We start from the raw sequence: 112,910 nt of genomic DNA on the forward strand, positions 1-112,910 counted from the left end.
TCTTGAGCTCGATCACCACCCAGGGCAGGCCATTGACGAAGCCCACCAGATCGGGCCGGCAGGTGTAAAGGCTGCCCACCACGCTGAACTGACTGACCAGCAGGAAGTCGTTGCGCTCCGGCTGCGCCCAATCCACCACCCGCAGCCGCTCGGTCCGCTGTCCACCATCACGGCCGCCATGCTCGCGGTCGGGGATGGACACCGGGATGCCATCCTTGAGCAGTCGGTAGATCTCGCGGTTGGCGGCCTCCACGCTCATGGCCGAGCGGTCGCGGGCGAGATCGTCGATGGCGGTCTGGATCGCCTCGGGCGGCAGGCCGGGGTTGAGGGTGATGAGCGCGGCGCGCAGGCGGTCTGTCAGCACCACCTCGCCCTTGGTTTCACGGCCGAGCGTCCCGCCGGGGCCGAAGGTCTCTTCCATCGCCGACACCGTCTGCCAACCCAGCGCCGCAAACAGCCCGATGGCGGGCTGCTCGACGAGCTGGTCTTCGGTGTAGGCGTGCGGGCTCATGTTTCACCTTCTCCCGCCTCGTCCGCCAGCGCCCGCTCGATCTGCTCGATGCTGGGCAGGCTGGTTTGCAGCTCGGCAGGAAAAAGTGCCGCAGCCTGTGGCACTTTTGCGTCGAAAAAATTCCTTCCGATCCGACATCTCGTTATGCCGGTCACGGGTCAGGCGCGGGATCACCGCCGCAGCCCCAATAGTCCAACAGGCTGTTAAACAAATCGGCGAATGGTGCAAGCGCCCCTTGCACAAAGGCCCCCATTGGAAGCACAGCCCGATGGCGGGCTGCTCGACGAGCTGGTCTTCGGTATAGGCGTGGGGGCTCATGGCTCCAGCCCTTCCAGCAACGCCGCGATCTCCTCGGGTGGTGGTAGTTGCCCTTTCAGTTCCTTGGGCAGTGTTCGGGTGATCTCGTAGGTCGCCACGCCGATGGGCTTGTTGGCATCGTGCAAGGCATACTCGACGATGGTGCGGCTTCTCTCCTTGCAGAGGATGATGCCGATGGACGGGTTCTGATCCTCCTGCCGCACCTGCCGATCCAGCGCCGCCAGATAGAACTGCACCTTGCCCACGAACTCGGGTTGAAACTCGCCCACTTTCAGCTCGATGGCCACCAGACAGCGCAGCCGCCGGTTGAACAGCAGCAGGTCCACGAAAAATTCCCGACCGTCCACCTCCAGCCGATATTGGCTGCCCATGAAAGCAAACAGGCCACCCATGGCCCACAGGAACTCCTCGACCTTGGCGATCAGCGCCCGCTCCAGCTCCCGTTCACTGTGTTCTTCGGCCAGCTCCAGAAAATCGAAGGTGTATTCGTCCTTCACGGCGAGCTTCGCCTGTGCCCGTTGCGCGGGCGTCAGGGTCTGGTCGAAATTGGTCTGCCCCAGCAGGGACTTCTCGTAGCTCTGGTTCTCGATCTGGTGGATCAGCACATTCTTTGACCAGCCGAACTTGCGGGTCATGCGCAGGTAGAACTCCCGCTCCAGGGGGTCTTTGCACTTGCTCATGATGGCCAGGTTGTGCGCCCAGGCGACTTCTCGCACCAGTGGTGCGAGTTTTTCATGCTCCCGGTACAGTTCAAAGAAAGCCTTCATCCTCCAGAGATTGGAGGCCGAGAATCCCCCGACCGCGGGGAACTCGCGCCGCAGGTCAGTGGAGAGTTTCTCAACAACGGACTTGCCCCAAGTCTCTCCGACCTGCCGCTCCACGATCATCCGGCCCAGGTCCCAATACAGCCCGACCAGCTCGGTGTTGACCGCCTTGAGGGCGGCATACTGGGCGGAACGGATGCACTCCTTCACCTCGGCAAGGAGTTGGGCGTAATCGGGGGGCAGCGGGGTGAGCTCAGGCATGGTCCAGCGCCTCCACGTCGATCTGGCCGGAGAGCAGGCGCGGTAACAGCAGGTCGCGGGTGCGGCGGAGGGTTTGGATTTTCTTGGCAAGGTTGATGACTTCCGCGAAAAGCGGATCAACCAGTTCGTCAAACTGCGCGGCGATCAGTGAGTTTGGAAGAGTCAGCTCCAAGCCACCCACGGTCTGCTGGTTGATTCCAGGCTGTGCCGCATTGGCATTCTTCGACCGAATCGTCTGCACGGTATCCGGCTCTTGAAGCCAGAGGTAAAGAGCGTTTTGTTTGAGCCTGACACCGCTAGCTCGCAGCAGGAAGACGTGCTCATTCACGCAACACTCAATGTGGGGGAACCCATCGCGGAAATATGATGACTTGCCGATGTAAGCGCCGTCCTTGTAAATCGCCACGTCGCGGTCGCGGACAATGCCCTTGCGCATCTCCTGAAAGAACTCCCTCGGAATGAACTTTTCACCTGCGAAATCATGCTGACCGATACCGTTGATGTTCTCTGCCCCGATGCTCGGAACACCGTCGGCAACTTCGCGGATGCCGCCTTTGGGACGCTTGCCAGACTCTAACGCGAGGAGATGTGCGCCCAGTGTCGAGGCCTCCCACCCCTGTGGAATCTCCCCCAGCGGCGAGGGGACGCGGGGCACGGATTCGTGGCCGGGGAAGCGGAAGTGGACGAACCACTCGCGGTAGAGGGCGCGGGCCATCGACTCCAGAATCTTGATGCGCCGCTGGCTGTTCTCGATCAGCTCGTCGTAGGCCGACAGGATGCCCGCGATGCGGCGCTGGATCGGGAGGGGGGGGAGTAAAAGCTCACCATTACCAATGTCCTCCGCCGAAACCGCCGGATAGGCAGCCCCCTTTGCGTGAAGCGTTAGGTAATCGGTGAAGTCTTGTCGCGTTACCCAGTAATAGAGATAACGCGCGTCTATCGCAGGAGTAGGCGAGAGAACAGCAAACCCTGTTGATGCGACCGTGACAGAACTCGGAGAAGAGAGAAACAGGAATGACCGGCGATTTGGGCGAACGGTTGAGAGGATAGTGTCTCCAGCCTTAACGATGCGTCGTGCCCTACTCGGCGCCTCTGCAAAAGCCATCGATTTTGGGGTCTCTATGAACTCACCTGTCCCCACTGAGGAAATGTCGATGTAATCAATATGTGATGGCGCATTGTTTCCCTTGATTGAGTGTGCGTTGACATGCGCGACATCACGAATCGTCACTTGACGGTAATCAAAAGCAGCAGCCATCGCTCACCCCTCCAAAATCCCCGCCACATTGGCAGCGATGGTCTGCTCCAGCGTCCGCGCCTGGGCGTTGAGGGCATATCCTTATACACAACTCACCCTGGAGCCGCCTCACGCATGAACTGGAGACCGATGACGCAGTCCATGACGCGCTGCAACCCGATCCAGATCGTTTTGACGCCCGGCTCGCCGTCGCCTTTGCGCGCCAGGAAACCGCCGAGCATGGCCACCAATCGCAGGACCTGGTTGAGAGTTGGTGGGTCAGCCGGAGGCTTCTTCTTGTTGAGGAGATAGGCGGCATGCCATTCATCTTGGTCGAAGAACAAGTCGGCGGGCAAGTCTGGGCAGGTCCGGCCGAATCGCATCAGCATCGCGATGCGCCAGGAAACGATCAGGTACAGCGCGATGGCGCGTTGCAGGCCGTCGATCGTCCGCAATTGCAGGGACTCGATCCGGCAGCCGTTCTTGACGATGTGGAAGAGGATCTCGATCTCCCAGCGCGCGCGATACCAGTCAATCAGTTCCGCCACCTCGGCGAGCGTCTCGGCGGTGCGATTGGTCAGCAGGCGCCACTCAACCGGGGTGCTACCGGCAGGGGGATCGATCTCCTTGGCCACCACGCAGGTGGCTCGGATCGTTTTGTTCTTGCCATGCGGAAGATCGACGACGCGCGCCCAAAGCTGCTGGCGCACCACGCGAGATTTCTGGCCATGTCTCGCCGGCAAGGTGAAAGAGATTCCGCCGAGTTCCTCACCAGACGTCACCGTTTGCCACAGCTTTTGACCGTCTGGCAGCGCTCGATCGTGCTGGGCACGCAGCAGCCAATCGGCCGGGGTCTCCAATTCGCCGGCACGGGCCATCAGTTCGATCATGTCCGACTCGCGGTCGGCCACGTAGACCAGCCGGGTGTCCGGCAACTCCACCGCCAGTTCGGCCACCCGCTCATAGCCCTCGACCCAGCGCGTGCTCTCTTTGATCCCCGGGCGTTGCCCGTTGGCGTCTTTCGGATCACGCGCCCACATCCACGCATCCAGAACCCCCAAGGGCTCGCGATCCGTGCTGACGGCGTACGTCGGATGCACGTACAGACCGCGCTGAGCTTCATAGCTCAAGGGGCCCAAGCCGTCGATGCTTTGCCCGTTGAAGTCCAGTTCGGTCGTGTCCTGCAACATCAGCACGACCTTGTGGCAGGCGATCCGCGTCCGAGAGCACGACCAATGAGGTCTCAGGATGCCCTCCCACGTGACCTCATCATTGTCCAGGAAGCGGTAGGCCGCGATCGTCTCCGACCAGCCAGAGCACGCCGACGGGATACTCGCCGTCGGTCTGGCAGACAGCGTGTCCAACAACGCGATCGCTCGCTTGTTCAGTCTTCGGTCCCCCAGATCAACTTCCTTCAGTTCCTCCGCAGCCCAGCCCATCCTGCCACCTTCTCAAAAAAATCGGCAGCTTACAGGGAGATCCTGAAGTTGTGTATAAGGATATGCGTTGAGGGTTTCCAGTTCTTCGTTGAGCGCCTCCAGCTGCGCCTTGAAGTCCTCGTCGCTCACCTCCTCGCCCGGGGCCACGCCCACGTAGCGGCCGGGGTTGAGCGACCAGCCTTGCGCCTCGATCTCTGCAAGCGTCGCCGCCTTGCACAGGCCGGGGATGTCGGCGTAGGCGGGCTGCTTGCCGAACACCTCCGCGAGCCTGGCCGCCGTCTCCTCGCCGCCCACGGTCAGGTCGGGCGCCTCGCCGCGATAGAGCCGCACCAGGTTGGCGATGAAGCCGATCTGCGCGGGCGTCCAGTCGCGGTGGGCGCGGTCCACCTGCCGGTAGATGTGGCGGGCGTCGATGAACAGCACCGTGTCGGCGCGGTTGGTCTTGCCCTTGCCCCGGTCGAGGAACCACAGCGTGCAGGGCAGCGTCACCGTGTAGAACATGTTGGGGCCGACGGCCACCATCACATCCACCGCCCGCGCCTCGATCAGCTTCTGCCGCAGCTCCTGCTCGGATGAGCGGGCGTCGGAGGCCGAGTTGGCCATGACGAAGCCGGCTCGGCCACGGGCCGAGAGCGCCGAGTAGAAGAGCTGGATCCAGAGGTAGTTGGCGTTGTCGGTGCGCGGCAGGCCGAAGGGGAAGCGGCGGCCCGCGCCGACCATGTCCTTGAGCCGCTCCTTGTCCACCGCGTTCACGTTGAAGGGCGGATTGGCGAGCACGAAGTCGAACTGGCCCGTGGCCGCGTGCGGGTCGTCGTAGTAGCTGTTGACGTTGCCGCCGTGGCGGATGTCGCCTTCCAGCCCGTGCACCGCGAGGTTGAGGCGGGCGAGGCGCCCGGTCTCGTCGGTCTTCTCCACGCCGCAGATGGCGAGTTCAGCCGCCGGGTTCTTGTGGTGCTCGGCCACGAAGCCGGCCGACTGCACGAACATGCCGCCCGAGCCGCAGGCCGGGTCGAGGATGCGGCCGTGGAAGGGCTCGATCACCTGGGCGAGCAACTGCACGATGCTGGCGGGGGTGTAGAACTCGCCGCCGCCCTGGCCCTCGCTCATGGCGAACTCGCCGAGGAAGTATTCGTAGATGCGGCCGAAGGCGTCGAAGTCGAGCGTGGCCGGGATCTCGGAGATCTTCTTCAAGAGCTCCTTGAGCAGGGTGCCGGTGAAGAGGTTGAAGGTCTTGGGCAGCACGCCGGCGAGCTGCGGGTTGTGCTTCTCGACCTCGCGCATGGCGGCGTTGACCTTGCCGCCGATGTCGGCCGCCTCGGGCAGCGTCAGCAGGTAGTCGAAGCGCGCCTCGGGGGCGAGGTAGAGCACGTTGTCGGCGTGGTAGGCGGCGGGTTCATCCACGCGGCTGCCCCGGCGGGACGAAGCGCCGGCCTTCTCCAGCTTCGCCCGCTGGGCGGCAAAGCGCACCTCGGCGAAACGCAGAAAGATCAGGCCGAGGATGGGGCCGGAGTATTCCTGAGCCTTGAGGCCGGAGTTGGCGCGGAACTGGTCGGCGGCATCCCAGAGTCGCTTTTCGAGCGACACGGAGCCGGCGTCTTTCTCAGTCGGGGCGATCCAGCGCAAGTATGCGTCTCCTCGGTTCTCTGGCGGGCTAACTATCGGATATGCCTCGTCGTTCGCTCGTTCGCGCCGGGCATCTCGGCCTGCTCGCGACGATTTCTTCACAACCTCTCGGCTGAGTTGCCCACTCGCGCGGTTCGCGTCGTTCGGGTGGCCGATCGGGTCGTTGACTCGCTGCGCGCACTCGCCTGCCCGCAACGCCTGGCTGACCACTCACGGTCGGTTACCCGAGATTCTACCCGCCCCGGCCCGGGGGTGAGCATGCCGCCGCGACCGGCTTGACAGGAACGCGTGCCGGCGGCCAGACTCGCAGACGACCACCATCGGCGCCACCAGGACAACCGGGATATGGTCGCAGGGTCTTCCAAGAGCGCGCCAATTGATGCGAAGATGCGCGTCAGCGCCAGCGCTTCCGGGCTTTACGCCCCGAATGCCGCCGGGCAGGACCTTCGACATCCGTGCCGACCTTTGCCCATAGTTCATGAAAGTCGCCTCCTGCCCAATCCTGTCGAACAGCCCACGGGAGCCTCGTCGTGACGGCTGACCGGCATCGCGTTCCGAGCCATCCCGGAACGACGCAAGGCGATGACCGTTCCGTCACCCCCGACCCCTGTCCCGCAAGCGGGCGACGGGAGGTTGGTGACTCGCCAGACGACTTCGACGAGAAAGCCGGCCGGCCAGCGGCCGCCCGGTCGGGCTTGCGCGCGAGGCTGGTCGCCGACATCGGCGGGACGAGCGCCCGTTTCGCGCTGCTCGACGACGCGGGGCTGCCCGCACAGGTCCGTGTCCTCGCGGTCGCCGACCATCCGGGGCCAGCCGAAGCGATCGACGCGTACCTCGCGGCGATCGACGCTCCAGGGGACCTCGGCGAAGCGGCAATCGCCCTCGCCTGCCCGGTGCATCAGCCGGTCGTGCGCCTGACCAACGGCGATTGGGAGTTCTCGCGTGAGTCGCTGCAGGCGCGGCTCGGACTGCAGCGCCTGCTGCTGCTCAACGACTTCAGCGCGCTGGCGCTCTCGTTGCCGCATCTCGGCGCTGCCGACCTGCACCAGGTCGGCAGCGGGACGGCCGTCCACCGCGCCCCGAAGGCCGTCCTCGGTCCGGGCACCGGCCTCGGCGTCTCGGCGATCGTCTTCGACCGCGGCCGCTGGCTGGCGCTCGCCGGCGAAGGGGGACACTGTTCGCTCGCTCCGGCCGATCAGCGCGAGGCGGCGATCCTCGGGCTCGCCTGGCGCGAACTCAGCCACGTCTCGGCCGAGCGGCTGCTCTCCGGTAGCGGCCTGCCGCTGCTCAATCGGCTCGTCGGCGCAGTCGACGGCCGCCGCGCCGAAGATCTCACGCCTGCCGCGATCGTCGCGCGCGCCGTCTCGGGCGACGACGTGCAGTGCCGGGCGGTGGTCGAGACCTTTTGCGCGATGCTCGGCTCGCTGGCCGGAAATCTTGCGCTGACGATCGGCGCCCGCGGCGGTGTCTATGTCGGCGGTGGTATCATTCCACGACTCGGCGAGCTTTTCGAGCGGTCCGCTTTTCGCGCGCGCTTCGAAGCCAAGGGGCGGTTCGCCACCTACCTCGCCGCGATTCCGACCTTTGTAATGCTTGCTCCCACACCCGCCCTGCTCGGCGCCGCCCATGCCCTGACCGGGGGCGAGGACTGTCCATGACCTCTCTTTCTGCTGGAGTACCCGCCTGATGACCGATTTCGCCCACTGCCCCTCCGACAGCGAACAACTGCGCTCCGAAATCCTGCACAAGATGTTAGGCACCGTCGCTGCCGAGCCGTCACGGGCAACCAAGGCGGATCTCTACCAGTCGCTGTCGCAGGTGGCCCGCGAACGGCTTGCGCTGCGCTGGGTCGAAACGCAGAACGACGACCGGGCCAACCACGCGCGGCGCGTCTATTATCTGTCGATGGAATTCCTGATCGGCCGGGCGATGAACAACGCGCTTTCGGCCCTCGGTCTGCGCGAGACGGCCGAAGCCGCTTTCGGCGAACCGGGTCCGTCGCTCGACGAAGTGATCGAGTGCGAGCCCGACGCGGCGCTCGGCAACGGCGGCCTCGGCCGGCTGGCCGCCTGCTTCCTCGACTCGATGGCCACGCTCGGCATTCCGTCGTGGGGCTACGGTGTGCGCTACGAGTACGGAATGTTCGCCCAGTCGATCGTCAATGGCTGCCAGGTCGAAAAGCCCGAAGCGTGGGTGCAGGACCGCTCGCCGTGGGAGTTCCCGCGCGCCAACAAGCACCATACGGTGCGCTTCGGGGGCACCTGCGAACACCACGGCGAGTGGGCCGAATGGCACGCCGCCGACTCGGTCGAAGCCAAGGCCTTCGACTACGTGATCCCGGGTCACGGCACCGAGCGGGTCAGCACGCTGCGCCTGTGGAAGGCGGCGGCACCGGCGGAGATCGACCTCGGCGCGTTCAACACCGGCGACTATCAGCGCGCCGCCGAGTTCAAGAACCGCTTCGAGAACATCTCCTGGGTGCTCTACCCCAACGACAGCACCTCGGCCGGACGCGAACTGCGCCTGCGCCAGGAGTACTTCTTCGTCTCGGCTTCGCTGCAGGACATCCTCGAGCGCCACGAGTCGGAGTACGGAACCTTCACCAACCTCGCCGAGAAGATCGCCATCCACCTCAACGACACGCATCCGGCGATCGGCGTCGCCGAGCTGATGCGCCTGCTCGTCGACGAGCACGGAATGGCCTGGGCCGACGCCTGGGACCAGTGCCGGCGGATCTTCTCCTACACCAACCACACGCTGATGCCCGAGGCGCTCGAGACGTGGAAGGTGACCCTGATCCAGCGCGTGCTGCCGCGGCACATCCTGATCATCTACCGGATCAACCAGGAATTCATCGACGAGGTCCTCCGCGTCTATCCGGGGGATATGGATCTGGTCCGCCGCGTCTCGCTGATCGACGACGGCAACGGCCACGACAAGGACAAGCGCGTGCGCATGGCGCACCTGTGCATCGTCGGCAGCCACCGCGTCAACGGCGTTTCCCAGCTGCACTCCGACCTGATGGTGCAGACGATCTTCGCCGACTTCGCTCGCCTCTACCCCGAACGCTTCCACAACAAGACCAACGGGATCACGCCGCGGCGCTGGCTGGCGCAGGCCAACCCGGCTCTTTCGGCGCTGCTCGACGAGCGGCTCGGTACCCGTGAATGGCGGCTGCATCTCGACCGGCTCGCGGAGTTGCGACCGAGCGCCGACGACGTCGGCTTCCGTGCCGCTTTCCTGGCCGCCAAACGTGGCAACAAGCTGCGCCTGGCCAACTACGTCGCCCGCGAGCTGAACATCCGCCTCGACCCGGACAGCCTGTTCGACGTCCAGGTCAAGCGCATCCACGAATACAAGCGGCAACTGCTCAACGTGCTGCACGTGATCACCCGCTACAACGCGCTGCTCGACGGCACGGCCGGCGACGTCGCACCGCGCAGCGTGATCTTCGCCGGCAAGGCCGCCTCCTCGTACCACATGGCCAAGCAGGTGATCCGCCTGATCCACGACGTCGCGTCGGTGGTGAACAGCGATCCGCGGACGCGTGATCTGCTGCAGGTGGTATTCATCCCCAACTACGGGGTTTCGGTCGCCGAGCTGATCATGCCGGCAGCCAATCTTTCGGAGCAGATCTCGACCGCCGGCACCGAGGCTTCGGGCACCGGCAACATGAAGTTGTCGCTGAACGGCGCGCTGACCATCGGCACCGAGGACGGTGCGAACATCGAAATCCGCGACAACGTCGGCGCCGACAACATCTTCATTTTCGGCAACAATACCGCGCAGGTGAACGCGATCCGGGCGGCCGGCCACCAGCCGATGGATTTCTACAACAACGATCCGGCGCTCAAGGAGGCGCTCGACCGGATCGACAGCGGCTTCTTCTCGCCGGGCGAACGCCCGCGCTACCACGACATCTTCAACAGCCTGCTGCACTACGGCGACCACTACCTGCTGCTCGCCGACTACGCGGACTACGTGGCGACGCAAAAACGCGTCGACGCGCTGTACCTGACGCCCGACGAATGGCAGCGCAAGGCCATCCTCAACGTCGCGGGCATGGGGCCGTTCTCGGCCGACCGCACGATTCGCGACTACGCCAGCGATACCTGGAACATCAGCACACTCTAAGCATGCGAGGGAGTTTCAAATGCTCGACTCATCAGAAATCATCGCCCTCTGCCGGGCAGAACACGGCGACCCCTATGCCGTCCTCGGAATGCACACCGAAGGCGATGGAAGCGTCTGGGTGCGCAGCCTGCAGCCCGGCGCGCTGTCGGTGGCGGTCATCGACGCCAAGACCGGCCGTGCCGTCGCCGACCTGGAGCACCGGCAGATCGAAGGAGTGGAAGGCTTCTTCGAAGGCCTGATGCCGCGCCGGCGCAACCACTTCGCCTATCGCCTGCGCATCGAATGGCCAACCGGCGTGCAGGAAACCGACGACCCCTACCGCTTCTGGACGGTTCTCGGCGAAATGGACGTCTGGCTGCTCGCCGAAGGCTCGCATCTGCGCCCCTTCGAGCGGCTCGGCGCGCATCTCAGGGAGATCGACGGCGTTGCCGGTACAGCGTTCGCCGTCTGGGCGCCGAACGCCCAGCGGGTCAGCGTCGTCGGTGACTTCAACTCCTGGGACGGACGTCGCCACCCGATGCGCCTGCGCAGCGAATGCGGCGTGTGGGAGATCTTCATCCCCGGGGTGACCGCCGGCGCGCATTACAAATTCGAAATCCGCTCGCGCGACGGCTATCTGCTGCCGCTCAAGGCCGACCCCTACGGCTTTGCGGCCGAAATGCGCCCGTCGACCGCGTCGACGGTCGTCGATCTGCCGCTCCCCGTCGAACCGGCGTCGATGCCTGCCGGCGACCAGCTCGACGCACCGATGTCGGTCTATGAGGTGCACCTCGGCTCATGGCGGCGCGCCGACGACGGCGGATTCCCCGACTGGCAGAGGATCATCGACACGCTGATCCCCTACGTCGTCGACCTCGGCTTCACCCATCTCGAGCTGCTGCCGATCTCCGAGCACCCGTTCGACGGATCGTGGGGTTATCAGCCGCTCGGTCTCTACTCGCCGACGGCCCGCTTCGGCCCGCCAAGCGGCTTTCGGGCCTTCGTCGAGGCCTGCCACGTCGCCGGCCTGCACGTGATCATCGACTGGGTGCCGGCCCACTTCCCGACCGACGAGCACGGTCTCGGCCGCTTCGACGGCACGGCGCTCTTCGAGCACGAGGATCCGCGCGAAGGCATGCACCAGGACTGGGGCACGATGATCTACAACTTCGGCCGCCGTGAAGTCAGCAACTTCCTGATCGGCAACGCGCTGTTCTGGATCGAGCGCTACGGAATCGACGGCCTGCGCGTCGACGCCGTCGCCTCGATGCTCTATCGCGACTACAGCCGTTCCGAAGGCCAGTGGCTGCCGAACATCTACGGCGGCCGCGAGAACCTCGAAGCGGTCGCCTTCCTGCGCCGGGTCAATGAAGTGCTCGGCCAGGAGCATCCCGGCGCGTCGACCCACGCCGAGGAGTCGACCGCCTGGCCGATGGTCAGCCGGCCGCCGGAAATGGGCGGACTGGGTTTCCACTACAAGTGGAACATGGGCTGGATGCACGACGTGCTCGACTACATGACCCGCGACCCGGTGCACCGCAAGTATCATCACAACCAGATGAGCTTCGGCATGATGTACGCGTTCAACGAGAACTTCATCCTGCCGCTCTCGCACGACGAAGTCGTCTATGGCAAGGGCTCGCTGCTCAGCAAGATGGCCGGCGACTACTGGCAGAAGTTCGCCAACCTGCGCTCGCTCTATGCGTTCATGTGGGCGCACCCGGGCAAGAAGCTGCTCTTCATGGGCGGCGAGATCGGCCAGTGGAACGAATGGAACCACGACATCTCGCTCGACTGGAACCTTCTCGAGTTCCCGCTGCACGCCGGGATTCGCGATCTGATCCGCGACCTCAACGGCGTCTACCGCAGCAACCCGGCGCTGCATCAGGTCGACTTCGAGCCGGCCGGATTCGAATGGATCGCCGCCGACGACGCCGAATGTTCCGTCTACGCCTTCGTCCGCTGGACGCGCGACCATTCACGAGCGCTGCTCTATGTCGGCAACTTCACCCCGGTCGTGCGCCACGGCTACCGGATCGGCGTACCGATGCCCGGTCTGTACAGGGAGCGGATCAACACCGATTCGCACCACTACGGCGGCAGCAACGTCGGCAACGGTCTCGAGCCGCTGTGGGCCGAGCAGGTTGCGGCGCACGGCCGCGACTGGTCGCTGAACCTGACGCTGCCGCCGCTCGGCGGTCTCTACCTCGAGTGGGTTCCGTGAGCGGAACTCCGGCGCTCGAGCCCGGGCGGCCCTGGCCGCTCGGCGCGAGCTGGGACGGCCGGGGAGTCAATTTCGCACTCTTTTCGGCGCATGCCGAGAGCGTCGAGCTGTGTCTCTTCGAGGGCACGCAGCGGCGCGTCGTTCCCCTGGGCGAGCGCACCGACCAGGTCTGGCACGGCTACCTGCCCAACGCTGCGCCGGGCCTGCGTTACGCGTATCGCGTGCACGGCCCGAAAGCTCCCGAGCTCGGCCATCGCTTCGACGCCCAGCGATGGCTCCTCGATCCTTACGCGCGCGAGATCGTCGGACGCTTCTCCTGGCCGGCGCACGACGATCCCGCCCACTGCCTGAGCGGCGCGGTCGTCGACGACGCCTTCGACTGGAACGGCGACCGGCCACCGGCGACGCCGTGGAGCGAAACGCTGCTCTACGAAGTGCATGTCAAGGGAATCAGCCGTCAGCACCCCGGGGTTCCCGAGGTTCTCCGCGGCACCTATGCGGGGCTCGCCTCGCCGGCGATGATCGAGCACTTCCAGCGGCTCGGCGTGACCGCACTGAACCTGCTGCCGGTGCATCATTTCCTCGACGAACAGCGCCTGGTCAACGAGGGAAGGGTCAATTACTGGGGCTACAACACGCTCGCCTTCTTCGCCCCGGAGCCGCGCTACGCAGCGCGGATCGGCGGTCAGACGGTGATCGCCGAATTCAAGGCGATGGTCCGCACGCTGCACTCCGCGGGCCTCGAAGTGATCCTCGACGTCGTCTTCAACCACACCGCCGAGACCGACGAGTGGGGGCCGACGATCTCCTTTCGCGGCATCGACAACCGGAGCTACTACCGGCTGCCGGCCGGCAACCTCGCCGGCTACGAGAACTACAGCGGCTGCGGCAACACGCTCAACCTCGCCCACCCGCGAGTGCTGCAGCTGGTCATGGACGCGCTGCGCTACTGGGTCGAAGTGATGCACGTCGACGGCTTCCGTTTCGACCTCGCCGCCGCGCTGACCCGCGACAGCGCGTTCCTCGGCGCGCTGCGCCAGGACCCGGTGCTGCAGCGCGTCAAGCTGATCGCCGAGCCCTGGGATGTCGGACCCGATGGCTACCGCCTCGGCCGCTTCCTGCCCGGCTGGAGCGAATGGAACGACCGCTTCCGCGACGACGTTCGCGCCTTCTGGTTGACCGGCGAGGCCGGCGTCGGCCAGCTCGCGCAGCGCCTCGCCGGATCGAGCGAGATCTTCGAGGCGGCCGGCCGCGAGCCGCAGGCGGGAATCAACTTCATCACCGCGCACGACGGCTTCACGCTGCGCGACCTGGTCAGCTACCAGAACAAGCACAACGAGCTCAACGGCGAGGACAACCGCGACGGGCACAGTCACAATTTCTCGACGAACTGCGGCGAGGAAGGCGACAGCCAGGACCCGATCGTCGTCGAGAAACGGCGCCGCCTGCAGCGCGCGCTGCTCGCCACGCTGCTGATCGCCCAGGGCGTGCCGATGCTCCAGTCGGGCGACGAGCTCGGTCGAACACAGGCCGGCAACAACAACGCCTATTGCCAGGACAACACGCTGACCTGGCTCGACTGGCGGAACGCCGACGGCGAGCTGATCGACTTCGTCGCCGGGCTCGTCGCGCTGCGCCAGCGCTTCCCGCAGTTCCAGCGGCGCCACTGGCTGACCGGAGCCGAGGACGCCGCAGGCCAGCCCGACGTGCTCTGGTGGCACCCCGCAGGCAGACCGATGCGCGTCGGCGACTGGCAGTCGAGAAAGCTCGGCGCGCTCGGCATCCAGCTCACCCCCGAAGCCACCGCCGGAGGCAACGAGGACGTCGGCAGCCCGGTCCTCTGCCTGATCAGTCGCGACGACATCCCGGTGTCCTTCCTGCTTCCCGAGGGCGCCTGGCGACAGATCTGCGACAGCAGCTCGGCGGCACCGTTCGCGACGATCCGCCGCGAGAAGACGACGCTCGTCGCCGCGCGCAGCGTCCAGGTCCTCACCCCGGCCTGAGCCCGCAGGGCGCTCGCCGGCCTGTCCACTTTCCTCGCGGTCGAGCCGGAAGAGGCCGCGAGGACTTCGCGGATCGTTGCCGGACGTACCCAGTGCCACGAGACGACACCGGAGCAGCCATCGGCAGCCGGCACACGGTCGGCGCCGGTTGTCTATAACAAGAACTGTTTTGCGGGCAGGCAGGCGAATCCTTTTGTCGTGAGGACGGCCTGCTGAATGACGTCTGCCCGCGACCCGCCGCGCAATGGACACTCCACCAGACTGCTGATCGCCTCGCCCGACGGTCGATGACCGCCGGGCGATCTGCTGCCACAACACCGGAATCAGGACCTCGGGGCCGATACGACCTGAAGGTGTTCTGGCTTCGGCCGATTTCCGCAACACCGATCAGTTCGAGGAGGAATGCTTCCACGCGTCGCAACCGTCATCTGCTGCTGGCCACTTCGGCGTGCCTGGCGATCAGCGTTCCCGTCATCGCCAAGGACCCGGCGACGGGAGCAGAACCGACAGCGAAGGAACACCTCGGCAAGGCGATCTCTTTTCGACGCGAACCTGTCGGTCAATGCCAACCAGTCTTGTGCCACCTGCCGCGTCCCGGAAACCGGATGGACCGGGCCCGAGTCAGCGATCGACGAGCACCGAGCGGTCTACGAGGGGTCGATTCCCGACGCCTTTGGCGACCGCAAGCTGCCGAGCGCCGCCTACGCGACGCAAAGCCCGATCCTGTTCATGAACCGCAAGGGCCTGTTCACCGGCGGCAACTTCTCGGACGGCCGGGCGACCGGCCAGCGGCCGCTGTTCACCGATTACCCCTTCGACACCCTCGGGATTCCGCAAAACCCCGAGAACGCCGTGCATGTGAGCAATCCGAGCTTCGTTGACCCCGGGCTCGGCGGTTTCCTCGCCTCCCGCCCAGAGTATGCGGCCTACGCCGACGCGAACAGGGGCAAGCACAAGGTGCCGACGGTGCGCAACGTCGCCAACGGTCTTTCCGACGGAATCACCAAGGCCTACGGCCACAACGGCTAGTTCAAGACGCTCGCAGGAATCGTCAACTTGTACAACACGCGCGACGTCAAACCGACCTGCCCCGGCGACTACTGCCAGCCGCGCATCAGAGCGACCCCGTGCGCGCCGTGACGCCACGCGATCTCGAGCAGTTCCGGGCGCAGGCCGCCGAGCGCGTAAACGGGCAGCGACGAATCGCCGGCGAGGCGCGAGAACTCGCCCCAGCCGATTCCCGAGCCACCGGGATGGCTCGGCGTCGCGAGGACCGGGCCGAGGACGACGAAGTCGACGCGGAGCGTCGCCGCGCGCGCGAGGTCGGCCGCGCTGTGGCACGAGGCGGCGACGCGTTCGCAGTCGGGTCGCTCGCCGACCCGCCAGAGACTCGCCGATGAGAGATGCACGCCGTCGGCGCGAACCCGCCGGGCCAGATCGGCGTCGTCGTTGATCAGCACCCGCGCCGGTGGGTGGCGGCGGGCCAGCGCGACGACCGCTTCGGCGAAGCGCCGCCGATCGTCATCCGGCAGCCGCTTGTCGCGCACCTGGATCAGGCGCAGGCCGCGCGCCAGCGCACGCTCGACGCGCCGCAGCTCGGCGTCGACTCCGTGCTCCTCGGCATCGGTCAGCGCGTACTCGGGCGGCAGCGCCAGCGCGTCGAGGATCGGGCCATTGGCCGGCAGGATCGGGCCGACGCTCGCCGCTACCCCGGCGCGCTGCCAGGCGAAAGCGCTGTGCTCGATCGGCGCGATCTGCCCGTGCCACGAGCCGACGCGAAAGAAGCGCAGGCGCACCGTCGCGTGCGGATAGACGAACTCGCGACAGACCCACGGCCAGGCGCGGTCGACGACCACGCCGAGTTCCTCGTGCAGTTCGCGTTGCAAGGCTTCGCGCGCCGTCTCGCCGGGCTCGAGCTTGCCGCCCGGGAACTCCCAGTATCCGGCGTAGACCTTGCCGGGCGGTCGCTGCGCGAGCAGGAACTCGGGACTGGCCGGGTCGCCGCGCAGGATGACCGCGGCGGCGACTTCGGTGACCGCGCTCATCGCCTGCCCGGGCGAGGCCGCCTGACCAGCGTGCCGCTCATCGACCCTTGGCCGGTCGCCGCCGCGCCGCGCGCGGTGCGCGCTCGGGCTGCGCGTTCTGGCGGCCTGCCCAGTCCCTGGCGAACTGCCAGGCGACCCGGCCGCTGCGCGAGCCGCGCTCGAGCGCCCAGTTCAGCGCGTCGCGTCCGGCGGCGGCGATCTGTTGGTCGTCACAGCCGAACGAGCGCAACCAGTGCGCGACGATGTCCAGATAGGCATCCTGGTCGAACGGGTAGAAGGAGAGCCACAGTCCGAAGCGCTCGGAGAGCGAAATCTTCTCCTCGATCGCCTCGCCGGGATGGATCTCCTCGCCGGCACGCCGGCTCTCGAGGTTCTCGGCGAAGTACTCGGGCATCAGGTGACGCCGGTTCGACGTTGCGTAAATCAGCACGTTCTCCGGCGGGGCGGCCAGCGAGCCGTCGAGGACGACCTTCAGCGCCTTGTAGCGCGCGTCGCCGGCCTCGAAGGAGAGGTCGTCGCAGAAGACGATGAAGCGCTCGGGGCGCCCGTCGATCAGCTCGACGATGTCCGGCAGGTCGGTCAGGTCGCTTTTCTCGACCTCGATCACGCGCAGACCCGCGCCCGCGTACTCGTTGAGCAGCGCCCTGATCAGCGACGACTTGCCCGACCCGCGGGCTCCGGTGAGCAGCACGTTGTTCGCCGGACGACCGGTGACGAACTGGCGTGTGTTCGCGTCGATCCGCGCCTTCTGATCGTCGATGTCCCTGAGGTCGGAGAGCCGGATCGCCGGCAGGCGAGTGATCGGCTGCAGATAGCCGGCGCCGCGCTGCGTCCGCCAGCGGAACGCTTTCGCCGTGCTCCAATCGGGCGCTCCGGCCGGGGGCGGCAGCAGCGCTTCGATCCGCTCGAGCAGCCGCTCGGCGCGGGCAAGAAAGGTCGCCAGTTCGCGGAATGGGTCGATCATCGGGCGCTATACTCGCGGCTCGAAAAAAAACCGAACTCTAGCCATGCGCAAAAGCCAAATCAAGGGTTCTTCGCTCGCCTGCGCGACGCTTCTCGCGATCCTCCTCGCCGCCTGCGGCAGCGCGCCGCAGGCGCCCATTGTCGGCGCGACGCCGGCCGGCTGCCCGGTCTGTCCGCCCTGCCCACCCGCCGAGGCCGCCGCCGCGCAACCGCCGGCCCGCCCGTTGCAGGCGGCACGCTGGAGCGAGCTGCCCGGCTGGAACGACGACGACGTTGCCGCCGCCTGGCCGGCGTTCCTGAACTCGTGCCGGGCGCTCGCCGGACGCCCTCAGTGGCCGCAGTGGAAGGCCACCTGCGACGAAGCGAAAGCACTCACTGCGGCGAATGCGGCGACGCTGCGCCGCTTCTTCGAGTCGCGCCTGCAGCCCTGGCTGCTGACCAACCCAGACGGGACGACGAGCGGACTGATCACCGGTTACTACGAACCGCTGCTCCGCGGCTCGCGCACGCGCGCGAAGCCCTACCTGCAGCCGGTTCTCGGCGTCCCGACCGACCTGTTGACGATCGATCTGGCTGCGGTCGTTCCTGAACTGAAGAACCTGCGCCTGCGCGGCCGGCTCCAGGGCAACCGCGTCGTCCCCTACTTCTCGCGCGCCGAGATCAGCGCTCACGAAGCCGACTACGCGAACCGCGCGCTGCTCTACGTCGACGACCCGGTCGAGTTCTTCTTCCTGCAGGTCCAGGGATCGGGACGGGTCAGGCTCCCCGACGGCAGCACCGTGCGACTCGCCTACGCCGACCAGAACGGCCATCCGTACCAGTCGATCGGACGCGTGCTCGTGGACCGCGGCGAGCTGACCCTCGAGCAGGCGTCGATGGCCGGAATCAAGCAGTGGGCACGAGCCAATCCGCGCAAGCTCGACGAACTGCTCAACGCCAACCCGAGCTACGTCTTCTTCCGTGAGCAGCCGCTCAAGGGCGGCGAAGGCGACGGACCGGTCGGGGCGCTCGGCGTCCCGCTGACCGCCGAACGGAGCATCGCCGTCGACCCGCGCCACGTGCCCCTCGGCGCTCCGGTCTTCCTGTCGACGACCCAGCCCGATTCGCCGGCGCCGCTGCGCCGCCTGGTCGTCGCCCAGGACAGTGGCGGTGCGATTCGCGGGGTCGTGCGCGCCGACCTGTTCTGGGGCTTTGGCGCTCAGGCGGGCAATCAGGCCGGCAGGATGCGACAGCAGGGGCAGATGTGGGTGCTTCTGCCGCCCGGCGCGGCACCAAAATAGACTGCGGCCGGTGCGCGGCGCCCCTTGACGGTGCCCGCGACCCGCCGCGACGCACCAAAGCGGGGCGGCGCGCACCGCGACGAGTCGCTCGCTCTCGCGTTTTCAAGGGATTCTTTCCTGGAACGAAGCTTGCTTCACGGCTGCAGCACGAATTTCAGGAGGATCCATGGAAGCACTCAAGTCTGGTAGCGACGTTCTCTTCATCCTGCTCGGCGGCATCATGGTGCTCGCCATGCACTCGGGATTCGCCTTCCTCGAACTCGGAACCGTCCGCAAGAAGAGCCAGGTCAACGCGCTGGTCAAGATCCTGACCGACTTCTCGGTGTCGACGATTGCCTACTTCTTCATCGGCTACGGCGTCGCCTACGGCATCGGCTTCCTTTCCAGCGCCGACACGCTCGTCGGGAAGAATGGCTACGAGCTGACCAGGTTCTTCTTCCTGCTCACCTTTGCCGCGGCGATCCCGGCGATCGTCTCGGGCGGCATCGCCGAGCGCGCGCGTTTCTACCCCCAGCTCGCCGCGACCTTCCTGATCGTCGGCTTCGTCTACCCGTTCTTCGAAAGCATCGCCTGGAACCAGGCGTTCGGCATCCAGGCGTGGCTCAAGGCAACCTGGGGCGAGGAATTCCACGACTTCGCCGGATCGATCGTCGTCCATGCGATGGGCGGCTGGATCGCGCTGCCGGCCGTGCTGCTGCTCGGCGCGCGCAGCGGGCGCTACACGCGCGAAGGGCGGATCTCGGCGCATCCGCCGTCGTCGATCCCGTTCCTCGCACTCGGCGCGTGGATCCTGACCGTCGGCTGGTTCGGCTTCAACGTGATGAGCGCGCAGACGATCGACAAGATCTCCGGCCTCGTCGCGATGAACTCACTGATGGCCATGGCCGGCGGCACGCTGGTAGCGATGGTCGCCGGACGGAACGACCCGGGCTTCGTACACAACGGCCCGCTCGCCGGTCTGGTCGCCGTCTGCGCAGGCTCGGACATCATGCACCCGGTTGGTGCGCTGGTCGTCGGCGGCGTCGCCGGCGGCCTCTTCGTGGTGATGTTCACGCTGACCCAGAACCGCTGGAAGATCGACGACGTTCTCGGCGTCTGGCCGCTGCACGGGCTCTGCGGCGCATGGGGCGGGATCGCCGCCGGCATCTTCGGCAGCAGGGCGCTCGGCGGCCTCGGCGGCGTCAGCCTGATGGCCCAGCTGGCGCTGACCGGCCTGGCGATCGCCGTCGCGCTGGCCGGCGGCGGCCTCGTCTATGGGCTGCTCAAGGCGGTCGTCGGCCTGCGCCTCGACCAGGAGCAGGAATACAACGGCGCCGACCTGTCGATCCACAGGATCACCGCGACTCCCGAGCGCGAGACGAACTGGTAGCCCCTGGCAGCGGACGGCCGGAGCCCGGCTCCCGGCCCTTCGCGCTGCGACCCGGTACGAAGCGCCAAGGAATCCGCTCGGCCAGCCTCGGCTCAGGGCTGGCCGCGGCGACTGCCGGACCCGACCGACGCTCAGCGGCCGAGCGAGCTGACCACCTGCGAGAAGGTCTGCGCGACTTCGACCGACGGGGTCACGCCCATCAGCCGCTCGATATGGGCCAGCGAAAAGATTCCGCAGAGCACGTGATGGTCCTCCTCGTCGTGATCGACGACCAGGCAAAACGGCGAAGCCAGTTCCTTGAGTGCCGCCAGGACGTTGCCGACGCTCGCCGTGCGCACGTCGCGCAGGTGCATGACTTCGGCGTCGTCGTGCTTCTTGATCATCACCTCGCCGACCATCAGCTCACCCGGGCGGATGCCGAGCTGGTGCGCGACGGCCAGAGGGTGGTGTCCGCGGGTACTGGCTTCGCTGGCGATCCCGAGCAGATGATTCTGCCCGTCGGCGACGAGCAGGTACTGCGCGTGAGACAGACCCATGATCCGGTTCGCCTCGTCGAGCGACATGTCGTGACGCACGGTGATCGGCGTCAGGCGCTGGAAATCGGTCATCACCGAGAGCGCCGGCGAATGGACGTCCACCCGCTGTCTGGCGGGCGGTTGCGGCAGGTAGCAGGGGACCCCTCTCTGGAGTTTCGTCCAGGCGAGAGGCTTGAAGCGCGTCTCGGGCATGGCTGAGCTTCCTCATCGTGGTTGGTCGTAACTGGGGAATTAAAGCATCGATCTTTCCCATCTGGCAAGTAAGCCCATTGCGAGGTTCCCGCGAGACGACAGATCCCCGCGGCTGCGCCGTCGTCCAGCCGGGCCGATCGCCGGCCGCTCGCCGATCAGCGAAGCGGCGCGGCCCGGATCGCCTCGAGAATCCTCGCCAGATCGGGGTCGTCGGGCGCGAGCGTGGCCAGGTGACGCAGGTGCGCCGCGGCCTGCTCGCGCTGGCCGCGTGCGTAGCGCAGCTGGGCCAGCGCGAGCAGCAGCTCACGGTCGTCGGGATGGCTCGTCAGCGCCCTGTCGAGAATGTCGATCGCCCGGCCGGCCTGCCCCGACTCGGCCAGCGCGACCGCCTGGACGTACGCGTAGTGCGGGTTGCCAGGGGCCAGACGCACGGCTTCGGCGAAGGCCTCGAGCGCCTCGCGCGAGCGCTTCTGGCGAACCAGTGAAAGACCCAGCGCGAAGCGCACCTCCGCCGATTGCGGATCGCGGGCGATCGCCGCGCGCAGCGTCGCTTCGGCCCGCTGCTCCTGGCCGAGCGTCCCGTAGACGTCGGCGAGGTTGACCGCCGCGATCACGAATGCCGGATCGAGTTCCAGCGCACTGCCATACGCGGCGATGGCCTCGTCGTACTGGCCGCGGGCGGCATGCAGGTTGCCGAGATTCGTGCGTCCTTCGGGCCGGTCGGCGTTGAACTTCTCGGCCTCGACGTACTCGGCGAGAGCCTGCCCGAACTTCGCCCGATCGCCCGCCGCCAGCCGCGACTCGGCCGGACCGGCGAGCGCCCGCGCGGCATTCATGCGCACCTCGCGAACCGGATCGCCGAGCAGCGGCGGCAGCCAGCGCAGGCGCGTCTCCTCGTCGCCGGCGCCGAGCGCCTCCGCAGCCGCCGCCCGGACCAGCGGATCGGCATCGGCCAGCGCCCTACCGATCGCCGGCAGCGTCGCCGGTCCGAGGTCGGAGCCCAGCCGCCGTAGCGCACTCGCCCGGGCGATCGCCGACTGCTGCGCGTCGTCGACGATTCCGGCGAGCCGGCGCGCCGCACCCGGCGCACCGCGATCGGCATCGACGAAAACATCGGCGAAGGTCTGGAACCCCGGCTTCGGCTGCGGATACCAGCTGCGCAGGGCATCGGCGGCCCACTCGGGCTTCCGGTCGTCGTGGCAGCGCGTGCACGCGTTCGGCACGCCGAGGCGAACGCTTCGGTCGGGGCGCGGGATCGAGAAGCTGTGGTCGTGGCGCGGATCGACGACCATGTAGGTGGTCGTCGGCATGTGGCAGGCCGGGCATTCGGCACCCGGCGACCCTTCGCGATGGTGGTGGTGCGCCGCCACCGCGAATTTGTCCGGCGCGTGGCACTGGCCGCAGACTGCGCTGCCCGGGGCACGCAGCTTCTGGCTGTGCGGATCGTGACAATCGGAACAGGTGACCCCGGCCGCGTGCATCCGGCTCGCGAGCAGCGAGGCGTAGTTGTACACCTCGTCGCGCATCTGGCCGTCAGCGTAGTAGAGGCCCGGCTCGATCAACGACGCGCGGAAGCCGTCGGCAAAGCGATCGCCGGCGTGCCATCGGTCGCTGAACTGGCCGCGCCGCGCGTGACAGCGCGCGCAGGTCTCGATCTCGCGCGACGACTCGCGCGACTTCGAGCGCACCGCGTTACCGGTGCGCGGATCGATCGACCAGCTCACGCCGAGCCGCTCGTCGAGGGCGATGGTCAGGCCCCGGTCGGCGAAGCGCTGCCAGTCCCCCTCCTTCCTCGCCCAGGCGACGTGGTTCGAGCCCGGTCCGTGGCAGGCCTCGCAGCCGACCTTGATGTCGGTCCAGGTGGTCGCGTAGCGGTTCGTCGATGGGTCGTAGTTCTTGCGCAGATTGGTCGAGTGACAGTCGGCGCATTGGTAGTTCCAGACCTGATCGATTCCCGTCCAGTGCAGCGGATCGCCTGGCCTCAGCTTGCGCTCGCCGTAGAGATGGAACCAGCGTTGTCCGCCCTCACCCTTCGGACGCGAATCCCAGGCGATCCCCAGCGCCTGCAGGCGACCGTCGGGGAACGGCACGAGATACTGCTGCAGCGGAGTGAAGCCGAAGGTGTAGCGGATCTCGAAGTCGGCGAGCCGGCCGTCGGGACCGTCGGTGCGCACGAAGTATCGGCCGTCTCGCCGGAAGAAGGTCGAGGTGACTCCGCGGTGGGTGAACTGCGCATTGGCGAAATTGCCGAGCACCGTGCTCTCGGAGGCTTCGGCCATCGCCCGGTCGTGGTGCGAGCCGCTCGCCGCCGCGTGCTGTTCCGGATGACACGATGCGCACACCGCGCCCCCGACGTAGCTTGCGGTGGGCAACCCGGTGACCGGCGCAGCCACGGCAGTGTGCTCTGGCGAGCCGCGCCCGCGCTGTTCGCCAGGCAGCAGCCAGCCGATCGCGACGAGACCGGCGAGAGCGATGACCGCGGCGACGATCAGCGCGCGCCGGCCAGAGGCGAGTCGTGCCGGCGCCGCGACCGCCCCTGGCTCGGGGCGCTCGGCCACCGCCGCCGGGGCGTCCTGCCGGTGGGCACCGCGCTTCCGGGTCACGACGGCACCCAGCCGGTACCGTGCGCCGGCATCAGTTCAGATCGGCGTCCTTGAAGAACCGGGTTCCCGAGACGGTCAGCGAAGCCGAAAGACCCGTTTCGGTCAGCTGGTAGAGGTAGACGCCCGGGGCCACCGACGCCGCCCCGCTGAACATCGCTCCCTGCCCACCGGCCATCGCCGCGAGACTCGTCTGGGCGCCGAACTCCCAGCCCTGATCGATGAACCTGCGCAGCGCCTGCTCCTCGGTGAACACGAAGATCAGCCGGTTCTTGTTCACGCCGAAACCGAGCCCGCCCTGCACCTGAACCATCCTCATGAACGTCTGCCGGCCGGACTGCTGGTTGACGGCGACGCCCCTGCCGGTCGTCCCGCCCGCGAAGAAGAGCTTGATGCCGAAGGTGCTGAACACGGCGTAGCCGGCCGCTCGCTCGACTGCCCAGCGGGCACCCGGCACGACCTCGTAGAGCGTGGCCAGGGCGTCCTGCGACATCTCCCGCACCTGCTGACGGGCCTGGATGATCCTCCCCTCGTCGGGCGTTCCGGGAGGCAGCGCGTTCTCGACATCCTTGAGCGGATCCCAGGACAACTCGGCAGGTGCGGCCGGCAACGCAGCCAGTCCCAGCGCTGCCGCGAGAACGATCGAAGGGGCTTTCATGGATTCTCCTTTTTGGTGGTCATGGTCACGATGCAACGTCGCTTCGCCCGGAAAAAGACTCCCGGCCGCGCGCGGTTCGTCGGCTGCAGCCGCCCGGCAAGCCGCGTCGCCTCGCTGCGCCGGATCCGAACCCATTGGCGATCCCGATGCCGCAACCGGAGGAGCCTACTCGTCCTGCCCGAGGTTCGCAAGCCCGCCGCAGCAGCTGGCCAGATGCTGCGCGCCGGCCGCCCCACCGCGACGCCCCGCCTCAGCGCGGTCGAGCGTGTCGATCCGGCGCAGCAGGCCGGCGTCCGCACCGGGGGCCCGCTGCCATCGGCCGGGAGTTTCTGCCCCATCGCCCGCAACGGGATGTGGCTTCCGTCAGCAGACGCGCTGCTGCCAGCGGCGCCGCCAGCAGCAAGACGACGCCTTGCAGGACGCGCGCGAGCACGAAAGGAAGCGCGACGCAGGCCGCTACGCCCGACAGCACCAGCTTCGGCCACAAGGCGTGTCCTCCCGACAGTGACGGCCTTTCAGCCTCCGTAGACCAGCGGCCCGGGGATGTCGAAATGCTCCTCGCCATCGAAGCTCACCCGCCAGCCGCTTTCGTTGCGGCTGAAGGTCATTGCCTGCGCCGTATCGGCCGCCTTCGGCTCGCCCCTGACGAACAGGATGCGCCGTCTGGAGTCTGCGTCCCAGCGCAGATCGACGGTCGCCGTGCCGTCGAATCCGCGGCGCACGACAGAGGCTTCGCACTCGCGCACCGGCGAGTGCAGTGGCTCGCATCGCGTCGTCGCGCGGGCGTGGTAGCGGGTGCCCGGCAAGACGGCATCGACCCGGGCCGACACCGGCTGCAACGGCGTCCCGGTGATGCCGACCGACAACGTGTAATCGCTTGCCTCGTGGCGACGGACGGCAGCCGGCACGAGAAAGACGCGGATGGTGTAGATGCCGTCGTCCGGCAGCAGGCCGTCGAAGCGGTTGCCGGCGAACTCGCCGATCGCCATCGCCACGCCGGTCGAGCCCGGCGGCAGCAGGTTGAAGGTGTTGGCGCCGTGGCCGCCCTCGAGCTTCACCACCAGGCGCTGACCGGCACCAGCCCGCACCTGGTAGTCGACATACTGGCGACCGGCGATGCGGTCGCGGAGGATCGTCTCGCTGCTGCCTTTGGCGAAGTGCACCGGCCTGACGATGCGATCCTGGTCCTGCGCCGTTCCGGCCGTGTGCCGCGGTGCCCACTCGTAGATGCCGCCATCGGCCATCAGCGAGAGGTAGAGCCTGCCTTCCTCGAGCAGATAGCCGCGCACATGGGCCATGTCGCGCGCCACCCGCTCGTCGACATGCGGCGGCGGACACAGGGCACGTGTCGCGGCGATGGGGCCGAAGCTGATCGATCCGCTCGTGCCGTCGCTCGCCGGCATCACCGTGTAGTCCCCCGTGCCGCGGTTGCAATCGAGGCGAAAGGCGACGCGGCCGTCTCGCCCGAAGCTCAGGGTAAAGCGGCCGGGGTCCGGCACCTGGGTGACGCCCTGCGCGTCATCCATCGACCGAATGGCGACCAACTGCCACGAGGTGCCGGCGAGCGGATCGCCGTCGGCCTGCGCGATGCCGGCGGTCAACACGGCCGCGAGTGCCATGAGGAGTCTCTTCATGGTGCTTCCCTCACAAACTCAGGTGGTGGCGCCGGCCTCTCACAGCCGGGTCAGGAACTGCTCGGCCGACAGGCGCGGCTTTTCGGCAGCGTGGCGTCCCGGGTCGCAGGCGCGCCCGCGCAGGAATTCGTTCGATCAGGCCTTCTTGACCAGCCGAAGGACAAGAAGGATCAACATCGCGCCAAGGACGGAGCCGATCCAGCCGACGGACCCGCTGATGCCGAGCCCTCTGGCGATGAAACTGCCGACAAAGGCGCCCGCGATGCCGAGAAGCGTCGTGAGAATCAGGCCACCCCCATCTTTGCCGGGCATGAGGAACTTGGCAATGACGCCGACGATGAAGCCGACGATGATCGTGACGATGAGATCCATATTCGTTACCTTGACGATTGGCGACAACCGGTCGGAGACCGATTGCCCGCGGATGAGTTCGAGTCCTGCCCGAGAGCTTGTGTTTGAGGCGCTCGGCGGCGCTGCCGAGCGAATGGCTCGGTGGTCGACCTGGGCTCTTGCTCGCCCGCCGCCATGGCCAGAACAGGCGGCAATGGCAGCGGCAGAACGGTTTTTCATCGCTACCCTGCCGGGTTGCTGGCGAGTACGCGAGGACCGCGCGAGCCGCGCCGCCGCTGCGCAAGGCATCTGCTCCGGGCGCAGCGGCCGTCAGCCCCCAAAGACGACAGCCTCGGGAATCTCGTAACGCTCCTGGCCGGCCCGGATCATGAACAGGTCGGCCTCCTTGGTCGCCTTGAAGCTCATGTCGCCGTCGGCCTGGCTGAGGTCGGCGGAAACCGCCCTGCCCTTCTCGAAGAAGATGAAGCGGGTCCTGCCGCTCGGCAGCGTAACCTTCACGGAGGCGCTGCCACCCGACTCGCGCGCCACCTGGAACCTGCACTGCCCCATCGGCTGGCCCCTGCTTTCGGCACACGGGATGTTGCCGCTGGCGTCGAACTGCCCCTGGCCGGCGCGCTCGGCATGCGAAGCCTTGCCCGCTGGTGCCGCACCGTGAGCGCCGCCGGTGATGCCAACCGTCAGCGTGTAGCTGACCGCCTCATTGCGGCGTGCTGCGCTGCGCATCAGGTAGGTGCGCACCCTGTATTCGCCGTCGGCCGGCAGCGTGCCGGTCCACTCGTTGCCCGAGGTCGAGCCGATGAAGATCGCCTCGCCGGTCGAGCCCGGCGGCAGCACGTTGAAATAGGCGGCGTCGTTGCTGGGCCTGAAGGTCACGGTCATGGTCTGCCCGGCCCTGGCGCGCAGGGTGTAGTCGACCGTCTGTTCGCCCTTGAGTAAGCCCTTGATCGTGGCGGAGCTCGTGCCCTTCGGGAACTGCACCGGCTTCGTCTGGATCTCCGCCCAGGAGGGCGCAGCGAGGGGAAGCAGCGCAAGCGCAGCAGCGATGAGCAGTGTCTTCATGGTTTCTCCGGCAAGCTTGAAGTTGGGGTTGGGGTCGGGTTTTTCTTGCGGGAAATGGTAGACCGGCTCAGAGGCTGTGAATACATTTGTTGCGCGGCCGATCTGCGGCGTTGCCCGCTCGCCCACGACTCGCCTATCTACTTGATATGTCTCGCCGTTCGCTCGCCCGCCCGGGGCATCCCGGCCTGCTCGCGGCGATTTCTTCACAACCTCTCGGGTGTCTTTGCCTTCGCACAGGCTCTCGAAGCGCTTCATTCGCCCTTCCATGGTCGTCGCCTGCCCGCCCTGGGGGGGTCGGTCCACCAGGTCGTGAACGGCTTGCCGTTCCCCTGCTGGCCAGCCGCATTGTAACCGTCCGGGCAGGCCATCGTGCAGTAGTTGGGGTCGCGCTCGTCGTGCAGTCCGTCGCAGCAGGCGCCCGCGAATTCGGCCGGTTTGCCGGGTGCCGGCCCGGCCCCGCTCCGCCAGAGAGCGATCGGCCGCGTCCTCCCCGGACGACCCCGGCGCCCCGTGGACCGGTCACCCCCCGGCCTCGCGCGGCGCTTCCGGCGCGACCGCCGGGGCCGCGAACCAGTCCTTCCGCGCGACCACCTTGGGCTGCCGCGGATCGCCCTCGTAGGCGGGCGTCATGATCTGCACCCCGTGTTCGTTGAACACGTCGAGGATGTTCCGGTGCAGTTCGCTGTAGTGATGGATCATTTCGTGTGCGTCCGCGCAGTAGACGTTGAGTTCGTACTGGACCGCGAAATCGCCGAGTTCGTGCTCATGCACGAACGGAGGTGGATCCTTCAGCAGCCCGGGAGTGCGCTCGGCTGCGATCAACAGCATCGCCTCGACCTGCCGCCACGGCGTCTCGTAACCGATGCCGACCTGGGTGTGCAGGATCAGGCCCTTCGAGCGGGCCAGCGCACTGTAATTGACGACCGGGGCATTGAGGATCTGCGAGTTCGGGATGGTGATCTCCTCGTTCTTCAGCGAGCGCAGGTGGGTCACCTGCAGGCGCAGTTCGGTAACGTCGCCGACTGCCTCGCCGATGCCCACCCGATCTCCGACCTTGAACGCACGCCGGTAGGTCATCATGTAGCCGGCGATGATATTGGCGATCGCCGACGAAGAGCCGATCGACAGCAGCACTCCGAGGAACAGCGAGATGCCCTTGAAAGCGTCGGACTGCGATCCCGGGATATAGGGATAGGCGACGACCAGAGCGAAGGCGACGATCCCGAAGCGCAGCAGCCGGTAAGTCGGAACCGCCCAGTCGCGATCGAACTTCGGCAGCGTCACTGCGCCACGCCCGACGGCATCGAAGAACAGCCGGACCATCCTGAGCAGGAAACGAAAGACGAGGAACAGCACGGTGAGGAAGATCAGGTCGGGAATCCGGGTGGTGACCGCGCGCGCGATCGTCGCCAGAGGATCGAGCGCCAGGTCGAGCAGTCGCCGGGAAAGTGGCAGCGTCCACGGGAACTGGGCGAGAACGAAGTCAGCGTAGACCAGCCCGGCGACCAGGGCCGCGAGAATCTTCAGCCCGCGCAGCGCGGCGCGCAGGGCCGCACCGATTCGCTCGGCGCGGACGAATTCGAAGGACTGCACGGCCAGCGAGCGAATCCGCGTGTGGACCCTCTGCTCGACAATCCGGTCGATCCGCCGCGCGCCCCAGAGGAGCACGGCGAAGCCGATGACCACGAGAACCGTCGCCACCGCCGCGTAGGCAACGCCGGCGCGCAGCGCCTGCGGCGTGCGCGCCTGGCGGAATTCGACGATCGCCCGGCGGATTCGATCGACGTGCAGCCTGGCCAGTTCACCCCGATCCATCTGCTCGAGGCGAGCGTCGGCGTCGGTGACGATCATCAGCAGGCGGTCGCCGGCGAAGATGCTGGTCTGCTCGCCGCCACCGACGCTGCGCACGGCGTCGGGCGCGACGGTCGGGTCGGCGGCGGCGTCTTCGATGCGCCTGGCGATGTTCCGCGCCCGCGTACCGGCGGCCAGAGACGAGGCACCGCGGACCCGGAGGAGGACGACGCCGTCGATCTCGACCGGAGCGGTGTCGATGTCCAGGTCGGCTGCCGGCGTCCCCGTCGCCAGGATGCTCGCCTCGCTGGCCGGCGCGAGCGGCGTGAGAATGGCCAGCGCGAGCGCCAGGACCAGGCCGGCGAATCTGCCGGCAGCGCCGGGGAAAACGGGACAGGAATGCTGGTTCATAGGCCTGGCGGATACTCGGTCGACCCGCGGCGCGCCAGCCTCGATGAAGGAGAGCCCCGGCGCACGCGGACGAGCTGGATCGCATAGGGGAAGCGCGAAGCGGAATGATAGCGCAGCACGCTGTGCGCTACGCCGGCGGCGATCCAGCGAACACGCGCCGCCAGCTGAAAGGCACGCCGGAATTGCGTCGGGCGAGTCTTGAAGGTAGTATCCCAGCCGCGCGAAGGTGCAATTCCCGTCACTCTGCGGGTTCGGCAGCCCACCCGGAAGCTCGCAGCCGCCCTGACCGGTGGACGATGAGCCGCTTCTCTGCGGTGCGGGTCCGGATCCTCATCAACCTCGCAAGTCCTCCAGCCCTCCCAGAATGATTTCCGGCCTACTCAAGAAGATATTCGGCAGCCGCAACGACCGGCTGATCAAACACTACTCGCAGGTCGTGCGCAGGATCAACGCGCTCGAACCGTCGATCAGCGCGCTCTCGGACACCGAGCTGCGCGGCAAGACCGACGAGTTCAAGGCCCGGGTAGCCAACGGCGAGGCGCTCGACTCGCTGCTGCCCGAGGCTTTCGCGGTCGTCCGCGAAGCCGGCAAGCGCACGCTGGGCATGCGCCACTTCGACGTCCAGCTGATCGGCGGAATGGTCCTGCACGACGGCAGGATCGCCGAGATGCGCACCGGCGAGGGCAAGACGCTGGTCGCGACGCTGCCCTGCTATCTCAACGCGCTGGCCGGAAATGGTGTCCATGTGGTCACCGTCAACGACTACCTGGCCAGTCGCGATGCCGAGTGGATGGGACGCCTGCACCGCTTCCTCGGGCTCAGCGTCGGGGTCAACCTGTCGCAAATGCCGCACGAGGATAAACAGGCCGCGTACGCCTCGGACGTCACCTACGGAACGAACAACGAGTTCGGCTTCGACTACCTGCGCGACAACATGGTCTATTCCGCGGGCGACCGGGTGCAGCGCAGGCTCAGCTTCGCGATCGTGGACGAAGTGGACTCGATCCTCATCGACGAGGCCCGCACGCCGCTGATCATCTCGGGGCAGGCCGAGGATCACACCGACCTCTACGTGCGCATGGACAAGGTTGCTCCGCTGCTCACGCGCTGTCAGGAAGAGAACGGGCCGGGCGACTACTGGGTCGACGAAAAGGGCCACCAGATCCTGATGACCGAGGAAGGCCACGAGCGCGCCGAGGAACTGCTCGTCCGCGCCGGCCTGCTCGGCGAGGACAGCAGCCTCTACGAGGCGAGCAACATCCTGCTGATCCATCACCTCTATGCGGCGCTGCGCGCGCACAACCTGTTCCACAGGGACCAGCAGTACGTCGTCCAGCGTGGCGAAGTGGTCATCGTCGATGAATTCACCGGCCGGCTGATGGCTGGCCGGCGCTGGTCCGACGGCCTGCACCAGGCCGTCGAAGCCAAGGAAGGCGTGAAGATCCAGAACGAGAACCAGACCCTCGCGTCGATCACCTTCCAGAACTACTTCCGGATGTACGGCAAGCTCGCCGGGATGACCGGCACCGCCGACACCGAGGCTTACGAGTTCCAGCAGATCTACGGTCTCGAGACGGTGGTCATCCCGACGAACATGCCGATGCGCCGCAGCGACCTCAACGACCAGGTCTTCCGCACGGCCAGGGAGAAGCACGAGGCGATCATCGCCGACATCCGTGGCTGCCGCGAACGCGGCCAGCCGGTGCTCGTCGGTACGACTTCGATCGAGAACTCGGAAATCCTCTCGGCGCTGCTCGACCACGAGAAACTGCCACACCAGGTGCTCAACGCCAAACAGCATGCACGCGAAGCCGAAATCGTCCGCGAGGCCGGCAGGCCCGGGGTGATCACCATCGCCACGAACATGGCCGGCCGGGGCACCGACATCGTCCTCGGCGGCAGCATCGACAAGCAGATCGGGCTGGTCCGCGACGACGAGACGCTGGCTCCTGCCGAGCGTGAAGCGCGCATCGCCGGGATCCGCGAGCAGTGGCAGACGCTCCACGAACAGGTCGTCGCCGCCGGCGGGCTGCACATCATCGGCTCCGAGCGACACGAGTCGCGGCGCATCGACAACCAGTTGCGCGGCCGCTCGGGCCGCCAGGGTGACCCCGGCTCGTCGCGCTTCTACCTGTCACTCGACGACTCGCTGCTGCGCATCTTCGCCGGGGATCGTCTGAAGGCGATCATGGAGCGGCTCAAGATGCCCGACGGCGAGCCGATCGAGCACCCGCTCGTCTCGCGCTCGCTCGAGTCGGCGCAACGCAAGGTCGAGGCACGCAACTTCGACATCCGCAAGCAACTGCTCGAATACGACGACGTGGCCAACGACCAGCGCAAGGTGATCTACGCGCAGCGCAACGAACTGCTCGAGAGCGAAGACATCAGCGAGACGATCAGCGCGATGCGCGACGGCGTCCTGCACGAAATCTTCCGTAGCCATGTTCCAGCCGACAGCGTCGAGGAACAATGGGACCTCGCCGGCGCGGAGAACACGCTGGCCAGCGAGTTCCAGCTGCACGTGCCGCTCCAGGAATGGTCGAAGAACGAACCCAACCTGTCGAGCGACGGGATGGTGCGGCGGATCGTCGACACCGCTGCCGCGGCCTACGCGGAAAAGGTCGAGCTGGTCGGCGGCGGCGTGTTCCACCAGTTCGAACGCAACGTCATGCTGCAGAGTCTCGACACGCACTGGCGCGAGCATCTGGCGGCGCTCGACCACCTGCGCCAGGGGATCCACCTGCGCGGCTACGCGCAGAAGAACCCGAAGCAGGAATACAAGCGCGAGGCCTTCGAACTCTTCCAGCGGATGCTCGACAGCGTGCGCAGCGAGGTGACCCGCCTGCTGGTGACCGTTCAGGTGCGCGCCCAGGACGTCGAGGAGACGGCCCCGCACGCCGAGGTGCAGAACGTCCGCTACCACCACGCCGACTACGAGGAGGCGCTGGCCGAGAGCAGCGCCGGCCCGGCGCCGGCCGCAGCGGGCGTCGCCCCGCAGGCGCCAGCGCACGCCGGGCGCAAGGTCGGGCGAAACGAGCCCTGCCCCTGCGGGTCCGGCAAGAAATACAAGTACTGCCATGGCCGCCTCAGCTAGCCAGTGCGACGACCGCGCGCCGCAGCCTGCTCAGCCCACTCTGGCGGCAACGCCGGCCAGCGCCCCAGGCGGGCCGGGCTCGCCCGACCGGACGTCCTGATCGTCTTCGCGTCACCGCTCGAGAGGCCGACATGCCCGTCAACTACCGTACGCCGTCACCGGCCGCTCTCTTCCCGGTCGCCGGAGTCGAACTCGGCGTTGCCGAAGCCGGGATCCGCAAGCCCGACCGGCGCGATCTGACGCTGATCTCGCTGACCCCTGGGTCACGCGTTGCCGGCGTGTTCACGGCGAACCGCTTCTGCGCCGCACCGGTGCTCGTCTGCCGGCGGCACCTCGAACTCGGCTCCGACATCCGCGCGCTGGTCATCAACACCGGAGTCGCCAACGCCGGCACCGGCGAGCCGGGCTGGCAGGCGGCAACGCAGACCTGCGCGGCCGTCGGCCGACTGCTCGGAATCGACGAGCGGCAGGTGTTGCCTTTCTCGACCGGCGTGATCCTCGAGCCGCTACCGGTCGACCGGCTCGTCGCCGCGCTGCCGGCGTGCGTCGCCGATCTGCGTCCCGACAACTGGCACGCCGCGGCGCACGCGATCATGACCACCGATACGGTCGCCAAGGCCGCTTCGCGGCGCGTATCCATCGGCGGGCGAACGGTGACCATCACCGGAATCAGCAAGGGAGCGGGAATGATCCGGCCGAACATGGCGACGATGCTCGGTTTCGTCGCCACCGACGCGGCCATCGCGCCTCCGCTGCTCGGTCGCCTGCTCCGTGACGCTGCAGACGCGTCGTTCAACTGCATCACCGTCGACGGCGACACCTCGACCAACGACTCGTTCATGCTCATCGCCACCGGTCGCGCCGGGATCGGGCTGGCCAGCGCGAGCGACGAGGGATACGAAGCCCTGCGCGAAGCGGTCGTCGGCGTCGCCGTCGAACTTGCGCAGGCGATCGTCCGCGATGGCGAAGGAGCCAGCAAGTTCATCCGCATCCGCGTCGAAGGCGGGCGAGATTGCGACGAATGCCGCCAGGTTGCGTATGCGATCGCTCACTCGCCACTGGTCAAGACCGCGTTCTTCGCTTCCGACCCCAACCTCGGACGCATCCTCGCGGCGATCGGCTACGCGCCGGTCGCCGACCTCGACGTCGACCGGATCGCGGTCTGGCTGGGCGGCGCCGGCCACGAGATCCTCGTCGCCGAACACGGCGGACGGGCGATGACTTACCGTGAGGAAGACGGCGCGGCGATCATGCGCCTTGAAGAAATCGACGTGCGCGTCGCGCTCGGCCGCGGGCCGGCCAGCGGCACCGTCTACACCTGCGATCTCTCGTACGACTACGTGAAGATCAACGCCGACTACCGCACCTAAACCCGGCGCAGCCGGATCAGCCGGAACCAGCCTCCGGCAAGCGCCGGCTGGTCGCTTTCGACGACGAATTCCGGGGTCTTCTCGAGCACCTGCTCGAAGACCACGTCGAGCCGCGTGGCCACCCGCCGGACCAGTGGGTTGACCAGGCGACGCAACGGAGCCCATTGCCCGGCCTGGAGAAACTTGTCGAAGATCAGTACCTGACCACCGGGAACGACGACGCGCGCGGTTTCGCGCAGGCAGGCGACGGGGTCGGGGAGCACGGCGAGGATCAGATGCAGGATCGCGTGGTCGAAGCTGCGCCCGGCAAAGGGCAGGCGCTGCGCGTCGCCCTGGACGCAGCAGAAGTCGAGCCCTGCCGCACGCGGCAAGGAGCGACGGAGCATCGCCCAGGTCAGGTCGATCCCGACGTAACGATGCTGTGGCGGCAACAGCGGCAGGTCGAGCCCCGTCCCGACGCCGCTGATCAGCACCTTCGCCGGCACCTGCGGTAGTGCCGCGAGGCTGCGCTCGCGCTGACCCCGCGTCGCCGTCGCTACTGCCGAGTCGTAGAACGGCGAGATCAGCGCGTAGCTGCGCTTCAATGCAGGACGTGCGGAACCGCCAGCGCGAATTCGGGGATCTCGGCTTCGAACTGTCGGCCATCGACCGCGGTGATCTGGTAAGTGCCGCGCATCGTCCCGAGCGGCGTGTCGAGCTGGCAGCCACTGGTATAGACGAACTTCTCGCCGGGCTGGAGCAGCGGCTGCCGACCAACGACGCCGAGCCCGCGGACCTCCTGGATCTCGCCAGTGGCGTCGGTGATGATCCAGTGGCGCGAGATCAGTTGCGCAGCGACCGTCCCGACGTTCTCGATGGTGATCGTATACGCGAAGACGTAGCGTTCCTTCGCCGGATCGGACTGCTCGGCGACGTACTGCGGAAGCGCACTCACGGAAAACGCGTACATCCTGCTCTCAGCCATCTGTTTCCACGCCGGGGAACGATCGAAGGTGGAATTGCACACCAAAGCGGCGCCGGCCGCAAGACCACCGGGGCCGGACCAACAAAGCGAATGCTTGCTCGCCGGCGGCGCGGGGTTTCGCGCTAGAATTGCCCACAATTTCCCAATGGATAGCCGCCATGCACGTCATTGCCCCGAGCATTCTCTCCGCGAACTTCGCCCGCCTTGGTGCGGAGGTGATCGATGTCATCGACTCGGGCGCAGACTGGATCCACTTCGACGTGATGGACAACCATTACGTCCCCAACCTGACGATCGGCCCGCTGGTCTGCGAGGCGATCCGGCCGCTGACCAGCGCACCGATCGACGTGCACCTGATGATCCGGCCAGTCGATCGGATCGTTCCCGATTTCGCCAGAGCCGGGGCGAACATCATCACCTTCCATCCCGAGGCGTCGGAGCACGTCGACCGGACGCTTTCGCTGATCCGCGAGAACGGCTGTCAGGCGGGACTCGTCTTCAATCCGGCGACACCGCTCGACTGGATGGAACATGTGTTGGACAAACTCGACCTCGTGCTGCTGATGAGCGTCAACCCGGGCTTTGGCGGACAGAAGTTCATTCCCTCGACGCTCGCCAAGCTGCGCGCGGCGCGCGCCCGGATCGACGCCCACGAGCGGGAGACCGGCCGGCGAATCCGCCTCGAGATCGACGGCGGCGTCAAGGTCGACAACATCGCCGAGATCGCCCGCGCTGGCGCCGACACCTTCGTCGCCGGATCGGCGGTTTACGGTGCGGGCCGCGACGCCGACCCGCACCGTTACGACAGCGTGCTCGCCGCACTGCGTGCGCAACTGGAGAAGACCTGATGGGTGCCCCGATGACCGTTCGTGCCGTGCTCATCGACCTCGATGGTACGCTGCTCGACACGGTGCTCGACCTCCACGCGGCGGCCAACGCGATGCTCGACGATCTCGGCAGACCCGAGGTGTCGGTCGCCTCGATCCGCAGCTACGTCGGACGCGGGATTCCCAATCTCGTCAAACGCGTGCTCGCCGGCAACAAGGAAGCCGCCGACGATCCGGCCCCGCCCCCCGCCGAAGCGCTCGCCAGTTTCAGGCATCATTACGCGAGCGAGAACGGACATTACTCGGCGCTCTTCCCGGGCGTCCGCGAGGGCCTCGAAGCACTGCGCGCGATGGGCCTGCCGCTCGGCGTGATCACCAACAAGGCCGAGGCCTTCACCCTGCCGCTGATCGAGCGCACCGGCCTGATGCCCTTCTTCGAGGTGATCGTCAGCGGCGACGTCCTGCCGCGGCCGAAGCCCGACCCGATGCCGCTGCTCTGGGCGAGCGGCCGCCTGGCCGTGTCGCCGGTCCATGTGCTGATGATCGGCGACTCGATGCACGATTTCCACGCTGCGCGGGCCGCGGCGTGTCACGTGTTCCTGGTCCCCTATGGCTACAACGAGGGGCTCGACGTCCGTGAGCTCGCCTGTGATGCTATAGTCTCGACCATCGAGGAAGCCGCAGAGCGCCTGCTGGGCAGCCGAGCCTAGACAGGTCCCGCCGGACTCTTCCGGGCAGCGCGGGATCGTCCCCTGCCCGGCACCGGGCAGGCGGGTACCGCTGGTCCCGACCGCGGCGACCGACGCCGTTGCCCTGGAGTACCGATGACCGAAGCCTATTTCAATCGCCTCGCTGCCGAAGGCTACAATCGCATCCCGGTGACGCTCGAGACCTTTGCCGATCTCGACACGCCGCTGTCGATCTACCTGAAACTGGCCAGCGGTCCGTACAGCTATCTGCTCGAATCGGTCCACGGCGGCGAGCGCTTCGGGCGCTACTCGATCATCGGTCTGGCCAGCCCGACGCGAATCGTCGTCAACTCCCACCAGGTGCTCGTGCTCAACGGCAACCGAATCGCCGAGCGCGAGGACGACACCAATCCGCTCGACTTCATCGGCAAGTACATGAAGCGCTTCCGCGCCGCCCCGACGACCGGTCTGCCGCGCTTCTGCGGGGGGCTCGTCGGCTGCTTCGGCTACGACACGGTGCGCTACATCGAAACGCGGCTGACCCGGTCGCAGAAGGACGACGATCTGGGGATCCCGGACATCGTCCTGCTGCTCTCGGAAGAGATTGCCGTCGTCGACAACCTCTCGGGCAAGCTGACGCTCGTCGTCTATGCCGAGCCGGGAGTCCCCGGGGCGTTCCACAAGGCTCAGGGCAGACTCCGCGAACTGCTCGCCCGGCTACGCGAGCCGGTGCGCATCCCGCCGGAAACGCCGGGCTCGTCGCTGCCGGCGACATCGCTGTTCGGCGAGACGCAGTTCCGTCAGGCGGTGCTCAGAGCCAAGCGCTACATCACCGACGGCGACATCATGCAGGTGGTTCTTTCGCAGCGAATGAGCAAGCCGCTCACCGCCGGCCCGATGGCGGTCTATCGCTCGCTGCGCTCGCTGAATCCTTCGCCGTACATGTTCTACTTCGATTTCGAGGATTTCCACGTCGTCGGTGCGTCGCCCGAGATTCTCGTTCGCCTCGAAGGCGATACGGTAACCGTCCGGCCAATCGCCGGAACACGCCGGCGCGGCGTCTCGTTCGAGGAGGATCAGGCACTCGCCGCCGAGCTGCTGGCCGACGAGAAGGAGCGCGCCGAACACGTACAGCTGCTCGACCTCGGGCGCAACGACGCCGGCCGGGTCGCCCGGACCGGCTCGATCCGGATCACCGAGAACATGATCGTCGAACGCTACTCGCACGTGATGCACATCGTCTCGAACGTCGAGGCGCGGCTTCGTCCCGGGCTCAACGCGCTCGACGTGCTCAGGGCGACCTTTCCTGCGGGAACCGTCTCCGGTGCGCCGAAGGTCAGGGCGATGGAGATCATCGACGAACTCGAGCCGGTCAAGCGGGGGATCTACGCAGGCGCCGTCGGCTATCTCGGCTTCAACGGCGACATGGATCTGGCGATCGCCATCCGCACGGCGATCGTCAAGGACGGCGAACTGCACGTCCAGGCTGGAGCGGGGATCGTCGCCGACTCGGACCCCTCGGCCGAATGGCAGGAAACACAGAACAAGGCTCGGGCGGTCCTGCGCGCCGCCGAGCTGGCCGAGCACGGACTCGATACGCGCTTCTGACCAGCAGCCGGGGCGCGCCTGGCCGCTCTCGCCGCTTTGTCGTGCCCAGCCAGCCGCTCGCTCGAAGGCCGCCAGGGCAGCTAGTCGCTGGCACCCCCGGTCAGCGGCACGAAGGCGACCGGCAGGACGCGCCGCTCGCTGACCTGCCCCGCTTCGTCCTTGCCGAGAGTGATCAGTTCCTGACCGAAGTAGCCACTGCCGACTGGAATCACCAGCGTCCCGCCCGGCCTGAGCTGCTCGATCAGCGCTGGCGGAACGCTCCGCGCGGCGGCAGTGACCATGATCGCGTCGTAAGGCGCATGCTCGGGCCAGCCGAGGCCTCCGTCGCCGCTGCGCACCTCGACGTTGTCGAAGCCCATCCGCTGCAGGCGCCGGCGAGCCTGCTCGGCGAGCGCGTCGATGATCTCGACCGAGTAGACCTGCCTGACGAGGCAGGCAAGGACGGCCGTCTGGTAGCCCGACCCGGTACCGACCTCGAGCACGACGTCGTCGGGCTCGGGTCTGATCAGATCGCTCATCAGCGCGACGATGTACGGCTGCGAGATCGTCTGTCCGTGACCGATCGGCAGCGGATGATTGGCGTAGGCGCTGGCGGCGAGGTCGACGGGAACGAACGCGCGTCGGGGAACTGCGCGCAGCGCATCGAACACGCGCCGATCGAGCACGCTGCGGCCGGTCAGGTGAGCCGTCGCCCTGACCTCGTCGCGGATCTCGTCGAGCAGAAGCTCGACTTCCCAGTCCCTGTCTTCAGCCACTGCCGACCATCCTCCTGCTCTGCGATTCCGCCTGCTGCCCGGCACCGGGGACAGGCGGGGCCCCGGCGCGACGACGGGTCTGCGCTCAGCGGCGCCAGTGCACGCGCAGCAGCACCTGCTCGGGGTTGTAATGGAACTCGAGATCGCCCTGATACGCGTGATGCACGGCCTCGCCGAGGGCCCTCGCGAGATGGATGTCGGTGGTACTCACGCGCAACTCGCTTTCATCTTCCTCGAAGCTCATCACGCGTTTGAGCGGATGCTCCGCCCTCTGGCGCTCGGCCTCGTTGCGCACCAGATGGGCGATCTCGGTGCGATGCGTCTGGAGGAATTCGCCATCGAGCGAGACGAACCCCGCCGGGCAGTGATCGTGCACCCGCTGGCAGGCCGGACAGTTCGACCGGTGCGCGTCGGCCCCTGCCGGAATCCCCCATTGCCAGCGTCCTCCGCGATAGACAGCCCCGCAATGGCTGCACACGGTCGGGTCGGGAAGTTTCCCCTTGCTCCTGTAGCTGTCGTGTTCAGCCTCCTGCAACAGGCGGTCTCGGCGAACCGGCTGAAAACCGGGAGGAATGGTTCTGCTGGTCATGACAAACCTCCTTGCGCAAATCGTCGCCCGTGCTTCGGGCACAGACCACCGGCTCCAGCGACCGGAGCCGTCAATTCATCATAGGTCGTCCGCGGCGTTCCGTCCGAAAAAGTAGCGCCCTGCGCGCGTGGAAAAAGGACGGCCGTTGGGCTACAGTGAAAGGCACGGCACCCCGGGATGGTCGCCGAGTGTGGCGCGCGGCAAAACCATGCCGTCGCTGGCGTACGGCCTCCGGGGCGGCTGGCAACGATTCCCCACAGGCTCTCCGACGAGGGCGAAAGGACCCCGACCATGACCGACCCGTCCCTGGGACAATCCGGCGGCAAGCTGCAGCTGCGCTCCGCCTCCTTCGAGCACGAGGCGATGATCCCCGCGCGGCATACCTGCGACGGCCGCAACACGTCACCGCCGCTGACCTGGAGCGCGCCACCCGCGGGAACCAGGAGTCTGGTGCTGATCGTCGACGATCCCGACGCGCCGGATCCGGCCGCACCGAAAATGACCTGGGTGCACTGGATTCTCTACAACATTCCGCCGCAGACCCCCGGTCTCGGCGAGGCTGTCGCCGACGGCGAGCTGCCAGACGGAACCCTGGCAGGACTCAACGACTGGCAGCGCACCGGCTACGGTGGCCCGTGCCCGCCGATCGGGACGCATCGTTACTTCCACAAGCTTTTCGCGCTCGACGTCGTCCTGCCCGACCTCGGCCGGCCGGACAAGGCCGCGCTCGAGCGGGCGATGCACGGCCACGTGCTGGCCAGCAGCGAACTGATCGGGCGTTACCGACGCCAGCGCTGAACGCCGCCAGCCCTCAGGAGACGCGGACGTTCCTGAACTGCCACGGGTCCGAGTGGTCGATGCCTTCCGGAAACAGGCGACCGCGACCGGCGAGTGGCGTCCAGTCGGAGTAAACGCCGACGACCGGTCCGAGGTACGGCAGACAGATCTCGAGGATCCGTTCGAAGTCCAGGTTCTCGGGTTCGACGATTCCCCGAGCGGGGTTCTCGATCGCCCAGACGATTCCGGCCAGCGCGGCCGAGGTGACCTGCAGGCTGGTCGCGCTGTTGTGCGGAGCCAGCGGTCTCGCTTCATCGACGCTGAGCTGCGAGCCGTACCAGTACGCGTTGCGCGAATGCCCGGCGAGCAGCACGCCGAGTTCGTCGACTCCCCCCGGCGAAATCTCGTCCATCAGGATTCGTTTCGTCTCCTGCGCGACGTAGTTGCGGCCGCAGAACTCGTGGACCGAGAGCAGAGCATCGTCGCAAGGATGGTAGGCGTAATGGACCGTCGGCCGGTAGTCCGGGGATTCGGGTCGGCCGAGGGTCAGATAATCGGCGATCGAGATCGCCTCGCTGTGGGTGATCGCCAGCCCGTGGAAAGCCCCGTGGCGTGGCGTCCAGCTGCGCACGCGCGTTGCACACCCCGGCTGGGCGAGGTAGATCGCCGCTTGCGAGCCATGCTCATGGCGGTGCCCATCGGCCGGAAAGTGCCGCTCGTGGGTGCCCCATCCGAGCTCGCAGGGTTGCCGGGCTTCGCTGACGAAGCCATCGACCGACCAGGTATTGACGAACTCGTTGGGCATCTTGCGCACGCTCGACAGCTGCGTGTCGCGTTCCGCGATGTGGATGACCCGCACGCCGAGCGCGCAGGCCAGGCCCGCCCAGTCGTCGCGGCTCTGCGGCCGACCGACTGCGAGCCCGAGGTCGGCGGCGACGTCGAGCAGCGCGCGCTTGACGAAATGCGAAACCAGGCCGGGGTTGGCACCGTGGGTGAGCACCGCGGTTGGCGATTCGGCGCGGCCATCACGCAACGCCAGCGCCTCTTCGCGCAGCGCGTAGTTGGTCCTCCGGGCGAGCGGCAGCGAAGGGTCGTCGTAACCGCCCGGCCACGGCTCGATGCACGTGTCGAGGTACAGGGCGCCCTTCTCGCGCGCATAAGCGATCAACGCCACCGACGCGACATCGACCGAGACATTGACGATGAAGTCCCCGCGGGCCACGAGTGGGTCGAGCACCTGACGATAGTTGCCGGGCTCCAGCGCGCTGACCCGGTAGCGGACGCCGTAACGGGCCGCTACGGCCCGCCCCTGGTCATCAGCCGAGACGACGGTGATCGCCTCATGCGACATCCCCAGATGCCGGAGGAGAAGCGGCAGCAGCCCCTGGCCGATGCTGCCGAAACCGATGATCACCAGACGACCGCGGAAATCGACGAGCAACTGCTCCGCCATTGCTTCGAGTCTCCACAGGGATCGGAGGCAGCGCGGCTATTCGCTGTCCCAGTAGAAATAGAGGTCGCGCCGCCCCTTGGCCGGCATGGTCAGCGAGCGGGTCAGTGTCTTGCCGTTCAGCTCCGCGTCGATACGGTAGCGGCCCGGGGGCAGACTGACAAAGAAGAACGGCCCGCCCGATACGGCGCCGAGGATCTTCTCTCCCGGACTTTGATAGATGGCAACCCGCACATCGGCCAGGTACTCGCCGCTGCCCTTGAGCGCGAAGACGAGCTGCAGGTTGTGCTCACGCCTGAGGACCTCGACTTCGACCGGATCGTCGTCGCCGATCCGCGCGCTGGCGTGGCTCACCGCGGGCGACGCCGCTTCAGGCGCGACGGCGCTGCCGACAGCGCCGGCGCGACCGACGAGCAACAGGCCGACGACGACCAGCAGGGTCGGCAGATCGAAGCGCAGTTTCATGGCCAGCTCCTTCAGTCGGTCAACCGATCCGGGCCATCGTCAGCGGTGAGAGAGCCTGGTCCCGGGCCCCGCGCCCATCCGCGCATGGCATGACGGACGGCGTCGTCGACCGTATCGAGAAAGATGAATTCGAGCCGCTCCCTGGCTTCCGGCGGCACCTCATCGAGATCCCTGCGATTCCTCGCCGGCAGCAGGACGCGCTGGATTCCCGCGCGCATCGCCGCGAGCACCTTGTCCTTGATCCCGCCGACCGGGAGAACGAGTCCGCGCAGGCTGATCTCGCCGGTCATCGCCGTGTCGCTGCGCACCGGGCAGTCGGCGAACAGCGAGGCGAGGGCGATGAACATCGCCACGCCGGCGCTCGGACCGTCCTTGGGAATCGCGCCGGCCGGAACATGCACATGGACGGTCGTCCGCTCGAAGCTCGCCGCATCGAGCCCGAGGTCCGCGGCGCGCGTCCTGACCAGCGTCAGCGCCGCCTGCGCCGACTCCTTCATCACGTCGCCGAGCTGACCGGTGAGGATCAGCTTTCCGTCGCCGGCGGTCCGGCTCGCCTCGATGAACAGGATGTCGCCACCGACCGGCGTCCAGGCCAGGCCTGTGGCCACGCCAGCCAGGCCGGTGCGCAGCGCGACCTCGTTCTCGTAGCGGATCGGACCGAGGATCGCGGCCAGATCGCCCTGATCGACGTGCATCGACTCGATCTTTCCCTCGGCGATGTTCACCGCCGCTCGCCGGCAGACCGCGCCGATCTCGCGCTCGAGCGAGCGGACTCCGGCCTCGCGCGTGTAGTCGCGGATGATCGCCGTGAGCGCGGCGTCCAAGAAATCGATCTGCCCCTCCTTGAGGCCGTTCTGTTTGATCTGCCGGCCGATCAGGTAGCGGCGAGCGATCTCGTGTTTCTCCTCCTGCGTGTAGCCGGGCAACTGGATGATTTCCATGCGATCGCGCAGCGGCCCGGGGATGTTGTCGAGGACGTTGGCCGTGGTGATGAACAGCATCCGCGACAGATCGAAAGACAGCCCGAGATAGTTGTCGCGGAAGCTGTTGTTCTGCTCCGGGTCGAGCACCTCGAGCAGCGCGGCCGACGGGTCGCCCTGAAAGCTGACGCCAAGCTTGTCGATTTCGTCGAGCATCATCACGCAGCCGCGCGAACCGGCCTTGCGGATCGCCTGGATGACGTTGCCGGGCAACGCGCCGATGTAGGTCCGCCGGTGACCGCGGATTTCCGCCTCGTCGTGACAGCCACCGAGCGAAGCGCGGACGAACTTGCGCCCGAGCGCCCGGGCGATCGACTGGCCGAGCGAGGTCTTGCCGACTCCGGGCGGTCCGACGAAACAGAGGATCGGCCCATGGCCGCTCGGGTTCAGTTTGCGCACGGCGAGGAACTCGATGATCCGCTTCTTGACCTTGTCGAGCCCGAAATGGTCGGCGTCGAGAATCCTTCTCGCTTCGGCGATTTCGATTCGGTCGGGCTCGGGCTCCTTCCACGGCAGTTCGACGAGCCAGTCGAGATACGCGCGGACCATCGAATACTCGGCCGAGCCGTCGGGCATCCGTTCGAGGCGCTTGAGTTCCTTGGTCGCCTGCGTCTCGGCTTCCTCGGGCATTCCGGCTTCGGCGATCGCCTTCTTCAGCGCCTCGATCTCGACACTGGTCGCCGATTCGCCCTCGCCCAGTTCCTTCTGGATCGACTTCAGCTGCTCGCGCAGCAGGTATTCGCGCTGCCGCTGGTCGATGCTCGCCTTGGTCCGCTCGTCGAGCTCGCGCGACAGCTTGAGCACTTCGAGTCGGCCCTGCAGGCAGTCGAGCACGATGTCCAGCCGGCGCCGAAGGTCGATGCTCTCGAGAACCCTCTGCCGATCGGCCACCTTGAGTTCGGTAACCCCGGCGACGAGGTCGGCGAGCGCCCCGGGCTGAGTGATCGTCTTGACCGCGCCGAGCAGTTCCTGCGAAACCTGCGGCAGAAACTGCAGCACCTCGAGCGCCCGCTCGCGAAGCTGGATCATCCGCGCCTCGACCTGGCTGTCGGCCTCGTCGGGTTCTTCGAGGCGCCCGATCCGCGCGACCGGGAACGGATAACCGGTCAGGTACTCGACGACGCGAAAGCGCTGCAGACCCTGGCAGACGATGACGTGCGTGTTGTCCGGGAGAGTCACGTAGCGCAGGATGTTGGCCACCGTACCGACGAGGCAGAGGTCGTCCGGACCCGGCACCTCGACGTCGGCGTCGCGTTGCAGCAGCACGCCCACCGGATGCTCGGTCTTGACCGCCTGCTGCGCGGCGAGGATCGACTGCTCGCGGCCGATGGTCAGCGGCAGGATCATCCCCGGAAACAGCACGACGTTGCGGATCGGCACGATGACCAGCGCGTCGTCGGGAATGGCCAGAACCGTACCGCCGCCGGGCCGCCCCTCGTGTGGCCCTTCCGGTCGCTCACCGCGCATCGTCTTTGCGCTCACGACAGCCGGTGGAGGACGAGAACCAGACAGCCATCCTCGAGAAACTGCTCGCGCAGCCGGTAGTCCCCGGGCGGCAGCTCGATCCGCCGCTCGAATGGCCCATAGGGAATCTCGAGCCGACGGATCGCCGTGCGATGCGACACCTTTGGCATCGGGCGACGACCCCGCACGATCAGGCCGTCCTCGCCGAGAACGACCTCGCACTGCCGGGCGCTGACCCCCGGCAGCGCGACGAGCAGGCGCAACACTTCGCCGTCCTCGTAGAGATCGACCGACGGCTCCCAGCACGGCACCGGCCGCAGCGCTTCGAGAGTCAGAAAGCGGCCTCGCCGCCGCTCGGCGCCCTGCAGCAGTTCGAGCGCCTCGGCCCACATCCAGAAGCTCTGGTCTCGCGAAGTCATCTCCTCGATCCGTCCTGACCAGCCCGTCGCCGGCACCGGGCTAGCGAAGAAGTATAGCGCGAGGTGCGCGCCGGCGAAGCGCCACGGGCGACAGCCACGCTACCTGCTTCGCCCGTAGCGGCCGGTCAGCATCGCCTTGCCCAGGCTGTTGGCGTTGACCATGAACCCGGCCAGCGCCGCGGTCGCGCCAACCGGCAGATCGAGCTTGTCGACCTTCAGCGCGTAGACGGTGATGTTGTAGCGATGCGCCTTGTCGCCGACCGGCGGACACGGTCCGCCCCACCCGGGGCTCCCGAAATCGGTGCTGATCTGCGTCGAGCCGGGCGGCAGCCCCGAGCCGTCTGCCTTGCCGGCGCCAAGGGCGAGCCCGGTCGTGCCCGCCGGCAGGTTGATCACCACCCAGTGCCACCAGCCGCTGCCGCCGGTCGGTGCGTCGGGGTCGTGAACGAGCACCGCGAAGCTCTTCGTCCCCGGCGGCGGATCCTTCCACTCGAGCGCCGGCGAGACGTTCTCGCCGGAGCAGCCGAAACCGTTGAACACCTGCTGGTTGCCGATCGTGCCGTTGGCCTTGATCTCGGGCGACCCGACGCGGAATCCGCCGGCCTGGACGCCAAGACTCGCACCGGCCAGACAGAGGGCGAGAAGGTATCGGTTCATGCGCATGCTCCTCAGCTGAAAGTCCCCGGTGCATTCTAGCGTGAAAGTCGCCCGGCGGCTCACGCTCCGCGCTCCCGTGTCCGGCAGAGGGCTCGGGAACGAGGGAACGGCCACTGCCTCGATGCACCCCGCGACCGCCCGGAAGACTTTCTGTGTTGGCCACCGGCCTGACGCTCGGGGATTCCACCCAGGACCGGCGATCAGCTGCCGCCGAGCGCGCCGGCCGGCGACGCCGCCGGCAGCCTCAGCCGGGCGCGCAGCCCGCCGAGAGGCGAATCGCCGAGCAGCAGCCGGCCGCCGTACAGCTGGGCCAGATCGTCGGCGATCGACAGACCGAGACCGCTGCCCGGAATCCGCTCGTCGGCGCGAACCCCGCGGCGCAGCACGGCGTCGCGCTGGCTGGCGGGGATTCCGCAGCCGTCGTCGTCGATGGTGATCAGCAGACTGGTACCCCCCGCGCCGCTGTCGATCCCGGCGCTGATCTCGACCCGACTGCGCGCCCACTTGCACGCGTTGTCGAGCAGATTGCCGAGCATTTCCTGGAGGTCCTGCTCCTCGCCGCGGAAGACCAGCGAGTCGCCGATCGGCCCGGCGACGAGATCGAGCGAGCGCGCTGCGTGCAGCCGGTGCATCGTGCGCAACAGCCCGTCGACGACCGGCCGCAGCGCGGTCCGTGCTCCGGGCAGGCTGGCCGCTGCGGCGGCCTTGGCCCGGGCCAGATGCGACTGGACGTGGCGCTGCGCGGCGGCGACCTGCGCGCGGACCAAGGCAGCGAGTTCGTCCTCGCGGCCGGCACTGGCGTTGGCCAGCACGCTCAGCGGGGTCTTCAGCGCATGCGCGAGATTGCCGGCCTGCGTCCGCGCGCGCTCGACGACCTCGGCGTTGCGCGCCAGGACGCTGTTGAAGTCGTCGATCAGCGGCATGACTTCAGCCGGGAACTCCCCCTCGAGGCGCTGCGCCGATCCTTCATGCACGCGCGCCAGGGCGATGCGCAGCTGGCGCAGCGGCGCCAGCCCGACGATCACCTGGATCAGTGCGGCGAGGCCGAGACCCGCGCTGAGCAGGCCGAGTGCGATCCACAACGCCCCGCGAAAGCGGGCCACCGGCTCGGCCATCAGCCGCTCGTCGGCAGCCACGATCAGGCGGAAATGGCCGCCGGGCGAATCCGGGGTGTCTTCGAAATGCACGCGACGCTCGAGCGCACAGAGCGGGATGCCGCCGGGGCCGTCCAGGCGATGCTCGTGCACCGTGCCGTCGGCGGCAACGTCTGCCGGAACGCCGAGCACGTCGTCCCACAGCGAGCGCGAGCGCAGCGCTCCGCCGGCGCCCGTCTCGTCAGCCGGGTCGATCTGCCAGTACAGCCCGGAATCCGGCCGACTGAAGCGGGGGTCGCTGAGCGCTGCCGAGAGCTTCGGCCGACCCCCTTCGTCGACCACGAGGTGAGCGGTCAGCTGGTCGAGATGCGTGGCCAGCTCGGCGCGGAACTGCCGGGCGACGTGCTCGCGAAACAGGTTGTCGAGACCCCAGCCGGCGACGACGATCAACGCCGCGACGCCGAACAGCGTCCCGGCGAGCAACCGGAGGCGCAGCGACCCGCGCGCCGGCATCGCCGTCACCGCGGCGCTCCGAGCCGATAGCCGAGCCCGCGGATCGTCTCGATCAGACCCGGCGGCAGCTTCTTGCGCAGGCGCGCGATGAACACCTCGATGGTATTGGAGTCGCGGTCGAAATCCTGCGCATAGATGTGCTCGACGAGATCGCTGCGCGACACCACCTCGCCCTGGTGGTGCATCAGATAGGCCAGCACGCGGTACTCGTGGCTGGTCAGCGCGAGCACCTGGCCAGCGACGCTCGCCCGGCCGTTGCGCGTGTCGAGGCACAGCGGACCGCAGACGAGTTCGGCGCTGGCGTGCCCACCGGCTCGCCGGATCAGCGCACGCAGGCGGGCGAGCAGTTCCTCGACGTGGAACGGCTTGGCCAGGTAGTCGTCGGCACCGGCGTCGATTCCGGCAACTTTCTCGTGCCAACTGTCGCGGGCAGTGAGGATCAGCACCGGCATGGTTCGTCCGACAGCGCGCCAGTTGCGCAGCACCGACAGGCCGTCGAGCCTGGGCAGGCCGAGGTCGAGCAGCACCGCATCGTAGCTGCCGGTCGTTCCGAGGTGCTGCGCGTCGATCCCGTTGTCCGCGGAATCGACCGCGTAGCCGGCTGCTTCGAGCGTCGACACGAGCTGCCCGCGGAGCACGCCATCGTCCTCGACGACGAGCACGCGCATCAGTGTTCGTCTCCTTCGCGGCGACCGCTGCGCGGCGATCCTTCGCCGTCGCGGGTGCGCGAGCGCAGCACCCGGCCGTCGCGGGCATCGACCTTCAGCTTGACCAGCGATCCGCCGGCGAGCAGCTTCCTGATTTCATAGACCCAGAGGCCGTGCTGGCGATCGAGCTCGACTTCGATCACCGGGCCGGGGTAGTCGCGCTCGACGCGTTCGAGGATTGTGCGCAGCGGCAGCACCTCGCCAGCCTCGAGCGCCTGCCGCGCCCGGTCGTGGTCGCCCTCGCCGGCGAAGACGACGACCGCGCAGCCCGAGAGCACGGCGGCGATCAGCCAGCGGGCCGGGCGGGCCGGGTGGCGGCGACCCGGCGGCGAGCCGGACGGGGATCGGGAAGGCGGGGCCATCGTGAATTCGGGCTAGGGTCCGGGTGGTGAGCATACTCTGCCGGCGGTGAACGGAGGATGAACGGAGGCTTCAGCGATCGTTCAGGGAGATTCGGTCAAAGTCACGCCACTGGACGGAACGAGTGGAGAACGACGATGAAAGGTGCGCTGCACGAAGAGATCGCGGGGGCAAGAACGGCGCCGCAAGCAAGTCACCCTCTGGCCGCGAGACTGGCGGCCGGTCTGGCGGCCGGGTTGCTCGCCTGGCCGCTTGCCGCGCTTGCCGGGCCGCGTGACGATCTGCTCGCCGGCTACAGCAGCGCGGCGAAGAAGGTGGACCCGAGCTTCATCGGATTCTCGGCGAGCCGTGGCGACTCGTTCCACCGCCGGGCGTTCGCCGGCGGGAAGGCGGAGACGCCGGCGTGCGCGAGCTGTCATTCGAACGACCCGCGTGCCGCAGGCCGGACTCCGACCGGCAAGCGCATCGAGCCGATGGCCGTGTCGATCAGCGCGGCCCGCTACTCGGACCCGGCCAAGGTCGACAAGTGGTTCCGGCGCAACTGCCAGGAGGTACTCGGCCGCGAGTGCAGTGCCCAGGAGAAGGGCGACTGGCTGAGTTTCATGTTCAGCCAGTAAGCCGGCAAGCCACGGAAACCCGGAGACGGACATGCGTATCGCTTATCGACCGATCGTTCTCGGCCTGCTCGCCGCGGGCTTCTCGATCCTCCTCCTGCAACGCGCGCTGGCCGGCGGAGGCCATTACTTCCCGCCGGTCGGCGACCCGCTGGTCAACGAGGAGTGCGGAAGCTGCCACCTCGCCTATCCCCCGTCGATGCTCCCGGCGGCGTCGTGGAGACGGCTGATCGGCGACCTCAGGAACCACTTCGGCGACGACGCCAGCGTCGATGCGCCGACGGCGGCGCGGATCACCGACTATCTGACGGCCAACGCGGCCGACAGCGGCGGGCGCCGTTACGGCGAGAAGATGCTCCGCGGCCTCGCTCCCGGAGAAGCCCCGCTGCGGATCACCGAGTTGCCGCGCTGGATCCGCGAACACCGCAAGGTTCCCGATCGCGACTGGCGCCACAAGGACGTGCGCACGCGGGCCAACTGCCCCGCCTGCCACGTCGATGCGCAGCGCGGCTATTTCGACGAATGACCGCCATGCAGAGATTTTCGTCAGCAACCCCGGACCGTCCGGGTCAACCAGGCCTGAAATCATGAAAACCGTTCTCGCTCTGACCGCCGCGCTCGTCTCGCTGGCCTGGGGATGGGACGTTCTCGTCGTCGGAACGCCTCCCGGCGCTACGCTCTGGGTCATCCGCCAGGAGGCGCTCTACCTGACCGGCCTGCTGTCGATCGCACTGATGTCGCTGGCGATGTTCCTGTCGACGCGCCCGGCGTGGCTTGAAGGACCGCTCGGCGGCCTCGACCGGGTCTACCGGACGCACAGGTGGGCCGGCATCCTCGCCGGCGTCTTCGCACTCACGCACTGGCTCGTCGAGATGTCCGGCGACCTGATCAAGGCGCTGATCGGCCGCTCCGGCCGTATCCCGAAGGAGACGCTCGGCGGCTTCCTCGAAGCGCTGCGTCACCTGGCCAAGGACCTCGGCGAATGGGCGATCTGGGTCCTGCTGGCGATGCTGCTGATCACTCTCTGGAGACGCTTTCCCTACGCGATCTGGCGCGTCCTGCACCGGGTAATGCCGCTGCTCTACCTGGCCCTCGCGCTGCACGCGGTGATGCTCGCGCCCCCGGCCTACTGGACGCAGCCGGCCGGCGTCGTGCTCGCCGCGCTGATCGCCGCAGGAGTCTACGGCAGCGTGCTTTCGCTCGCCGGGCGAATCGGCCGCTCGCTCCAGGTCACCGGAAAGATCGTCTCGGTCAGCCGGATTTCGCCCGAGGTCGTCGGCGTGTCGTGTCAGCTCGACGAGCGCTGGCCGGGACACCGGCCCGGCCAGTTCGCCTTCGTCCGCTTCGCCCACGGCGACGGCCAGCACCCGTTCACGATCGCCAGCGCCGACCACGGGAACCGCCAGGTGCGCTTCGAGATCAAGGCGCTCGGCGATTTCACGAGACGTCTCGGCGAGCGGCTGGCCGCCGGGCAGCCGGTCAGCGTCGAAGGACCGTACGGCCGCTTCGAGCTGCGCCGCCGCAAGCCGGGTGCGCGTCAGATCTGGATCGCCGGCGGCATCGGCGTGACGCCCTTCCTGGCCTGGCTCGAGTCGCTCACCGACCGCCCCGCAGAAGCTCCGGCCGCCGACCTGCACTACTGCACGCGCGACGGCGACGCCGACCCCTTCGTCGACCGACTGCAATCGCTCTGCGCGGCGCTTCCGCAGATCCGGCTGAGCATCCACGACGCGCGCGCCGGGCAGACGCTCACCGCCGGCGAACTCGCCGCGAGCGAGCCGACAGCGCGCTCGGCCGAGGTCTGGTTCTGTGGTCCGCAGGGTCTCGCCGATGCGCTGCGCGCCGGTCTCGCCCGGGCCTGGCGCGGTCGGCTGCGCTTCCATCAGGAAGCTTTTGCGCTGCGCTGAGAGATTGTGAAGAAATCGTCGCGAGCAGGCCGAGACGCGCGGCACCGGCGAGCGCCGTGCAAGCCGCGATCTTCTGCCCCAGGAAGTGCCGGTTGTCCACTGCTTCAACGAACGCCCCGACCATCCGAGTGACTCCTTCGTCTCGACCGGTCGTCCGAGATCCTGTCCGTTCGACAGCCAGCCCGACACCGAGGGAGGGGATCAGGCGATCCTCGTTGCCTTCGACGTCCCGGACGCGGGCACGCTGACCAACGCCATCGACATCGCAGAGCGCCTGAAGGCGGAGCCCTTCCCCACGTGCAGGCGGAAGCTGTGGAGGGTGAAGGAGAATCCATGGTAGATGAGCACGCGGGTTTCGCTGAACATCCGCTGCGCATCGGCGACGGTGACGCTGTCCGGCGCCGGCTGGTGCGTCGCGTGGCTTTGGAGACTCACGCGCGACGCCATATACCCGTGTGGCTGGCTCACGGGGGAATCGACAAGCCTGCGGCAAACGGTCATGACTCTTGAGACACCCCCGATCATGAAAATCATGACCGTTTCCCTCCCTTGCAGGGCGCATTCCGGCTTGGATGCCGGAATCGCTCGATGGGCGCGGAGCATGCTCCGCGAATTCCCCCTCTCGCCCCCCGACCCCCTCCAACGTCCGGGAGAGGGGTCGGCGGCGGAGGAACGGTCATCGCGGGCACCCATTCGCGGACGGCCCTGAAAGCCATGATCATCACCCGGGCGGCGGGCGGTAGTCGCGAAACATCTGGCGCAGCCTCAGCTTGTGCAGCTTGCCGGTAGCCGTGTGCGGCAGTTCATCGACGAAGACGACGTCGTCGGGCAACCACCAGTCGGCGACCCTGCCCTTGAGAAAAGCGAGCATCGTCTCGCGGTCGAGCGTGCTGCCCGGCCTGCAGACGACGATCAGCAGCGGCCGCTCCTGCCACTTTTCGTGTTCGACGGCGATCACCGCCGCTTCGGCGACTGCCGGGTGGCCGATCGCCGCGTTCTCGAGGGCGATCGAAGAGATCCACTCGCCGCCCGACTTGATCACATCCTTCGCCCGGTCGGTGATCTGCAGGTAGCCATCGGAATCGATCGTCGCCACGTCACCGGTGTCGAAGAAGCCCGCTTCGTCGACGCAGCCCGCTTCCTCGCGGTAGTAGCCGCCGGTGATCCACGGGCCGCGGACGAGCAGATGGCCGGCGGCCTTTCCGTCGTGCGCCAGACTCACGCCGTCGTCGTCGACGATCTTCAGGTCGACGCCGTACACCGGCCTTCCCTGCTTCTCCTGGATCGTCAGCCGCTCTTCGGCGGTGCAGCCGGCGTGTTTCGGCAGCAGGTTGCACACCGTGCCGACCGGCGACATCTCGGTCATTCCCCAGGCATGGACGACGAAGGCGCCGAAGGTCGTGGCGAAACGCTCGCTGATCGCCCGCGGTGCCGACGAGCCGCCGATCACCACGCGCGTGAGACACAGCTCGTCGGCTGGCCGCAGCCCGGCGCCGTCGACGTGCTGCAGGAGCATCAGCCAGACGGTCGGCACGCCCAGCGCGAGCGTCACCCGCTCGTCGCGCATCAGCTCGTAGAGGCTCCTCCCGTCGAGCGCCGGCCCCGGCAGGACCAGCCGCGCGCCGCTCATCGCCCCGGCGTAAGGCATCCCCCAGGCGTTGACGTGAAACATCGGGACGACGAGCAGTGCCGTTTCGTGGGCGCTGACCGCGAGCCCGTCGGCCGCGCACACGGCCCACGAGTGGAGCACCGACGAACGGTGCGAATAGAGCACGCCCTTCGGATTGCCGGTCGTCCCCGATGTGTAGCACAGCGAAGACGCCGTGTTCTCGTCGAACTGCGGCCAGCGATAGTCGCCCGGCTGGGCGCCGATCAGATCCTCATGGCAGATCAGCCCCGGGATGTCGCATGGCGGCCGGTGTTCGCGGTCGGTCAGCAGCACGTAGCGTTCGAGTGGCGTTTTCGCCCTGACCAGCCTCTCGACGAGCGGGACGAAGCTCAGGTCGAAGAACAGAATCCGATCCCCCGCGTGGTTGATGATGTACTCGATCTGCTCCGGGAACAGTCGCGGGTTGACCGTGTGCAGGACGGCGCCCATCCCCGAGACGCCGTAGTACAGCTCGAGGTGGCGATAGCCGTTCCAGGCGAGCGTGGCGACGCGATCGCCCGGCCGGACACCGAGCGCGGTCAGCGCTTCGGCCGCCTGCCGCGCGCGCCGGTCGATATCGCCCCAGGTGCAGCGATGGATCGGTCCCTCACAGGTCCGCGAGACGATCTCCGCCTGCGCGTGCCAGCGGGCAGCGTGTTCGATCAGCGTCGACACGAGCAGCGGTCGATCCTGCATCAGCCCTTTGATCATCGGGAGCCTTGCTTGCAGTGGCTCGTCGTGGTGGCCGGCGCCATCGACGCTCAGCCTTCGACGAGCCGGAAGCGGTGAATCCGCGGCGCGTCGGCGAGCAGTTCGCCGGCGCGCTCGATCGCCGCCGCGACGTGCGGCGTGGCCATGTGCGCATCGGCCGCGGCCTGGTCGATCCACCGCTCGACGGTGACGAATTCGTGCGGATCGTCGACGTTGCGGAAAAGCTCGTAGCCGAGGCAGCCGCTCTCCTGACGGCTCGCCAGCGCCAGCTCGCGGAGAACCTGTTCTAGCGCGTCCTCGCAGCCGCTGCGCGCGGTGATCCGGGCCATGATTCTGATCATTCGCTCCTCCTTTCCAGTGCTCGGTGGGTCAGCTCTCCGCCGTTGGCGGCTCGACTCCGCTCGCTGATCGGGCTCGCCGGCCGCCGGGCGGCGGCGGGTCGAGCAGCGCGTTCCCGACGGGAGCGACATTGGAACTTTCGCCCGGCGCTGTCAATCGTCAATTGTTGACCGGTCGTCGACTGGCCAGCGGAGGGTTTGGCCTGCCTGCGCGCGCGGCCGGGCGGCGCGGGCTACGGGCGCAGGCTGAAGCGCGAGACGAAACGCCAGATCTCGGTGTTGGCGTCGATGACCCGTGTCGCCGGCCCGACGAGCCCTTCGCGACCGGTCACCGTTCCGGGCCAGCCGTGCCCCGCGCCGCTGAGCTTCCAGAGCCAGACCTCGGCCCCATCGCGACAGTGCGGGTAGACCAGCAAGCGTGCGGTGTGCCCGCCCGACTCCCTGAATTCCTTGTCGACCGGCGCCGGATCGCAGCCATCCCGCCTCGCCCAGGTCGCCACCGTGAGGTCGACCGACGGGTGCACGACGCGCCGGCTGGTGAACGGGAACGGCGGACCGAGCCCTCCGGCGTACAGCGCACGTGGATCGTCGACGCTGTGGATGTGCAGCACGGGCATCGCGTGGCCACTCGCCGACGCTGCAACGTGCGCACCGGCCACCGAGACGATCGCGGCGATCTTCTCCGGCAACGCCTCGCCGAGCCTGTGCGCCATCATCCCGCCGTTCGAATGTCCGACGACGTAGATCCGCCGCCGATCGACCGACGCCCGCTGTCCGAGGTCGTCGATGACCCGCGCGATGAAGCCGACGTCGTCGATCCCGGCGAGTTGCGCGTAACCGCAGCAGTTTCCCGAGTTCCAGGTCAGCAGCCGATCACCGAGGCGCCCGCTGCCATCGGGATAGACGGCGATGTAGCCGTCGCGTTCGGCGGCGAGATCCATCCCGGTACTTCGCCGATGTTGCCGGGCGCTGCCTCCTCCGCCGTGGAGACTGAGCATCACCGGCAACGGCCGGAGCGTCCCGCCACGCGGGACGTGAACCTCGTAGCTGCGCGCCGTTCCCCCGACGTCGAGCTCGAAACGGTAGTCGCCTGGCGCGAGCGCTCCGGCGACGGCCGGCAGGCAAGCCGCGATCATCAGGAAGCCGAACAGGACCGCAAGTGACCTGACGAGACCAGGACCTCGTTCGCGAGTCCGGCAGAGACCGCCCGCGCACCGCGCAGGCTGGCCGGTGAGCGGGCGACGACTCAGCGTCGATCGTCCCGTCCGGGTCTCGCTGACCAGCGGATCGTCGCCCCGCTCGCCTGCCCGGAGTTCGTCGCGCAGCCACGGCAACCGGCGCAGGCCGATTGCCGCTGACGGTCTCCGGGGCCGCCCGCGGCTGCGGCGATGCCGCGCCGCCACCAGCGGCCGATCAGCGCCAGCCGCGCGGCGCGCGGGGCGATTCGCCAGAGCATGTAGCCGGCGGCCCAGACGACCGCCGCGTAGACCACCAGATCTTCAGCCATCGCCGCCGGTCAGGATCAGCGCGACGCGGTAGGTGAGCAGCGCCGCCAGGTAGGCGAGCACGAAAAGGTAGGCGGCCATGAGCAGCGGGTAACGCCACGAGTTGGTCTCGCGCCGGACGACGGCCAGCGTAGACAGGCACTGCGGAGCGAACACGTACCAGGCGAGCAGCGCGAAAGCCGTCGGCAGCGACCAGCCGGCAGCGAGCATCGGCGCGAGCTCGGTCGCCAGGTCGTCGCCGGTCGCCGACAGTGCATAGACGGTGCCGAGCGCGCCGACGGCGACCTCGCGCGCGGCGAGTCCGGGAACCAGCGCGATCGAGATCTCCCAGTTGAAGCCGACCGGCGCGAGCACGACCTCGAGCGCCCTGCCGAGCATCCCCGCGTAGCTGTAGTAGATCGCCGGCTGCGTTGCGCCGTCGGGCGCGCCGGGAAACGAGGAGAGGAACCAGAGCAGGACCATCAGCGCGAGGATGATGTTGCCGACCCTGGCGATGAAGATTCGCGCCCGCTCGAGCAGACCGAGCAGCAGCGTGCGCAGGTTCGGCCAGCGGTACGCCGGCAGCTCGAGCAGCAGCGGGTTGCGCAGCCCACGCCCGGCGCCGACCTTGAGCACCGCGGCGACCGTGAACGCGCCGGCGATCCCCGACAGGTAGAGGACGAAGAGAACCAGCCCCTGCAGGTTGAAGACACCACCGACCGTCCGCTGCGGGATGAACGCGCCGATGATCAACGCATAGACTGGCAGGCGCGCCGAGCAGGTCATCAGCGGAGCGATCAGGATCGTCGTCAGCCGGTCGCGCCAGTTGCTGATCGTCCGCGCGGCCATGATTCCCGGGATCGCACAGGCGAAGCTCGAGAGCAGCGGGATGAACGAGCGACCCGAGAGCCCGACGGTGCCCATCAGCCGGTCGAGCAGGAAAGCCGCGCGCGGCAGGTAGCCCGAGTCTTCGAGCGCCAGGATGAACAGAAAGAGGATCAGGATCTGCGGCAGGAAGACGAGCACGCTGCCGACGCCAGCGACGACGCCGTCGACCAGGAGGCTGCGCAGCATGCTCTCGGGCAGGTTCGCGGCGAGCGACTCGCCGGCCGCCGCGACGCCGTCCTTGATCAGTTCCATCGGCAGCGTCGCCCAACTGAACACCGCCTGGAACATCAGGAACAAGGTCGCCGCAAGGATCACCGTCCCCCACAACGGGTGGAGCACGAGCCGGTCGATCAGCTCGTCGCGCCGCGTGTCGACCGCCGGCTGGCGCACGCTCGCGGCGAAGATCCGCCGCACCTCGGCCTGCGTCGCCCGGACGTCGGCGACGTCCGGCGGCAGCCAGACGGCTGGCGCCGCAGGCGCAGGCGCCGGCAGCGCGTCGATCTGCGCGATCAGCTGATCGGCGCCGCCGCGCCGGACGGCGACTGTCGGGATCACCGGCAGGCCGAGTTCGCGTTCGAGCGCCTGCCGGTCGATGCTGATGCCGCGTTCGCTGGCCAGGTCGCTCATGTTCAGCGCGAGCAGCATCGGCAGGCCGAGGCGCCTGACCTCGAGCACGAGGCGCAGGTTGAGCTTGAGGTTCGTCGCGTCGCTGACGCAGACGATCACGTCGGGACGGCGCTCGCCGCCGAGGCTGCCGAGCACCACATCGCGGGTGATCTCCTCGTCGACGCTGACCGCGTTGAGGCTGTAGGCACCCGGCAGGTCGAGGATCTGGAAAGTCCTTCCGCCGGGGGTGGTCAGCTCGCCCTCCTTGCGGTCGACGGTGACCCCGGGATAGTTGGCAACCTTCTGGCGGCTGCCAGTCAACAGGTTGAACAGCGCCGTCTTGCCGCAGTTCGGATTGCCGACGAGCGCAAGGCGCAGCACCGAAGCAGCGGCGCTCATCGGCCGGCCTCACCGGCGCGCGTTCTGCTGACCAGCACGCGTTCGGCCTCGAAGCGGCGCAGCGCGAACATCGTCCCGCCGACGCGCACCGCGACCGGCTCGCCACCCGGAAAACCGCGGGCGACGACGCGCACCGGCTCGCCCTCGACGAAGCCGATCTCGAACAGGCGCAACGCGAGGCCGTGATCGTCGTCGCTGTCCGGAGCGATCCCGGTGATCGTCAGCACCGTCGCCCGCTCTCCGGTCGGCAGGTCGAACAAGGTGATCGAATCGTTCGCCGGCATCCGGCAGCCCTTTCAGGAAACATCGCCCGCGGAGCGTCGGCTGCCCGGGCGCGCTGTGGTCAATGGGGAATCGGCAAAGCCTTCCAGGCCGGCTGCGCCACGCCTGGCGCCACCACGACCCGAGTTGGCGACATCCTACATGAGAACCGTTCTCAATACAAGGGGCACGCCGCGTCGGTCGAACGTCGCTCATCGTTCAGCGAGCGACGAGGGGGAAAGATCGCCGCCGACGCGGAGGCATTCGAAGTTTATATTGTTATGAATCAGGCACTTCTTGGCTATTCTCGACGCAGGATCGAGCAGGCACGGAGAGCGTGGGCCACTGCGGGCGACGAGACCTTCGGAGGACCGCCGCCGTGCAGGCGATCACGATTCCATGCTGTCGTCTGGCGCCCTTACTCGCCGTCATCCACCGTCGGCGTCTCGCGACGCTGCTCGATGCGGCGGCGGCGACGGTGAGTGGCCTTGACGCGCCTCGCCGATGGGTCGACGGAACGGCGAGTACGGGCGTACCACCAGCGGGGGCGAATCGAGCGAGAGGTCGTCAAGACCGCAGATTGGCCGCGCACCAAGTTTGTGTGCAACCTCTGAGCATGACTTGGTCGTTACACGGTAACGCTTGGCGCGCCGCCCATGCTTGACCCAACCCGCGGGACGCATACAATCCCTACAAGCACCGCCGTCGAGGCGCTCCAGTCCAACCGCGTTCATGCGCCGCGGAGGCGCCAGCGCCTGAACCGCGCGTCGTCGCCGCGGCAGATGAACGCCATTCTTTTTGCCGCACCCATCAGAAGAAACTTCGATGAACGAACCAAACAGAGGGAACGGAACGAAGCATGAAACCCCATCAGAGACGTATGCTCGGCGTCACCTTCGCTGCGGCGATCGCCATCACGTCAGCTGCCAGTGACGCGCAAACGCCGAGTAGTGCGCCCGCTGCTCGCCCGAAGTACTCGCCCGACGTGCCCGCCAGGATCACGACGCCCGATACGGTCGAGACACGCATCGGAACGCTGCGCTTCAAGGACGGCGCGCCCGATCCGGCGACGGTCAAGCTCGCCTACGACCAGATCGACTTCGCGCGCGGCATCGACGCCTTCGTCAAGGGCATGTCGGCGACCTCGGTGTATGCCGTGTGTCGCGGCCTGGAAGAAGCAGGAGTCAAACCCAACGGCGGCATCGGCATCACCGAACAACTGATGGACGCCCGCTCGCTGTTCCTGACGGCCAACACCACTACCGTCTATGTCCTGATGTGCGTCAATCTGAATGATGGGCCGATGGTCGTACGCGTGCCGCCGCGCGCGCTCGGAACCGTGGACGACGCCGACTTCCGCTGGGTGAACGACGTGGGACTGACCGGGCGCGACAAGGGCGCGGGCGGGGACTATCTCTTCGTGCCCCCCGGCTACAAGGGAACCATTCCCGCGCAGGGCTTCAACGTCGCCAAGCCGCGCACCAACCGGCTGCTCATCTTCTATCGCGTGTTCGTCGAGAACGGCGATCTCGCCGCGGCGACCGCCGGCGTCAAGGCGAAGGCTGCGGTATTCCCGCTGTCGCAGGCGGCCAAGCCGCCTGCGACGAGTTTCGTCAACCTCTCGGGGATGAAGTTCAACACCATCAGCGCCAACGACTTCAGTTTCTACGACGAACTGAATGCCGTGGTGCAGAACGAACCTGCCGACTGGGTGGATCCGGACCTCGTGGGCCTGTACGCCTCGATCGGCATCCGCAAGGGGCAACCGTTCGCGCCGGACGCGCGGCTGAAGAAGACCTTGACCGACGCGGTCGCGGTGGGCAATGCCTACGCCCGCTCGAATGTCTTCGCGGCGCGCGATCCGCACACCAGGATCTTCAAGGACCGCCAATGGTTGACGGCTTTCGTGGGAGGCAGCTACCAGTTCCTGTCGGGCGCCGAGCGGCTTCTGGACGCGGAAGCGATGTTCTTCTACTACGCCACGGGCATCACGCCGGCGATGAGCGAAGCCAAGCCGGGCACCGGGTCTGCCTATGCGCTCACCTTCCGCGATGCGAAGGGCAACTACCTCGACGGTGGATACACCTACAAGGTGACCTTGCCCGGGCCGATTCCCGCGAAGAACTTCTGGGCCTTCACGGTCTACGACAACCAGACGCGCTCGCTGCTGCCCACCGACGAGAAAACGGCCGGCCTGGACAGCAACCTGCCCGGGCTGAAGAAGAATGCCGACGGCGGCGCGACCGTCTGGTTCGGACCCAAGGCGCCGGCCGGAAGCGAGTCGAACTGGGTGCAGACGATGCCGGGCAAGGGCTACAACGTGATCCTGCGGCTCTACGGTCCGCTGGAGCCGTGGTTCAACCAGACCTGGCAACCCGGCGATCTTGAATTGCAAATGTGATGTCGCGACGCGATTGACTCGCTGACCCGGCGAGCCTGAGCGGCCTGACGAACAAGGATAGATCGTGCGAAGCCACGATCTATCCGGTCGGTTGTTCGAGCTCGGTCGGGAAAGCACTTGGCCAGTCTGCCAACGGCAACTCGTTCAGCTGAGCTTCCCTCGGTTTTTCGTCTTGCGGCTTCAGGGACCAGCCCACGACCTCGCGGTCGAACCAGTCGAGGACGATCGCCAGGTAGGGCCCACCTTCGTCTGTCCACAGATCCGTGATGTCCGAGGTTCACGCCCGGTTCGGTGCCGACGGCATGAAGTTGCGATCCAGCAGATTCTCCGCCACCGGCAGGCCGTGTTGCGAGTTGCTTGAACTCCCCCGTGTATGCCTGCTTCGCCATCTTCATCTTTCTGCCTTCCAAAAGTAACGTCCTCTTGCGTCACCCTTGGAAGACGAAATTCCGGGGGAACCTCAATCCCCCCAGGTGCCCCTCGCTGGCAACGGACGTCGGCGGAACGTCTGCGGACTGTGGTAGACGCAAGAAAGGCCAGGATGTCTGAATTCACTGGCCTTTATGGACTTCCACGGACTGCTTTGGACTGTTTGTTGGTGCCCAGGAAGGGAATCGAACCCCCACACCTTTCGGCGGCAGGACCTAAACCTGCTGCGTCTACCAATTTCGCCACCTGGGCATTGCCGAACGGCGCACGTGCGGCGCCCGAACCGACGGGCAGATGAGCGGTCGTTCGCCGGTCGCGGCGTCCGTCATTCTAACCGTGACGCCCACAGGCTGTCAGCTCCGGTGCGCACGCGCGCACCCGCGCCGGCGCGCCCGGAATGGCCCCAGTCAGCAGAAGCCGGCAGGTGCGCAGTCCAGGCGCAGTTGCCGCGCGACGGCAGCCTCGCGGTCGCCTTGGCCGTCGCGTGAACACCAGGGCAGCTCGGCATTGACTGCGCCGGAGTATCCGCGCCGCGCGGCGGAGCGAGTCGACCCCTGAGCGGGCCAGGTCCGGCCGCCCGGGCCCCACCGGGGCAGGGCTGGCGCTCTTCTGCGCAGGCGGGGAGGAAGCCGGCGCCGGCATCGAGGGTCGCTGCCTCGTTCCGGGTTCAAGCACCCTATACTGTCGGCCTCGCGCGCCGCGCCGCGGATTGGTTCGCCGACTGCCGGCGGCCCGCGCCCGCGCCCGCCGGCCAGCCGCTCCGCCGACCCTGATGCCCGTCGACCATTACGAGAACTTCCCCGTCGCCTCGCTGCTCGTGCCGCGCCGCCTGCGCCGGCCGATCGAGGCGATCTACCGCTTCGCGCGCGCTGCCGACGACATCGCCGACGAGGGCGAGGCGAGCGACGCCGAGCGGCTCGCCGCGCTGACCAGCTTCGCCGGAGAACTCGCGCGCATCGGCCGGGGACTCGAGCCGGAGCGCGCGGAGTTCGCCGAACTGGCCGCGGTCATCCGGCAATGGCAGCTGCCGGTTGGCCTCTTCGAGGAGCTGCTCGACGCCTTTGCCCAGGACGTCGTCCGCAAGCGCTACGCGGACTGGGCCGAACTGCTCGACTACTGCCGCCGATCGGCGAACCCGGTCGGCCGGCTCGTCCTGCATCTCTTCGACCGGGTCAGCGAAGCGAACCAGCGCCGCTCGGACTGCATCTGCTCCGCGCTGCAACTGATCAATTTCTGGCAGGACATCGCCATCGACTGGAGCAAGGGGCGCGTCTATCTGCCACAGAGCGACCTCGCCCGTTTCGCTGTCGGCGAGGAGCTGATCGCCGCCGGGACCTGCACCCCGGAATGGACGGCGTTGCTCGACTACGAGATCGAGCGCACGCGGCAACTGATCGACGAGGGCGCGGCACTGGTCGATGAACTGCCCGGACGGCTCGGCTGGGAGATCCGCCTGACCGTCCAGGGCGGCCTGCGCATCCTCGAGCGGATCGGCCGGGTACGCGGCGACGTTTTCCGGCAGCGGCCGGTTCTCGGCGCCGGCGACTGGCTGCGCGTCGGCTGGCGCGCGCTGCGCATGGGAGTCGTGGGAGAATGACGCCCCGTTGACGATTCCGCGAGCGCGCCGATGAGCCCCGACGAGTATTGCCAGCAGAAAGCCGCGCGCAGTGGCTCGAGCTTCTATTACAGCTTTCTGTTCCTGCCACCCGAGCGGCGTCGGGCGATCACCGCGCTTTACGCGTTCTGCCGCGAGGTCGACGACACCGTCGACGAATGGCAGGATCCGGGTGTGGCGGCCACCAGGCTCGCCTGGTGGCGGCACGAACTCGCGGCGATGAGTGCCGGCCAGGCGCAGCATCCGGTGACCCAGGCGCTGCACCAGGCGAGCGCCAGCTTCAACCTGCCCGAGGAACAGCTGCGCGAGATCATCGACGGCATGGAGATGGACCTGCAGCAGACGCGCTATCTCGATTTCCGGGCGCTGTCGCTGTACTGCTACCGGGTGGCCAGCGTCGTCGGCTTGCTCGCCGCGGAGATTTTCGGCTACCAGGACCGCCGGACGCAGAAGTACGCGCACGACCTGGGAATCGCCTGCCAGCTGACGAACATCATCCGCGACGTCGGCGAGGACGCGCGCCGCGGGCGGATCTATCTGCCGATCGACGAGCTGCAGCGTTTCGGTGTTCCCGCTTCCGATATCCTCGAAGCGCGTCATTCGGACGCTTTCCGCCGGCTGATCGAGTTCCAGATCGACCGCGCCGAGTCGTACTACGCGCAGGCGCTGGCCACGCTGCCGGCCGCCGACCGCAAGGCACAGCGCCCAGGGCTGGTGATGGCGGCGATCTACCGGACGCTGCTCGACGAAATCCGGCGCGACGGCTGCCAGGTGCTGACCCAGCGCACCTCGCTGCCACCATTGCGCAAGCTGTGGATCGCCTGGCGAACCTGGGTTCGCGGATGAACGTGGCGATCGTCGGCGGCGGCTGGGCAGGTCTCGCCGCCGCCGTCGAACTCGCCGCAGCCGGGGTCGGTGTCACCGTCTTCGAGAGCGCCAGACAGATCGGCGGGCGCGCGCGCAGCGTGCGCGTCGGCGGGGAGATTCTCGACAATGGCCAGCACATCCTGAGCGGCGCGTACCGCGAGACGCTGCGCCTGATCGCCGTGGTCGGGGTCGAGGTCGAGCGCGTCGTCAGGCGGCTGCCGCTCGAACTGCGCTTCGCCAGCGGCGGGCGGACTTCGTTCCAGCTCCGCCTGCCACGCCTTCGCCCACCGCTCGATCTCGCCGCCGGCCTGTGCCTGGCGCGCGGCGCAACACTCTCCGGGAAGTTCGCGGCGATCCGCCTGATGCGCTTCCTCGCAGGCCGTGACTACCGCCTCGACGAAGACCTGCCGCTCGGCGAACTGCTCGATCGGCTCGGCCAGCACGGCGCGCTCCGCGACTGCCTCTGGGAACCGCTCTGCCTGGCGGCGCTGAACACGGCGCCCGGTCAGGCGTCGGCGCAGGTTTTCGCGCGCGTCGTCGCCGACACGCTCGGCGGTGGCGCCGGGGCGACCGACCTGCTGCTGCCGGCGGCCGACCTCGACCGGCTCTTTCCGGAAGCCGCCGGCCGATTCATCGGCGCGCATCGCGGCGAGATCCGCCTCGGCCACCGCGTCGAGGCGATCGATCCCGGACCTTCGGTGCACGGCGAGCGTTTCAGCGGCGTCGTCATCGCCGTCGGCGCGCAGCACGCGCCGGCGCTGCTCGCCCGGCACGCCGCGACGCAGCGTCTCGCATCGCTGCTCGCCGGCTATCGCTTCGAGCCGATCGCCACCGTCTACTGCGGCTACCCGCCGGGGTTGCGCCTGCCGCTGCCGATGCTCGGCCTCGATCCGCGAACACCCGGGCGGATCGGTCAGTGGGCTTTCGACCGCGGCGCGCTCTGCGGCACGCCTGGGGTGATCGCCTTCGTGCTCAGCGCGCACGGTGCCTGGGAAGAACTCGACAACGACCGCCTGGCGAGGACGCTGCACCGCGAACTCGCCGACGCGCTCGGCGCGCCGCTGCCCGCGCCGCTCTGGCAGCGGGTGATCCGCGAGCAGCGGGCGACGTTCGCCTGCCGGCCCGGCCTGCCCCGCCCATCGCCGGACACCGGCCTGCCGGGCGTCTGGCTGGCCGGCGACTACGTCTGCGCCGAGTACCCGGCGACGCTCGAAGCGGCCGTGCGCAGTGGCGTCGCCGCGGCGCGAGCGGTCCTGGCCGATCGGCCGGCGCGCTGACCGACTGCCGGAGGGTCGTCGTCACCCGACCGCGGCCGATCCCGACCGGAGCTCAGCGGATCTCCTCGAGTTCGCCGGCGTGCATCCGCAACCGCCTGGCGCAGCGTGCGGCGATCTCCTCGTCGTGGGTGACGAGGATCAGCGTCGTCCCGCGCTCGGCGTTGATCGCGAACATCAGTTCGATCACCTGGTGTCCGGTGACAGCGTCGAGGTTGCCGGTCGGTTCGTCGGCGAGGATCAGCCGCGGTCCCGGGGCGAAGGCACGGGCCAGCGCGACGCGCTGCTGCTCGCCGCCCGACAGGTGCCTCGGGTAATTGCGCAGGCGATGAGCGAGGCCGACGCGTTCGAGCCAGTACTCGGCCTCGCGGCGTGCATTGGCGGTGCCGGCCAGCTCGAGCGGCAGCATCACGTTCTCGAGCGCATTCAGCGACGGGAGCAGCTGGAAGGTCTGGAAGACGAAGCCGAGCAACCGGCCGCGGAGCACCGCGCGCGCGTCCTCGTCGAGGCGGCCGATGTCCTCGCCGGCGAGGCGCACCGAGCCGCTCGTCGGCAGGTCGAGGCCGGCGAGCAGACCGAGCAGCGTCGACTTCCCCGATCCCGACGCACCGACGATCGCCACCGTCTCGCCGGCCGCGACGGCGAACGAAATGTCGTGCACAATGGTCAACGGTTCGCCGCCGTTGTCGACCCGTTTGGCGAGGCCGTTCACCTCAACGACCATCGATGTCTGTCGCTCCATGCTCCGCTTTCCGCTTCTCCGCAGCCTTCTCCTCGCCGCCGTGCTGCTGTGCCCGGCTGCCGCCCACGCGGCGCAGACCATCCTCGTGCTCGGCGACTCCCTGTCGGCCGGCTACGGCATCCGCCAGGACGCCGCCTGGCCCGCCCTGCTCGCCGGTCGGCTGACGGAAAAGAAGCTGGATTATAGCGTCGTCAATGCGAGCATCTCGGGAGAGACCACCAGCGGCGGACGAACGCGGATCGACGCACTGCTCGCCCGGCACTCGCCGAAGGTGGTGGTCGTCGCCCTCGGCGCCAACGACGGGCTGCGCGGCCTGCCGCTCGGGCAACTCCGCGACAACCTCTCGGCCATCGTCGCCAGCGCCCAGCGGCACCAGGCGCGCGTGCTCCTCGTCGGGCAGCGCATACCGCCGAATTACGGCCCCTACGCGGCCGACTTCCACCGGGTCTATGGCGAGGTCGCCCGCGCGCGCAGGACGGCGCTGGTCGATTTCCTGCTCGACGGGGTGGCCAGCGAGTCCGCCCTGTTCCAGGCGGACAACCTGCACCCGACCGCCGCCGCGCAGCCGATGCTTCTCGACAACGTCTGGCGTGGTCTGGCGCCGTTGCTAAAATAGCAGCGAAGACGCGGCTGTTCGCTGCGCGCCGCACCCGGCGGCGAGAGTTTTCCGGCACCTTCAGGCAGACGGTCGAGGAGTAGGCGAGTGAGCGAGGCAGCGGGTCAGGCGGGCGGGCGGTTCGGCGCGTACGGTCGCGCGGGTGGCCGGCAATGAAGCCCGAGGTCGTCAGCGTCGGGCAACTCGGCGACTTATCGGGCTTCGACGAGATCATCGACGTGCGCTCGCCGGCCGAGTTCGCCGAGGACCACATTCCCGGGTCGACCAACTGCCCGGTGCTCGACGATCGGCAGCGCGCCGAGGTCGGCACGCTGTACAAGCAGGTCTCGCCGTTCGCGGCGCGCAAGCTCGGCGCCGCCTACGTCTCGGCGAACATCGCCGGCCATCTGCTCGAGCGCTTCCAGAGCCGGCCGAAGGACTGGCAGCCGCTGGTCGTCTGCTGGCGCGGCGGCCAGCGCAGCGCTGCGCTGACCTACGTCCTGCGGCGCATCGGCTGGGAAGCGCAGCAACTCGACGGCGGCTATCGGACGTATCGGAGGCTGGTCGTCGAGGAACTCGACCGTCTGCCGCGGGCGCTTCGCTTCAGGGTCGTCTGCGGCGCGACGGGCAGCGGCAAGAGCCGCACGCTGCAGGCGATCGGCGGCCTCGGCGAGCAGATCCTCGACCTCGAGGAGCTTGCCTGCCACAAGGGATCGGTGCTCGGCGTCCTGCCCGACTGCCCGCAACCCTCGCAGAAGATGTTCGAGTCGCGCCTGCTCGTGCAGCTCGGCGCTCTCGATCCGGCACGACCGGTCTACGTCGAAGCCGAAAGCCGCAAGGTCGGCATCCTGCACCTGCCCGGGTCGCTGATCGAGCGGATGCGCGCCGGCGAGTGCGTGCACATCGAGGCGAGCTTCGCCGCGCGAGTCGACTTCCTGCTCCGCGATTACGACTACTTCACCGCCTCCCCCGAGTGGCTCGACCAGCGCCTGCAGACGCTGCGCAGGCTGCAGAGCAGCGAGACGATCGCCCGCTGGCGCGAGCAGGTGCGCGACGGAAGGTGGCGCGAACTGGTCGGCGAACTCCTCGAACGCCACTACGACCCGCTGTACAGCCGCTCGCAGAGCCACAACTACGCCGGCTTCGAAGACCCGGTGCGCTTCGCGACCGACGACCTGACACCCGCCGGAATCGATCGGCTCGCCCGGCGGATCTGCGGCCGATAGTCAGAGCCGCGCGCCGATCGCGCCGCGCACGGCACCCAGCCGCTGGACCATCGCCGGGCGCGGCGCGAGGCGCTCGACCCACGGCGACGGCGCAGAAGCGGCGAAGCAATCGATCATCGGACGGCGACGCTGGCTTATCATGGCGCAGCGTGGTTCACCAGGGAGTCGAAAAATGGCAGCAGAGATGGCAGAAGACGGGCAGCACGCTCCGGTCGTGGTCAGCGAGACCGGGCAACCTTACCAGCAGAGCGTGCGCATCGGCAGGCACAGCCTGATCGCCGACGAGCCGCCGAGCATGGGCGGCGGCGACGCCGGGCCGGCCCCATTCGATCTGCTCCTCGCCAGCCTCGGCGCCTGCACTTCGATCACCCTGCGCATGTACGCGCAGCGCAAGAAACTGTCGCTGACCGGAATCCGCGTCGAGCTGAGCCACCAGCGGACCGTCGTCGAGGGCGGCGCGAGGACCGAGCACATCTCGCGCCGCATCTGGCTCGAGGGCGAACTGAGCGCCGAACAGCGCGGCAGCCTGCTGGCGATCGCCAACAAGTGTCCGATGTACCGCACGCTGCAATCCGAGATCCGGATCGACAGCCAGCTCGCGAACTAGCCTCGCGGCGACGGCCCTCGACCGCGCCGAGGCTTCCTGCCCCAGGGCCGGCGCGACCTCGGCAGGCTGGCGCGGCAAGCCGTGCGAAAAGTCGCGACTCCGGACATTTGGGTGCCGGCGACTAGAGACTTTGCCGCCCGTCTGTGATAGATTGATGCACTGCAACATGGAGCCCGCGCAGCGCCTCCGAACCCCCCGGTGAACCTCATCATGCTCGAACATCACTACCTGACCACGCTCTTCGAACCGAAGTCGGTCGCCGTCATCGGAGCCTCCGACCGCGAGAATTCGGTCGGCAACGTTCTCTTCCGGAACCTTCTCGAGTCGGGATACAAGGGGCGCCTCTACCCGATCAACTCCGCGCACGAGACGATCCAGGGCGTGCAGGCTTACAAGTCGATCGAAGAGATCAGCGCCCGCGTCGAGATGGCGGTGATCGTCACGCGCCCGCAAACGGTGCCCAAGATCATCGAGCAGTGCGGCCGCAGCGGGGTCAGGAACGTGATCGTGATCACCTCGGGCTTCGCCGAGGCCGGCCACTCGGGGGCCGCTCTCGAGCGCAAGATGATGGAGATCGCGCGCAGTTACGGCGTTCGCGTGCTCGGGCCGAACTGCCTCGGCATCATCCGTTCGAACCTCGGCCTCAACGCGACCTTTGCGCGGGTTCGCGCCAACGTCGGGCACCTCGCGCTGGTCTCGCAGTCGGGAGCGATCTGTTCGGCAGTCCTCGACTGGGCGACGAGCAACCGGATCGGCTTTTCGAGCGTGATCTCGCTCGGCGGGACGGCCGACGTCGATTTCGGCGAGATCCTCGACTACCTGATCTACGACAACCTCACCCACTACATCCTGCTCTACGTCGAAGGCATCCGGGACTCACGGCGCTTCATGAGCGCGCTGCGTTCGGCGGCGCGGATCAAGCCGATCGTCCTGCTCAAGGCCGGCCGTCACGCCGGCGGGCTCGCCGCCGTGGAAACGCATTCGGGGATGGCCGCCGGGTCGGACGTCGTTTTCGAAGCAGCGATCCGCCGCGCCGGCGTGGTCCGGGTCAAGAACATCGGGCAGCTGTTCTACGCGGCCAAGGCCCTCGCCTCGAAGTTCCGGCCGCAGGGCAAGCGCCTGGCGATCATCACCAACGGCGGCGGACCCGGGGCGATGGCCGCGGACCGTGCCGGCGACCTCGAAATCCCGCTGGCCGATCTGTCGATGGCCACGATCCAGGCACTCAACGCCGCCTTGCCGCCAACCTGGTCGCAGCGCAACCCGGTGGACATCGAAGGCGACGCGACGCCGAAGCGCTACCACGACGCGATCCTGGCGGTCGCCCAGGACGACACGGTCGACGGCATTCTGGTGATGCTCTCGCCGCAGGCGATGACCCAGCCGATCGAGGTGGCCAAGGCGGTGATCGAGGTCGACCTGCTGACCGACAAGCCGATCCTCACCTGCTGGATGGGCGAAGAACAGGTCCATGACGCGCGGGGCATGCTCGAGGAGGCCGGCATCCCGTCGTTCCGCATGCCTGAAACGGCGGTCGAGCTCTACTACCACATCTCGACCTACTACTGGAACCAGAAGCTGCTGCTGCAGACCCCTGCGCCGTCGTCGAAACACTCGCGACCGGAAACCGAAGGCGCCCGGATGCTGATCGACGCAGTGCTCCACGAGCGCCGCAAGCTGCTCTCGGAGATGGAGTCGAAGGCGATCCTGCGCGCCTTCCGGATCCCCGTCGCCCAGACGATGGTCGCGCACACGCCGACCGAGGCGCTGCTGCTCGCCGAGCAGATCGGCTTTCCGATCGCCATGAAGATCGACTCGCCGGACATCGTCCACAAGAGCGAGGTCGGCGGCGTCCGGCTGAACATCAGCAACGCCCCGGCAGCGCGCAACGCCTACCACGACATCATCGAGACGGTGAAGAAGCGCCATCCGGCGGTGCGCATCAACGGCCTGTCGATCGAGCCCTATCTCGCCCGGCCGAACGGCCGCGAGCTGATGCTCGGCGTCTCGCGCGATCCGATCTTCGGCCCGATCATCACTTTCGGTGCCGGTGGAACCGAGGTCGAGGTGTTCAGTGACCGGGCCGTGGCGCTGCCACCGCTGAACCGCTTCCTGGCGCGTGACCTGATCCGCTCGACACGCGCGTTCAAGCTGCTCGGCGAGTTCCGCAACATGCCGCCGGTGAATATGGAGGCGCTCGAGGACGTGCTGCTGCACGTCTCGCAGATGATCTGCGAACTGCCCTCGCTGCAGGAACTCGACCTCAACCCGCTGATCGTCGACGAGACCGGGGCGATTGCCGCCGATGCGCGGATCGTCATCGACTACGCCGCGTCGTCGGGCGATCGTTACTCGCACATGGCCATCCACCCGTACCCGGTGCACCTGATCCAGGACTGGGAACTTCCGGATGGCCGGACGGTGACGATCCGCCCGATCCGCCCCGAAGACGCGGAACGCGAGCAGCAGTTCGTCGTCGGCCTGTCCGACGAGAGCAAGTACTACCGCTTCATGGACACGATCCGCGAGCTGACCCAGACGATGCTCGTCCGCTTCACCCAGATCGACTACGACCGGGAGATGGCGCTGGTCGCGACGATCCTCGACCCCGACGGCAAGGACGTGCAGATCGGCGTCTCACGCTACGTCACCAACCCCGACGGCGAATCGGTCGAGTTCGCGCTGGCCGTCGCCGACGAGTGGCAGAGGCACGGTGTCGGCCGCAAGCTGATGAGCGCGCTGATCGACTGCGCGCGCACCAAGGGCTACCGGGCGATCGTCGGCGACGTCCTGTCGATGAACACCAAGATGTTCAACCTGATGACCAAGCTCGGCTTCACGATCCACCCGCACCCCGACGATCCGGCGGTCAAGCGGGTGATCAAGCCGCTGAACGCCTAGCCCGCGCGCGGATCGACGCTGCGCCGCCGGCCAGCCGGCCGGCGGCTAGCGCTGCTCGAAATTGACGTCGTACGGGTACGGGAGCTGCGCTTCGCCGGCTTCCCGACGGGCCTTCAGTTCGCCCGGATCGAGCTTCCTGTCCCACCAGATCGCCCGCCCCCGGCGCTGGTCCTCGACCCACTCGGGGTGCTGCGCGAGCATCTCGCGCATGAACTTGGTGTGCTCGGATTCGTACAAGGCCATCTCGCCTGCTCCCATGAGAACGTCTACACTGCCGGAAAATCCCAGGCGGTGATTATACGCCGGCGGTCGGACGGGATCCCCGGCGGCGACGGATGGCAGGCGTCTTCGCGCGGCAACGGCGCCGGCGCCCCGTGCTGCGCCTCGATGTACCGAGGGTCGTGGTCGCCTGCGAGGCTCCGCAGACCGCCAGAGCCTGCCCGAATGTGGACGTCCGCTGGTCCCGACGCATGCTGCGCGGTTCGCCCGCGGCGAGTGGCTTCGATGCGCCGCAGACGCTGCCAGGCCGTCAGGTCGATCCTCCGCACCCCCGCCGGTCGCTCGCCAGCCCGGCGTCGCGCCCAGCGATCAGAGATCGACCAGCCGCGCGCGCCGGCTCGAGAGGCCGTCCTGCTCGCCAGCCGCCTCGTCGCTCTCGGTGGCCGCAGCCATCCGGCAGTTGGTCGCCGCCCACTGGCGCAGCGTCTCCATCTGGCGCGCCCGCGAACGCGACAGCGGGATGATTTCCCGCGCCGCGTTCAGCAGATGCTCGGTCTTCAGCGTCCTGTCCTTCTCGTCGTACGCCTCGAAAAGCGCATTGATCACCACCTCTTCGAGTTCGGCGCCGCTGAAGCCCTCGGTTGCGCGCGCCACCGCGGCGATGTCGTAGTCGGTCGGCGACCGCTGCCGGCGGGCCAGGTGGATCATCAGGATCTCGGCGCGATTGCGGGTCGTCGGCAGGTCGACGAAGAAGATCTCGTCGAGCCGACCCTTGCGCAGCAGCTCCGGCGGCAACTGCGAAATGTCGTTCGCCGTCGCCACGACGAACACCGGCTGTGTCTTCTCCTCCATCCAGGTCAGCAGCGTCCCGAAGACGCGCGTCGCGACGCCGCTGTCGCCGCTGCCGCCGATTCCTGCCAGCCCCTTCTCGAGTTCGTCGATCCACAGGACGCAGGGCGCGACTCCCTCGGCGACCGACAACGCCTTGCGCATGCGCTCCTCGGATTCGCCGACCAGCCCGGCAAACACGCGTCCGAGGTCGAACTTGAGCAAGGGTTTCTGCCACTCGGCGGCCACCGCCTTCGCGCACAGGCTCTTGCCGCAGCCGGGAACTCCGACGAGCATCACGCCGCGCGGATTGGGCAGCCCGAAATCGCGCGCCCTCTGCGAAAAACCCTCGTTGCGCTGGCGCAGCCAGGTCTTCAGCTGTCCCAGACCGCCGATGCCGCTGAAGTTGTCCACCGCCGCCGTGTATTCGAGGATCCCGGACTTGCGGATGATCTGCTCCTTCTCGTCGAGGATCGAGCGGACATCGCGCCCGGACAGTCCCTGCCTGCTGACGATCGCCTTGGCCAGCGCGTTCTCCGCCTCCGAACGCGTCAGGCCCTGGCAGGCCTTGACGATCGCGTCGATCGCGTCCTCGTCGAGGTCGACGGTCACCGTCGGATTGCTCTTCACCTGCTCGACGAGCCGATCGAGCACCTGCCGGTATTCGTTCTCGGCGGGCAGGGGCAGATCGACGACCGTGACGTCCTTCTGCAGTTCGGGCGGGATCTGCAGCACCGGCGACAGCCAGAGCAGCGTCCGCGGCGACCCCTTCAGTTCGGGAACCAGGTCGCGCAACTGGCGGATCAGCAGCGCCGCGTTCGGCGCGCTGTCGCGCAGGTAGGGGTGGAAATCCTTGAACAGGAACAGCGCCCCCTCCGGGTACGCGGCGACGAAAGCCAGCGCCTGTTCCGGCCGGCGCGTATCGTCCTTGCCCGCCGGACGACCGCCGAGGTCGACGAAGCCGCGCGACACCGACCAGACGAACAGCTTCCGCGGGCGCTTCGACATCTCCTTCCCGCGGAGCAGTTCGTCGATCAGTTCGAGCGCGCGGTCCTCCTCGCTGGAAATGATCGTCACGATCGGGTAACCGGCACGAACATAGGTGCCGAGATCCCTGACGAAAGACTTGCTCATCGGCTACTCCCCGGCGCGGCACGCGCCGCTCGACAGTCTACAGGCCGCGTTCTTCCAGCTGCTCGCGGGTCTCGACCGCGAGCGTGTCGACGCTGTGGTAATCGGCGGTCAGTTGGCGCTCGGCGACCGTCCCGAGCGCGTTCTCGACCGCGCGCGTGAAGGCCAGGCAGTTATCGCCCTCGCCGCCCTCGACGCTGATGCGCGTCTGGCCGTCGCGGCCGATACGGATCTTCATTTTCTTGATGGTCATCGGAATCTCCTGGATCAGTCGAATGGATGAGGGGGAGCGGCGCCATGCGCAAGTTCCCGCGTGCGCGTACGGCCTCGCTCGCCTCGCCTGCCGGCGGGCGGCGCGCCGACGCGCACGCGGCTCCCATCCCGCTCGCTGGCCCCACCCAACCGCACTCCAACCCACGCGCCGCTCTCCCCTGCCGGGGCGGAGCGGACGCGAATGCTCCCCTCTCCCCTTGCGGGAGAGGGGAAGGGGGAGAGGGGGCGGAAGGCAAGGGTCACGAAGCCATCCTCACGAGACGCAAACCCTGGTTGTCGTTGCGGTCGCCGGGGTCGAGCCTGCGGTTCGCCGCCCGGAAGCCGCCCGGGCCGCCGCCCCCCCAGCCGCCGCCGCGGAGCACCCGGACCGAGCCCCCCGCCGGCCCACCCGGGTCCTTCCGCGGTGACCCGCCGTAGTATTTCTCGTCGTACCAGTCCGCACACCATTCCGACACGTTCCCGCTCTGGTTGTACGTACCGTAGCCCGACACCCCGCGCGGGTAACCCTGCACGGCGCTCGTCGTCTCGCTGCCCCTGTTCTTGTCGTTCCGGCATCGGCTCTCGTCCCATTCGTTCCCCCACGGATACGCCAGGCCCAGCGGGCCCCGGCACGCCTTCTCCCATTGCGCCTCGCTCGCCAGACCACACCCCGCCCAATTCGCGTAGGCGACCGCGTCGTCCCAACTGACGCAGACCACCGGGTGATCCGCCCTCTCCGCCGGGAAACGCCCGGCTTTCCACTCCGGTTCTCCGTAGTCAGCGTGCTCCGGCGGCCGGTGCCCCGTCGCCTGCACGAACTTCAGATACTGCGCGTTCGTCACCGCATACACCCCGATCCAGTAACCCGACAGCTCGACCCAGTGCCGCGGACGTTCGTTATCGAATCCCTCGCCTGCCGCCGAGCCCATCTCGAATTCGCCGCCCGGGACATACACCAGCACACTGCCGTCCCGGGCGTTCACGACGATCCGGTTGCGCACCGGCTCGAGCAGCAGCCTTTCCCAACGCTCCGGCATTCGGCCCATATCGCCCTCCTCGCTCGTCAGAACCGCTCGCAGACCACCAGCTCGATCTCGCCATTGTCGAGGACCCGCTCCTCCTCGATGATCAGCCCCTCCTGCAACACCTTGCGCTTCACCGCGAGGTGGGCGTAGGTCTGGTTGAGCTGCTGGGTGAAACTCTGCTCGCGGAGCGGCGTGTTGCCCTGCACGCCCCACCAGTCAGCGCAGACCGCGTAGCTCTCGTCGGCCTGGCGCTGGAAGCCGATGTCGTAGCGGCTGCCGGTGTCGACCACCACCTGGCCGTATTCGGTGTTGCCGGCGAAGCCACGAATCGGCACGCGCTCGCCGGACTGGAAGCGGTGATGCAACTGCCGCAGCGTGTCTTCGAGCAGCACGCGGTCGCGGATCACGGTCTGGACACGGGTGAAGTGCGACATGGTCTGGTTCTCCCTGGTTGTCGGTTGTTCGGCATGGCATTCGGCAAGCGACTGCTCGCCTGCCGCATCCTATTCCGCCTGTGCCGCGCGCGCGTTGTCCCTCGCCCATTCGTTCAGATAGGCGATGTCGGCCTTGCGCGACTGCGACAAGGGCGGGCTCTCGCCGAGCGCGGCCTTCAGGTCGGCGTCGGTCAGCTCGCGGCAGTCTTCGGAAAAGGCGCGATAGAGGCCGGCGACGACCGCCGCCTCGATCTCGGCGCCGGAGTAACCGGCGCTCGCTCCTGCCAGCGCGGCGAGGTCGAAGCGCGCCGGGTCGCGGCCACGCTTCTTCAGGTGCAGGCCGAAGATGCCGGCGCGCTCGCGCTCGCCCGGCAGGCCGACGAAGAACACCTCGTCGAAGCGGCCCTTGCGCGTAAACTCGGGCGGCAGCCGCTGGATGTCGTTGGCCGTCGCGGTGACGAAGACCGGCGCCTGGCGGTCCTCGAGCCAGGTCAGGAAGGTGCCGAACAGCCGCCGTGCGACGCCACTGTCGCGCGCCTGGCCGAGACCGCCGAACGCCTTCTCGAGTTCGTCGATCCACAGCACGCAGGGGCTCACCGCCTCGGCGGTATGCAGCGCGCGGCGCAGCCGGCCTTCGGATTCGCCGACCAGCGAGCCATAGACCTTGCCCAGGTCGAGGCGCAGCAGCGGCACTTCCCAGTCGGCGGCGAGGGCCTTGGCGGACAGGCTCTTGCCGCAACCCGGCACGCCGACGAGGACGACACCGCGCGGCGGACGCAAGCCGAAGCGCCGGGCGCCCATTTCGAAGGCCTGACGGCGGCGGACGAACCAGCGCTTGAGGACCACGAGGCCGCCGACATCGGTCAGGCTCACGCCCGGGCGGCAGAATTCGAGCACCCCTTCCTTGCGCACCGTCTGCTCCTTCTCGGCGAGTACGTCGCGCGCGCATTCGCCGTCGAAGACCCCGCGGCGCAACAGGCCGCGGCGCAGGACGCGTTCGGCCTCGCGCTCGCTCAGGCCGAGCAGCGAGCGCGCCAGCGTCTCCTTGAGCGGCGGGGCAGCCAGCGCCGCACCGGCCTCGAGCGCGACCTCGTCGACGATGCACTCCAGCTCCGCCGCTGCCGGCGGCGGGTAGAAGAGCATCGTCGTGTCGGCGATCAGCTCCTCGGGAACGCTCGCCGACGAGCCGACGAAGATCAGGCTCTTGCGCGAGCGCTTGACCGTCCACACCGCGTCGCGGATCAGGCGCACCGACACCGGCGTGAAGTGCCGGTGGATGTCGAGAAAGACGTAGATCGCCTCGGCCGGACCGCGGAAGACGTGCTCGAGCGCGAGCAGCGGGTCGCCGACCGTCTGCGTGGCGACGACGTGACCCTCGCGGTCGCGCAGCCCCTTCGTCGCGCTCCAGACGAAGAGGCCGATGTCCTTCTTCACCGCCATCGCCTCGCGCACCCGCCGCAGCGAAGCGAGCACCCGATCCTCCTCGAAGGTCTGCAGCCAGATCAGCGGAAAATGCGCGCGCAGATGCACCTCGATCAACCCCTCGACGTGATTCACCGTCGCTGCGTGGTGCTGCACGGCCTGCAGGTCGACGACGAATTCGGCGGCGCTCTGGTAGCGCTTGTCGGGGTCCTTCTCGAGCACTTTGGCCATCACCCGTGCCAGTCTTGGGTCGAAGGGCTCGGTGTCGAGTGGCGACAGGTCCGGCGGGTCGTAGAGGATCTGGCGCAGCAGGCTGCCCTCGTCGCGCGCCGGGAACGGCAGCGCGTTGGTCAGCAGCTGGTAGAGGGTGACGCCGAGACCCCAGAGGTCGGCGTTGAAGCCGGTCACCCCCTCGAACTGTTCGGGCGCCATGTAGGCCACCGAGCCGACGCGCGTCGCCGCCCGATACTGCGAATGCGCCATCAGCCGGGCGATGCCGAAGTCGAGGATCTTCACCGACCCGTCCGGCCGCCGGATCAGGTTCGCCGGCTTGATGTCGCGGTGGATCGCCAGCCCCTGATGCGCGTAGTCGAGCGCTTCGCCGACCTGGCGGACGATGTCCAGGGCCTCCTCCAGAGGCAGCGGCCCGCGCTCGGCGAGCAGGGCGTTGAGCGGCTGCCCGTCAACACGCTCGATGACCGCGAAGACCACCCCCTCGGCCTCGCCCAGACCGTATTCCTGGACGATCCCGGGGTGGCTGAGCGTGCGCACGACGCGCAGTTCGTTGGCCAGCAGCCCACGCGCCTCTTCGTCCTGCGCGTGCGGCACGCAGACGGCCACCGCTTCCGGCCAGCCGTTCGTCGCCGTGGCCAGATTGCGCGCCGCATAGACGGTCTTGAATCCGCCGCGGCCGAGCGCCCGCTCGATCAGGAAGTCGCCCAGCCGCTCGCCCGGGCGCAGGGTCCCGTCCGCTCTCATCGCCCGGCCACCGGCAGCGTGGCCGCAGTGCTGCGCGGCGCCAGGCCTGCCCATCGGCGCGGACGGCAGATCGCGCCTGCGCGGTCGCTGCTCCTCCGACTGCTGTCGCGCATCACCGTACCTCCTGCAGCTTCTTGAGCTTGTCGCGGTCCCGCGAGGATTCGGTCAGCTTGCGCTGCTCATCGAGCCAGGCGTCGATGTCGACCCGGCGGAAGCGCCATGCCGAACCGATCTTGATCCCCGGAATGATCCCCTTCTGGGCGTAGCCGTAGAGCGTCCGCTCGCTGATCTTGAGCCAGGCGGACAGTTCCTGCAAGGTGAGAATGTCTTCTTCGCTGATCATCGTTTGACTTGCCCGGGGCGATCTACGCGAGGTCGAGGAGGCGCTCGCCACGCACCTGGTCGACCCGCACCTCATCCGCCGCGGTGCGCTTCGAGGCGTTGCGCGCCTCGCCATTGACCACCAGCTGGCGCAGCTTCTCGATCCGCTCGCGGTGCGATCGGGCCAGCGGGACCATCGCGCCGGCGGCGCCGACCAGATCGTCGGTCTCTATTTCGCGCCGACCGTCCATGAAGGCGGGAAACATCGCGTCGTTCACCACCGCCTCCAGTTCGGCGCCGACGAAGCCCTCCGTCGCCCGCGCCACTTCCGACAGGACGAAGCGGTGACGGATCATCGTCAGGCCCTTGCGGCCAAGATGCACCTCGAGAATCTGCTCGCGCTCGCTGGCCGTCGGCAGGTCGAGGAAGAACACTTCGTCGAAGCGGCCCTTGCGCAGGAACTCCGGCGGCAGATGCTCGGTGTTGTTGGCGGTGGCGAAGACGAACACCGGCGCGCGCTTCTCCTGCATCCAGGTGAGGAAGGTGCCGAGGACGCGGCTCGAAGTCCCCGAGTCCCCCGCCGATCCGGCGAAGGCCTTCTCGATCTCGTCGACCCAGAGCACACAGGGAGCGATCACCTCGGCGATCTGCATCGCCTCGCGGATGTTCCTTTCCGACGCGCCGAGGAGGCCACCGAAGACGGCGCCCATGTCCAGCCGCAGCAGCGGCAGCTTCCACATGCCGGCGGCGACCTTGGCGCAGAGACTCTTGCCGGTTCCTGGTATGCCGATCAGCGCGACGCCGCGCGGCGCCTGCAGCCCGTAGTCGCGTGCCGCCTCGGAAAACGCCAGCTGGCGCTGCCCCAGCCACCCCTTCAGCACTTCCAGCCCGCCGACACGGTCGGCGCTCTCGACCAGCGGATGGAATTCGAGGGCTCCGCTCTCGCGGATGATCGCGCGCTTCTCGGCGCTCACCAGGTCGATCGCCCCGACGTCGATCTGGCCGCCGCGGCTGGTCACCACTGCTTTCTGGAAGGCGCGGCGCGCCTGGATGCTGGTCAGCCCGAGCGCCGCCTCGACGAGCTTGGCGCGCAGCTCGGGTTTCACCAGCCGCAGCGCGCCCGTACTGCCGACGCAGCGCTCGAGCAACGCGTCGATCTCGCGCGCGTCGGGCTTGGCCAGTTCGAGCACCGGCACGTCGTGCTTCAGCTCCACCGGCAGGCAGTGTTCCGGCGTGGTGATCACGATATTCTTGCGCGGGCTGGCTTCCGGCAGCCGCGCCACCAGATTGCGCAGACCGCGCAGCGCCCCGCGCTTGGCCTCCCAGACCTGGTGAAAGTCCTTGAGGACAAAGGTTGCGCTGCCGGGATAGTCGCGGATCATGCGCAGGATGGTATCGGGTGTCGCCTCGCGCTTGTCGTCGAAATTCACCCGCGCCGGTTTCAGACAGGTGAACTGGTCGGCGATATCCCAGGCATACAGCCCTTCGTCGGCCGGCCAGCCAGGCCCGCGCGCCAGTTCGCTCAATTCCTGCAGCACCCGCGCCTCCTCGCTGCTGACCACGTTGACCACCGCGATGCGGGCGTCGAAATGCAGCTTCAGTTCCTGTTGCAGCGACATGCTCTTCTCCTGAAAATCACGCTACCCACCTCCAGCCTTCCCCCGTTCCTGAGTCACCCCCCATCCCGTCGTTCCCCGACAAGTGGGGAAGGGGCAGTCTGTCCTGCGCCAATCTCCCGGCCCGCCGGAAACCCGGTCACCGCCACCACACCGTCGCTGCCGACGCGGAACTCCACGCGGCGCACCCCCGGATCCACACCGCGATAGCGCTCACTCAGGAACACCAGTTCCTGGTTGCTGCTCGCCAGCAGTGCATGGCTCTGCGCACGCTCGCGCTGGTACGGGCCGGCGACCAGCAGGTCGCTGGCGGCGAGCAGCCGCCGGACGCCGCGATCGCGGCGGCGGCGCAGCATTGCGGCCGCGAAACCGGTGAAGACCAGCACGCCCTTGCCCGCAGCCCGAACGGCTTCCGCCACCTCGGCCAGCGCCTCCGCCTGCGCGAAAGGCTCGCCGCCCGAGAAACTGACGCCTTCTGTTTGCGGCTCCGCGAGCATCCAGCCGGCGATCGCCGAAGGCGCTGCCTCGCGTCCGCCGACAAAGGGCACGAAATCGGGATTGAAACAGCCGGCGCAACGCAGTGGGCAACCCTGCACCCAGAGCACCGAGCGCAGCCCGGGCCCGTTGGCGCGCGAGCGCGGCAGGAAGGCAGCGATGCAAAGCGAGCGCTTCATGACCCGTTCGGCGAATCGCCGAAGTTGACGCGCCGGCCGGCAGGTTCCAAGATCACTGCATGCCCACCGTTGTCGACGACCTGCGCGGATATCGCCTGTTCTTCTTCAGCATCGATCGCGGCGAACCGATGCACATTCACGTTGCGAAGGGGCGCGGCTACGCCAAGTATTGGCTGCAACCGTTGACGCTGGCGCGTTCGCGCAACTTCCGTGGTCATGAACTCAACGAGATCGCCAGGCTCGTTGAAACGCAGCGCGATCAGATCGAGAGGAAATGGCATGAACACTTTGGCCGCGATGATTGAACCGCTGGCGGTAGATGTGACTTTCACCGCAGCCGGCCTGCATGTCGTTCTGGCCGACGGCCGCGAGGTTTCCGCTCCGCTGCAGTGGTTTCCGCGGCTGCTGCAGGCGACTGCCGAGCAACGGGCGCACTGGGAACTGATCGGTGATGGCATCGGCATCCATTGGCCGGAGCTTGACGAAGACATCGAGGTGGAGAGTTTGCTGGGCACGTGACTGGCGGCCGCCCCCTCCCCCCTCCGTGGGGGAGGGTTGGGGTGGGGGCAAGGTTCACGAAGCCATCCTCATGAGATGAAAACCCTGGGCGTCGAGGCGGCTCTCCAGGACCGAGCCGTCCCGAACATTCACCACCAGCGGCGACGGGCAGCCTGCATCGAGCCCCGCCTGCGTCCCGTACACGACCTTGCCTGCAGCGTCCCCGGCCATCTCACATTCCCTCCCCTTGCTCGCTCACAGCTTGACGAACGGCAGATCGCGCACCGGCAGATCGAGCCGCTCGCCGTTGCCCAGTTGCACGAAAGAGCGGTTGCCGGCGTGCAGGTCCTTCAGCGACAGCGTCAGCCGCTTGTTGGCGTCGACCCCGAAGCCGGCGACGAAACGCCTCTCGCCGATGGTGCATGCCGGCTCGGCGTGGATGAACTCGGTGTCGCCAGGGTTGAGTTCGCGCAGCGAGGTGTCCTCGCGCCGCTGCACGTTCACCGCCTTGAGGCTGCCGCCTTCCATCACGTAGATCGTCTCCGGCCGCAGCATCGCCGAGCGTTCGACGACCACCAGGCCGAGGCGGGTGGCGCCTTCGCAGGCGGCATTGACGTACTTCACCGAGACCGGTTTTTCGGTCGGGTAGCGGGTGCCCCTGGGCACCACCGGCACCAGCACGTAATCCTTGCTGTCGCGATCCCAGGCGCGCAGGCAGTAGTCGTGCACCAGCGCCAGGTTGATGTCTTCGCCGGCGTAGCGGCAGGCGCCGCGGGCGATCGCCTCGAAGGGATCTTCGCAATGCACCGGGCAATTGGGAAAGATGTCGCCGACGCGCGCCGCGACGCCGAGCAGCAGGCTCGAACCGCCGGCCATGAACACCGCGCGGACCTCCGACTTGCGCGTGCCGTACCGGCCCTGCGCCTGTTCGAGCGCGCGCTCGACGGTGCTCGCCACCAGCCGGTAGAGACTCAGGCCGCCGAACTCGGGCCGGGCGGCCTCGAGCGTGCGGCGCAGCCCTCCGGCAGTGTAGCTGTGGCTGATCAGGCGCCCGCTCAGGTCGTTGAACTGCTCGACCTCGCAGCGCTCGCTGCCGCCCGACAGATCCACCTTGGCGTCTTCGACGGCGCGCAGCAACGCCGTGCCGACGTCGGCGACGTCCTGGTCGGAGAGCTGCTGCGCCTGCTGCAGCTCGCGCAGCAGCCACTGGTCGACCAGCGAGCCGCCGATCTCCTCGCCGGCACGGCCGAGCACGTCGCAGGGACGAGTGTCGCCGGCGGAGAGATCGCGCGTCCTGACTACCGAGACGTCGAGCGTGCCGCCGCCGAAGTCGAAGACGACATAGACCTGCCCCTCGCGCACGTGCGTGTCGTAGCCGAGGATGCACGCGGTGGCCTCGTCGAGCATCCGCAGCGTGCCGCGGAAGCTCTGCAGCACGGCGCCCTGCAGCCAGTCGGTATATTTGTCGAAGGACTCGACCGGCAGCGTCACCACCAGATCCTCGCCGGCCTGCGCGCCGGCCGCGAGCAGCACCTCGCCGATCAGATCCTCGGCCGCCTGGCGCGGGGTGATCAGGTCGCCGTTGATCCGCCGCGCGCGGTTGTTGTCGCGCAGCAGGTCGAGCTTGACCCAGCGGAAAGTGCCGCGGTGGCTGGCCAGCCCGGCGTTCTCGACCTGCGCGCCGGTACGCAGCGTGTTGCCTTCGCCGTAATGGACCAGCGAGGGGATGACCGCCGATTCGCGCTCGCTCGCCGCCCCCGGCAGACGATAGCGATAAATCCTGCTCATTCCCTGCGGGCGCAGCGTCTCGACGCTCCGGGTGGCGGAGTTCCAGCGCGCGAGCACGGTGTTGCAGGTGCCGAAGTCGATGGCCAGCGTCATCAGCTTTCCCTTCCTGCCTGTTCGTCGAGACTGCTTTCGGATGCGGCGCCGGCGCGGCTGACCATCGCCTTGAGGAGGATCCTCTCGCCGAGGCGGTAGCCGACGAAGCGCACGCTGACCGGGTCGCCGTCATCGACGTCGGCACCGCTCATCCGCTGGTGGACGCGGGTGTCGAATCGCGTCTGCTCGCCGACTGCGCCGATCCGCGTCAGGCCCGCCTCGCCGAGCACGCGCTCGACCTTGGCGAAGAGTTTCAGCACGTCGTCGATGCGCAGCGCGCGTCCCCCTTCGGCGAGCGCCTGCATCGTGGCCAGTTGCGAAAGGAGCGGGGCAAGCCGTCGCGCCAGCGCGTCCAGACCGGCGCCCGCGGCGGCAGCGCGATCCGTCTCGGCCTGCGTGCGCAGGCGCTCGTACTCACCGCGCACGCGCGCGAGTTCGGCGTCGCGCTCGCGCAGATCCAGTTCGAGACCGGCGGCGCGGTTGCGCGGGTCCGCAGCGGGCCCGGCGGGCAAGGGAGCAGGCGGTGCCGTCCGCCCGCCGTCGCTTCCCACCAGTACGCGCCACGCCGCACCAACCCGCGACGAGAGGTCGTTGTATTGTGAGGTCATTGCCTAGTCCTCCGTTTCAGGCTGTTGGTTGTAGCGGGGTTGGGGGGAGGTGGCGGAGCGGCTTCAAGGCAAGGGGCATGAAGCGCTCCTCACGAGACGCAAACCCAGGAAGCCGTAGCGGACGCCGGGGACGTTCCAGTAGCGGCGCGCCGCCCGGAAGAAGCCCGGGTCGTCGAGCCCCCAGCCGCCGCCGCGGCCCACCCGGTTCGAGCCTCCCGCCGGCCCACCCGGGTCCTTCCGCGGCGACTCGCCGTAGTACTTCGCGTCGTACCAGTCCGCACACCATTCCCACACGTTCCCGGTCTGGTTGTACGTCCCGTAGCCCGACACCCCTCGCGGGTAACCCTGCACCGCACTCGTCGTCTCGTTGCGTCTGTTCCTGTCGTGCCGGCATCGGCTCGAGTCCCACTCGTTCCCCCACGGATACGCCAGGCCCAGCGGGCCCCGGCACGCCTTCTCCCATTGCGCCTCGCTCGCCAGACCACACCCCGCCCAATTCGCGTAGGCGACCGAGTCGTCCCAGTTGACATCCGTCACCGGATGCTCGGCCAGACCGCTCTCGCGGTGGCGCGTGTTGTCCGGCGCCCGATGCCCCGTCGCCTGCACGAACTTCAGATACTGCGCGTTCGTCACCGCATACACCCCGATCCAGTACCCCGACAGCTCGACTCGGTGCTTCGGGCAGTAGTTCTCCTGCCCATCGCCCATCTCGAATTCCCCCGCCGGAACGTAAACCAGCACACTGCCGTCCCGCGCGTTTACCACCAGCGGGTGTTCGACCCGGAAACGGCCGCGCTCGAACTCGCGCCAGAACTTCACCGCAGTCTCAGACATCGATCACGCTCCTGATCGCTGCGCCATACCCCAGGAAGCGTCTGGGTCCGCTGATTGCCCGCACGCAATCCTGCAACTGCCGGGCGCCGAGTTCACCGCGCAGGTAGGCGGCTTCGCGCCGGGCCAGCAGGCGGCGCTGCCGGCGCAGGCGCTGGCCCTGCTGGCGCAGCACGCCAGGATGGACGCGCCAGCCGAGGAAGGGCATGCCTTCGCTCACCGGCGCCACCTGCGTGCGTTCTTCCTTCAGTTGCAGGCCGAGCCGCTCGGCGAGAAAGACGCGCAGGTCGGCGGCGAGCGCAAAGAGTTGATCCTTGTCGTCCGCCCAGCAGGCGATGTCGTCCATGTAGCGCAGGTAACCGGGGATGCGCCGGGCTTCCTTCAGCCAGTGGTCCATTTCGTCGAGATAGAAGTTGGCGAACCACTGGCTGGTGAGGTTGCCGATCGGCAGACCCTTGCCGGCCGCCTGGCCGGGAATCGGATGCTCGATCAGCGTTGCCAGCAGCGACTGCAAGGCCGGCTCCCGGCACAGGCGCCCGAGCTTGCCGAGCAGGATGGCGTGATCGACCGAGTCGTAGTAGCGGCGAATGTCGGTCTTCAGGAACCAGCCGTGACGGCGCGCCAGCAGTTGCGCACGGAGCAGCGCGCGGTGGCTGCCCTTGCCGATCCGGCAGGCGTAGTTGTCGTCGATCAGCCGCCGGTCGATCAGCGGCGCCAGCACCGCGCAGACCGCATGGTGCACGACCCGGTCGCGGAAATCGGCGCAGCTGATCAGCCGCGGCTTCGGGTCGAGAACGCCGAACTGCGTGTAGGGCCGCGGCCGGTACTCGCCGCAGCGAATCTCGTTCGACAGTCGCTCGACGTTGGCCGCGCGATCGGCGAGGAAGCGCTGCACCCGGAGGCGCTCATGCTTACCGCGCGCCGCACGATCCACCGCCGCATCCAGCGTCCCGGGGGCGGCGATGCGCCCGAAGAGTCCCGAGTACGATTTCATGAACTCCTCTCTTCACCAGCAACTCCTGCCCCCTCGTTGAGGGCAGAGCGGGCGCCAACACTCCCTCCCCCGAACGTGGGGGAGGGCTGGGGTGGGGGGGTGGGAGGAGCCTCCGGCGCCTCAGTGGGCAGCAGCGCCAGGATCGCCGCGCCGTACCGGGTGCAGGTGGCTTCGCCGACGCCTTCGATCTCGCGCAGCGCTGCCAGCGAGCGCGGCAGGCGCCGGCAGATCTCGGCGAGTTGGACGTTGCGCAGAATGCTGTAGGAGGGGATGCCGACCTTCTTGGCCTCCTCGTTGCGCCACTCGCGCAGGCTGCGGTAGAGCGGGCGCAGCGCTTCGGCGAGTTGCAGTTCGGGGTTCTCCTCGGAGCGGTTCTGGCTGGCACGTGGCGCGCCGGCGCCGTTGCCGAGCAGCAGCACCAGCGCCAGGTGCGGTACGGCGCCATGGACGAAGAAGTGCTCGCGCACCTCCAGCACTTCGTGCCCGGCGATCGCCGCGCGCAGTGCCTCCTCGGGGAACCCCTGCAGGCCGTCGCTGTAGCGCAGGGTCAGGACGCGGACCTGCATGGCTCATTCCTCAGCAGGGGAGGGAAAACGACGCGGCGGGTCTCGCTGCGCTCGACCCGGCCCCCACACCCCAGCCCGTCCCGTGCCGGCGCTGCAGCGCGGGCCCGCTGGGGCGGCGCGGAGCAGTGCTCCGCGAAACCCCGCCTTCGTCCCCCACGTTGGGGGAGGGAGTGGACGGTAGGCAGCGCCGCGCGCAAGTTCCCGCGTGCGCGTGCGGCGCCGCTCGCCTCGCCTGCCGGCGGGCGGCGCGCCGACGCGCACGCGGCTCCGATCCCGCCAACGTGCCGTACCCAACCGCACTCCAACCCACGCGCCGCTCTCCCCTGCCGGGGCGGAGCGGGCGCGAATACTCCCTCCCCCCTGGCGGGGGAGGCTGGGACGGGAAAACTCCCTCCCCCCTTGTGGGGGAGGGTCGGGGTGGGGGGGCGGAAGGCAAGGGTCACGAAGCCATCCTCACGAGACGCAAACCCTGGAAGACGACGCGGCGGCCGGGGCCGCCCCAGTAGCGGTACGCCGCCCGGAAGCCGCCCGGGCCGCCGCCCCCCCAGCCGCCGCCGCGGAACACCCGGCCCGAGCCTCCCGCCGGCCCACCCGGGTCCTTCCGCGGCGACTCGCCGTAGTACTTCGCGTCGTACCAGTCCGCACACCATTCCCACACGTTCCCGGTCTGGTTGTACGTCCCGTAGCCCGACACCCCTCGCGGGTAACCCTGCACCGCACTCGTCGTCTCGTTGCGTCTGTTCCTGTCGTGCCGGCATCGGCTCGAGTCCCACTCGTTCCCCCACGGATACGCCAGGCCCAGCGGGCCCCGGCACGCCTTCTCCCATTGCGCCTCGCTCGCCAGACCACACCCCGCCCAATTCGCGTAGGCGACCGCGTCGTCCCAACTGACGCAGACCACCGGGTGATCCGCCCTCTCCGCCGGGAAACGCCCGGCTTTCCACTCCGGTTCTCCGTAGTCAGCGTGCTCCGGCGCCCGGTGCCCCGTCGCCTGCACGAACTTCAGATACTGCGCATTCGTCACCGCATACACCCCGATCCAGTACCCCGACAGCTCGACTCGGTGCCGCGGACGTTCGTCATCGCTCCCCTCGCCCGCCGCCGACCCCATCTCGAATTCGCCGCCCGGGACATACACCAGCACACTGCCGTCCTTGGCATTCACCACCAGCGGGTGCTCGACCCGGAAACGGCCGGGGGAGAGTTGCCGCAGCATTCCGCCTCTGCTCTGTGACATGGCCTGCTCTTCCTTTCTGCCGCGAGGGCCTTGCGGCCCCCGATTGACTCGATGCGCCGGGATCGGGCGCGGCGGCGACGGCGGGCCCGCGTCAAACGGGCTTACTGGCCGCAACCGGCCCTCCGGTTTCGTTCCCGCACATGCGGGACACGGGGTACGACGGCTGGGACAGCTTCGTGCCCTTGCCTTGAACCTGTGCTCACGAGACGCAAACCCTGGTTGTCGTTGCGGTTGCCGGGGTCGTTCCTGTTGCGGTTCGCCGCCCGGAAGTTGCCCGGGTCGTCGTTCCTCCAGCTGCCGCCGCGGTTCACCCGGTTCGAGCCTCATCGCCGTCGCCCCGGACACTGCCTATTGCTCAGGCGGCAAAATCGCCGCTAGAAATCCCCTTCCGGTGCGTCTTCGATCTCGACTGCGCGCCGGTCGGTGGCTTCGCCGCTCTTCTCGACCGTGATGCCGCTGCTGACGAAGACGCCCTGCAAGGCGCAGAGGATTTCGAGCAGCGCCTGGCTGCGGACGGCGGCCGCGCCGCGCGCCTTGCCCAGGCGCTCGGTGTTCCTCGCGTAGTCTTCGGGAGTGCCCCCGATCGGCTCGTTGAGCAGCGTGCCATCGCCGGCACAGGCCGCAACCCAGAGTACGTGATCCTCCGCTTTCTCTGCGTACAGCGCGGTGTCGGCGAGACGGGCGATCAGCCGCTCGGGCCAGTGCTCGCTGCGCGCCGCGGCGCCGAGACGGGTGGCGTCGACGAGCCCGCGCTCGTGGCCGAGATAGAGTCCGCGCGCCCTGCGGAAGGGATCGGCGGCGTCGAGGTCGGCACGCAGTTCGGCATCGCCCGGTTTCTCCCGGCGCCACCAGTCGAAGATGTCGACCAGACCCTCGGGCAATTCCGGACCGGCTTCGACCTTGAAATCGCCAAGCCGGCGATACGCCGTCAGCGCACGCTCGACAGCAGCCCGCTGGCGCGGAGCGCTGGGTCGCGCGTTGCTGGCCGCCCAGCGCTCACAGAGGTCGAGTGCCTCGGCCAGGCGCAGCGACCGGGCGAGTTCGAAAAGGCCGTCTTCGTCGCCGACGCGCTTGAGGTTGTCGAGGCTGCTCGCGGCGTCGACGCCGCTGCCGCCGGTCAGGGCGCGGCGGTAGGCTTCCTTGAGGCGTCGATCGGGACTCGCCGCGACCGCTCGCGCCAGGCGCTCGCGGAAGGGTTCTGGCGCCATCGCGAACGCCTGGACGACGAGCATGCCGTCTTCGTCGTCGAGCGCGGCGTAGCGCTCGAGCCGGCCGGTGACCAGCGCATGCAGCGCTTCCAGCGCCGGGCTGCCCGGCTGTCGCCCCTGCTCGGCGATCAGCTTTTCGAGATCGGCAGACTGGGAGCGGACCCAGGCACCGTAGATCGCGTCGTTGGTCGCTTCGTCGGCAACGGGCAGAGCACGCGCCAGGGCAGCGACTGCCGCTCGCACTTGCGGCGCCGCGTCCACCGTGGCGAAGCCCAGAACGTCTCGCGCGAATCTGCCATCGACCGCGTGCGACGGCGGCCAGCCCAGTCGGCCGAGCACCGCGGCGACCGGCGCCGTCGGCGAACGGGCCCAGGCGTCCCACAGCGCCCGCACCTTCTCCGCGTCGCGCTCCGCCGACAGCTGCAGCAACGCCTCCGAGAGATCCCTGGCGTTCGGATGGCCCTTCCCGAGAAACTCGGCAAGCACCAACGCGCCTTCGGTGTCGGGTGCGATGACCAGCGCCTTGAGCATCGGGGTGAAGCCGCTCACCGCCTGAAGGATTTCCGCTGGGGAGTCGGCGCGGGCGACAGCCAGTACCGCACGCGCTGCGCTGGCATCGACCGCGTGCGACGGCGGCCAGCCCAGTCGGCCGAGCACCGCGGCGACCGGCGCCGTCGGCGAACGGGCCCAGGCGTCCCACAGCGCCCGCACCTTGTCCGCGTCGCGCTCCGCCGAGAGCTGCAGCAACGCATGGGCAATGTGGTTCTGGTTCGGATGTCCGCCCTTGCCGAGTGCTTCGGCCAGCGCGACGGCGCCGGCCGGATCAGTCGATCCGGCAAGTTCCCTGAGCGCCGCACGGCGACGGAAGGTGCCGATCAGGAATGTCGTATCGTAAAGCCGGGCCTTCGCTTCGCTGAGGTTCACGAGTGGTCTCCCCCTTCTCCTGGATGGCGCAATATTGTCATGGATGCGTCCATATGTCAACAGATGTCAAAGCTTTGACGCATCACGCGCCCGGCTCGCCACCGTTTTCCCGGAGCCGCGGCTCCTGCCGGCGAGACGAACGGTTGGGCGAAGACGAGGCGCATGCGCTACCGATCGAGCCATCGGGCGCACGAACTGCGGTTGAAGGCGACGAGACCGCATGCGCGCAGGAGAACACGCGGCGATGCGCGTGGTGCGTTCCCTCCGTCTTCCGGAACGGCCACCAGGAAGGCGTGCGCTGATCACGCAAAGCGGCCCCCCGCGCACGCCTGAGCCGCCAGCCCAGGCGTGCGGACGCGCAACCGGCCAGCGATCGGGAACGGCCGCGCCGCACGCTTCAAACCAGCGTTGCGCTGCCTGGCCGGCCTGCCCGGGCTACTCGGAGTACGATTCGACCGGCCAGCGCCGATGGTGCCCGAGGGCCATCCGGCGATCGGCAACCGCGGCCGGGACGCTGCCCACCCGGAACCCGTCGGCGGGAAGCCAGTCAGCGACCTTGGAAATCGGGCCCACGGCAAGCCGCACGGTCACGGGTACGCCTGCGGCGGGCAACACCCGGCGGCCCTGCGCAGCGACGCGCTGCGGCTCGGCCGGGCGACCGCTGAACGGCCAACCGGGCGCGGCGTCCGCCGGCCGCATGGGCAGCCGCTGCACGCCGCTTCGCCACCCGCCGATCAATGCAGGACGATCGGTCGCGCGGCACCGGCGCAGTACTCGTCGAGCAGCGCATCGATCGAATCCTCGGTGCGCTCGCCGTCCGGGATCTCGTCGATCACCCGGCGCAGCTCGCGCGCGACGGCGCCCTGGACGAACAGGCTGCGCCGCCCGGCCTTGTCGAGCAGCTCGAATCCCTGCTGCACGGGATAGGCGACGATCGCGTAGTGGTCGCTGTTGTAGACGACGTTGATGAGCATCGGTCAAGCCTCCCTCATGGCTTTGTCTGGACCCTGTCGAACTTCATCACCCCGCCCTCGCAGCCGACGCGGATCGTCTCGCCGGCGGCGAAGCGGCCCTCGAGGATCGCCCTGGCCAGCGGGTCCTCGATCTGCGACTGGAGCGCTCGTTTCAGCGGCCGGGCACCGTACACCGGGTCGAAGCCGGCCCTGGCGAGCTCGGCGAGCGCGCTCTCGCCGACTTCGAGTTTCAGTTCGAGCTGCGCGAGACGACGCTCGAGATAGCCGATCTGGATCCGGGCGATCGACCGGATGTGCTGCTCTTCGAGCGCGTGGAAGACGATCACCTCGTCGATCCGGTTGATGAACTCGGGCCGGAAGTAGCTCTTCACCTCGGCCATCACGGCGAGCTTGATCAGCTGGTAGTCGTCGCCGGCCATCTGCTGGATCATCTGGCTGCCGAGGTTCGAGGTCATCACCACGACGGTGTTCTTGAAGTCGACGGTCCGGCCGTGTCCGTCGGTCATCCGGCCGTCGTCGAGCACCTGGAGCAGGACGTTGAACACGTCGGGGTGCGCCTTCTCGACCTCGTCGAGGAGGATCACCGAGTACGGCTTGCGGCGCACCGCCTCGGTCAGGTAACCGCCCTCCTCGTAACCGACGTAGCCCGGCGGCGCGCCGATCAGCCGGGAGACCGAATGCTTCTCCATGAACTCGCTCATGTCGACGCGGATCAGGTGCTCGTCGGAGTCGAACAGGAAGCCGGCCAGCGCCTTGCACAGTTCGGTCTTGCCGACCCCGGTCGGCCCGAGGAAGAGGAACGAACCGTACGGCCGGTTGGGGTCGGCGAGCCCGGCCCGCGACCGGCGGATCGCGTTGGCCACCAGCCGCACCGCTTCGTCCTGGCCGACGACCCGCTGATGCAGCCGCTCTTCCATGAGCAGCAGCTTCTCGCGCTCGCCCTGCATCATCTTCGCCACCGGGATGCCGGTCGCCCGCGAGACGACCTCGGCGATCTCCTCGGTGCCGACCTCGGTGCGCAGCAGCCGCTTGCGCTGCCCGCCGTCACCCGACTTCTCGGCGACACTGAGCTGCGCCTCGAGCTGCGGCAGCCGGCCGTACTGGATTTCGGCGACCTTGTCCCACTTGTTCTCGCGTTGCAGGTTGGCGAGCTCGAGCTTGAGCCGGTCGATCTCCTCCTTGATCTGGGCGCTGCCCTGGACCTGGGCCTTCTCGGCCTTCCAGATCTCTTCGAGGTCGTTGTACTCGCGCTCGAGCTTGACGAGTTCCTCCTCGATCAGATGCATGCGCTTCTTCGACGCGTCGTCGCGCTCCTTGCGCACCGCCTCGCGTTCGATCTTCAGCTGGATCATCCGCCGGTCGAGCCGGTCCATCTCCTCGGGCTTCGAGTCGATTTCCATCTTGATCCGTGCCGCCGCCTCGTCGACCAGGTCGATCGCCTTGTCGGGCAGGAAGCGGTCGGTGATGTAGCGGTGCGACAGTTCGGCCGCGGCGACGATCGCCGGGTCGGTAATGTCGACGCCGTGGTGCAGCTCGTACTTCTCGCGCAGGCCGCGCAGGATGGCGATCGTCGAATCGACGGTCGGCTCGTCGATGAGCACCTTCTGGAAGCGGCGCTCGAGCGCGGCGTCCTTCTCGATGTACTTGCGGTACTCGTCGAGCGTCGTCGCCCCGACGCAGTGCAGCTCGCCGCGCGCCAGCGCCGGCTTGAGCATGTTGCCGGCGTCGATCGCGCCTTCGGCCTTGCCGGCGCCGACCATCGTGTGCAGTTCGTCGATGAAGACGATGATCCGTCCCTCTTCCTGGGCGACCTCCTTGAGCACCGCCTTGAGCCGCTCCTCGAACTCGCCGCGGTACTTGGCGCCGGCGAGCAGCGCCGCGAGGTCGAGACTCAGCACCCGCTTGTTCTTCAGCGTCTCCGGCACCTCGCCATTGACGATGCGCTGCGCGAGCCCCTCGACGATCGCCGTCTTGCCGACTCCCGGCTCGCCGATCAGCACCGGGTTGTTCTTCGTCCGCCGCTGCAGGATCTGGATCGCCCGGCGGATCTCGTCGTCGCGGCCGATCACCGGGTCGAGCTTGCCGAGCCGCGCGCGTTCGGTCAGATCGATGCAGTACCTGGCCAGCGACTGCCGCTGCCCTTCGGCCTCCTGCGTGTCGACGGCCTGGCCGCCGCGAACCGCGTTGATCGCCTGTTCGAGCGACGCGCGGACGAGTCCGTGCTGCTTCGCCAGACGCCCGGCCTCGCCCTTGTCGTCACAGACGGCGAGCAGGAACATCTCCGAGGCGATGAACTGGTCGCCGCGCTTCTGCGCCTCCTTGTCGGTCAGGTTCAGGAGGTTGGCCAGGTCGCGACCGATCGCCACTTCGCCGCCCTGCCCCTGGACCTTCGGCAGGCGGCCGATCGCCTGACCGAGGGCGCTGCGCAGCGCCTGGACATTGACCCCGGCGCGCGCGAGCAGCGCCGACGACGACCCGTCGTCCTGCTGCAACAGCGCCAGCAGCAGATGCTGCGGTTCGATGTACGGGTTGTCGTGGCCGACGGCGAGGCTCTGGGCGTCGGCCAGAGCCTGCTGGAACTTGGTGGTCAGTTTGTCCAGACGCATGCTGCGCTCCTTGCATCAGTGAGTTCGATGCACGAAAGATGGGGACAGCGCGCGGCAGTTCAATGTTCGCCAGCGCCGACAGGGCAGAGAACCCGGCCGTTCGGAAGTTCAGGCGCTGCCCGGCGAATCGGTCGCTTCGCGAAGCGAGACCGTGAACCGCGTCAGCCTGTCGTCCGACGAGACGCTGATCTCGCCACCGTGCGCGCGAACGATCGAGCGCGCGATCGCCAGGCCGAGGCCGGAGCCTTCGCTGGTCCGATGGCGCGCGCCGTCGACACGATAGAATCGGTCGAAGAGCCGCGGCAGATGCTCCGCCGGGATCGCCGCCCCGGTATTGTCGATCGACACTTCGACCTTGCCGTGTGCGTCGCCGCCGATGTTCACGGCGACCCGCCCGCCGACCTGCGCGTGCCGGATGGCATTCGAGAGCAGGTTGCCGAGTGCCCGGCGGAGCATCAGCCGGTCTCCGGAAACGGTTCCGCGGCCGGCCAGCGACAGGCGCAGCCGTTTCTCTTCGGCGACGATGCCGAAGTAGTCGAGCAGCTCACCGGCCTCGGCGCGCAGATCGACCGGTTCGGGATGGGCGATCGTCCGGTCGTGATCGGTCCGCGCGAGAAAGAGCATGTCGGAGGTCATTCGCGAGAGGCGCTCGAACTCCTCGGCGTTCGACGCGAGGACCTCGCGGTACTCGTCGGCCGAACGCGCCCGCGCAAGCGTCACCTGAGTCTGGGTGAGCAGGTTGCAGAGCGGCGTGCGCAGTTCATGGGCGAGATCCGAGGAGAAGTTCGCCAGCCGCTCGAACGACTGCTCGAGCCGCGACAGCATCTCGTTGAGCTCTCCGGCGAGGTCCGCCAGTTCGCGCGGGATCGCCTCGGCCGGCAGGCGCGAATGCAGACGGTTGGCGGTGATTTCGGCGGCCTGCCGGCGGATCGCCTGCAACGGCGACAGGCCGCGGCGCACGGCGAACCAGCCGAGCAGACCCATGGCCATCGTCGCCGACCCGATGAACGCCCACAGGGTCCGCCGGAACGCGCTCATGAAGTGCTCGTGATGGGCGATGTCGAGTGCGATCGCCACCGTGTACCCGGGCAGCCGATCGCCCCCCGGAGCCGCCGTTCCGGCAATCGCGCGCCGCACGGTGCCGTCGTCGGCCACCCATTTCAGCGGTCGCTGGCGTTGGCCTGCGGCCGCGCTCTGCCAAAGGGCGGCCGGGAAGACCGTCCGGTCGCTTGCGTAGAGCACTCGCCCGTTCCGGTCGGCGATCGACAGCGAAAGCCCGTCGTAGCCGGCGAAGGCTTCGCCGAGTTGCCGCGCCAGGGCCGCGTCGGGCAGTCGGCCGGTGGCCCGCTCGAGCGCTTCGCGGACGATCAGCATCCGGCCCTCGAGGACCTCGATGTCCTGCTCGACGAAATGCTCCTCGACCGAGCGGCCGATCAGGATGCCGAGCAGGAACAGGACCAGCGCCGAGGCGAGGGCGAAGAGCAGCGTCAGTCGCCAGGTCAGCGATCGGCTGCGCGTGCTCGTCAATCGGCGACCTCGAGCACGTAGCCCATGCCGCGCACGGTGCGGATCAGACGGGGCGCGAATCCTTCGTCGACCTTGAGGCGCAGGCGCCTGATCGCCACCTCGACGACGTTGGTGTCGCTGTCGAAGTTCATGTCCCAGACCTGCGAAGCGATCAGCGAGCGCGGCAGGACCTCGCCCTGATGCCGCAGGAGCAGTTCGAGCAGGGCGAACTCCCTGGCCGTCAGGTCGAGCCGTTTGCCGGCGCGATGCACCCGCCGACGCAACAGGTCGAGTTCGAGATCGGCCGCGCACAGGACCACCGGTTCCCTGCTCCGCCTGCCACGACGCAGCAGCGTCCGCACACGGGCGAGCAGTTCGGAAAAGGCGAACGGCTTGACGAGGTAGTCGTCGGCCCCGAGTTCGAGACCCCTGACGCGATCCTCGACGTGGTCGCGGGCGGTCAGGAACATCACCGGCATTTCCCTGCCGGCGTGACGGATTCGCTGCAGCAGTTGCCAGCCGTCGATTCCGGGCAGCATGACGTCGACGATGGCCAGGTCGTAGGCTTCGGTCAGCGCGAGGTGCAGCCCGTCGACACCGTTGCCCGCCAGGTCGACGACGAAACCCGCCTCGACGAGCCCCTGTTTCAGGTAGCTGCCGGTCTTCGCCTCGTCTTCAACGATCAGGATCTTCATCGCTCTTCCCGGCTGTCGTCGACGGGTCCCGGCGACTTCCCGGCCGACCCGGTCGACTGTTCGCGAAGATTACAGAAAAGTAATCGGCGGGTCAGCTTCCCGTAGGCTTTCGCGCCAGATACTCCCGGCTGCCACGCCCGACGGAAGCCTTGCGGCGAGCAGCCGGCACTGGCCGTCCGCCGTTTCGCTGCGCCGCGCGCCCGGCTTGCGGGCGACGAGCAGCGCCTTCACCCGGAACCGGCGCTGGCCATCAGGAGAGAACCGATGAACAGGATGATCGTCACCTTGCTGCTGGGCTGCGTCGCGCTGCTCGCCGCCACACCGCTGCTGGCGACGAGCGATCATTCGGCTCAGCGCGGCAGCGCGGCGACGGGCTCTCTGGTCGACGGCGAGGTCAGGAAGGTCGACAAGGCCGCCGGCAAGGTGACCATCGCGCACGGCCCGCTGCCGAACCTGAACATGCCGGCGATGACCATGGCCTTCAGGGTGAGCAACGCTGCGTGGCTCGAGCAACTGAAGGCCGGCGACCGAATCCGCTTCGCCGCCGAAGACGTCAATGGGGTGCTGACCGTCGTCCGCTGGCAACCTTCCCCCCGGTGACCGTCGCGGCAGACCAGATCCGCGGCGCTGGCCAGCTGGCCAGCAGGTGGCTGCTCCGCTGCCTGCCGACGCTCGTCCTGGCCTGCGCGATCGCTCCCGGAGCACCGGCGCGAGCCCAGGATGCCGCGCTGGGCGCGGAGCTCGAGCCACTGCTCGCCTACGCGCGGACGCGTAATCCCGAGTTCGCTGCGCTGCAGGCCGAAGCCGACGCGTCGCACGAACGCATCGTTCCGGCCGGAGCGCTGCCCGATCCGAAGTTCGGCGTCGAGTTGCGCGACATCACCCGGTCGGGGGAGCAGAACCCGACGCTGTCGCCGGGTCGCACCGGCAGCACCCGTTATCTGCTGCTCCAGGAGATCCCCTGGTTCGGCAAGCGCGACCTGCGACGGGAGGTCGCCGAACTCGAAGCCGAAGGGGCCAGGGAACGCGCGCGGGGCAATTGGGCCGAGGTCGCCGGACGGATCAAGATCAACTTCGCCCAGCTCTACTACCTCTACCGCAGCGAGCGCCTGACCCGCCAGATCCTCGACCTGCTGGGCCGCCTCGAACGGATCGCTCTGGCCCGCTATGCGGGCGGGCTCGCTGCGCAGCAGGACGTGATCCGCGCGCAGGTCGAGCAGACCAGCCTGCGCAGCGAGCTGATCACCCTCGAAACCGAACGGCACCACGCGCACACCCGCCTCAATACGCTGCTCGCCCGGCCCGCCGACGCCCCTCTTCAGGAGCCGGCCCGGCTGCGCCCGCTGCCGCCCCCGGCGGCGCTCGACTACGCGGCGCTCGACGAGCGCGCACGCGCACGGAATCCGCAGCTGTTCGCCGACGAGGCGAAGCTCAGGGCAGCCGAGAAGACGCGCGAGCTGACTTACCGAAACCGCTACCCCGACTTCGCTTTCGGCGTCGCGCCGGTCCAGTACCAGAACTCGATCAGGGAATGGGAGCTGATCGTCGAGCTGAACATTCCGCTGCAGCAGTCGTCGCGCCGCGCCCAGGAGCGCGAAGCGGAGTCGCTGCTCGCCGCCGCCCGCGCGCGCAAGCAGGCGAGCACCAGCCAGGTCGGCGCGGAACTCGCCGAAAGCCTGTCGGCGATCGAAGCCGCGCGGCGCACCGAGAACCTGCTGGCCGGCAGCCTCCTGCCGCAGGCTGAGCTGACCTTCCAGGCAGCGCTGGCCGGCTACGAAACCGGCAAGGTCGACTTCGCGACGCTGCTCGACGCCCAGCGGCAGATTCGCCTGGCCAGGCAGAATCAGCTCAAGGCCCAGGTCGACGCGCGGATTCGTCTCGCCGAGGTCGAACGCCTGCTCGGGGGCGACCTGTGAGGACCGGCACGACGCTGGTCATCGGTGCTCTCGCCGTGGCCGTCGCCGCCGGCGGCGGTTACTGGCTGGGCAGCGGCCATGCGCCCTCGGGCGAACCAGCGGGAGCACCGGCAGCGGACGGTCCGACGGCGACAAGGCAGGCCAAGGTCCTCTACTACCGCAACCCGATGGGCCTGCCCGACACCTCGCCGGTGCCGAAGAAGGACCCGATGGGCATGGACTACATCCCGGTGTACGAGGGCGAGGGGAACGGCCAGGCGCTGGTCCCCGGCGAGATCCGGATCGGCGCCGAGAAGATCCAGAAGCTGGGCGTGCGCAGCGAAGCCGCCGAACTGCGCGTGCTCGACCAGGTGGTCCGCGCCGCCGGCCGGATCGAGCCCGACGAGCGACGGGTCTACGCGATCGCGCCGAAGTTCGAAGGCTACGTCGAGCGCCTGCACGTCAACGTCACCGGCCAGCCGGTCGGCAAGGGACAGGCGCTGTTCGACGTCTACAGCCCCGAACTGGTCTCCGCGCAGCGCGAGTACGCGATTGCCGCGCAGGGGGTCGATACGCTGGACGGCGCCGGGCAGGCGGCGCAGGAAGGGATGAAGGAACTCGCCGAATCGAGCCTCGCGCGCCTGCGCAACTGGGACATCTCCGAGGAGCAGGTCCGGGCGCTGGCCAAGTCGGGAGTTGCCCGGCGGACGCTGACCCTGCGCTCGCCGGTGAGCGGAATCGTCACCGGCAAGAAGGCTGTGCAGGGAATGCGCTTCATGCCCGGCGAGACGCTCTTCGAGGTCGCCGACCTCTCGTCGGTCTGGGTGGTCGCCGACGTCTTCGAGCAGGACATCGCTCTGCTGAGCCGCGGCACGAGCGCGAAGGTCCGGATCGACGCCTACCCGGACAGGGTTTTCGAGGGGAAGGTCGGCTACGTCTATCCGGCGCTCAGGCCGGAAACGCGTACGGTTCCGGTACGCGTCGAACTGCCCAATCCGGACCGGCTGCTGAAGCCGGCGATGTTCGCCGAGGTCGAGCTGTCGGTCGGCGGCAGACGGGCGGTGCTCAGCGTGCCGACTTCGGCGGTGATCGACAGCGGCAGGCGGCGGATCGTTTTCGTCGACGCCGGAGAGGGCCGCTTCGAGCCGCGCGAAGTCAGGCTCGGACGGCGCGACGACCGGCACGTCGAAGTGCTCGAGGGGCTTCGTCAAGGCGAGGCGGTGGTCGTCGCCGCCAACTTCCTGATCGACGCCGAGAGCAATCTGCAGGCTGCGTTCTCGGCCTTCGGCCATGGCCGACAGCCCGGGGACGGCCGCGGCAGGCCGGCAGTCGTCGCGCACCGCGCGTCGGGAACCATCGACGCGATCGACCTCGAGGCGGGAGTGGCGACGATCAGTCACGGCCCGGTGGCCAGCCTCGACTGGCCGGCGATGACCATGGACTTCCAGGCGACGACGCCCGCCCTGCTCGCCGGGCTGAAACCCGGCCTCGCGGTGAGCTTCGAGTTCGTCGAGCGCAAGCCGGGCGAATGGGTGATCACCGGCATCCAGCCCGCGGCTTCCGGCGGAGCTGGGGCCGCCGGACGACACGCGGGTCATTGACGGGTCGCGCATGCTCGCCAGAGTGATCGCCTGGTCGGCGGACAACCGTTTCCTCGTCCTGCTGGCGACGGCCTGTATCGTCGCCGCCGGGGTCGTCGCGGTGCTGCGCACGCCGCTCGACGCGCTGCCCGATCTGTCCGACGTGCAGGTGATCGTCTATACGGAGTACCCGGGCCAGGCACCGCAGGTCGTCGAGGACCAGGTGACCTACCCGCTGACCACGGCGATGCTCTCGGTGCCCGGATCGAAGGTCGTCCGCGGCTTCTCGTTTTTCGGCGTGTCGTTCGTCTACGTGATCTTCGACGACGGCACGGACATCTACTGGGCACGCTCGCGCGTCCTCGAGTACCTGAGCTTCGCCGCCGGGCGAATGCCGCGCGGGGTGACGCCGCAGTTGGGTCCGGATGCGACCGGCGTCGGCTGGGTCTATCAGTACGTGCTGCTGGCCAGCGACCGGACGCTCGCCGAACTGCGCACGCTGCAGGACTGGTACCTCCGTTACCAGCTGACCAAGGCCCACGGCGTCGCCGAGGTCGCTTCGCTCGGCGGCTTCGTCCAGACCTACCAGGTGACCGTCGATCCGGTCAGGCTGCGCGCCTACGGCATCCCGCTGGCGACGGTGGCGAAGGCGATTCGCGACTCGAACCGCGATGTCGGTGGCCGGGTCGTCGAAATGGCCGAGACCGAGTACATGGTTCGTAGCCGAGGCTACCTGCGCGGCGCCGCGGACATCGGCGACCTGGTCGTCAAGGCGATCGGCGGCACGCCGGTACGCGTGCGCGACGTGGCGCGTGTCGAACTGGCGCCCGACGAGCGGCGGGGAATCGCCGAACTCGACGGGGAGGGCGAAGTCGTCTCGGGAATCGCCATCGCCCGCTACGGCGAAAACGCGTTGCAGGTCATCGACCACCTCAAACGGAAGATCGGCGAGGTCTCGGCCGGACTTCCCGAGGGAGTGCGCATCGAGGCCGTCTATGATCGCTCGGAGCTGATCCACCGGGCGATCGACACGCTGAAGCGAACGCTGATCGAGGAGAGCGCGATCGTCGCACTGGTCTGCGTCGTCTTCCTGCTGCACCTGCGGAGCGCGCTGGTCGCCATCGTGATGCTCCCGGTCGGGGTGCTCGTCGCGTTCATCGCCATGCGTCTGATCGGCATCAACTCGAACCTGATGAGCCTCGGCGGCATCGCGATCGCCGTCGGCGCGATGATCGATGCGGCAATCGTGATCATCGAGAACGCGCACAAGCACCTCGAACGCCTGCCCGCGGACCACAGCCAGGGCCAGCGCAGAGAGGCAATGGTCGCCGCCGCCCGGGAAGTCGGACCGGCACTCTTCTTCTCGCTGCTGATCATCACCGTTTCGTTCCTGCCGGTATTCACGCTCGAGGCACAGGAGGGCCGCCTGTTCGCCCCGCTCGCCTACACCAAGACTTTCGCGATGGCGGGCGCGGCGCTGCTCTCGGTGACGCTGGTCCCGGCGCTGATGATCTTCTTCATTCGCGGCCGCATCCTGCCCGAGGCGAGGAACCCGGTGAACCGCGCGCTGATCCGAGCCTATCGCCCGGTGATTTCGACCGTCCTGCGGTGGAAGAAGACGACGATCGTCGTCGCCCTGGCGGTGCTCGCCGCGACGATCTATCCGGCAAGCCGACTGGGTTCGGAGTTCATGCCGACGCTCAACGAGGGCACGCTGTTCTACATGCCCACCTCGCTGCCCGGGATGTCGATCACCAAGGCCGCCGAGCTGCTGCAGACGCAAGACCGGATCATCCGGAGTTTCCCCGAAGTCGCCTCGGTCTATGGCAAGGCGGGTCGCGCGGGCACGGCGACCGATCCGGCGCCGACCGAGATGTTCGAGACGGTGATCAACCTCAGGCCCGAATCCGAGTGGCGACCGGAGATGACGATCGACCGGCTGATCGCCGCGATGGACCGCGCGCTGCAGTTCCCCGGCGTGGCGAATGCCTGGACGATGCCGATCAAGGCGCGCATCGACATGCTCTCGACGGGCATCCGTACGCCGGTGGGCATCAAGGTCTTCGGCAAGGACCTCGACGAACTCGAACGTCTGGCGCGGGAGATCGAAACCGTGGTCAGGGCCGTACCGGGAACGACTTCGGCGTTCGCCGAGCGAATCACCGGCGGCTACTACCTGGACATCGAGCCCGACCGGACACGGCTCGCACGCTACGGGCTGACCGTCGGCGACGTGCAGGAGGTGATCGGCCAGGCGCTCGGCGGCGAACTGGTGACGACCACCGTCGAGGGCCGCGAACGCTTCGCGGTGACCGTCCGCTACCCGCGCGAACTGCGCGCCGATCCGCAGCAGATTGCCCGCGAGGTGCTGGTCCCGGCGAGCGACGGCGCGATGATTCCGCTCGGTCAGCTCGCGCGCGTCGAAGTCGCCAGGGGAACGCCGGGGATCCGTACCGAGAACGCCTTGCTCGCGGCGTACATTTTCGTCGATCTCCGCGATCGCGACATCGGCGGTTACGTCGCCGACGCCAGGGAAGCGGTCGCCCGGCAGGTGAAGTTCCCGCCGGGTTACTACGCGACCTGGAGCGGCCAGTTCGAGCCGATGGAACGGGCGATCGAGCGCGTGAAAATCGTCGTGCCGCTGACCCTGCTGATCATCTTCGTTCTTCTCACCCTGAACTTCGGGCGACTGACCGAGGCGCTGATCGTCATGCTCTCGGTGCCCTTCGCGCTCGTCGGTGGCGTCTGGCTGATCTGGCTGCTCGGCTACAACCTGTCGGTGGCGGTCGCCGTCGGCTTCATCGCCCTCGCCGGCGTGGCGGCCGAAACCGGGGTGGTCATGCTGATCTACCTCGACCACGCCCGGCAGCGGCTCGCGGCCAGCTGTCTGGAAGAGCAGCGGCTGCCGACGCCGGACGAGATCCACGCCGCGATCGTCGAGGGCGCAGTCGAGCGCGTTCGCCCGAAGATGATGACCGTCGCGGCGATCATCGCCGGCCTGCTGCCGATCATGTGGGGCACCGGCACCGGCTCGGAAGTCATGCGCCGGATCGCTGCGCCGATGGTCGGCGGGATGATCTCCTCGACGCTGCTCACCCTGGCGGTGATTCCGGCGATCTACGCGCTCGTCGGGCAGTGGCGCCTGACCCGCGCCGGCCGGCGATGAGGCGGCGCCGCGCGGCGATCGGCAACGCGCGAGCGGCTCATCGCTCGCCCCAGCGTCCGGCCGCCGCGTCGTCGGCAGCATGCGCCTCGACCCAGCGCGCGCCCGCGCTGGTCACTTCGCGCTTCCAGAACGGCGCCCGTGTCTTGAGCGTGTCGATGATGAATTCGCCGGCGGCAAACGCCGCGCCGCGGTGAGCCGAGGCGACGCCGACGAAGACGATCCGCTCGCCGGGCAGCAGGCGCCCGACGCGATGGACGACGCGTACCGCGTTCAGCGGCCAGCGCCGACGCGCTTCGCCGGCGATCGCCGCGAGCGCCTTCTCGGTCATCCCCGGATAATGCTCGAGGCTCATTTCCGAGACCGCAGCGCCTCCACTGAGGTCACGAACGAGTCCGACGAACGAGACCAGCGCGCCTGCGCCCGCGCCACCGGCCTGCAGCTCGGCGAGTTCGGCGGCAACGTCGAAATCATCTTCCTGGACGCGGACGCTCATCTCAACCTCCGCTGACCGGCGGGAAGAAGGCGACTTCGTCACCGCCGGTGACCGGCGAGTCGGGCTTCGCCATTTCCTGATTGACCGCGCAGCGCAGGTTCCCGAGCGTGGCGAGTTGCTCCCACGGGCCGCCGCGCGCGGCGAGGAAAGCGATCAAGCCGGTGACGTCCCCGACCCCCGGCGGCAGTTCGATCTGCTCGCTGGCCCGACCGAGCGCTTCGCGCAGGCTCGCGAAATAGAGGATCTTCGGCATCGTGTCGGTCCTCTCAGGAGAGCAGTTCGGCGAAGGGCAGGAAGTCGACGACGTCGCCGCGATGGACGACGCGCCGCGGCGGGTTGTCGACCAGCCCATCGCCCCAGACGGCCGAAGTCAGCACGCCCGATCCCTGGTTCGGGAAGAGGTCGAGACCGCCTTCCGGGTTGCGACGGACGCGCAGGAACTCGCGCCGCGCATCGGGCTGCAGCCAGTCGAAGTCGGCGCGCAGCGCATACGCGGGCGGCGTGATCCACTGCGCGCCCTGCATCTTCAGCACGACCGGGCGGACGAAGACCAGGAAGCCGACCAGACTCGACACCGGGTTTCCCGGCAGACCGATCAACGGCACTTGCCGGCGGTCGCCGCCGATCCAGCCAGAGATCAGCGGCTTGCCCGGCTTGACGGCGATCTTCCAGATGTCAACCCGCCCTTCGCTCTCCAGAGCCGCCTTGACGTGATCTTCCTCGCCAACCGAGACGCCGCCCGAACAGAGCAGCAGATCGCTTTCCGCGGCCGCCGCGCAGAAGACCCGGCGCAGTTCGCTGAGGTCGTCGGGAACCTGGCCGAAATCGCTGACCACGCAGCCGAGCCGATCGAGCAACGAGCAGAGCAGAAAGCGATTGCTGTTGTAGATGGCGCCCGGGCGCAGGGCATCGCCGGGCATGGTCAGTTCGTCTCCGGTGAACGCGACCGCGACGCGCAGGCGGCGATAGACCGGCAGTCGAGCGATACCGACCGACGCGGCGAGCGCGACGTCTTGCGGGCGCAGGCGCTGGCCGACGGCGAGAATCGCCGAGCCGGCCATGATGTCGCTTCCGGCGCGGCGGATGTGCTCACCCGGCGATGGCCGGTGATCGATGCGCACCGCGTCGGGCGCGTGCTCGCAGAGTTCCTGGATGACCACCGCGTCCGCACCCGACGGGATCGGCGCGCCGGTGAAAATTCTCGCCGCGGTTCGCGGGCGCAGCGTAGTTCCGACCGTGCCTGCCGGGATGCGCTGCGACACCGGCAGCCAGGTTCCCGGCTCGGGCACGTCGGCGGTGGCCACCGCATAGCCGTCCATCGCCGAGTTGTCGAGCGGCGGCGAGTCTTCCGCAGCCACCTGTGTCTGGGCCAATACACGCCCCGCCGCATCGGCAATCGCTACGAGCTCGATCTGAGTGGCCGGCGGCGCACTGGCCAGCAAGCGGGCCAGTGCCTCGTCAACAGAGAGCATCGCTTGCTCCTTCCTCCCCGGCGCTCTGCCAGAAACCCCAAGGATCGACGATGAACCGGGCGATCGCCGGGACGTCGTCGAGATCGAGCCAGGCGATCCTCGCGGGCAATTCCGCGACTGGCGGCGCGTCCGAGGCCACGGCAGCGACGTGCGCGTCGTCCGGCCAGAGCAGCGGTCTGCCGAGCAGCGGTCGATGAACCTCGATCCGCGGGATCGCCTCCTGCTCGAAGCCCTCGACGAGGATGAGGCCGCACGGCGAAAAACGGCTCGCGCATTCGGCGAGCGTCGGCTCGCGCTCCCCGCACAGTTCGTGCAGTAGCGCCCAGCGCGCGCCAGCGGCAAGCAGGACCTCGGCCGCACCGGCCTGGCGATGGCGATACGAGTCCTTGCCCGGGCGATCGACATCGACGTCGTGATGCGCGTGCTTGAGCACGGAGACGCGCAACCCCTGCCCGTTGAGCAGCGCAATCGGCTTCTCGATCAGCGTCGTCTTGCCCGACCCTGAATGGCCAGCGATCCCGATGAGCTTCATCGAGCTTCTCCGCACGGCACGCCCGATGGCACCGCGACGACCCCCGCGAAGCCGCCGCCAGGGGTCCGGAAGTTGGTCGTCTGACCACGGTAGAGACGTGCGGCGACGAGTTGCACGACGCCCCGGTAAACGTAGTTGCGCAGGTCGAGCTTGAGATCCTGCTCGACTCCGTCGACGACCAGCCGTCGCTCGGATGGGGCAACGACCGCCTGGGCGACGTAACCACCCCGGGAAATCGCCGCAAACGCTCTCCGGGTCAGCTTGTCGCCACGGTACGCCGCCTTGCTGCCGAAACCGGCGAACGGTTTGAAGAACCACTGGCGCCGGGTCGCCCAATACTCTTCGGCGTTCTCGGGTCCGACCTCGCAAGTGCGGGGGATGCCCTCGGCGAGCAGCGCACGATCGGCCTCGTCGACGCCGATCTGCGCGAGCCAGCGCACATCGCCGAGCAGGCAGAGGTTGCGTTTGTCCGCGTAGAGCGCGTGCGTCCGCGGGTTGGGAGTCAGGACGACCGCTCCGGCGAGCCAGGCCGCCAGCAGAGCGGCGTTCGGCCCGTCGGCGAGGGCGAAATCGGTGAGCCGGTTGTAGACCAGGTCGACGACGCCGCTGCGATGCCACAAGCGTCGCCCGTCGAAGCTCAGGTCGGCCGGGTCGGCGATCACCGCGGCGATGCCGTGCGCCTCGAAGAGCTCGCGGAAGAGCGCGAACTCGGGCGCCAGATACTGCTCGTCGGGCCGCTCGTCGACGATCGCCACGCGGCCGGGCAGCCGCGAACCGGCTCCGCGCTCGAGCCGCCACTCGCTGCCGAACATGTCGACGAATCCTTGCTCGACCGGCCCGCGAGCGAAGCCCTTTCCGGTCCCCGCGCCGCAGGCCCGCCGGACATCGAGCAGCCGGGCGTTGAGCATCGCCCCACCGGCGTTCGAGTTGATCTCGATCAGTCGCGGCCCCTGCGGGCCGAGATGGAAATCGTAGCCGACGAAGACCCCGGCCGCCGCGCAGGGATGGCGGCCAGCCGCCGGCGCCCGGGCGAACGCCGTCTGGCGATACGCCGGACGCGCGACGACGCGCTCGACCACGTCGATGATCTGCACCATCCGCTGCAGATCCGCCTCGCTGACGAAAACCGTCGTCTCGGCGAAAAGATGCGGCCGGCTGGAAAACAGCTCGACGAGCGAGGCCGAACCGGTGTCCCCGGCGAGCGCCTGCGAGAGCGCGCGACGACTGGGCGAGTTGCTGCGGCAGTCGCGATTGAGCGCGTCTGCGGCCACCGGGCCATCTTCGCGATGCGCTCTGCCGATCGGCCGGGCGAAGGTTGCGTCCATCAGCGCCGGTCCGCGGCAGGCCCGGCGAAGAAGGCGAGCACCTCGGCGAGGTCGCGGGTCCGCTTCATCGGCGGCAGGCTGCGCCAGATGCACTTGCCGTAGGCCTTGCCGGTGAGCCGCGGGTCGCAGATCATCAGCACCCCGCGGTCGGTCTCGTCGCGGATCAGCCGGCCGGCCCCCTGCTTGACGCTGATCACCGCGCGCGGCAACTGGTAGTCGAGGAAGGCGTTGTGCCCCTCGCTCTTCAGTTTCTCGATGCGCGCGGCGAGCACCGGGTCGTCGGGCGGAGCGAAAGGCAGCTTGTCGATGACCACCAGCGAGAGCGCTTCGCCACGCACATCGACCCCTTCCCAGAAGCTCTGACTGCCGATCAGGATCGCGTTGCCCAACCTGCGGAAGCGGTCGAGCAGGTCATTCTTGCTCGATTCGCCCTGGATGAGCAGCGGCAGATCGAGTCCCTCACGCTGCAGGCGCGCGCTGAGCAACTCATGTGTCCGGCGCATCGCGCGCAGCGCCGTGCACAGGAAGAAGGCGCGGCCGCCGCTCGCCCGGAGAACCGGGAACGCCGCCTCCACGACCGCCTCCGGGTAGCCGGCGCTGTTCGGATCGGGCAGGCCCGGTGGCGCGTAGAGCAGGGCTTGGCGAGGGTAGTCGAATGGGCTCTCCCAGCGCGCCGCGCTCGCCTCGACGAGACCCATCTCGGCGCAGTAGTGGGCGAAGTCGTCCTGCACCGCAAGCGTTGCCGAAGTGAAGATCCACGCTCGCGGGTGGCCATCGATCTGCCGCCGCATGATGTCGGCGATCACCAGAGGCGTCACGTTGAGCTGCAACGCGTGCGTGTAGGTCTCGGCCCAGCGAACGAAGTCGGCCTGCGCGCCGCTTTCCCAAGCCTGCAGGCGGGCCAGCAGGTTACCGGCGCGCTGCCAGCAGTTGTCGAGTTCCTCGCTGCGCTGGGCCTGGGTGGCCAGCACGCCGGTCAACGCGTCGACTTCGCCGATCAGCGCGCCCAGCGCGGCGCCAAAGCCCGCCCGCGCAGCGAGCTGGGCGAGCGCGTAGCGGCCGGGCTCGACCGGCAGCGCGAGGCGCAGCTGGCGAGCCGCCTTGTCGACCGATGCGCAGCGCGCTGGCAGATCGAGGCAGTCGCGAGCGGCTGCCCGGGCCGCGAGCTGCGTGTCGCGCAACAGTTCGGCGACCTGCGCGGTCGAGACGCTCTCGCCGAAGAAGGCGCTGGCGATTTCGGGCAACTGATGCGCCTCGTCGAAGATCACCGTGTTGCAGGCTGGCAGCAGTTCGCTGACCCCCTCGTCGCGAAGCATCACGTCGGCGAAGAAGAGGTGGTGGTTGACGACGACCAGGTCGGCGACCAACGCCTCGCGCCGAGCGGCGAGAACGAAACAGTCCTTGTGCCTCGGGCAATCCTGACCGAGACAGTTGTCCCGGGTCGAGGTCACCGCCGTCCAGACGGTCGCCGTCTCGGGCACGTCGCTGCACTCGGCCTTGTCACCGCTGTGCGTCTGCCGGGCAAAGCGCGCGATCCTTCGCGCATGGGCGGCGTCTTCGCGCGAGAGAAAACGCCCGTCGGCCAGAGCGCGGTCGAGGTGGTGGTGACAGAGGTAATTCGACCGCCCCTTGAGCAGGGCGACGCGCAAAGGTACTCCGAGGGCCTTGCACACCGCCGGGATGTCGCGCGTGTAGAGCTGATCCTGGAGAGTGCGCGTGCCGGTCGAAACGATCACCTTTCCCCCGGAGAGCAGCGCCGGAACGAGGTATGCGTAGGTCTTGCCGGTGCCGGTTCCCGCCTCGGCGACGAGTACCCGATTCCCGGCGATCGCCGCGGCGATGCTCTCGGCGAACTCGACCTGCTGCCTCCGCTGGCGATACCCCGGCACACTGGCCGCCAGCGGGCCTGTCGCGGAGAAGACTTCGGATAGCGGGACGGTCATCGGCGGTCCATCGGCATCAGCGCGCATGCTACCAGATGCGGCTGATCAAGCGATGCATGCCGTCGGGTCGGTGGCCGGCCCGGGGGAGGCACGCTGCGTCGGCTGCCGGCGACCGGGGCTACGGGAACCACTGCGGACGCACCCTGCAGGAGCCAGCCGATGATCGCCGTCATCGAGCCAGTGCGCGTCGGGCCGATCGACATGCCAGAAGTTTCGAGGCTGATCCGCTACCGTCGGGGGAGTTCCGGGTGACCGCTTCGACGAGATCCGTCGGGCAAGACTGCGAGGCGTCTGGCGGCAGCCGTAGAAGCGAAGCGGGGGACCCGTGCGCGAACGTCGCTGCGCGCGACGTGGCTCGGCTGCGACTGGTAGGCTCGACGCCGCGCCGCTTCAGCAGACCAGCCGCTGCGCCTCGCTGAGCAGCGTCCTGCGCCGGATCAGCCCGCTGCGCGGGAAGCTGCAGGCGAGCAGGCTGACTACCGGAGCGCTCTTGACGACGACCAGCGGCAGCGCGATATCGACCGCCGGCTCGTCTGATCCTTCTGGCACGACGACGTTCATCTGGCTGAGCCGCAAGCGCAGAGTGCTGATGTGGATGTAGTCGGGGCCGTGCGTGAGCACCTGCTGGACGCGATCGATCGCGTTGTCCAGGACCTCTTCGGGCGTCGGACACACGGTCAGGGCTTCTTCGTTCTCCGCGAGGCGGGCCTCGACGTCCTCGACCTGCTGTCCCGCTCGCCCGCCGTGACCGAGCATCGTCTCGAGCCCGGCCCGCTGGCCCTTGAGGATCGTCAGCCGCGACTGGAGCATCGAGCGCTGGACTGCCAGGTCCTTGCAGCGCATGTCCGACGAGGCGATCTGCCTGAGCGCTTCGGTAGCCAGGAACTTGAACGCCCGCCGCCGGATCTCGATCCGCGCGTCGCGCTCAGACGCGCTCGGCAGGACGGCCTTCTTGTCGACAAACGAGATGCAGGTGCGCATCACGTCGTGCTGGACGACGTCGCCACGCGCGACGACGCCGAAGGATGTCTCCTCGCGGCGCAGGAAGCGCAGCGTGGCCCAGACCTGGTCGACCTCCGGCGCCTTCTCGAAAAAGTCCTGCACTGCGCGACTGCGGCTGAATACCGCGGGAATGTCGTGGGCGCTGGCGAAGACGGCGCGCAGCACCGGGTTTTCCGCCCAACCCCGCTCGGTCGCTTCGATCGTCGGGGGAATCTGCGACTCGATCTCCCGGCAGTAGAGCACGGCCTGCTCGACCGCCGGAGCGAGTTTGCGCCGGTAACCGGCGACAAGCTTGAGACGCGGATTGACGATGCCCACCACCTGTTCGATGCGCTGCGCGATCACTGCCGGGTCGACCGTCGTTCCGGTCGCATCGTCGTTGCCGCTGAAGAGCCAGTCGAGAATACCCATTCGCCCTCCCATCGATGTGTTCCGCCCCGATCCGGGGTACGGGAGAAATCAGACGCCGACACCAGCAGGCGAAGGATGCACGCGCGCCGGGCCGCCGTCAATTGGCATGCCGACGCAGCGCCAGTACTCCGGGAGAGCGTTCGGGCCGGCGCTTCAGGCTCGTAAAGCGGCGACGCGCGAGCGGATCGCGCCCATCGCCTCGGCTGCGCCGATCGGCAGATGGTAGGTGACGTGAGGCGTCAGGCGTGTGACCAGCGGGTTGATCTCGACGCTCGGGATTCCGGCCTCCGCCGCCCAGACCACCGGTGCGGCGATATACGGAAAGACCCCCGAGGTGCCGATCGTGAATACCATGTCCATTCCCTGCTCGAGCTCGGCCACCAGGCGACCGATCGCCGACTCCGGCAGGGCTTCGCCGAAAAGCACGACGAGCGGACGCAGAACTCCGCCGCAGGCCGGGCAGACCGGCGGCAATGGTCTTCCCGACAGGTCCTCGACGCTCTCGGCAAAGTCGCAGCTGGTGCACACGAGGTCGTGCAGGTTGCCGTGGATCTCGATCAGCCGCTTGCTGCCAGCCTTGCGGTGCAGTCCGTCGACGTTCTGGGTGAACACCAGGACGTGGTCGAGCGTCGCTTCGAGTTCGGCGATCGCCAGGTGAGCGGCGTTCGGCAGCGCGCCGCGGCAGTTGCGCTCGATCTGGGCGAGGTACTTCCAGGTGATGTCCGGACGGACGGAGAACATCGCCCCCGAGAGCACCGTCTCGATCGGCAAGCCCTCCTCGGTCACCTCACCGTCGTAGAGCCCGCCTACGCCGCGATAGGTCGGCAGGCCGGAATCGGCCGAGATGCCCGCGCCGGTGATGAACAGCACGCGACGAGCGCTGGCGAGACGGGCGGAGATTTCGTCGAGTACGCTGGCCAGGATCATCGGTCGAGGAGGTTTCGAGGGACGGTGTACTTTCCGCCATCCGCACGGAGTGTGGCCATCATACTCCGGAGAGGCCCCGGGAAACCAGCGGATCGTCGGCCGGGCAGAGCCCCGGCCGGCGCCCTCGCTCAGCGCACGGCGAGCTGCTCGGCGATGACTCCCGGTCGACCGCCACCGAGGGCACGCCAGAAGCGAGGAAGCCAGGCAATCGCCTGGCTTCCTCGCTTCTGGTCGCGGCGCGATCAGCTGGCCGCCGCTTCGGCCTCTGGTCGATCGAGCAGTTCGACGAAGGCCATCGGTGCATTGTCACCCTCGCGGAAGCCGCACTTCAGGATGCGCACGTAGCCCCCGTTGCGCGTCGCGTAACGCGGCCCGAGCTCGTCAAAGACCTTGACGACCATGTCCCGGTCGCGCAGGCGGCTGAAAGCGAGGCGCCGGTTGGCGACCGTCGGGGTCTTGCCGAGGGTGATGATCGGCTCGACCACCCGCCTGAGCTCCTTGGCCTTCGGCAGCGTGGTCCTGATCATCTCCTCGCGCAGCAGCGAGACGGTGATGTTGCGCAGCATCGCCAACCGGTGCGAGCTCGTACGGTTCAGTTTGCGAAGACCCAAACGGTGACGCATTTCAGTTCCTTCCTGTTCTTGTCCGGGGATTCACTTCTCGAGCCCGGCCGGCGGCCAGTTCTCGAGCTTCATGCCCAGCGTCAGGCCACGCGCGGCCAGCACTTCCTTGATTTCGTTGAGCGACTTCCGACCCAGGTTGGGCGTCTTGAGCAGTTCATTCTCGGTCCGCTGGATCAGGTCGCCGATGTAATAGATGTTCTCGGCTTTGAGGCAGTTGGCCGAGCGGACCGTCAGTTCGAGGTCGTCGACCGGACGGAGCAGCAGCGGATCCACCTGGACGGCCTTCTGGTACTCGATCGGCATCGAAGTGCCGGCGAGGTCGGCGAACACCGACAGCTGCTCCATGAGGATCCGCGCCGCCGAGCGAATCGCCTCCTCGGGCTCGATCGCACCGTTGGTCTCGATATCCATGATCAGCTTGTCGAGGTCGGTGCGCTGCTCGACGCGCGCGGCCTCGACGGCGTAGCTGACTCGCCGGACTGGACTGAACGAGGCGTCGAGCACGAGCTTGCCGATGTTCTTGCTGGTGTCGCTCAGATCGCGGAGATTGCCGGCGACGTAGCCGCGCGCGCGCTCGACTTTCATCTCCATGGCCAGCTTTCCGCCAGCGGAGAGGTGAGCGATGACGTGCTCGGGGTTGATGATCTCGACGTCGTGGGTGACCTCGATATCGCGTGCCAGGACGACGCCCTTGCCTTCCTTGCGCAGATGCAGCGTGACCTCATCGCGATTGTGCAGCTTGAACACCACGGCCTTGAGGTTGAGCAGGATATCGACGACGTCCTCCTGAACGCCATCGATCGTCGAGTACTCGTGGAGGACGCCGTCGATGCTGACCTCGGTCGGTGCGTAGCCAGGCATCGAGGAAAGCAGGATCCGCCGCAGCGCGTTCCCCAGAGTGTGCCCGAAACCGCGCTCGAACGGCTCCATGACCACCCGTGCATGCACTGGCGACACGCTCTGCACATCGATGATGCGTGGTTTAAGTAGTCCACTGCTTTGCATTTACAGTCCTCTTGCCCGAGCCGGCGACACCCCGCCGGGATTACTTCGAGTACAGTTCGATGACCAGGCTTTCGTTGATCGTCGGCGGCAGTTCGCTGCGTTCCGGGTGAGCCTTGTAGACCCCCTTGGCCTCCTTGGCGTCGACGTCGACCCATTGTGGGAAGCCCCGGGACTCGGCGGCGGCGAGTGCTGCCTTGATTCGCAGCTGCCCTCTGGCCTTCTCGCAGACTTCGATGACGTCACCCGGCCGCACCTGATAGGAGGGAATGTTCACCCGCCGGCCGTTGACCAGCACGCCATTGTGCCGGACGACCTGGCGCGATTCGGCACGCGAGCCGGCAAAGCCCATCCGGTAGCAGACGCTGTCGAGCCGGGATTCGAGAAGTTGCAGCAGAACTTCACCGGTCACCCCGCGGCGCCGGTCGGCTTCCTTGTAGACCTTGCGGAACTGCCCCTCGAGGACGCCATAGACGCGGCGGATTTTTTGCTTCTCGCGCAGATGAACGCCGTAATCGGAGAGGCGCTGGCCAGACTTCTGCCCGTGTTGACCAGGCGCATACGAACGACGCTCGATGGCGCACTTGTCCGTGAAGCACTTCTCCCCCTTGAGGAACAGCTTCTCTCCCTCGCGGCGGCACTGCCGGCATTTCGGATCGAGATTGCGAGCCACGTCTGTCCCTCCTAGATCCGGCGCCGCTTCGGCGGGCGGCAACCATTGTGCGGAATTGGCGTCACGTCGGTGATCGCGGTGATCTTCATGCCCAGCGCATTGAGCGCGCGCACCGAAGACTCGCGGCCAGGGCCCGGCCCCTTGATGCGCACCTCGAGGTTCTTTACGCCGCACTCGACGGCGACACGGCCGGCCGCCTCGGCGGCGACCTGCGCGGCGAACGGCGTGCTCTTGCGTGAGCCCTTGAAACCGGCGCCACCCGAAGTCGCCCAGGACAGCGCGTTGCCCTGCCGATCGGTAATGGTGATGATCGTGTTGTTGAACGACGCGTGGATGTGCGCGACACCCTCGGCGACGTTTTTCCTGATCTTGACTTTCTTGCGAACTCTAGTGGCAGTCTTGGCCATCCTCAGATCCCTGGTTACTCGTTATTTCTTGCCGGCGATCGGCTTGCGCGGGCCCTTGCGCGTGCGCGCGTTGGTTCGCGTGCGCTGCCCGCGAACCGGGAGGCCCTTGCGATGGCGCAGCCCGCGATAGCAGCCGAGGTCCATCAGCCGCTTGATGCTCATCGTGACTTCGCGGCGCAGGTCGCCTTCGACGGTGTACTTGCCGATCTCGTCGCGCAGGCGATCCAGTTCGGCCTCGGTCAGGTCCTTCATCTTCGTCGAACGCCGAACGCCGGCCGAATCGCAGATCTTCTGCGCGCGCGGACGCCCGATACCGTAGATCGCAGTCAGGGCAATCTCGGCATGCTGGTGATTAGGGAGGTTTACGCCTGCTATGCGGGCCATCGATTCACCCCGAAAAGTTGAGACTTGCTGTTATATGTCGAACCGCCGGCTGGCTGACCGCACGCGGCAGTCAACCCTGACGCTGCTTGTGGCGCTGATCCGGACAGATCACGCGGACGATGCCATGACGCCGGATGATCTTGCACTTCCGGCAGATGCGCTTCACCGATGCCTGTACTTTCATGTCCTGCTCCTGGTCCCTGTGGCGTCAGAACTGGTGAATCAATCAGCTGCCCGGCGCATTTGCAGCCTTGCCCACCCGCTCACTCCTCGCCTGCCCTAGTTCTGATATGTCTGGTCGTTCGCTCGCCTGGGTCGTACTTCCCGGCCGGCTCGCGGCGATTTCTCTACAACCTCCCGGGCCACGGCCGGCGGCCTCGGCTGAGCCCGGAGGTTTCCTACTTGGCGCGAAAGACGATCCGCGCTCGGCTCAGATCGTAAGGCGTCAGCTGTACCGTCACCCTGTCGCCCGGCAGGATGCGGATGTAATGCATGCGCATCTTCCCGGAGATGAATCCGAGTACGACGTGCCCGTTCTCCAGCTTCACCCGGAAGGTGGCATTCGGGAGGTTCTCGATGACCTCCCCCTGCATTTCGATCAGATCTTCCTTTGCCATCCTACTTGACCGGCATTCCGGTCCCCTTGAAATTGGCCTTTTTCAGCAGGCTCTCGTACTGGTGTGACATCGCGTAGGCCTGGACCTGGGTCATGAAGTCCATGGTCACGACGACGATGATCAGCAGCGACGTGCCGCCGAAGTAGAAGGGCACATTCCACTTGAGGATCAGGAATTCAGGCAGCAGACAGACCACCGTGATGTACGCGGCGCCGACCAGCGTCAGCCGCATCAGGATCTTGTCGATGTAACGCGCCGTCTGCTCTCCAGGCCTGATGCCCGGCACGAAGGCGCCGCTGCGCTTGAGGTTGTCAGCCGTTTCCTTCGAGTTGAAGACCAGCGCCGTGTAGAAGAAACAGAAGAAGATGATCGCCGCAGCGTAGAGCATCACGTAGATCGGCTGGCCCGGCGACAGCGCCGCGGCAATGTCCTTGAGCCAGCGGACCGATTCGCCAGATCCGAACCAGCCGGCGATCGTCGCCGGGAAGAGGATGATCGACGACGCGAAGATCGGCGGGATGACTCCCGACATGTTCAGCTTGAGCGGCAGATGCGAACTCTGCCCACCGTAGATCTTGTTGCCGACCTGGCGCTTGGCGTAGTTGACGAGAATCTTGCGCTGTCCGCGTTCGACGAAAACGACGAAGGCGGTGACGAGGACGACGAGGACGCTGATCACCAGCGCGGTCAACGGGTGCATCGCCCCCGTGCGTACCAGCTCGAGCAGTCCACCGATGGCATTCGGCAGCCCAGCGGCGATGCCGGCGAAGATGATGATCGAAATGCCATTGCCCAGGCCCCGCTCGGTCACCTGCTCGCCGAGCCACATCAGGAACATCGTCCCGGTGACCAGCGTGGTCACCGTGACCAGCCGGAAAAGAATTCCGGGTTCGAGTACCAGCCCGGGTTGCGACTCGACGGCGATGGCGATCCCGATGCCCTGGAAGAAGGCGAGGAAGACGGTGCCGTAACGGGTGTACTGGGTGATCTTGCGCCGGCCCGCTTCGCCTTCCTTCTTCAGCGCCTCGAGCTGCGGACTCGCGTGGGTCATCAGCTGCATGATGATCGACGCCGAGATGTAGGGCATGATGCCGAGGGCGAAGATCGTGAAGCGCGACAGCGCGCCACCCGAGAACATGTTGAACATGCCCAGGATTCCGCCCTGCTGCTTGTTGAACAGTTGGCTGAGCACCTGTGCGTCGATCCCGGGAACGGGGATGTGCGAACCGATCCGGTAGACCACCAGCGCACCGAGCAGGAACCACAGGCGACGCTTCAGGTCACCGAATTTCCCGCCCTTGCCAAGAGTCGTTGCGCTCGCTACCAAGAAAGTATCCCCCAGCCGAACGTGTT

104 protein-coding genes, 1 tRNA gene and 1 pseudogene (1 of these 106 running past the window's edge) are annotated in these 112,910 nt (G+C 67.9%); 30 read left to right on the forward strand and 76 right to left on the reverse strand.

Annotated features, from left to right (window positions below):
• From NFW05_RS09665 to NFW05_RS09690, 6 genes are all read right to left on the reverse strand, one after another.
• Positions 1-511 (reverse strand): type I restriction endonuclease (locus NFW05_RS09665; protein ID WP_295305648.1); only part of this gene is annotated, 511 nt, incomplete at its 3' end.
• Positions 508-666, reverse strand: coding sequence for a hypothetical protein (locus tag NFW05_RS09670; RefSeq protein WP_295305650.1), 159 nt, complete (start codon positions 664-666; stop codon positions 508-510). The genes NFW05_RS09670 and NFW05_RS09665, both read right to left, overlap by 4 nt.
• A gap of 159 nt (positions 667-825) precedes the next feature.
• Positions 826-1,854: a PDDEXK nuclease domain-containing protein gene (locus tag NFW05_RS09675; RefSeq protein WP_295305653.1), complete on the reverse strand. Its 1,029-nt coding sequence runs from the start codon at positions 1,852-1,854 to the stop codon at positions 826-828.
• The gene (locus NFW05_RS09680) at positions 1,847-3,112 is read right to left on the reverse strand and encodes a restriction endonuclease subunit S (protein ID WP_295305655.1); all 1,266 of its coding nucleotides are present in this window, start codon (positions 3,110-3,112) and stop codon (positions 1,847-1,849) included. Before NFW05_RS09680 ends, NFW05_RS09675 begins: the two co-directional genes overlap by 8 nt.
• A 92-nt stretch (positions 3,113-3,204) precedes the next feature.
• Positions 3,205-4,530: an IS4 family transposase gene (locus NFW05_RS09685; RefSeq protein WP_295305657.1), complete on the reverse strand. Its 1,326-nt coding sequence runs from the start codon at positions 4,528-4,530 to the stop codon at positions 3,205-3,207.
• Positions 4,531-4,542: 12 nt separating this feature from the next.
• On the reverse strand, positions 4,543-6,153 hold the full coding sequence (locus NFW05_RS09690; protein ID WP_295305660.1) for a class I SAM-dependent DNA methyltransferase: 1,611 nt from the start codon (positions 6,151-6,153) through the stop codon (positions 4,543-4,545).
• A gap of 530 nt (positions 6,154-6,683) precedes the next feature.
• On the opposite strand from NFW05_RS09690, the gene glk reads away from it, so the two are divergent.
• The 5 genes from glk to NFW05_RS09715 all read left to right on the forward strand — a co-directional run bounded on the left by glk (position 6,684) and on the right by NFW05_RS09715 (position 15,522).
• On the forward strand, positions 6,684-7,811 hold the full coding sequence (gene glk / locus NFW05_RS09695; RefSeq protein ID WP_295305662.1) for a glucokinase: 1,128 nt from the start codon (positions 6,684-6,686) through the stop codon (positions 7,809-7,811).
• A 28-nt stretch (positions 7,812-7,839) separates the two neighbouring features.
• Positions 7,840-10,287: a glycogen/starch/alpha-glucan phosphorylase gene (locus NFW05_RS09700; protein WP_295305665.1), complete on the forward strand. Its 2,448-nt coding sequence runs from the start codon at positions 7,840-7,842 to the stop codon at positions 10,285-10,287.
• A gap of 19 nt (positions 10,288-10,306) precedes the next feature.
• A complete protein-coding gene (gene glgB, locus NFW05_RS09705) occupies positions 10,307-12,490 on the forward strand; it encodes a 1,4-alpha-glucan branching protein GlgB (protein WP_295305668.1) in 2,184 nt (727 codons plus the stop codon).
• Entirely contained in the window at positions 12,487-14,493 is a 2,007-nt protein-coding gene (gene glgX / locus NFW05_RS09710) for a glycogen debranching protein GlgX (RefSeq protein ID WP_295305671.1), read from the forward strand. The genes glgB and glgX overlap by 4 nt, the downstream gene beginning before the upstream one ends.
• A 402-nt stretch (positions 14,494-14,895) precedes the next feature.
• Positions 14,896-15,522, forward strand: a complete 627-nt coding sequence (locus NFW05_RS09715) for a cytochrome c peroxidase (protein WP_295305674.1) — start codon at positions 14,896-14,898, stop codon at positions 15,520-15,522.
• Between the two features lie 68 nt (positions 15,523-15,590).
• Here the strand turns inward: NFW05_RS09715 and NFW05_RS09720 are convergent, their stop codons facing one another.
• The gene (locus NFW05_RS09720) at positions 15,591-16,538 is read right to left on the reverse strand and encodes a Nudix family hydrolase (RefSeq protein WP_295305677.1); all 948 of its coding nucleotides are present in this window, start codon (positions 16,536-16,538) and stop codon (positions 15,591-15,593) included.
• A gap of 37 nt (positions 16,539-16,575) precedes the next feature.
• Positions 16,576-17,502 (reverse strand): ATP-binding protein, encoded by a 927-nt coding sequence (locus tag NFW05_RS09725; RefSeq protein ID WP_295305680.1) that lies wholly within the window; start codon positions 17,500-17,502, stop codon positions 16,576-16,578.
• A 43-nt stretch (positions 17,503-17,545) separates the two neighbouring features.
• On the opposite strand from NFW05_RS09725, the gene NFW05_RS09730 reads away from it, so the two are divergent.
• Both NFW05_RS09730 and NFW05_RS09735 read left to right on the forward strand, forming a co-directional pair.
• A complete protein-coding gene (locus NFW05_RS09730; RefSeq protein WP_295305683.1) occupies positions 17,546-18,781 on the forward strand; it encodes a murein transglycosylase A in 1,236 nt (411 codons plus the stop codon).
• A gap of 166 nt (positions 18,782-18,947) precedes the next feature.
• Positions 18,948-20,150, forward strand: a complete 1,203-nt coding sequence (locus NFW05_RS09735) for an ammonium transporter (protein ID WP_295305686.1) — start codon at positions 18,948-18,950, stop codon at positions 20,148-20,150.
• A gap of 131 nt (positions 20,151-20,281) precedes the next feature.
• Here the strand turns inward: NFW05_RS09735 and NFW05_RS09740 are convergent, their stop codons facing one another.
• The 7 genes from NFW05_RS09740 to NFW05_RS09770 form a co-directional block, all read right to left on the reverse strand.
• A complete protein-coding gene (locus NFW05_RS09740) occupies positions 20,282-20,878 on the reverse strand; it encodes a CBS domain-containing protein (protein WP_295305689.1) in 597 nt (198 codons plus the stop codon).
• A gap of 155 nt (positions 20,879-21,033) precedes the next feature.
• Complete coding sequence (locus tag NFW05_RS09745) at positions 21,034-23,481, reverse strand: tetratricopeptide repeat protein (RefSeq protein ID WP_295305692.1); 2,448 nt, start codon at positions 23,479-23,481, stop codon at positions 21,034-21,036.
• Positions 23,482-23,512: 31 nt separating this feature from the next.
• On the reverse strand, positions 23,513-24,136 hold the full coding sequence (locus tag NFW05_RS09750; RefSeq protein WP_295305695.1) for a YSC84-related protein: 624 nt from the start codon (positions 24,134-24,136) through the stop codon (positions 23,513-23,515).
• Positions 24,137-24,651: 515 nt separating this feature from the next.
• The gene (locus NFW05_RS09755) at positions 24,652-25,770 is read right to left on the reverse strand and encodes an META domain-containing protein (RefSeq protein ID WP_295305697.1); all 1,119 of its coding nucleotides are present in this window, start codon (positions 25,768-25,770) and stop codon (positions 24,652-24,654) included.
• Between the two features lie 135 nt (positions 25,771-25,905).
• On the reverse strand, positions 25,906-26,340 hold the full coding sequence (locus NFW05_RS18550; protein ID WP_311104721.1) for a GlsB/YeaQ/YmgE family stress response membrane protein: 435 nt from the start codon (positions 26,338-26,340) through the stop codon (positions 25,906-25,908).
• A gap of 90 nt (positions 26,341-26,430) precedes the next feature.
• Positions 26,431-27,435, reverse strand: coding sequence for a hypothetical protein (locus NFW05_RS09765; protein ID WP_295305700.1), 1,005 nt, complete (start codon positions 27,433-27,435; stop codon positions 26,431-26,433).
• Positions 27,436-27,699: 264 nt separating this feature from the next.
• Positions 27,700-29,382 carry a mechanosensitive ion channel domain-containing protein gene (locus tag NFW05_RS09770; protein ID WP_295305703.1) on the reverse strand — a complete coding sequence of 561 codons (1,683 nt, stop codon included), beginning with the start codon at positions 29,380-29,382 and terminating at the stop codon, positions 27,700-27,702.
• Between the two features lie 364 nt (positions 29,383-29,746).
• On the opposite strand from NFW05_RS09770, the gene secA reads away from it, so the two are divergent.
• Together secA and argJ are read left to right on the forward strand one after the other, a co-directional pair.
• The gene (secA, locus tag NFW05_RS09775) at positions 29,747-32,476 is read left to right on the forward strand and encodes a preprotein translocase subunit SecA (protein ID WP_295305707.1); all 2,730 of its coding nucleotides are present in this window, start codon (positions 29,747-29,749) and stop codon (positions 32,474-32,476) included.
• 131 nt (positions 32,477-32,607) lie between these two features.
• Positions 32,608-33,846 carry a bifunctional glutamate N-acetyltransferase/amino-acid acetyltransferase ArgJ gene (gene argJ, locus NFW05_RS09780; RefSeq protein WP_295305710.1) on the forward strand — a complete coding sequence of 413 codons (1,239 nt, stop codon included), beginning with the start codon at positions 32,608-32,610 and terminating at the stop codon, positions 33,844-33,846.
• Here the strand turns inward: argJ and NFW05_RS09785 are convergent.
• On the reverse strand, positions 33,843-34,430 hold the full coding sequence (locus NFW05_RS09785; protein ID WP_295305713.1) for a methyltransferase domain-containing protein: 588 nt from the start codon (positions 34,428-34,430) through the stop codon (positions 33,843-33,845). The genes argJ and NFW05_RS09785 overlap by 4 nt on opposite strands.
• Positions 34,427-34,810 carry a Co2+/Mg2+ efflux protein ApaG gene (gene apaG, locus NFW05_RS09790; RefSeq protein ID WP_295305716.1) on the reverse strand — a complete coding sequence of 128 codons (384 nt, stop codon included), beginning with the start codon at positions 34,808-34,810 and terminating at the stop codon, positions 34,427-34,429. The genes NFW05_RS09785 and apaG overlap by 4 nt, the downstream gene beginning before the upstream one ends.
• A gap of 158 nt (positions 34,811-34,968) precedes the next feature.
• On the opposite strand from apaG, the gene rpe reads away from it, so the two are divergent.
• From rpe to trpE, 3 genes are all read left to right on the forward strand, one after another.
• Entirely contained in the window at positions 34,969-35,658 is a 690-nt protein-coding gene (gene rpe / locus NFW05_RS09795; RefSeq protein ID WP_295305719.1) for a ribulose-phosphate 3-epimerase, read from the forward strand.
• On the forward strand, positions 35,658-36,347 hold the full coding sequence (locus NFW05_RS09800) for a phosphoglycolate phosphatase (RefSeq protein ID WP_295305722.1): 690 nt from the start codon (positions 35,658-35,660) through the stop codon (positions 36,345-36,347). Before rpe ends, NFW05_RS09800 begins: the two co-directional genes overlap by 1 nt.
• 114 nt (positions 36,348-36,461) lie before the next feature.
• The gene (gene trpE, locus NFW05_RS09805) at positions 36,462-37,934 is read left to right on the forward strand and encodes an anthranilate synthase component I (RefSeq protein WP_295305724.1); all 1,473 of its coding nucleotides are present in this window, start codon (positions 36,462-36,464) and stop codon (positions 37,932-37,934) included.
• Positions 37,935-38,014: 80 nt separating this feature from the next.
• Here the strand turns inward: trpE and NFW05_RS09810 are convergent, their stop codons facing one another.
• Positions 38,015-38,689, reverse strand: a complete 675-nt coding sequence (locus NFW05_RS09810) for a protein-L-isoaspartate(D-aspartate) O-methyltransferase (RefSeq protein ID WP_295305727.1) — start codon at positions 38,687-38,689, stop codon at positions 38,015-38,017.
• A gap of 85 nt (positions 38,690-38,774) precedes the next feature.
• Complete coding sequence (locus NFW05_RS09815) at positions 38,775-39,278, reverse strand: BCAM0308 family protein (RefSeq protein WP_295305730.1); 504 nt, start codon at positions 39,276-39,278, stop codon at positions 38,775-38,777.
• 363 nt (positions 39,279-39,641) lie between these two features.
• Between NFW05_RS09815 and NFW05_RS09820 the strand changes: the two genes are divergently transcribed.
• Entirely contained in the window at positions 39,642-40,076 is a 435-nt protein-coding gene (locus NFW05_RS09820; RefSeq protein ID WP_295305995.1) for a YbhB/YbcL family Raf kinase inhibitor-like protein, read from the forward strand.
• Between the two features lie 13 nt (positions 40,077-40,089).
• Here the strand turns inward: NFW05_RS09820 and NFW05_RS09825 are convergent, their stop codons facing one another.
• The 8 genes from NFW05_RS09825 to NFW05_RS09860 form a co-directional block, all read right to left on the reverse strand.
• Complete coding sequence (locus tag NFW05_RS09825; protein WP_295305733.1) at positions 40,090-41,508, reverse strand: saccharopine dehydrogenase C-terminal domain-containing protein; 1,419 nt, start codon at positions 41,506-41,508, stop codon at positions 40,090-40,092.
• A gap of 36 nt (positions 41,509-41,544) precedes the next feature.
• Positions 41,545-41,970: a carboxypeptidase regulatory-like domain-containing protein gene (locus NFW05_RS09830; protein ID WP_295305736.1), complete on the reverse strand. Its 426-nt coding sequence runs from the start codon at positions 41,968-41,970 to the stop codon at positions 41,545-41,547.
• A gap of 11 nt (positions 41,971-41,981) precedes the next feature.
• Positions 41,982-44,417 (reverse strand): endopeptidase La, encoded by a 2,436-nt coding sequence (gene lon, locus NFW05_RS09835; RefSeq protein ID WP_295305739.1) that lies wholly within the window; start codon positions 44,415-44,417, stop codon positions 41,982-41,984.
• 11 nt (positions 44,418-44,428) lie between these two features.
• On the reverse strand, positions 44,429-44,833 hold the full coding sequence (locus NFW05_RS09840; protein WP_295305742.1) for an Hsp20/alpha crystallin family protein: 405 nt from the start codon (positions 44,831-44,833) through the stop codon (positions 44,429-44,431).
• 99 nt (positions 44,834-44,932) lie between these two features.
• Entirely contained in the window at positions 44,933-45,490 is a 558-nt protein-coding gene (locus tag NFW05_RS09845; protein WP_295305744.1) for a YbhB/YbcL family Raf kinase inhibitor-like protein, read from the reverse strand.
• Positions 45,491-45,690: 200 nt separating this feature from the next.
• Positions 45,691-47,097, reverse strand: a complete 1,407-nt coding sequence (locus NFW05_RS09850; protein WP_295305997.1) for a sensor histidine kinase — start codon at positions 47,095-47,097, stop codon at positions 45,691-45,693.
• A 5-nt stretch (positions 47,098-47,102) separates the two neighbouring features.
• Positions 47,103-47,765 carry a response regulator transcription factor gene (locus NFW05_RS09855; protein ID WP_295305746.1) on the reverse strand — a complete coding sequence of 221 codons (663 nt, stop codon included), beginning with the start codon at positions 47,763-47,765 and terminating at the stop codon, positions 47,103-47,105.
• Positions 47,765-48,166: a PepSY domain-containing protein gene (locus NFW05_RS09860; protein ID WP_295305749.1), complete on the reverse strand. Its 402-nt coding sequence runs from the start codon at positions 48,164-48,166 to the stop codon at positions 47,765-47,767. The genes NFW05_RS09855 and NFW05_RS09860 overlap by 1 nt, the downstream gene beginning before the upstream one ends.
• Positions 48,167-48,301: 135 nt before the next feature.
• Here NFW05_RS09860 and NFW05_RS09865 point away from each other — a divergent pair, with 135 nt between their 5' ends.
• The 3 genes from NFW05_RS09865 to NFW05_RS09875 all read left to right on the forward strand — a co-directional run bounded on the left by NFW05_RS09865 (position 48,302) and on the right by NFW05_RS09875 (position 50,685).
• Positions 48,302-48,781 carry a DUF1924 domain-containing protein gene (locus NFW05_RS09865; RefSeq protein ID WP_295305751.1) on the forward strand — a complete coding sequence of 160 codons (480 nt, stop codon included), beginning with the start codon at positions 48,302-48,304 and terminating at the stop codon, positions 48,779-48,781.
• 31 nt (positions 48,782-48,812) lie between these two features.
• Positions 48,813-49,304 carry a diheme cytochrome c gene (locus NFW05_RS09870; RefSeq protein ID WP_295305754.1) on the forward strand — a complete coding sequence of 164 codons (492 nt, stop codon included), beginning with the start codon at positions 48,813-48,815 and terminating at the stop codon, positions 49,302-49,304.
• Between the two features lie 61 nt (positions 49,305-49,365).
• On the forward strand, positions 49,366-50,685 hold the full coding sequence (locus NFW05_RS09875; RefSeq protein ID WP_295305758.1) for a ferric reductase-like transmembrane domain-containing protein: 1,320 nt from the start codon (positions 49,366-49,368) through the stop codon (positions 50,683-50,685).
• A gap of 201 nt (positions 50,686-50,886) precedes the next feature.
• On the opposite strand, the gene NFW05_RS09880 is transcribed toward NFW05_RS09875, so the two are convergent.
• The 7 genes from NFW05_RS09880 to NFW05_RS09910 all read right to left on the reverse strand — a co-directional run bounded on the left by NFW05_RS09880 (position 50,887) and on the right by NFW05_RS09910 (position 57,043).
• On the reverse strand, positions 50,887-51,120 hold the full coding sequence (locus NFW05_RS09880; protein ID WP_295305760.1) for a hypothetical protein: 234 nt from the start codon (positions 51,118-51,120) through the stop codon (positions 50,887-50,889).
• A 286-nt stretch (positions 51,121-51,406) separates the two neighbouring features.
• On the reverse strand, positions 51,407-53,044 hold the full coding sequence (locus NFW05_RS09885; RefSeq protein ID WP_295305763.1) for a 3-(methylthio)propionyl-CoA ligase: 1,638 nt from the start codon (positions 53,042-53,044) through the stop codon (positions 51,407-51,409).
• Positions 53,045-53,094: 50 nt separating this feature from the next.
• Positions 53,095-53,385 (reverse strand): putative quinol monooxygenase, encoded by a 291-nt coding sequence (locus tag NFW05_RS09890; RefSeq protein ID WP_295305766.1) that lies wholly within the window; start codon positions 53,383-53,385, stop codon positions 53,095-53,097.
• A 230-nt stretch (positions 53,386-53,615) separates the two neighbouring features.
• Entirely contained in the window at positions 53,616-54,518 is a 903-nt protein-coding gene (locus NFW05_RS09895) for an alpha/beta fold hydrolase (protein ID WP_295305769.1), read from the reverse strand.
• 110 nt (positions 54,519-54,628) lie between these two features.
• The gene (locus NFW05_RS09900) at positions 54,629-54,889 is read right to left on the reverse strand and encodes a hypothetical protein (RefSeq protein ID WP_295305771.1); all 261 of its coding nucleotides are present in this window, start codon (positions 54,887-54,889) and stop codon (positions 54,629-54,631) included.
• Complete coding sequence (locus NFW05_RS09905; RefSeq protein ID WP_295305774.1) at positions 54,882-56,759, reverse strand: ferrous iron transporter B; 1,878 nt, start codon at positions 56,757-56,759, stop codon at positions 54,882-54,884. Before NFW05_RS09905 ends, NFW05_RS09900 begins: the two co-directional genes overlap by 8 nt.
• A complete protein-coding gene (locus tag NFW05_RS09910; protein WP_295305777.1) occupies positions 56,756-57,043 on the reverse strand; it encodes a FeoA family protein in 288 nt (95 codons plus the stop codon). The genes NFW05_RS09905 and NFW05_RS09910 overlap by 4 nt, the downstream gene beginning before the upstream one ends.
• Positions 57,044-57,879: 836 nt before the next feature.
• Here NFW05_RS09910 and NFW05_RS09915 point away from each other — a divergent pair.
• Positions 57,880-59,421, forward strand: coding sequence for a DUF1254 domain-containing protein (locus NFW05_RS09915; RefSeq protein ID WP_295305780.1), 1,542 nt, complete (start codon positions 57,880-57,882; stop codon positions 59,419-59,421).
• A gap of 172 nt (positions 59,422-59,593) precedes the next feature.
• Here NFW05_RS09915 and NFW05_RS09920 read toward each other — a convergent pair.
• Positions 59,594-59,782: pseudogene (locus NFW05_RS09920) on the reverse strand (IS3 family transposase); the annotation flags it as partial.
• 235 nt (positions 59,783-60,017) lie between these two features.
• Positions 60,018-60,102 (reverse strand) — tRNA-Leu (locus NFW05_RS09925).
• Between the two features lie 520 nt (positions 60,103-60,622).
• On the opposite strand from NFW05_RS09925, the gene hpnC reads away from it, so the two are divergent.
• The 3 genes from hpnC to hpnE are packed head-to-tail and all read left to right on the forward strand — an operon-like array spanning position 60,623 to position 63,609.
• Positions 60,623-61,447, forward strand: a complete 825-nt coding sequence (gene hpnC / locus NFW05_RS09930; RefSeq protein ID WP_295305783.1) for a squalene synthase HpnC — start codon at positions 60,623-60,625, stop codon at positions 61,445-61,447.
• Between the two features lie 30 nt (positions 61,448-61,477).
• A complete protein-coding gene (gene hpnD, locus NFW05_RS09935) occupies positions 61,478-62,311 on the forward strand; it encodes a presqualene diphosphate synthase HpnD (protein WP_295305786.1) in 834 nt (277 codons plus the stop codon).
• Positions 62,308-63,609, forward strand: a complete 1,302-nt coding sequence (gene hpnE, locus NFW05_RS09940) for a hydroxysqualene dehydroxylase HpnE (protein ID WP_295305789.1) — start codon at positions 62,308-62,310, stop codon at positions 63,607-63,609. Before hpnD ends, hpnE begins: the two co-directional genes overlap by 4 nt.
• Positions 63,610-63,661: 52 nt before the next feature.
• Here the strand turns inward: hpnE and NFW05_RS09945 are convergent, their stop codons facing one another.
• Positions 63,662-64,348: an ATP-binding cassette domain-containing protein gene (locus tag NFW05_RS09945; protein ID WP_295305791.1), complete on the reverse strand. Its 687-nt coding sequence runs from the start codon at positions 64,346-64,348 to the stop codon at positions 63,662-63,664.
• Here NFW05_RS09945 and NFW05_RS09950 point away from each other — a divergent pair.
• The 4 genes from NFW05_RS09950 (at position 64,347) to NFW05_RS09965 (ending at position 69,677) form a co-directional block, all read left to right on the forward strand.
• Positions 64,347-64,964, forward strand: coding sequence for an arylesterase (locus NFW05_RS09950; protein ID WP_295305794.1), 618 nt, complete (start codon positions 64,347-64,349; stop codon positions 64,962-64,964). The two genes, NFW05_RS09945 and NFW05_RS09950, sit on opposite strands and share 2 nt — an antisense overlap.
• A gap of 152 nt (positions 64,965-65,116) precedes the next feature.
• On the forward strand, positions 65,117-66,169 hold the full coding sequence (mnmH, locus tag NFW05_RS09955; protein WP_295305797.1) for a tRNA 2-selenouridine(34) synthase MnmH: 1,053 nt from the start codon (positions 65,117-65,119) through the stop codon (positions 66,167-66,169).
• 172 nt (positions 66,170-66,341) lie between these two features.
• Entirely contained in the window at positions 66,342-66,776 is a 435-nt protein-coding gene (locus NFW05_RS09960; RefSeq protein ID WP_295305800.1) for an OsmC family protein, read from the forward strand.
• A 210-nt stretch (positions 66,777-66,986) separates the two neighbouring features.
• Positions 66,987-69,677 carry a bifunctional acetate--CoA ligase family protein/GNAT family N-acetyltransferase gene (locus tag NFW05_RS09965; protein WP_295306000.1) on the forward strand — a complete coding sequence of 897 codons (2,691 nt, stop codon included), beginning with the start codon at positions 66,987-66,989 and terminating at the stop codon, positions 69,675-69,677.
• Positions 69,678-69,722: 45 nt separating this feature from the next.
• Here the strand turns inward: NFW05_RS09965 and NFW05_RS09970 are convergent, their stop codons facing one another.
• From NFW05_RS09970 to NFW05_RS10010, 9 genes are all read right to left on the reverse strand, one after another.
• On the reverse strand, positions 69,723-69,920 hold the full coding sequence (locus NFW05_RS09970) for a DUF3460 family protein (RefSeq protein ID WP_295305804.1): 198 nt from the start codon (positions 69,918-69,920) through the stop codon (positions 69,723-69,725).
• Positions 69,921-70,265: 345 nt separating this feature from the next.
• Positions 70,266-71,858: an AAA family ATPase gene (locus NFW05_RS09975; protein ID WP_295305807.1), complete on the reverse strand. Its 1,593-nt coding sequence runs from the start codon at positions 71,856-71,858 to the stop codon at positions 70,266-70,268.
• A 37-nt stretch (positions 71,859-71,895) separates the two neighbouring features.
• Entirely contained in the window at positions 71,896-72,108 is a 213-nt protein-coding gene (locus NFW05_RS09980; RefSeq protein WP_295305810.1) for a DUF2997 domain-containing protein, read from the reverse strand.
• Positions 72,109-72,367: 259 nt separating this feature from the next.
• Positions 72,368-73,153 carry an SUMF1/EgtB/PvdO family nonheme iron enzyme gene (locus NFW05_RS09985; RefSeq protein ID WP_295305813.1) on the reverse strand — a complete coding sequence of 262 codons (786 nt, stop codon included), beginning with the start codon at positions 73,151-73,153 and terminating at the stop codon, positions 72,368-72,370.
• 17 nt (positions 73,154-73,170) lie between these two features.
• The gene (locus NFW05_RS09990) at positions 73,171-73,566 is read right to left on the reverse strand and encodes a DUF1257 domain-containing protein (protein ID WP_295305816.1); all 396 of its coding nucleotides are present in this window, start codon (positions 73,564-73,566) and stop codon (positions 73,171-73,173) included.
• Between the two features lie 69 nt (positions 73,567-73,635).
• Positions 73,636-75,966, reverse strand: coding sequence for an AAA family ATPase (locus NFW05_RS09995; RefSeq protein ID WP_295305819.1), 2,331 nt, complete (start codon positions 75,964-75,966; stop codon positions 73,636-73,638).
• Between the two features lie 112 nt (positions 75,967-76,078).
• On the reverse strand, positions 76,079-76,309 hold the full coding sequence (locus NFW05_RS10000; RefSeq protein WP_295305822.1) for a helix-turn-helix domain-containing protein: 231 nt from the start codon (positions 76,307-76,309) through the stop codon (positions 76,079-76,081).
• A gap of 22 nt (positions 76,310-76,331) precedes the next feature.
• Positions 76,332-77,906: an AAA family ATPase gene (locus NFW05_RS10005; RefSeq protein ID WP_295305825.1), complete on the reverse strand. Its 1,575-nt coding sequence runs from the start codon at positions 77,904-77,906 to the stop codon at positions 76,332-76,334.
• Between the two features lie 53 nt (positions 77,907-77,959).
• Positions 77,960-78,577, reverse strand: a complete 618-nt coding sequence (locus NFW05_RS10010; protein ID WP_295305829.1) for a 4Fe-4S cluster-binding domain-containing protein — start codon at positions 78,575-78,577, stop codon at positions 77,960-77,962.
• A gap of 59 nt (positions 78,578-78,636) precedes the next feature.
• On the opposite strand from NFW05_RS10010, the gene NFW05_RS10015 reads away from it, so the two are divergent.
• The gene (locus NFW05_RS10015) at positions 78,637-78,882 is read left to right on the forward strand and encodes a DUF4160 domain-containing protein (protein WP_295305832.1); all 246 of its coding nucleotides are present in this window, start codon (positions 78,637-78,639) and stop codon (positions 78,880-78,882) included.
• Positions 78,875-79,096: a DUF2442 domain-containing protein gene (locus NFW05_RS10020; protein ID WP_311104691.1), complete on the forward strand. Its 222-nt coding sequence runs from the start codon at positions 78,875-78,877 to the stop codon at positions 79,094-79,096. Before NFW05_RS10015 ends, NFW05_RS10020 begins: the two co-directional genes overlap by 8 nt.
• A gap of 54 nt (positions 79,097-79,150) precedes the next feature.
• Here NFW05_RS10020 and NFW05_RS10025 read toward each other — a convergent pair whose 3' ends face one another.
• The 13 genes from NFW05_RS10025 to NFW05_RS10080 form a co-directional block, all read right to left on the reverse strand.
• Positions 79,151-79,306 carry a hypothetical protein gene (locus NFW05_RS10025; protein WP_295305838.1) on the reverse strand — a complete coding sequence of 52 codons (156 nt, stop codon included), beginning with the start codon at positions 79,304-79,306 and terminating at the stop codon, positions 79,151-79,153.
• A gap of 24 nt (positions 79,307-79,330) precedes the next feature.
• Positions 79,331-80,956: an Hsp70 family protein gene (locus NFW05_RS10030; RefSeq protein ID WP_295305841.1), complete on the reverse strand. Its 1,626-nt coding sequence runs from the start codon at positions 80,954-80,956 to the stop codon at positions 79,331-79,333.
• Positions 80,956-81,564 (reverse strand): nucleotide exchange factor GrpE, encoded by a 609-nt coding sequence (gene grpE, locus NFW05_RS10035; RefSeq protein WP_295305844.1) that lies wholly within the window; start codon positions 81,562-81,564, stop codon positions 80,956-80,958. Before grpE ends, NFW05_RS10030 begins: the two co-directional genes overlap by 1 nt.
• A 63-nt stretch (positions 81,565-81,627) precedes the next feature.
• Positions 81,628-82,398, reverse strand: coding sequence for an SUMF1/EgtB/PvdO family nonheme iron enzyme (locus NFW05_RS10040; RefSeq protein ID WP_295305847.1), 771 nt, complete (start codon positions 82,396-82,398; stop codon positions 81,628-81,630).
• Positions 82,391-83,389: an RNA-directed DNA polymerase gene (locus NFW05_RS10045; RefSeq protein ID WP_295305850.1), complete on the reverse strand. Its 999-nt coding sequence runs from the start codon at positions 83,387-83,389 to the stop codon at positions 82,391-82,393. The genes NFW05_RS10040 and NFW05_RS10045 overlap by 8 nt, the downstream gene beginning before the upstream one ends.
• Positions 83,386-83,955, reverse strand: a complete 570-nt coding sequence (locus NFW05_RS10050) for an HRDC domain-containing protein (RefSeq protein ID WP_295305853.1) — start codon at positions 83,953-83,955, stop codon at positions 83,386-83,388. The genes NFW05_RS10045 and NFW05_RS10050 overlap by 4 nt, the downstream gene beginning before the upstream one ends.
• A 439-nt stretch (positions 83,956-84,394) precedes the next feature.
• A complete protein-coding gene (locus tag NFW05_RS10055; protein ID WP_295305856.1) occupies positions 84,395-85,192 on the reverse strand; it encodes an SUMF1/EgtB/PvdO family nonheme iron enzyme in 798 nt (265 codons plus the stop codon).
• 101 nt (positions 85,193-85,293) lie between these two features.
• Positions 85,294-85,503, reverse strand: a complete 210-nt coding sequence (locus NFW05_RS18555) for a hypothetical protein (RefSeq protein ID WP_366918266.1) — start codon at positions 85,501-85,503, stop codon at positions 85,294-85,296.
• A gap of 63 nt (positions 85,504-85,566) precedes the next feature.
• Entirely contained in the window at positions 85,567-87,324 is a 1,758-nt protein-coding gene (locus tag NFW05_RS10060; RefSeq protein ID WP_295305858.1) for a hypothetical protein, read from the reverse strand.
• Between the two features lie 734 nt (positions 87,325-88,058).
• Positions 88,059-88,298, reverse strand: coding sequence for a DUF3567 family protein (locus NFW05_RS10065; RefSeq protein ID WP_295305861.1), 240 nt, complete (start codon positions 88,296-88,298; stop codon positions 88,059-88,061).
• Positions 88,299-88,312: 14 nt separating this feature from the next.
• Entirely contained in the window at positions 88,313-90,904 is a 2,592-nt protein-coding gene (gene clpB / locus NFW05_RS10070; protein ID WP_295305864.1) for an ATP-dependent chaperone ClpB, read from the reverse strand.
• 108 nt (positions 90,905-91,012) lie between these two features.
• On the reverse strand, positions 91,013-92,431 hold the full coding sequence (locus NFW05_RS10075) for a heavy metal sensor histidine kinase (protein WP_295305867.1): 1,419 nt from the start codon (positions 92,429-92,431) through the stop codon (positions 91,013-91,015).
• Complete coding sequence (locus NFW05_RS10080; protein WP_295305870.1) at positions 92,428-93,105, reverse strand: heavy metal response regulator transcription factor; 678 nt, start codon at positions 93,103-93,105, stop codon at positions 92,428-92,430. The genes NFW05_RS10075 and NFW05_RS10080 overlap by 4 nt, the downstream gene beginning before the upstream one ends.
• Positions 93,106-93,369: 264 nt before the next feature.
• Between NFW05_RS10080 and NFW05_RS10085 the strand changes: the two genes are divergently transcribed.
• The 4 genes from NFW05_RS10085 (at position 93,370) to NFW05_RS10100 (ending at position 99,746) form a co-directional block, all read left to right on the forward strand.
• Positions 93,370-93,705, forward strand: coding sequence for a copper-binding protein (locus NFW05_RS10085; RefSeq protein ID WP_295305873.1), 336 nt, complete (start codon positions 93,370-93,372; stop codon positions 93,703-93,705).
• 77 nt (positions 93,706-93,782) lie between these two features.
• On the forward strand, positions 93,783-95,021 hold the full coding sequence (locus tag NFW05_RS10090; protein WP_295306003.1) for a TolC family protein: 1,239 nt from the start codon (positions 93,783-93,785) through the stop codon (positions 95,019-95,021).
• Positions 95,018-96,601 carry an efflux RND transporter periplasmic adaptor subunit gene (locus tag NFW05_RS10095; RefSeq protein ID WP_295305876.1) on the forward strand — a complete coding sequence of 528 codons (1,584 nt, stop codon included), beginning with the start codon at positions 95,018-95,020 and terminating at the stop codon, positions 96,599-96,601. The genes NFW05_RS10090 and NFW05_RS10095 overlap by 4 nt, the downstream gene beginning before the upstream one ends.
• Before the next feature lie 10 nt (positions 96,602-96,611).
• Entirely contained in the window at positions 96,612-99,746 is a 3,135-nt protein-coding gene (locus NFW05_RS10100; protein ID WP_295305878.1) for a CusA/CzcA family heavy metal efflux RND transporter, read from the forward strand.
• 37 nt (positions 99,747-99,783) lie between these two features.
• On the opposite strand, the gene moaE is transcribed toward NFW05_RS10100, so the two are convergent.
• The 17 genes from moaE to rplO all read right to left on the reverse strand — a co-directional run.
• A complete protein-coding gene (moaE, locus tag NFW05_RS10105; protein ID WP_295305880.1) occupies positions 99,784-100,239 on the reverse strand; it encodes a molybdopterin synthase catalytic subunit MoaE in 456 nt (151 codons plus the stop codon).
• A gap of 1 nt (position 100,240) precedes the next feature.
• Positions 100,241-100,492, reverse strand: coding sequence for a molybdopterin converting factor subunit 1 (gene moaD, locus NFW05_RS10110; RefSeq protein WP_295305883.1), 252 nt, complete (start codon positions 100,490-100,492; stop codon positions 100,241-100,243).
• 13 nt (positions 100,493-100,505) lie between these two features.
• Positions 100,506-101,711: a gephyrin-like molybdotransferase Glp gene (gene glp, locus NFW05_RS10115; protein ID WP_295305886.1), complete on the reverse strand. Its 1,206-nt coding sequence runs from the start codon at positions 101,709-101,711 to the stop codon at positions 100,506-100,508.
• Complete coding sequence (mobB, locus tag NFW05_RS10120) at positions 101,698-102,243, reverse strand: molybdopterin-guanine dinucleotide biosynthesis protein B (protein ID WP_295305889.1); 546 nt, start codon at positions 102,241-102,243, stop codon at positions 101,698-101,700. The genes glp and mobB overlap by 14 nt, the downstream gene beginning before the upstream one ends.
• The gene (locus tag NFW05_RS10125; RefSeq protein ID WP_295305892.1) at positions 102,240-103,568 is read right to left on the reverse strand and encodes a hypothetical protein; all 1,329 of its coding nucleotides are present in this window, start codon (positions 103,566-103,568) and stop codon (positions 102,240-102,242) included. Before NFW05_RS10125 ends, mobB begins: the two co-directional genes overlap by 4 nt.
• The gene (locus NFW05_RS10130) at positions 103,568-105,511 is read right to left on the reverse strand and encodes an ATP-dependent DNA helicase (RefSeq protein WP_295305894.1); all 1,944 of its coding nucleotides are present in this window, start codon (positions 105,509-105,511) and stop codon (positions 103,568-103,570) included. Before NFW05_RS10130 ends, NFW05_RS10125 begins: the two co-directional genes overlap by 1 nt.
• Before the next feature lie 390 nt (positions 105,512-105,901).
• Positions 105,902-106,924 carry a hypothetical protein gene (locus tag NFW05_RS10135; RefSeq protein ID WP_295305897.1) on the reverse strand — a complete coding sequence of 341 codons (1,023 nt, stop codon included), beginning with the start codon at positions 106,922-106,924 and terminating at the stop codon, positions 105,902-105,904.
• Between the two features lie 153 nt (positions 106,925-107,077).
• Complete coding sequence (locus NFW05_RS10140; RefSeq protein ID WP_295305900.1) at positions 107,078-107,851, reverse strand: NAD-dependent deacylase; 774 nt, start codon at positions 107,849-107,851, stop codon at positions 107,078-107,080.
• A 242-nt stretch (positions 107,852-108,093) separates the two neighbouring features.
• A complete protein-coding gene (gene rplQ, locus NFW05_RS10145; RefSeq protein WP_295305903.1) occupies positions 108,094-108,474 on the reverse strand; it encodes a 50S ribosomal protein L17 in 381 nt (126 codons plus the stop codon).
• 30 nt (positions 108,475-108,504) lie between these two features.
• Positions 108,505-109,479, reverse strand: a complete 975-nt coding sequence (gene rpoA / locus NFW05_RS10150) for a DNA-directed RNA polymerase subunit alpha (RefSeq protein WP_295305906.1) — start codon at positions 109,477-109,479, stop codon at positions 108,505-108,507.
• Positions 109,480-109,519: 40 nt separating this feature from the next.
• Entirely contained in the window at positions 109,520-110,149 is a 630-nt protein-coding gene (gene rpsD / locus NFW05_RS10155) for a 30S ribosomal protein S4 (protein WP_295305909.1), read from the reverse strand.
• Positions 110,150-110,160: 11 nt separating this feature from the next.
• A complete protein-coding gene (gene rpsK, locus NFW05_RS10160) occupies positions 110,161-110,556 on the reverse strand; it encodes a 30S ribosomal protein S11 (RefSeq protein WP_295305912.1) in 396 nt (131 codons plus the stop codon).
• 21 nt (positions 110,557-110,577) lie between these two features.
• Positions 110,578-110,940: a 30S ribosomal protein S13 gene (gene rpsM / locus NFW05_RS10165; RefSeq protein WP_295305915.1), complete on the reverse strand. Its 363-nt coding sequence runs from the start codon at positions 110,938-110,940 to the stop codon at positions 110,578-110,580.
• A gap of 70 nt (positions 110,941-111,010) precedes the next feature.
• Positions 111,011-111,124, reverse strand: coding sequence for a 50S ribosomal protein L36 (gene rpmJ, locus NFW05_RS10170; RefSeq protein ID WP_295305918.1), 114 nt, complete (start codon positions 111,122-111,124; stop codon positions 111,011-111,013).
• A gap of 214 nt (positions 111,125-111,338) precedes the next feature.
• Entirely contained in the window at positions 111,339-111,557 is a 219-nt protein-coding gene (infA, locus tag NFW05_RS10175) for a translation initiation factor IF-1 (RefSeq protein ID WP_034923767.1), read from the reverse strand.
• Position 111,558: 1 nt separating this feature from the next.
• Complete coding sequence (gene secY, locus NFW05_RS10180) at positions 111,559-112,884, reverse strand: preprotein translocase subunit SecY (protein WP_295305925.1); 1,326 nt, start codon at positions 112,882-112,884, stop codon at positions 111,559-111,561.
• A gap of 25 nt (positions 112,885-112,909) precedes the next feature.
• Position 112,910: a 1-nt sliver of a 50S ribosomal protein L15 gene (gene rplO / locus NFW05_RS10185; protein ID WP_295305928.1), read on the reverse strand. Its footprint extends 434 nt past the window's final position; just 1 of its 435 coding nucleotides falls inside the window; its start codon lies beyond the right edge, outside the window — the gene reads right to left on this strand; the stop codon is cut by the window's right edge — 1 of its three bases falls inside, at position 112,910.

Source organism: Accumulibacter sp., assembly GCF_023806625.1.
Classification (GTDB): Bacteria; Pseudomonadota; Gammaproteobacteria; order Burkholderiales; family Rhodocyclaceae; genus Accumulibacter.

Coding starts and splice junctions, on each gene's coding strand:
- NFW05_RS09675 (WP_295305653.1), bottom strand. CDS start 1,854: ATGCCTGAGCTCACCCCGCTGCCCCCCGATTACGCCCAACTCCTTGCC.
- NFW05_RS09680 (WP_295305655.1), bottom strand. CDS start 3,112: ATGGCTGCTGCTTTTGATTACCGTCAAGTGACGATTCGTGATGTCGCG.
- NFW05_RS09685 (WP_295305657.1), bottom strand. CDS start 4,530: ATGGGCTGGGCTGCGGAGGAACTGAAGGAAGTTGATCTGGGGGACCGA.
- NFW05_RS09700 (WP_295305665.1), top strand. CDS start 7,840: ATGACCGATTTCGCCCACTGCCCCTCCGACAGCGAACAACTGCGCTCC.
- glgB (WP_295305668.1), top strand. CDS start 10,307: ATGCTCGACTCATCAGAAATCATCGCCCTCTGCCGGGCAGAACACGGC.
- NFW05_RS09715 (WP_295305674.1), top strand. CDS start 14,896: ATGCTTCCACGCGTCGCAACCGTCATCTGCTGCTGGCCACTTCGGCGT.
- NFW05_RS09720 (WP_295305677.1), bottom strand. CDS start 16,538: ATGAGCGCGGTCACCGAAGTCGCCGCCGCGGTCATCCTGCGCGGCGAC.
- NFW05_RS09725 (WP_295305680.1), bottom strand. CDS start 17,502: ATGATCGACCCATTCCGCGAACTGGCGACCTTTCTTGCCCGCGCCGAG.
- NFW05_RS09730 (WP_295305683.1), top strand. CDS start 17,546: ATGCGCAAAAGCCAAATCAAGGGTTCTTCGCTCGCCTGCGCGACGCTT.
- NFW05_RS09735 (WP_295305686.1), top strand. CDS start 18,948: ATGGAAGCACTCAAGTCTGGTAGCGACGTTCTCTTCATCCTGCTCGGC.
- NFW05_RS09740 (WP_295305689.1), bottom strand. CDS start 20,878: ATGCCCGAGACGCGCTTCAAGCCTCTCGCCTGGACGAAACTCCAGAGA.
- NFW05_RS09750 (WP_295305695.1), bottom strand. CDS start 24,136: ATGAAAGCCCCTTCGATCGTTCTCGCGGCAGCGCTGGGACTGGCTGCG.
- NFW05_RS09755 (WP_295305697.1), bottom strand. CDS start 25,770: ATGAAGAGACTCCTCATGGCACTCGCGGCCGTGTTGACCGCCGGCATC.
- NFW05_RS18550 (WP_311104721.1), bottom strand. CDS start 26,340: ATGAAAAACCGTTCTGCCGCTGCCATTGCCGCCTGTTCTGGCCATGGC.
- NFW05_RS09765 (WP_295305700.1), bottom strand. CDS start 27,435: ATGAAGCGCTTCGAGAGCCTGTGCGAAGGCAAAGACACCCGAGAGGTT.
- NFW05_RS09770 (WP_295305703.1), bottom strand. CDS start 29,382: ATGAACCAGCATTCCTGTCCCGTTTTCCCCGGCGCTGCCGGCAGATTC.
- secA (WP_295305707.1), top strand. CDS start 29,747: ATGATTTCCGGCCTACTCAAGAAGATATTCGGCAGCCGCAACGACCGG.
- argJ (WP_295305710.1), top strand. CDS start 32,608: ATGCCCGTCAACTACCGTACGCCGTCACCGGCCGCTCTCTTCCCGGTC.
- apaG (WP_295305716.1), bottom strand. CDS start 34,810: ATGGCTGAGAGCAGGATGTACGCGTTTTCCGTGAGTGCGCTTCCGCAG.
- rpe (WP_295305719.1), top strand. CDS start 34,969: ATGCACGTCATTGCCCCGAGCATTCTCTCCGCGAACTTCGCCCGCCTT.
- NFW05_RS09800 (WP_295305722.1), top strand. CDS start 35,658: ATGGGTGCCCCGATGACCGTTCGTGCCGTGCTCATCGACCTCGATGGT.
- trpE (WP_295305724.1), top strand. CDS start 36,462: ATGACCGAAGCCTATTTCAATCGCCTCGCTGCCGAAGGCTACAATCGC.
- NFW05_RS09815 (WP_295305730.1), bottom strand. CDS start 39,278: ATGACCAGCAGAACCATTCCTCCCGGTTTTCAGCCGGTTCGCCGAGAC.
- NFW05_RS09820 (WP_295305995.1), top strand. CDS start 39,642: ATGATCCCCGCGCGGCATACCTGCGACGGCCGCAACACGTCACCGCCG.
- NFW05_RS09825 (WP_295305733.1), bottom strand. CDS start 41,508: ATGGCGGAGCAGTTGCTCGTCGATTTCCGCGGTCGTCTGGTGATCATC.
- NFW05_RS09830 (WP_295305736.1), bottom strand. CDS start 41,970: ATGAAACTGCGCTTCGATCTGCCGACCCTGCTGGTCGTCGTCGGCCTG.
- lon (WP_295305739.1), bottom strand. CDS start 44,417: ATGCGCGGTGAGCGACCGGAAGGGCCACACGAGGGGCGGCCCGGCGGC.
- NFW05_RS09840 (WP_295305742.1), bottom strand. CDS start 44,833: ATGACTTCGCGAGACCAGAGCTTCTGGATGTGGGCCGAGGCGCTCGAA.
- NFW05_RS09845 (WP_295305744.1), bottom strand. CDS start 45,490: ATGAACCGATACCTTCTCGCCCTCTGTCTGGCCGGTGCGAGTCTTGGC.
- NFW05_RS09850 (WP_295305997.1), bottom strand. CDS start 47,097: ATGCCGGCGCGCGGGTCGCTGCGCCTCCGGTTGCTCGCCGGGACGCTG.
- NFW05_RS09855 (WP_295305746.1), bottom strand. CDS start 47,765: ATGCGCGTGCTCGTCGTCGAGGACGATGGCGTGCTCCGCGGGCAGCTC.
- NFW05_RS09860 (WP_295305749.1), bottom strand. CDS start 48,166: ATGGCCCCGCCTTCCCGATCCCCGTCCGGCTCGCCGCCGGGTCGCCGC.
- NFW05_RS09865 (WP_295305751.1), top strand. CDS start 48,302: ATGAAAGGTGCGCTGCACGAAGAGATCGCGGGGGCAAGAACGGCGCCG.
- NFW05_RS09870 (WP_295305754.1), top strand. CDS start 48,813: ATGCGTATCGCTTATCGACCGATCGTTCTCGGCCTGCTCGCCGCGGGC.
- NFW05_RS09875 (WP_295305758.1), top strand. CDS start 49,366: ATGAAAACCGTTCTCGCTCTGACCGCCGCGCTCGTCTCGCTGGCCTGG.
- NFW05_RS09885 (WP_295305763.1), bottom strand. CDS start 53,044: ATGATCAAAGGGCTGATGCAGGATCGACCGCTGCTCGTGTCGACGCTG.
- NFW05_RS09890 (WP_295305766.1), bottom strand. CDS start 53,385: ATGATCAGAATCATGGCCCGGATCACCGCGCGCAGCGGCTGCGAGGAC.
- NFW05_RS09895 (WP_295305769.1), bottom strand. CDS start 54,518: ATGATCGCGGCTTGCCTGCCGGCCGTCGCCGGAGCGCTCGCGCCAGGC.
- NFW05_RS09900 (WP_295305771.1), bottom strand. CDS start 54,889: ATGGCTGAAGATCTGGTGGTCTACGCGGCGGTCGTCTGGGCCGCCGGC.
- NFW05_RS09905 (WP_295305774.1), bottom strand. CDS start 56,759: ATGAGCGCCGCTGCTTCGGTGCTGCGCCTTGCGCTCGTCGGCAATCCG.
- NFW05_RS09910 (WP_295305777.1), bottom strand. CDS start 57,043: ATGCCGGCGAACGATTCGATCACCTTGTTCGACCTGCCGACCGGAGAG.
- NFW05_RS09915 (WP_295305780.1), top strand. CDS start 57,880: ATGAAACCCCATCAGAGACGTATGCTCGGCGTCACCTTCGCTGCGGCG.
- hpnC (WP_295305783.1), top strand. CDS start 60,623: ATGCCCGTCGACCATTACGAGAACTTCCCCGTCGCCTCGCTGCTCGTG.
- hpnD (WP_295305786.1), top strand. CDS start 61,478: ATGAGCCCCGACGAGTATTGCCAGCAGAAAGCCGCGCGCAGTGGCTCG.
- hpnE (WP_295305789.1), top strand. CDS start 62,308: ATGAACGTGGCGATCGTCGGCGGCGGCTGGGCAGGTCTCGCCGCCGCC.
- NFW05_RS09950 (WP_295305794.1), top strand. CDS start 64,347: ATGCTCCGCTTTCCGCTTCTCCGCAGCCTTCTCCTCGCCGCCGTGCTG.
- NFW05_RS09945 (WP_295305791.1), bottom strand. CDS start 64,348: ATGGAGCGACAGACATCGATGGTCGTTGAGGTGAACGGCCTCGCCAAA.
- mnmH (WP_295305797.1), top strand. CDS start 65,117: ATGAAGCCCGAGGTCGTCAGCGTCGGGCAACTCGGCGACTTATCGGGC.
- NFW05_RS09960 (WP_295305800.1), top strand. CDS start 66,342: ATGGCAGCAGAGATGGCAGAAGACGGGCAGCACGCTCCGGTCGTGGTC.
- NFW05_RS09965 (WP_295306000.1), top strand. CDS start 66,987: ATGCTCGAACATCACTACCTGACCACGCTCTTCGAACCGAAGTCGGTC.
- NFW05_RS09970 (WP_295305804.1), bottom strand. CDS start 69,920: ATGGCCTTGTACGAATCCGAGCACACCAAGTTCATGCGCGAGATGCTC.
- NFW05_RS09975 (WP_295305807.1), bottom strand. CDS start 71,858: ATGAGCAAGTCTTTCGTCAGGGATCTCGGCACCTATGTTCGTGCCGGT.
- NFW05_RS09980 (WP_295305810.1), bottom strand. CDS start 72,108: ATGACCATCAAGAAAATGAAGATCCGTATCGGCCGCGACGGCCAGACG.
- NFW05_RS09985 (WP_295305813.1), bottom strand. CDS start 73,153: ATGGGCCGAATGCCGGAGCGTTGGGAAAGGCTGCTGCTCGAGCCGGTG.
- NFW05_RS09990 (WP_295305816.1), bottom strand. CDS start 73,566: ATGTCGCACTTCACCCGTGTCCAGACCGTGATCCGCGACCGCGTGCTG.
- NFW05_RS09995 (WP_295305819.1), bottom strand. CDS start 75,966: ATGAGAGCGGACGGGACCCTGCGCCCGGGCGAGCGGCTGGGCGACTTC.
- NFW05_RS10000 (WP_295305822.1), bottom strand. CDS start 76,309: ATGATCAGCGAAGAAGACATTCTCACCTTGCAGGAACTGTCCGCCTGG.
- NFW05_RS10005 (WP_295305825.1), bottom strand. CDS start 77,906: ATGTCGCTGCAACAGGAACTGAAGCTGCATTTCGACGCCCGCATCGCG.
- NFW05_RS10010 (WP_295305829.1), bottom strand. CDS start 78,577: ATGAAGCGCTCGCTTTGCATCGCTGCCTTCCTGCCGCGCTCGCGCGCC.
- NFW05_RS10015 (WP_295305832.1), top strand. CDS start 78,637: ATGCCCACCGTTGTCGACGACCTGCGCGGATATCGCCTGTTCTTCTTC.
- NFW05_RS10020 (WP_311104691.1), top strand. CDS start 78,875: ATGATTGAACCGCTGGCGGTAGATGTGACTTTCACCGCAGCCGGCCTG.
- NFW05_RS10025 (WP_295305838.1), bottom strand. CDS start 79,306: ATGGCCGGGGACGCTGCAGGCAAGGTCGTGTACGGGACGCAGGCGGGG.
- NFW05_RS10030 (WP_295305841.1), bottom strand. CDS start 80,956: ATGACGCTGGCCATCGACTTCGGCACCTGCAACACCGTGCTCGCGCGC.
- grpE (WP_295305844.1), bottom strand. CDS start 81,564: ATGACCTCACAATACAACGACCTCTCGTCGCGGGTTGGTGCGGCGTGG.
- NFW05_RS10040 (WP_295305847.1), bottom strand. CDS start 82,398: ATGTCTGAGACTGCGGTGAAGTTCTGGCGCGAGTTCGAGCGCGGCCGT.
- NFW05_RS10045 (WP_295305850.1), bottom strand. CDS start 83,389: ATGAAATCGTACTCGGGACTCTTCGGGCGCATCGCCGCCCCCGGGACG.
- NFW05_RS10050 (WP_295305853.1), bottom strand. CDS start 83,955: ATGCAGGTCCGCGTCCTGACCCTGCGCTACAGCGACGGCCTGCAGGGG.
- NFW05_RS10055 (WP_295305856.1), bottom strand. CDS start 85,192: ATGTCACAGAGCAGAGGCGGAATGCTGCGGCAACTCTCCCCCGGCCGT.
- NFW05_RS10065 (WP_295305861.1), bottom strand. CDS start 88,298: ATGCTCATCAACGTCGTCTACAACAGCGACCACTACGCGATCGTCGCC.
- clpB (WP_295305864.1), bottom strand. CDS start 90,904: ATGCGTCTGGACAAACTGACCACCAAGTTCCAGCAGGCTCTGGCCGAC.
- NFW05_RS10080 (WP_295305870.1), bottom strand. CDS start 93,105: ATGAAGATCCTGATCGTTGAAGACGAGGCGAAGACCGGCAGCTACCTG.
- NFW05_RS10085 (WP_295305873.1), top strand. CDS start 93,370: ATGAACAGGATGATCGTCACCTTGCTGCTGGGCTGCGTCGCGCTGCTC.
- NFW05_RS10100 (WP_295305878.1), top strand. CDS start 96,612: ATGCTCGCCAGAGTGATCGCCTGGTCGGCGGACAACCGTTTCCTCGTC.
- moaE (WP_295305880.1), bottom strand. CDS start 100,239: ATGAGCGTCCGCGTCCAGGAAGATGATTTCGACGTTGCCGCCGAACTC.
- moaD (WP_295305883.1), bottom strand. CDS start 100,492: ATGCCGAAGATCCTCTATTTCGCGAGCCTGCGCGAAGCGCTCGGTCGG.
- glp (WP_295305886.1), bottom strand. CDS start 101,711: ATGCTCTCTGTTGACGAGGCACTGGCCCGCTTGCTGGCCAGTGCGCCG.
- mobB (WP_295305889.1), bottom strand. CDS start 102,243: ATGAAGCTCATCGGGATCGCTGGCCATTCAGGGTCGGGCAAGACGACG.
- NFW05_RS10125 (WP_295305892.1), bottom strand. CDS start 103,568: ATGGACGCAACCTTCGCCCGGCCGATCGGCAGAGCGCATCGCGAAGAT.
- NFW05_RS10130 (WP_295305894.1), bottom strand. CDS start 105,511: ATGACCGTCCCGCTATCCGAAGTCTTCTCCGCGACAGGCCCGCTGGCG.
- NFW05_RS10135 (WP_295305897.1), bottom strand. CDS start 106,924: ATGGGTATTCTCGACTGGCTCTTCAGCGGCAACGACGATGCGACCGGA.
- NFW05_RS10140 (WP_295305900.1), bottom strand. CDS start 107,851: ATGATCCTGGCCAGCGTACTCGACGAAATCTCCGCCCGTCTCGCCAGC.
- rplQ (WP_295305903.1), bottom strand. CDS start 108,474: ATGCGTCACCGTTTGGGTCTTCGCAAACTGAACCGTACGAGCTCGCAC.
- rpoA (WP_295305906.1), bottom strand. CDS start 109,479: ATGCAAAGCAGTGGACTACTTAAACCACGCATCATCGATGTGCAGAGC.
- rpsK (WP_295305912.1), bottom strand. CDS start 110,556: ATGGCCAAGACTGCCACTAGAGTTCGCAAGAAAGTCAAGATCAGGAAA.
- rpsM (WP_295305915.1), bottom strand. CDS start 110,940: ATGGCCCGCATAGCAGGCGTAAACCTCCCTAATCACCAGCATGCCGAG.
- rpmJ (WP_295305918.1), bottom strand. CDS start 111,124: ATGAAAGTACAGGCATCGGTGAAGCGCATCTGCCGGAAGTGCAAGATC.
- infA (WP_034923767.1), bottom strand. CDS start 111,557: ATGGCAAAGGAAGATCTGATCGAAATGCAGGGGGAGGTCATCGAGAAC.